The sequence below is a fragment of the Pandoraea sp. LA3 genome, from assembly GCF_022696215.1.
Taxonomy (GTDB): Bacteria; Pseudomonadota; Gammaproteobacteria; order Burkholderiales; family Burkholderiaceae; genus Pandoraea; species Pandoraea capi.
On sequence record NZ_PTPY01000028.1, the window covers coordinates 115,071 to 230,033 of the forward strand.

Consider the following 114,963-nt stretch of genomic DNA (forward strand, 5'->3'; position numbering starts at 1 on the left):
ACGTCGTCGTAATACGTTTCCAGCCAGCGGGCGGCAGCGTCGCGTCCACGATCGCGTAGCGTCGTGAGGAAATGCCAGTCCGTCACGAATTTCGTCGACGACGACAGATCGTAAAGCTCCTTGTCGGCGCGAATCGAGTGAATCAGCGGGTACTTCAGCCGCTCGCGAAACTCCGGCTTGAGCCATCCCTCGTCGAGCAGTTTGTGGACGAAGGAAATGGCACGGAATTCGCGTTGCAGCGAGGCATTGAACGTGATCTCGTTCACGCGATTCATGATCTGCCCCGGCAGCACCGGCTTCTCTTTGCGCTCGATCGGGTTGATGTGCACGATCAGAATGTCGCTCGTGACCGTCTCGTAATAGAACGGATATAGCGCGGGATTGCCGAGATAGCCGCCGTCCCAGTAAAAGTCTTCGTCGATCTTCACCGGTTTGAATAGCCACGGCAGGCAGGCTGACGCCATCGCCACGTCCAGCGTAATTTCGTGCGTGCGGAAGATGCGGATGTTGCCGGTACGGATGTTGGTCGCCGAGACGAAGAGATGCGTCGCCGTGCTCTCGCGCAGCCGCTCGAAGTCGACCTGCGCTTCGAGCACGGTGCGCAGCGGATTGATCTCGGCCGGAGGCTGCGAGAACGGCATCATCCATTGCTGCATGCTCTGCATCCAGTCGTGCCAGACCGGGTATTCCGTCGGACGCCCGTTGAGCCAGCTGAAGACGGTCTGCGCCCACGCTGTGGCGGATGAACCCGCCTGAGAGACACCCAGCCAGAAGCTGTGCAGCGCTTCACGCGCCTTCTCGCGCGGATCGACACCAGGTCGGTCGAGCAGCCCGTGCGCCAGCACCACGGCGTTCATGGTGCCCGCTGAGGCGCCGCTGATGCCCTCGAATGCCAGCCGTCCGTCTTCCAGCAGCTTGTCGAGCACGCCCCACGTGTACGCCCCGTGGGCGCCGCCGCCTTGCAGGCCCAGATCGATGCCCTTGCGCTTCGCGTCGCCGCCAGTGCCTGCACGCGCGCGTGACGATCTGGCTTTCGCACCATTGCGCTTGTCCTTCGGGGGAAGTAGCGGGACGTCCGTCGGCTCGAGGTCGGGATTCGTGTCCGAAGGCTCGGGAGTGTCGGGCGGGTCTGAGGGAATGCGTGCGGTGGGCGGGGAGGGCTCGGTTGACGCCGCAACGAGCGTCACGGCGGCATCGGGGGCGGCTTGTGGCGTGTCTGTCGCTGGACTGGCAGATACGCTGGCGGCGCTGTCGTTGGCGTTGTCGGAAGCGCTATCGATGGGAGCATCGATGCGGTGATCGAAGGAACCGGGAGGCAGTCGCGACATAGTGAGAAGCGGCGCCGGGCCGCGCTGAACCGGCCGAGAGGGCGATGACGCGGAACGTCCCGCGCCGTCGCGATGCTGGCCGTACGGTTAGCCGTAGTGGCAAACGTAATCGAGCGTCTCTACGACCTCGATATCGAACTTGCTGTTGCCCGGCACGGAGAACTCCTGACCGGCGGCGTATTCCTGCCATTCGGTCTGTCCTGCCAGACGGATGCGGCAACGGCCGCCTGTGACTTCCATGATTTCGGGAGCATCGGTGCCGAACTGGAGCGTGGCCGGGAAAATCACACCCAGCGTCTTGCGCGTACCGTCCGGGAACAGAACGGTGTGCGAAACGCACTTGCCGTCGAAGTAGGTGTTGGCGCGCTTGATTACGGAAACGTTGTCGAACTGCGTAGCGTTTTGCGTCATGACCGAATGCTGTGTCGAATGCGAAGAAAGTCGCGTTGGAGAGTCGATATGTCCGGCCTTTCCGGCCAGACGGTTGAATTCATGCTAGCACGTTTCGAGCGTCCACCCGTCTGCATTTTGTGCAATGCACAACGGAATTGCCCCATGCTGGTGCGAGGTGGTGCAAATTCCGAAATGTTCTGATGAGCGCGACGCACTGCGCGATGCCGCTATGAAACGCCAGCCGTCACGCAATGCGGGCGACGGTGGCGCGTCAGCGATGATAGCGGAACGCTAAACGCGTAGGTTGGATGAAAAACGCCCGGACCATGCTGACGCGGTCCGGGCGTTGATCGTGAGCGGTGCCGGCGTCTTACACGCGACCCAGCATCAGAAACTCCATGAGTGCCTTCTGCACGTGCAGACGGTTTTCGGCTTCGTCCCACACGACGCTCTGTGCGCCATCGATGACGTCTGCCGACACTTCCTCACCGCGGTGCGCGGGCAGGCAGTGCATGAACAGGGCGTCGGGCTTGGCGCGTTGCATGAGATCGGCATTCACGCACCATTGCGCGAACGCGGCCTTGCGTGCCTCGTTCTCCGCTTCGAAACCCATGCTCGTCCAGACGTCCGTCGACACGAGATCGGCGCCTTCGCAGGCCTCGCGCGGATCGTCGAACTCACGCACGAACGGGCGGCTCGATTCCGCGACCATCGCCTGATCGAGGCGGTAGCCCGGCGGCGTGGAGATGTTGAACTGAAAGCCGAAGATCTCGGCGGCCTGGATCCACGTGTACGACATGTTGTTGGCGTCGCCGATCCACGTCACGGTCTTGCCCTTGATCGGGCCGCGATGCTCGTAATACGTAAAGATGTCCGCCAGCACCTGACACGGGTGGTATTCGTTCGTGAGGCCGTTGATCACGGGCACGCGGGAGTGCTGCGCGAAACGCTCGAGAATCTCCTGACCGAACGTACGGATCATGATGATGTCGGTCATGCGCGAAATCACCTGTGCGGCGTCTTCGATCGGCTCGCCGCGGCCGAGCTGGGTGTCTCGCGTGTTCAGGAACACGGCGTGACCGCCTAACTGGTGAATACCGGCCTCGAACGACAGGCGCGTGCGGGTCGAGCTCTTCTCGAAGATCATCGCCAGCGTGCGGTCGTGCAGCGGGTGGTAGGTCTCGTAGTTCTTGAATTTCTTCTTGAGGATGCGGGTGCGCTCGAGCACGTAGTCATACTCGTCGAGCGTCAGATCCGAAAACTGAAGGTAATGCTTGATGGGTTTGGCGGTGGTCATTTGGATGTTCTGCTGGAGGCCGATATCGCGTGAATTCTCCGCAAGGAAGCTATGCATTCGCTGGGAACTCGGACGCGTTCGGCACGACGAACAAGCCTTGAGGCCTGTCCCCCGGTCAGGCTCGTGAAGGTGTTCTACCGGTTGCTGGCTACAGGGGAACGGCCCCTAGTCTACCAAATCGTTTTGTCGTCACACGAAAAGCGTATTATCGAGCCCGCTGCTGCACAGCCAAAATCGGCTGGCAAGACCGAAAAAAACATCCGCAGCTATGGTGGGGGACAGGTTCCAGTCTTATATAAGATATAATACTGGCTCTGTCAGCAACGCTACCCGCGTACGGCTGGCCAGGTGTTTTTTGAGGTGATTGAGCGATATGACCGACCAGGTTCCCGCGCGTGAGTATTTCATCCAGGGCCTGACGCTGGATGGCAAGAAGTTTCGTCCGAGTGACTGGGCGGAGCGTCTGTGCGGCGCCGTGTCGTTCTGCGGCCGAAGCAATTCTGGCCCGAACGCATACATGCAGTACTCCCCCTACGTGCGTCCGACGATGGTGGGCGACGTCAAGTGCGTCGTTGTCGACGAGCGACTGCGCGAGATCGAGCCGCGAATGTTCGATTTCGTGATGAGTTTTGCCCGTGACAACGGTTTGCAGATGACGGAAGCCTGCTTCGTTCCCGACGTCAAGTAATTCCCCTTCGGCCGTTTTCGGCCAGACGTGAGTGCCGGGCCTTTGGCCCTGACTCACCGTCGAGCTGTCACATCGCTGCCGCTCCGGCACGTCTGCATTGCCTTCTCCCTGTGTATTGCTACGAAGAACGTTCATTGGGACGCACGGTGTCCGCGCGCCGGACGGGTTTCATGCCGTGCAACGTTTGACGGAGCGGAATTGGCGGTGAAGAATGCGCACCAAAGAAAAAAGCCCGCATAAAGCGGGCTTTTTAGTGTCCCGACCGTAGTCGGAACCGGCAAGCAACTTGTTCTGCTTCGCAGCTAGCGCTGTCTTAGGCAGCAGCCGACATCGCCTTGATGGCGGCCGACAGGCGGCTCTTTTGGCGAGCAGCGGTGTTCTTGTGGACGATCTTCTTGTCAGCGATGATGTCGATCGTCTTTGCCGAAGCGCGCAGCACTTCCTTGGCAGCAGCCTGGTCGCCAGTGGCGATGGCCTTGCGAACAGCCTTCACAGCCGTGCGCAGACGCGAACGCAGCGCCGAGTTGTGGGCGTTGATCTTAACGGTTTGACGCGCGCGCTTGCGTGCTTGTGCGGTATTTGCCATGTTCTGTGAATTCCTTGAATTGCTCCGCCTGATGCGGCTTCTATGCAGTTTGGCTCGGCTCCCTGGGAGACACGGTGGCCAGGAAGCAATCCATTGACTTCGAAACCGTCGATTATAGCCGAAGCGAAACGGAAATTGCAACTTCTTTGCTGCACTGCTGTGCGTATAATACGCGCAACATGAATTTGCTAAAAGCTCTCGCTACGGTCAGCGGTTTTACGATGCTCTCGCGCATCACCGGCCTGATTCGTGAAATTCTAATCGCCCGCATGTTCGGCGCCGGTCCCATGACCGACGCCTACAACGTGGCGTTCCGTATCCCCAATCTGCTGCGCCGCCTGTCCGCTGAAGGGGCGTTTTCGCAGGCATTCGTCCCAATTCTGGCCGAATTCAAGACGCAACGTAGCGAAGCCGAGACCAAGACGCTGGTCGACTCGGTCACGACGGTGCTGTTCTGGGTGTTGCTCTCCATCACGATTGCGGGCGTGCTCGGCGCGTCCGGGGTCGTGTACGCCGTGGCGACGGGCCTGTCGCGCGAAAACGGCACGTTCGACGCCGCCGTCTTCATGACGCGCGTGATGTTCCCCTATATCACCCTGATTTCGATCACGACGCTGGCCGCCGGGGTGCTCAATACCTGGCGCCAGTTCTCGATGCCGGCGTTCGCCCCGGTGCTGCTCAACGTCAGCTCGATCGTGGCGTCGCTGTGGGTGGCCCCGCATCTTGAGACGCCGGTCTACGCGCTGGCTTATGCCGTGATCGTCGGCGGGGTGCTGCAACTCGTCATTCAGTTGCCGGCGCTCGCCCGCATCGGCATGTTGCCGCGCATCACGTTCAACGTCCTCGCGGCCCTGCGCAATGCCGGCGTGAAGCGTGTGCTCGCCAAGATGGTCCCCGCAACGCTCGCGGTGTCGGTTGCGCAGGTGAGCCTCATCATCAACACGAACATTGCCTCGCGACTGGCGCAGGGCAGCGTCTCGTGGCTGGCCTATGCCGACCGTCTGATGGAATTTCCGACGGCGTTGCTGGGTGTGGCGCTCGGCACCATCCTGCTGCCGAGCCTGTCGCGGGCAAACGCCGACGGCGATGCCGCCGAGTATTCGGCGCTGCTGGATTGGGGGCTGCGTCTGACATTCCTGCTGGCGATGCCCAGTGCCGTGGGCCTGTTCGTCTACGCGGAACCGTTGACCGCAACGCTCTATCAATATGGCCGCTTCGATGCGACCGACGTCGCGATGACCGCGCATGCGCTGACGGCGTATGGCGTGGGTCTCGTCGGCCTCATTCTCATCAAGATTCTCGCGCCGGGCTTCTACGCCAAGCAGGACATCAAGACGCCGGTGAAGATTGCCATCGTGGTATTGATCGCCACGCAACTGTCGAACCTGCTTTTCGTGCGCTGGTTCGCGCATGCCGGGCTGTCGTTGTCGATCGGCGTGGGCGCCTGCATGAACGCGGCGCTGCTTTTCGTCGGCCTCTACAAGCGCGGCATTTACCGCCCTGCGCCGGGGTGGCGCTTGTTTTTCGTGCAACTGCTCGCCGCGTGCCTGATTCTGGCCGGTCTGCTGCTGTGGTTCACCCAGAGTTTCGACTGGGTGGCGCTGGGGGCGCGTCCGCTGGCCCGCATTGCGTTGCTCGGCGCGAGTCTGGTGCTATGCGCCGTGGTGTATTTCGGGGCATTATTCCTCATGGGTTTCAACTTCTCGTTCTTCCGCCGCCGAACCCTCTCCTGATCCGCCGGGATTGCGGGACGGGCAAGTGACGCGGAAGAAATCACGGATACCGCATGGCGAATCGAATTCTCGAGTACTTTGCCGCGCTGGTGGCGTCCGACGACGGTCTGCCGTTGACCGAGGCCGCCATCGCCATCGCGCAGGACGTCTATCCCGATCTCGACGTGCAGGACACGCTGACGCAGATCGACGCGCTTGCCGCTCGTCTGGCCAAACGTCTGCCGCCTGACGCCGGACCGTTGCAGAAACTGCAACTGCTCGACCACTTCTTCTTCCGTGAACTGGGCTTCACGGTCAATCAGAACGACTATTACGACCCGGACAACAGCCATTTGCATGTGGTGCTGGACCGGCGTCGTGGCATTCCCATTTCTCTGGCCGTGTTGTGCATGGAAATCGGTCACCAGATTGGGTTGCCGTTGCGCGGCCTCTCGTTCCCCGGTCACTTTCTGCTTCGGCTTGCCGTGCCGGCCGGTGATGTCGTTATCGATCCGATCTCTGGTAACTCGCTTTCACCGCAGCGCCTGCTCGAAATGGTGGAGCCTTACCTGAAGCACTATCGCGACGAGAGCGCGGAGCCCATCCAGGAGCTTGCCTTGTGGGCGTTGTTGCATCCGTTCCTGGAGCCGGCGTCGCCGCGCGAGATCCTGGCGCGCATGCTCCGTAATCTGCGCGCGATCTATACGCAGAATGAACGATGGGAACGTTTGCTGGCGGTACAGGAGCGTATGGTGCTCGTGCTGCCCGATCAGCCGATCGAGAAGCGCGACAGGGGGCTGGCCTATGCGCGTCTGGGGCTCGTGCGACCGGCGCAGGACGATCTGGAGCTCTATCTGAGCAAGCGCCCCGATGCCGACGATGCCGACGCCATCCGCCAGGTGCTCGACGACCTGAGCCGTCGCCCGGGGAGTCACGGGTAGTCCTGGCTAGGCCTAATAGGGACTAACGGGGCCCGATGTCGCGCTCGCCAACGCTTTACCGATGAAAAACGCCAGCCTGAGTTACCGGCTGGCGTTTTGTCTTGCGTCGTCTGCTGTTCGCCGACCGCCGTCGGGCGTCGACCGACAGACTGCGGGCTATACCGACTGCATCGACAGTTCCTGCACTTCCCGTTGCAAACCGGGCTTGTAGCCGAAATGGAAAAACACTTCGGCCATCAGGAACATCGGGGCGATGAATATCTGAAAGAGATTGTCGAGCAGCGCCGGCTTGCGGCCTTCGAAGTGATGGCCGATGAGTTGCACGATCCAGCCACCGACGAAGAGCACGCCGAAAACGGTCAGCGCCCAGGGCCACGGTAGCCGGGCAAGATGTTGCGTGACGGCGAGCATGACCGCGAAGAACGCCGTCATGGCAAGCGTGAGCGGCACGTCGAGCAGGAAGTAGTACATCAGCAGGACCAGCACGATCACATGCGTCGCATTCAGGCCGCTGGGGCCGAGCGGCACCCATGAGAACGCCTGCATGACGGCGAGGATGATCATGGGAACGCCGAAGAAATGGGTCAGGCGATTCTTGGGACTGCGGTGATAGCGCTGATAGAACGACATCTGTTGCGCCAGTGATTTCATGCCAGCCTCCTGCCTCGGGGGACGACGGGAAGAATGCTCGGGCACCGGCCGGGGAGCATGAATGCCGGTGTCTGGCGCCGTCCGCAATGTGCGGTCGGCATTCCATTGTAGTCATAGTCGCTACGACATTTTGCTGCGGTGCGACAACGTGTCCGGGGAGGCGCTTTAGGCCCGCCGCCCGGCGGTACGCCTCTGATTTTGGCGTTACTTCGGCTGCATCCGGATAGCGCCGTCCAGGCGAATGACTTCGCCGTTGAGCATGGGATTGCGCACGATCTGTTCCACGAGCATTGCGTACTCTGCGGGCCTGCCCAGTCGTGGCGGGAAGGGGACCATCTGACCGAGCGATGCCTGCACTTCGGCCGGCATGCCGAGCATCATCGGCGTTTCGAAAATCCCGGGAGCGATGGTCATCACGCGAATCCCGCTGCGCGACAGGTCGCGGGCGACCGGGAGCGTGAGGCTCGCGACACCGCCTTTCGACGCCGCGTAGGCGGCTTGCCCCATTTGCCCGTCGAACGCGGCCACGGATGCGGTATTGACGATCACACCGCGCTCGCCCTCGCCATTGGGTTCGCCCTGGCTCATGGCGGTTGCGGCCAGGCGGATCATGTTGAACGTGCCGATCAGATTGATCTGAATGACGCGCACGAAGGCGTCGAGCGGATGCGGACCGTCGCGGCCCACGGTCTTGCTGCCGATGGCGATGCCCGCGCAATTGACGAGACCGCGAAGCGTGCCCAGCGATTGGGCCGCCGCCACGGCCGCCTTGCCGTCATCTTCACGCGTGACGTCGCATTTGACGAACTTGCCGCCGAGCTTCTCGGCAAGCGCTTCGCCTTCATCGACGTTGACGTCGGCGAGCGTGACTTTCGCGCCAAGTCCGGCCAGCCAGCGCGCGGCCGCTGCGCCGAGCCCCGAGGCGCCACCGGTGATCAGAAACACATTGCCCTGAATTTCCATGCGTCATCCTCCTTTGGCAAAAAAGGCGGCGCAGTGGAAACTGGCCGCCTTTTCTGTGGCGTTACTTATGCAGTACTCGCGTCACGCGTGTGGAATACACCTCGAACCGACATCGGCTTCGGCGTAACCGGTGAGTGGTCACTCCCGATCACACGGCGACGGCGACTGAATTACTTCAGTGCGTCGAATGCACGGGTGCGGATTTCTTCCACGCTGCCCTGACCCGAAATCTTGCGGTACTGCGGGGCTTCGACGATCGCGCCCGGGCTGCCGTGCTTGGCCCAATCCGAATAATAGGCCACCAGCGGCTTGGTTTGCGATTCGTACACGGCGAGGCGCTTCTTGACGGTCTCTTCCTTGTCGTCGTCGCGCTGCACGAGCGGTTCGCCGGTGACATCGTCAACGCCTTCGACCTTCGGCGGATTGAACTTGACGTGGTACGTGCGGCCCGATGCCGGGTGCGTACGACGGCCGCTCATGCGGGTGATGATTTCGTCGAACGGCACGTCGATTTCGAGCACGAAGTCGATGGCGACGCCCGCTTCCTTCATGGCTTCCGCCTGGGCGATGGTGCGCGGGAAACCGTCGAACAGATAGCCGTTCTTGCAGTCGTCGGCGGTGAGGCGTTCCTTCACCATGCCGATGATCACGGCGTCCGGCACCAGATCGCCGGCGTCCATGAAACGCTTGGCTTCGAGGCCGAGTTGGGTGCCTTCCTTGATCGCGGCGCGCAGCATGTCGCCGGTCGAGATTTGCGGGATGCCGAATTTTTCTTTGATGAAAGTTGCTTGGGTGCCCTTACCGGCCCCGGGTGCCCCCAACAAAATCAGACGCATCGATGACTCCTGAAAGTTTGTGATTTGTAAATGCTGTGCGTGCGGCAGGCGGGTGCGTCCCACGGGTGTCTTGCGGCGGTTGCGGGTCCGGTGACCGGCCAACCACGCGGCGCGCAGACGTCGCGCTCGGCATAGCGCGACGCGCGCGGGACCGAGGTCTGCTCGCGAGAATCAGAGCGATTATGCCACGTCATGCCCGCCCGGCGGCGTTTTGCAGACTTGCTAACGCCACGCCGATGCGATTTCCGGGACACACCCGTTACCGCAACAGGGGCGTGCCGAACCTCGGATTTGCACCGAGCCGCGAACGGGGTGGTGCGTCAGTTTTTCAGCAATGCGCGCACGCGTTCGAGATCTTCGGCGGTATCCACGCCCGGCAGCGGGGCATCGTCGGTAACCAGCACGGCGATACGTTCGCCATGCCAGAGCGCACGCAACTGCTCAAGCGACTCTGCCGTCTCGACCGGCGCCTGCGGCAAGCTGGGATAGCTGCGAAGGAACTTGGCGCGATAGGCGTACAGCCCGATATGACGGAAGATCGGTGTCGTCGCGGCCGGCAGCGTGGCCGTATGGGCCAGGCCCGCAGCCCACGCGTCGCGCGACCAGGGAATGGGGGCGCGGGAAAAATACAACGCACGGCTGTGCGCGTCGAGCACGACCTTGACGACGTTCGGCGAGAAGATCTCGGCGTTGTCGGTGATCGGATGCGCTGCCGTTGACAGCGCACATTCAGGATGTTCGGCCAGATGCCCGGCGACGGCATGCACCAGCCGCGGGTCGATCAGGGGTTCGTCGCCCTGCACGTTGACGACGATGGTGTCGTCGGACCAGCCTTGCTGGACGGCGACTTCGGCAAGACGGTCGGTACCGGTCGGGTGATCGGCACGCGTGAGCACGACATCGAAGCCATGGGCCGAGACGGCGTCAACCACACTTTGCGCGTCCGTGGCCACGACCACCTGACGCGCCCCCGACTCGCGCGCGCGCTCAGCGACACGCACGACCATCGGTTTGCCGCCGATGTCGGCCAGCGGCTTGTTGGGCAGGCGCGTCGACGCAAGGCGCGCGGGCACCACGGCGACAAAATCGAGGGTGGCTTTCGTATCGCTCACGATGCGGACTTGTCGTCGTTCAGCGGGACGGGCGTACCTTCGACGGACTGACGTGCTTCATCGGCCAGCATGACGGGAATCCCGTCGCGAATCGGGTACGCGAGCTTGTCTGCGTGGCAAATCAGCTCCTGGGCTTTCTTATCCAGCGCCAGCGGGCCCTTGCACAACGGGCAGACGAGAATCTCAAACAGTCGGTTGTCCACGCAATTTCTCCACTACCAGTGATACGAGACGCGCATCGAGCGCTGCCTCGGCAGGTACGGCCCACACACGCGGGTCGGACCAGGTGACGCATTTTACTGCATCCTTTTCGGTGATCAGGATGGCGTCGGCGGCAACGCCGTCGAACGGATTCACCGCAAAGTCGTAATGATCGGGCAGCGCCAGCGTCTCGATTTGCAAGCCTGCCGCGCGCAATGCCGCGAAGAATCGCTCCGGCGCCCCGATGCCGGCGGCGGCCAGCACGCGTTTGCCTGCGAAGTGCGACAGCGCCCGGGTGAGCGAGGGTTGGCTCACGCACCACGCGTCACCGAGCGTGAGCGTCAGACGCCAAGTGTTTGGCCACTCGGGCAGCGTCTTGCCGTAAGGATCGTTGATCAGATTGATGTCCCGACGACGCGACAACGGCTCACGCAACGGTCCGGCGGGCAAGAGAAAGCCGTTGCCGCCAAGGCGGTGATCGAAGACGGCAATCTCAACATCGCGCGCCAGCGCGTAATGCTGAAGCCCGTCGTCGCACACGATGACATCGCATTCCGGGTGTGCCGCGAGCAACGCCTGGCCGCCTTCGACGCGCGACGGCCAGACCCACACAGGCGCGCCCGTGCGTTTGGCGATCAGCAACGGTTCGTCGCCGGTCGCTTCGGGGCGCGCGGTGACACTTACCTCGGTCGGACGGGAAAGCTTCGCGCCGTATCCACGCGAGAGCACGCCGGGCGTATAGCCGCGGGCGCGCAATGCCTCGACAAGGGCGATGACGGTCGGTGTCTTGCCGGTACCTCCCACGGTGAGGTTGCCGACGATGACGACCGGCACCGGCAGGCGCGTCGACGGCTTCCCGCCACGACGAAAACGCATGCGCCGCCACGCCGCGATGGCGCCAAAGATCCACGACAGGGGCCACAACAGCCACGCCACGATCCCACGACGTTGCCACTGCGCGCTCACCCAATGCACCAGCGATCCGGACAGGCGAGGCACGAGCGCGCGTGCGCGCGCCCCGTTCGCGTTGTCCGGGCGAGTGGGGTGGGTCATCGGGCCGGCTGCGCCGTCGTCGATCGCGCGGCGAACGTCAGACGCGACAGGCCGGCTTCACGCGCGGCTTCCATCACGTTGATGACCGATTGATGAGCGCTCTTGGCGTCGGCATTGATGATGATGACGGGCGGCTCGGCACCCGTGTTCGCCGGGCCGGCTGCCTGACGCAGTGCCGCCGTCAGGCTCGCTACGTCGCGTTGTGCGAGCGAGTGCCGATCGATGGCGTAACTGCCGTCCGCGCCGACCGAGACGACGATCTGACGCGGCGGCACCACGGCCTTTTCGGCATCCGCCGTCGGCAGATTGACCTTGAGCGCCGTGTAGCGCGTGTAGGTCGTGGTGACCATCAGGAAGATCAGGATGACGAGCAGCACGTCGATGAGCGGAATCAGATTGATCTCCGGCTCGTCGCGCGTGGAGAGACCTCGACGGAAATTCATCGCGTGTCTCTCGAATCAATGCCGCGGCAGCGTGGCATCGAGAAAATGAACGGCCTGCGTCTCGAGCTCGACGAGGAAGGCGTCGACACGCGTGCGGTAATAGCGGTAGAAGATCATCGCGGGAATCGCGATCATCAGCCCGAAGCCGGTGTTGTAGAGCGCAACGGAAATGCCGTGCGCCAGTTGGGCGGGATCGGTGCCTGTTGCATCCTGCGAACCGAAAATCTCGATCATGCCGATCACCGTGCCGAACAGCCCCATCAGCGGGGCGACCGAGGCGATGGTGCCCAGAGCGGGCAGAAAGCGTTCCAGTTCGTGAGCGACGGCACGCCCCGTTTCCTCCAGCGCTTCCTTCGCACCTTCGCGCGGGCCCTGCGGATTATGGGCGACGTACCGGACGCCGGTCGCCAGCACCCGGCCGAGCATCGAGCCACGGGCCAGCGCTTCGGTGGCGTCCTGCTTGGCGGCGCCACGGCGGGCGAGCGTGATCGCGTTTTCGAGCACGCCCGTCGGCAGCACGCGAGTGCGGCGCAACGACAATGCGCGCTCCACGATCAGAGCGAGGGCGATGACGGATGCGATGAGAAGTGGCCAGATGGGCCAGCCGGCGGCCTGGATGACGGCGAACAAAGACGACCTCTTGCTTGTTGCGGGGATGGGCAAACGAGTCCGAACTGTAGCGTGCAGGGGGGGGATGGGCAAGCACCGTTTTCCACACCTGACGAGCACAAGGATGTGGACAACCTTGGGATACGTTCGACAACTCTTTGACGCGACGGCTCTTTTTAGTTCGTGATGAAAAAATAGGCAATGAGCGGTTTCAGAAATGAACACCACCGCAAGCTCACAAATCCCAAGACTTTTCCATCAGCCTGTGGATAACTATGTGCACATGTCGCCCAGCGAAGATATATCTGGGGGCCGTCGCCTGATTCGTGACGCGCGGGACAGCAGATGTCCCCTGCAAACCCTGATAAATCAAGGGTTTGTTGTCCCGGTGCAGGAAATATGGGGCGCCCGGACGAGAAAACCCTTAAATTAGCGGGCCTGTGGACAGTTTTTCGTCAGCGCATACGCATGAACCTATCTTTCGACGATGCACGGCCCAACGGTGGTGCAGATCGCGTGCTAAGTGTTTCGGATTTGAACAAGGCCGTTGCCGGCGTGCTGGAGCGGAGTTTCCCTCTGGCCTGGGTCAGCGGTGAGATATCCAACTTCACGCGCGCAGCCAGCGGCCATTGGTATTTCTCGATCAAGGACGCGCAGGCGCAGATGCGCTGCGTGATGTTCCGTGGGCGCGCGCAGCACGCGGACTTCTCGCCGAAAGAGGGCGACCGGGTCGAAGTCCGGGCCTTGCTCTCCATGTATGTGCCGCGCGGCGAGGTGCAGCTCAACGTCGAGGCGATTCGCCGGGCGGGGCAGGGCAACTTGTACGAAGCGTTCCTGCGGCTCAAGGAAAAGCTCGCCGCCGCCGGTCTGTTCGATGCCGAACGCAAACGCCCCTTGCCCCGTTATGCGCGCCGGGTGGGAGTCGTCACGTCGTTGCAGGCCGCAGCCTTGCGCGACGTGCTGACGACGCTCGCCCGCCGCGCCCCGCACATCTCCATCGTGGTCTACCCGGCGCCGGTGCAGGGTGTCGACGCAGCGTCGCGGCTGGCGGCCGCACTCGACACGGCCAACACCCGTAACGAGGTCGACACGATTCTCCTGTGCCGCGGGGGCGGTTCCATCGAAGACCTGTGGGCGTTCAACGAGGAAGTGCTCGCGCACGCCATTGCCCGCAGCAAGCTGCCCGTGGTCTCCGGCGTGGGACACGAAACCGATTTCACCATTGCCGACTTTGTGGCGGACGTGCGCGCCCCCACGCCCACGGCGGCTGCCGAGCTGATCACGGCTGCGCGCGATGAGTGTCTGCGCGACGTGGACCGCGAGCGCCAGCGCCTGAGCCGCGCGATGCGCCGCACGCTGGAGCAGCGTGCCCAGCAACTCGACAGTCTGTCGCGCGGGCTGGTATCGCCGCGTGAGCGTCTGGCGCGTCAACGCGGCGAACTGGCCCATCTGGCCGACCGCATGCGCCATGCGCTGGAGCGTCCGCTCGCTCAGCGCCGCAGCCGGTTCGAGATGTTGCGCCTGAGACTGGCCCGTGCGGTGCCCGATGTGGCGTCGCAGCATGAGCGGCTGGCATTGCTCTCGCAACGCTTGCGCACGGCGATGTCGCGTCGCGCGGAGCGTTCGACCCAGCGCCTGCTCGACGCGAACGCTCAGCTCGAGTTGCTCAACCCGCGCCGCACGCTGCAACGCGGTTATGCCGCAGTGCTCGATGCGAAGGGGCACCCGCTGCGCGACCCGAAGAAGTTGCAGCGAGGCCAGCAGGTGACGATGCATCTGGCAGACGGGGCGGCGGATGTGGGCATTGGTGACGTTCAGGTCAGGCTAGACGATACTTTTTAGTCGACCCTGTTGGGCAAAGCTGGCGAATCGCAGGCATCGTGCATCGATTAGTCGGGATCGGCAAACAATCGTCACATTCGTCGGGCAGATTGCGTAAACCAAGTACCCGTTGGGTTTGCGGGGTTATCGCATCTGCCCTAGAATCGATGGCTCCGGATAACGCAAAATCGGGTTCCCCTCAGAGCACAAAGGACAATTGCCATGGAACACAAGCTCCCTGAACTGCCGTACGCCATCGATGCACTGGCACCGACCATCTCCAAGGAAACGATGGAGTATCACTACGGCAAGCACCACCAAGCCTATGTGACGAACTTGAACAACCTGATCAAGGGCACCGAATTCGAAAACGCCAGCCTCGAAGACATCATCAAGAAGTCGTCGGGCGGCGTGTTCAACAACGCAGCACAGGTGTGGAACCACACCTTCTTCTGGAACACCCTGTCGCCGAACGGCGGCGGTGCGCCGAGCGGCGATCTGGCCAAGGCCATCGACGCCAAGTTCGGCTCGTACGACGCTTTCAAGGAAACGTTCTCGAAGTCGGCCGTGGGTAACTTCGGTTCGGGCTGGACGTGGCTCGTGAAGAAGGCCGACGGTTCGGTCGACATCGTGAACACCAGCAACGCTGCCACGCCGCTGACCGGCGCCGACAAGCCGCTGATCACGATCGACGTGTGGGAACACGCGTATTACATCGACTACCGCAATGCCCGTCCGAAGTTCGTCGAGGCATTCTGGAATCTGGTCAATTGGGAATTCGCTGCGAAGAACTTCGCGTAATCGAGACTCCCGGAATTTGCCGGTCGGCTTCGACGCCTCTTCGTCGAAGCACAACGTCAGTTACCCGACCCGAGTGTCTGACGGCACCGGCAAAACGAAAGCCCACTGCGTGCAGTGGGCTTTTTGTTTTTCAGCGCTCGCAGAGTCATCAGGATCTTTGGCTTGCTTGATCCGCGTCAACGTTTGCGCAAGTGGGCATGGTTAGAGTGGACGCTTCAAATCGTCTTAAGCCGTTTTCAGCCGTTTTCAGCCGTCTTAAGCCGCTTCACACTTTCCGGACAGCCCATGCCAGACCCTGCGCCAACGTGCACCGCGCCATCTCCGTCACCTGCCTTTGCCTTCCCGCCGGTCTTCCATGCCCCGGTCACGCGAGAGGTCCACGCCCCGCAAGACCCTCGCGCAACGCATCGAAACTGGCTTGCCGACGCGGGACTCATGCGAAGCCTGCCGCCCGCCGCCTGGACCCTGTTCCGACTCGCCGAATACAAACGCGGTGGCACGGCAACGCACATGTGGCGTGTCGGCGCGCTCGCCTGGCGATTCGCGCAAGCGTTGGGCATGTCCGCTATCGAGTCGCAGGCCCTGGGGCTCGCCGCAGCGCTGCACGACACGGGCAAACTATGTATTCCGAATTCGATACTGGAGAAGCCAGGAAAGCTCACGCCGGACGAAATGCAGATGATGCGAATGCATCCGCAACTGGGCGCCGATATGTTGAGCGCCATCGGTGGCGCGGCATGTGAACTGGCTGCGACGGTCGCACGCACGCATCACGAGCGTTATGACGGCGGCGGATATCCTTATGGGCTGTCCGGCAATCGCATTCCTCTGGCCGGACGCATCGTCGCACTGGTCGACGTCTTCGACGCGCTGGCGAGTCACCGCCCGTATCGTGCCGCGTTGAGTTCCGCGCAGATCGTCGGCGCCATGCTCGCCGAGCGCGGACGTCATTTCGACCCGTGGCTGCTGGATCGATTTCTCGAGCGTGCGCTGGGTGCCGCGCTGGAGATATCGAGTGGCGCTCGCTAGCGCCACTCGTAGCAGTGCGTCTGTGTGAGAGAGGTTGCGTGCGCTTAGCGCGGCAGACCGGAGATCTTCGAGCCGGGCTTGAGGTTCTTGCTCTTGAACCAGCCGAGATTCATCTCAAGTGCGTATCGCACTGCGGCACGGGGGCAGTGATTGTCTTCCGTTTGCGGCGCCATGTCTTCGATGTTCACGATCGTGCCGTCATCGGCGAGAAACGCGATGGACAACGGCAGATTGGTGTTTTTCATCCAGAAGCAGTGCCCGGCGCTTTGCTCGAACACGAAGAGCATGCCGGCGTTGGCGGGCATGCTCGTGCGGTACATCAGCCCTTGTTCGCGATCGTGCTCGTTGGCAGCGACTTCGGCCTTGATGAGGTACATGCCGGCGGAGAGCTGGACGGTCGGGAATTCTCCCGGCTGTTTGATCTGTGCCGTAGCGCTGACCGGGGTGATCGCCATGACGGCGGCAATGCTGGTGAACGTGACGCTGGCAGCAAGCGCGGCCAGTTGACGTGAAATCCGGATCACGAATGACTCCTGGAGAAGATCGGGGGAACGTCAGGAATGCGGTCGAAATGACGCCGAAATGTGCTCAACACCATGAGGAGGGCAGTCCCGCGAGTCGCGGGTCATTGTAGCCGCCGGACGAAAAAAAAGCAGGTTGCATGCGCAACCTGCCTGTTACCGTCCGTTGCGCAGCCATGCTGCGCGACGCGGTACTTACTTGCTTGCAGCAGCCGGAGCTTCAGCAGCAGCGGCCTTCTTGGCCTTCTTGTGCGACGACTTCTTGTGGGTCGACTTCTTCTTTGCAGCCGGCTTGCTTGCAGCGGCCGGAGCAGCGGCGTCAGCGGCCGGAGCCGAAGCTTGGGCGAACACGCCCGTTGCGAACAGGCCAGCGACCAGGGCAGCGATCAGTTTTTTCATGAGATTCCTCGTTGAAGCTCGATGTTTGGGTGGTGTACTCGTTGACCCGCGAAGTGAGTCATCTCCTTTAACGTCCGTTCAGGACATCGGTTGACAACCCACTCGCGGAATTTTGCGACCGTAAGTATTACGGCTTGTTACCGACCGGCGGCTGGCTCATGGTCTTCTTGCCGGTCTTCTTGTGGTGATGCTTCTTGTGCTTGGTGGCCGTCTTCTTCGCCGGTGCGGCATGGTCAGCCGCCGGTGCCGCCGTAGCAGGCGCTGCTGCTGCAGGCGCTGCCGGTGCGACAGGCGCCGTTGCCGGCGCCGATTGTTGGGCCATCGCGGCACCGGACACGATCAGGCCGGCGGTCAGTGCGAGCAGCAGTTTGTTCATGACTTGGTTTCCTCGTTTCAGTTAGCGGTGCATATATTGCGCACCTGTTCCCTCAACGAGATGAGCGACGACTGCGTTGACCGGAAAGTGTAAGTATTTGTTGCGGTAGTTCGCCCCACTGTCCGGGCGCGAGGTTCAACGAAAAGACGTCGACCGGACCGATGGCGACGCGCACAAGGCGAAGCGTCGGTTTGCCGACGGCGGCCGTCATGCGTCTGACCTGACGATTCTTGCCTTCGACGAGTTTGATTTCGAGCCAGTGCGTCGGGATGCTCGCGCGATAGCGGATTGGGGGATGGCGGGGCCAGAGATGTTCCGGTTCGGGGATGCATCGGGCTTCGCACGGCAGCGTGACGAAGTCGCCGAGATCCAGTCCGCCACGCAGACGCGTGAGTGCCGCTTCGTCGTATTCACCTTCGACCTGCGCCCAATAGGTCTTGGGCAATTTGCGCTCCGGTTCGGCGATGCGTGCCTGAAGGCGTCCGTCATCGGTGAGCAGCAACAGTCCTTCGCTGTCGGCGTCGAGTCGTCCGGCCGGATAGACGTCCGGCAGGTCGATGCATTCTGCGAGCGTCGGGCGTGTCGGATGCGGCGAGAACTGGCAGATCGTACCGAAGGGTTTGTTCAGGGCGAGGAGTGTCATACGGGGTGAGGGAAACTATTCAGCGTCGACATGTTAATGCATAATCGGAAACGTCAGTCTTGTGTCTTATATAAGACTTGCGTTGTGTCATATCCATAGCCGGATGCTGTGACTACAATAGGCGACACCGTGCGCAGCGCCATCTGATTCCCCCATTGGAGCCCCATCATGTCGTATCAGCACATCAAGGTCCCGGCAGGCGAGAAGATTACCGTCAACAAGGATTTCTCCCTGAACGTGCCGGACAATCCGATCATCCCGTACATCGAAGGCGACGGCACCGGCGTGGACATTACGCCGGTGATGCTCAAGGTCGTCGATGCGGCCGTGGAAAAGGCCTATGGCGGTCAGCGCAAGATCCACTGGATGGAGATTTACGCCGGCGAGAAGTCGACGCGTATCTACGGTCCGGATGTATGGCTGCCCGACGAAACGCTTCAGGTCGTGAAGGACTACGTGGTGTCGATCAAGGGGCCGTTGACGACGCCGGTCGGTGGCGGCATCCGTTCGCTCAACGTGGCGTTGCGTCAGCAGCTCGATCTGTATGTGTGTCTGCGACCGGTGCAGTACTTCAAGGGCGTGCCGTCGCCGGTGCGTCAGCCGGAGAAGATCGACATGGTGATCTTCCGCGAGAACTCCGAGGACATTTACGCCGGGATCGAGTGGGAAGCCGAATCGGCGGGGGCGAAGAAGTTGATCGCGTTCCTGCAAAACGAAATGGGCGTGAGCAAGATTCGTTTCCCCGACACGTCGGGCATCGGTGTGAAGCCGGTGTCGCGCGAAGGGACCGAGCGTCTGGTGCGCAAGGCGATCCAGTACGCGATCGACAACAACCGCGACTCGGTGACGCTCGTGCACAAGGGCAACATCATGAAGTTCACCGAGGGCGCATTCCGCGACTGGGGATACGAACTCGCGAAGAAGGAGTTTGCCGCCACCGAGATCGACGGGGGTCCGTGGTGCAAGGTGAAGCATCCGAAGACGGGCAAGGACATCATCATCAAGGATTCGATCGCCGATGCCTTCTTGCAGCAGATTCTGTTGCGCCCGGCCGAGTACGACGTGATTGCGACGCTGAACCTCAATGGCGACTATGTTTCGGACGCGCTGGCGGCGCAGGTCGGTGGCATTGGGATTGCGCCAGGCGCTAACTTGTCGGACTCCGTAGCAATGTTCGAGGCGACACACGGCACGGCGCCGAAGTATGCCGGCAAGGATTACGTGAACCCGGGGTCGGAGATTCTGTCGGCAGAGATGATGTTGCGTCATCTGGGATGGAAGGAGGCGGCGGATCTGATCATCGCGTCGATGGAGAAATCGATTCTGTCGAAGAAGGTGACGTACGACTTTGCGCGCCTGATGGAAGGCGCGACACAAGTGTCGTGCTCCGGCTTCGGCGACGTGATGATCGAAAACATGTAACGATGTGCGGGCCCGACGCACGAGACATTCGAGCGTTCTTCAAACCCCGGTATAGCGATGCTTGCCGGGGTTTTTCATGTGGACAACGCGCTTGGTTAGGACCGCTTGCGCCGGCCATGCACGCGACCGGAGCGTTGTGCTTCCCACATTGCGCCGAGTGCATAACTGCCAGCGACACAAAGACTGATGCGGCTCGCATTCGCTAGCCCGTCGACAATGGTCGACGACGTTACGCACAGCAGCAAGAGCCATTGAGGAAAAATGGCCGCCCCGAACGCAAACTCATGAGACGTCGCGAGTGGGCTGCGCGTCTTGTCTCTGCGTGCTTGCCACGTTCGCCAGGCTGCGTAACCAAAGCCGCTGATCACTGCGCCGCAATCCACCCAGTTGGCATCGAATTGAAGGTCTGGCCACATGCCGTGTCACCGTCGTCGAAAAATCCAAATCGCGGCAACGATTGCCGTAATGACACCGACGATGTCCCGCGGGTCGTATGGCAGCCCGGTGCGGCCAACTACGACGCCAGTCAGGGTGGCGCCAATGAGGGCAAAGTTTGCAACGTGTCGAATTTTTTCACGGGTATCAGGTGTCAGGCGGATCATTGGAAGTCGAAATATTCATTGGACGTAGCGGGGGGCGTGAGAGAAATTGTATTTCGCCCCAATACGTCGGACGCAAGCGATTTGCCGCGTGTCGACTCGCAAATCCGAAAAATCCCGGGAGTAGGGGGCGCTAGCGGATCTGGATTTTCGTCGTGACGCGGTGCTCGCCTGTGTTCGGTGGGCGGCTACCGAACTCGCGGGGGAATCCGACTTTCCATATCACCACGTCGGTGCCCGGCGTCGGCCCGGCCTGATACCAGACGATCATGCCGGAGAACTTCATCTCCTCGCAGCGCTGACCGACCGGCACGGTGTAGGTGATCCATTCCGGTATCACTTCCCCTAACGATGGCTTTGAATCGAGTTCGAACGTCGGAGTGCCGAGGTCGCGGCAAAGTACGCTGTGATTGGTCTGCTGCCAGATCGCAATTCTCTGGTTGACCGCCGCTTCGACCTCGATGGTCGGTGGCGGATAGGTGGGCGCTGCGCATACCGCGCCCACGCCAAGCACGCCGACGGCGAACGCCGCCGCACGCAACGCGTTTCCGGTGGTGTCCATGATGGATCTCCCACCCCCCTGTGCAACCGGCGCCGGGGCGTTCTCATCCCCACATGCGGCGTCGGCAAGACGCTTTCATTACAGTGCACGCAACGGAACAACGCAAGGAGCAGAGTACGCACGTCCACGTGCTACGCTTTCGGCGTCCCTCACCGAAGGTCTTTCGTGCGCCCGTCCAGTTGGTCGGGTGGACCACGAATCCGTAACTTAAGCCGTCACTCGCGTAAGGATGAAGATGAAGGTCAACCGCATCGTTGCCAATATTGCCGCGCCGTCGCCGCAAGCGATGCACTCGGCGCAGCGCTTTTACGGTGAGCTGCTCGGGCTCGACTTGCTGATGGATCACGGCTGGATCGCCACGTATGGCAATGCGTCGAAGATGGCAGTGCAGATGAGCGTCGCGACTGAGGGCGGCAACGGCACGCCGGTGCCGGATCTGTCCATCGAGGTCGATGACGTCGACGAGGCGCTCGCCCGCATGCGCGACGCCGGCATCGCCATCGAATACGGTCCCGCCGACGAACCGTGGGGCGTACGGCGCTTCTACGTGCGTGACCCGCTCGGACGTCTGCTCAACATCCTCGCGCATCGCTAACGCCCCATTGTGCGGTGGCTTCGATGTCCAGGATGTCCTTGGTGCCCGTGGTGTCTGTAGCGCCCATGCGCGCGCTCCATGATGACCGATATCGCGTCAATTCACTTGCCGCCGGCGCCGTCCCATCGCCAGTCGAAGCGTGCGGCGAGTCGCTGCTGTTCGAATGACTGCGCCACGTGATCGACGAACACGCGCGTACGCAGTGGCAGTTGCTTCTTGTTCGAGTAGTAGATGGACACGCCGCCGTACTCGTCGAACCAACCGGGCAGCAATCGCAGAATGCGGCCTGTCGCGAGCATCGGCGCGGCATGCGGCATCGGTAGCAGCGCAACGCCGTAGCCGAGCGCGACGGCATGCGCCATCGCCTCGGGATCGTCGAAGATCATGCGGGTGCGCGCCTCGACATTCACCCGCTCGCCTTCGACATTGCGCAGATCCCACGCGCGCAGGCGCCCGGACATGCCCGAGCGACGCATGATGGCGTCCAATGCCGTCAGCGCCGAGGGGTGCTCAGGCATCTTGCGTCCCGCCATATAGGCCGATGAGGCGCACATCACGGCGTAGGTTGGCGCGAGCCGTCGCGCGATCACCCCTTGCGTAAGTTCGATGCCACCACCGATGGCCGCGTCGAACCCTTCGCCCACGACGTCCACGCTGCGGTTGTCGAACCGCCAGTCGGGCACGATGTCCGGGTAACGCACGAGAAACTCGCCGAGCATCGGTATGAGGTACTCACGCCCGAACGAGTGCGCGACGCTCACCTTGAGTGTCCCCGACGGCGCACTTTCGCGCTCCGACGCTCGCGAAAATGCATCCGTCAACGCCGCGAACGGGCCATCCACGTCGAGAAGGAAGCGCTCACCGCCCGCCGTCAGCGTAAGGCTGCGCGTGCTTCGGTGAAATAACCGCAAGCCGAGCTGCGTTTCGAGACGCGCCACGTTCTTGCTCACCGCCGCAGGCGTCATGCCCAGCCGCCGGGCGGCCGCTGAGAAGCTGCCGGCGCGCGCGCTCAGGACGAACGATTCGATCAGATGCAGGGCGTCCATAACTCATCTGTTCCAATAGGTTGAAAGTGATGATCGACATTATGGTCTAGTTAAGACGTAATCGAGCGCCGATACTGCATTCACTTCCTAACCCAGTGGAGCAACATCATGGCAACGAACTTTCAAGGCAAGGTGGCATTCGTGACGGGCGGCTCGCGCGGTATCGGCGCGGCTGTCGTGCAGCGACTCGCTGACGGCGGCGCGGCAGTCGCTTTCACGTATCACGGCTCGAAGGCCGCAGCGCAGGAACTGGCCGCGCGTATTCAGTCGGCCGGGGGGCGCGCCATTGCGCTGCAAGCCGACGCCGCAGATGCCGCCGCACTGACCCGCGCGGTGAACGACGCCGCCCGTCAGCTCGGCAAGATCGACATTCTCGTGAACAACGCAGGGATGCTGGCGCTGGCGTCGGTGGCGGATCTCCCGCTGGAAGACTTCGACCGCCTGCTGAGCGTCAACGTCCGTTCGGTGTTCGTGGCCTCGCAGGCGGCGCTTGCCCATATGGGCGAAGGTGGCCGCATCATCAACATCGGTTCGTGCAACGCGGAACGCATGCCGTTTCCGGGCGGTTCGGCCTACGCCATGAGCAAGTCGGCGCTGGTCGGTCTCGTCAAGGGCATGGCCCGTGATCTGGGGCCGCGCGGCATCACCGTGAACAACGTGCAGCCGGGGCCGACGAATACGGACATGAACCCGGCGCAGAGCGACTTCGCCGCTTCGTTGCACGACTTGATGGCGCTCAAGCGTCATGCGCGTCCCGAAGAAATTGCGGCGATGGTGGCTTATGTCGCCAGCGAGGAAGCGGCTTTCGTGACGGGCGCGAGCCTGACCATCGATGGCGGTTTCAACGCCTGATCGCGACCCCACGGCGACCTCGCGACAGCGCGGGGCGGCGTGGGTCGGTGTGGGTCGGTGTGGGAGCGCGTTGGGAGGCGTCGGATTTTCGACGTGCTCGACGTGTCACCGTAAGCGTAAGAAATGCAACGTCGGGACGCCCCGCGACCGGGGTACGGCGAGGCGTCGCCATCCACGTCGACGCGCAGAAATCGCGCGATGCGCCGCGTCGTTGCTGGATGTGAACGGCGGGACGGCGGAACCATGCCAACGTGGCAGCGCCCGAATAACGTGTTACCGGCGTAACGGCGCGTAAGCATACGCACCGGCGACCGTAAACTCGCGCGGGCAGTGGCGGCATAGACTGCGCGCATGAAGGTCGTTCACCTCTCCCATACGCCGGTCGCGGGCAGTCCGGGCAACATCGTCGCCGCGCTGAACCGGCATACCGATATTGCGGCGCGCCACGTCGTCTTCAACGCGACGGCTTACGCGGCACGCACGTTTGCCGTCGATCTCGACTGGCAACGCCAGCGAGAAGAAGCGCTCGATGTTGTTGCCGCAGCAGACGTCATTCACATCCATCAGATTTTTCCGATGGAAACCACGTTCGGCGCCGACTTCCCCAAGCGTTTCGGCAACAAGAAGCTGATCCGTCAGTTCCATTCCGCCCCGGAGCTTTGGTCTCGCGACGATGCCGCGATGCGCGAACGCATCGTGACCGATCCGCTACCGCAACTCGTGATCGCCCAGGGGCCTGAGCGCTTTTATCCCTTCGCACGTGTGGTGCCGAACATCGTGCCGCTCGACGACGCACGCTATCGTCCCCATCCGGAATGCGTCGGTGAGACGGGCCTTCCGGTCGTGGTTTTCTCTCCGAGCGGACGATCGTCGGGATGGCGAAAACGTTGGGAGACGAAAGGCGCGCCGCAGACATTGCGTCTGTTGCGTAAGCTCGAACGCCGGGGACTCTGCGAAGTGCGGTTGATCACCGGCACGCCGCATGACGAGTGCCTGCGTCTGAAGCAGCGTGCGGCCATCGCGCTCGACGAATGCGTGACGGGCAACTATCACCTCTCCGGACTCGAAGCGCTGTCGCAAGGCAAGCCGACGCTCGGCCATCTCGACAACCGGGTGCAGTCGCAGTTGCGGCGTCTCACCGGAGCGTGTGAGCTGCCGTGGGTCGACGTACCGCTGGAAGCCGCCGAAGGGCCGCTCGTCGAGTTGCTGACGAACGCCTCGCTGCGTGCGGAAATCGGTGCGGCATCGCGTCGATGGATGGAGACGTACTATCACGACGCCGCCATGGTGCAGCACTACCGGCAGGCGTATCTCGATCTCTTCAACGCGCCCGAGCGCTTCGGCGAGCGGCGCATCGACGACGCGACGCAGTGGCTGGCCGTCGCACTGCCGAACCTGCGATGGCGCGCGCGTCGCAATGCCAACGCGTTCTGGCGTGGCCTTTGGGAAACCTGGCACGGTCGCTAGACAGCGTACATCGTCACTCCGAGAACAACTCGAACAGCAGCGTTCGCATCCACTGACTCGCGGGTTCGCGGTGGTAGCGCGCGTGCCAGAACAGATTGATCTGGACGTCCGGAATATCGATGGGATGATCGACGTAGCGCAAGCCGAAGTGCTGGGCGCTGCGCTGGGCGAACTTTTCCGTCACGGTCGCGATGAGGTCGGTCGTGTGGAGGATGTCGGCGAGCGCGACGAAATGCGGCACGCGCAGGCGGATGTTGCGCTGCACGTGCGCGCGTGCCATGAACTCGTCCACCTGCCCGTGACCGGTGCCCGCGGCCACCACCATCACCTGCTCCGACCGTTCGAAATCCTCGCGCGTCATTGATCCCGCGACTGCTTTCGATCGGCTGGATTTGGCGGCACGATCGAGCGGATGTCCGGGGCGGAACATACACACGTACTTCTGCCGGAACAGACGCCGCTGAAAAAATTCGGCTGTCAGGTCTGGCAGATGCCCCACGGCGAGATCCACCTGGCCCGCCGCCATTTCCTCGCGCAGATTCACGGCCGTATTGCGCACGGTGCTGATCGTGATGCCCGGCGCGCGCTCGCCCAGCGCATGCATCAACTTCGGCAGGAAGTGCACCTCGCCGATGTCCGTCATGGCGATCTGAAACGCCCGTCGGCTCGTGGCCGGATCGAATGCCAACTGACGATTGAAGACGCCGTGTAACGCGTCGAGCGCAGCCGCCACGGGTTCGGCCAGTTCGGTCGCCATCGGCGTCGGCAACATGCCCCGTGAGGTGCGGATAAACAGCTCGTCGTTGAACAGCTTGCGCAGGCGGGCCAGCGAGTTGCTGACGGCGGGTTGCGTAACGCCGAGCGCCTCAGCGACGCGAGAGACGCGTCTTGCGTTGTAGAGATGCTGGAAGACCACCAGCAGATTCAGATCGACAGCGTGCAGGTCCATGGAGCGTCCTTCGTCTTCCTTCGGTCACGGTGGCTTGCACGAGTGACATCACTGAAATTTATAGGGAATATAAACGAGATTCTATTGGTTTATATCGATCGTTGCGCGATGCTTCCTGCAAACGGCGTCAGAAGCCATATGCGGTGTCCGAACGGCACCGACACAAAGAAGACATCACGGAGACGATCCCCATGCAAGTTCACGTGCAGCCGCTCGGCGAGCGCCTTGACGTCGCCCCGGGCGACAATCTGCTCAAAGTGCTCACCGACCGCCAGGTACCGGTGTCCTACAGTTGCCTGTCCGGACGCTGCGGGACGTGCCGGTGCCGTATCGTCTCCGGGGATGTGCGCGAGGCGCCGGGCGTGGAATACCGTCATCACGACGATGCGAATGACGGCAGTGGCGGCATCGATGCCCAGGGCGTCGACGGTACGCGCTTCGTGCTCGCATGCCAGTCGACGATCCACGGCGATTGCGAAGTCGAGTTGCCGGAAGTGGACGAAGTCGTGGTGCATCCCGCAAAGATTCTCAAGGCGACGGTGCTGGCCATCGAACCGCTGACGCACGACATCAAGCGCCTGATACTCAAACCGGCCAAGCCGCTCAGCTATTCGCCGGGGCAATACGCCACGCTGCAATTCACCCCCGCCCATATCCGTCCGTATTCGATGGCCGGCCTCGATGCCGACGACACGCTCGAATTCCATATTCGTCGCGTGCCGGGTGGCGCGGTCACGGGGTACGTCGACGAGCAACTCAAAGTCGGCGATGCCGTACGCGTGTCGGGGCCGCTCGGCACCTCGTATCTGCGCACACGCCATGACGGGCCGATGCTTTGTGTGGCCGGTGGCACAGGGCTGGCGCCGGTACTGTCGATCGTGCGAGGCGCACTGGCGCGGGGGATGTCCAATCCCATGGAGATATACGTCGGCGCACGCTCCCCGGCGGACGTCTATGGCCTGACGTGGCTGCGTGAACTTGCGTCGCGTCACGACGGGATTCGTCTGCATGTCGTGACGACGCTCGACGCACCCCACGCCTTCGACGATCTCGGACAGGACCTGCGTACCGTGCGTACCGGTCATGTCACCGAGGCGCTTGCCGCCGACTACACCGCCCCTGATGCGTTGACCGGCTGGCGCGCCTACCTGTGCGGTGCACCGCCGATGGTCGATGCGGCCACGCGGCTATTGCGCGAGCGCGGTATTGACGGCGCGCACATCTACGCCGACGCGTTCTACGCCAAAGCCGCATAACGCCAGCGCGGCGGTCGGCGTGAAGGGGCATGCCCGGCACTCGCGCCTTCATCCGCGCCATCCCCTGCACCCCCGCATTCCCTGCCATTCCGATTCCCCATCAGGAGACGATCGTGACGACAACACCGCAGACCGGATTCGATCCGGCGCCGTCCGCAGGCTTCGAGCCGTCGGACCTCTGGCCTACCGAAGGGTCGAGCCGCATTCCGTTTCGTGTCTATACGGACGAGCAACTGCACCGGCGCGAGCTGGAGCAGTGCTTCTACCGCAACCACTGGAACTACGTCGGGCTGGAGGCTGAAGTCCCGAACCCGGGCGACTTCAAGCGCACGGTGATCGGCGAGCGCTCCGTCATCGTGACGCGCGATGCGGGCGGCGAGATCAACGTGGTCGAGAACGTGTGTGCGCATCGCGGCATGAAGTTCTGCCGCGAGAAGCGCGGCAATCGCACGGACTTCCATTGCCCGTATCACCAGTGGAACTACGACCTCAAAGGTAACTTGCAGGGCGTGCCGTTCCGGCGCGGCGTGAAGCAGGACGGTAAGGTCAACGGCGGCATGCCGAAGGATTTCAAGCCCGAAGACCACGGCCTGACCCAACTGAAGGTCGCCACGCGCGGCGGGGTGATCTTTGCGTCGTTCGACCATGATGTCGAGTCGCTCGAAGCCTTTCTCGGACCGGACATCTGCACCTATTTCGACCGGCTTTTCGACGGCCGCAAGCTCAAGCTGCTCGGCTACAACAAGCAGCGGATTCCGGGCAACTGGAAGCTGATGCAGGAAAACATCAAGGACCCGTATCACCCGGGGCTGCTGCACACGTGGTTCGTCACGTTCGGGCTCTGGCGGGCGGACAACAAGTCGCGGCTGGTGATGGACGCTCACGGGCGTCACGCGGCCATGGTGTCCACGCGTGGGCAGGGCGGCGGCGGGGAGGTGACGTCGGGCGTGTCGAGCTTCAAGGAATCGATGTCGCTCAACGACATGCGCTTTCTCGACATCGTGCAGGAAGACTGGTGGAAGGGGCCGACGGCGGTGCTCATGACGCTTTTCCCCAGCGTCATCCTCCAGCAGCAGGTCAACTCGGTGTCGACGCGTCACATCCAGCCACGCGGTCACAACGCCTTCGACTTCGTCTGGACGCACTTCGGCTTCGAGGACGACACCGAGGAAATGACCCAGCGCCGTCTGCGTCAGGCCAACCTGTTCGGGCCGGCGGGCTTCGTGTCGGCCGACGACGGCGAAGCCATCGAATGCTCGCAGGAGGGCTTTGCCCAAAAGCCGTGGCACCGGGTGCTGGCCGAACTGGGGGGCACGGGGGTGGAGAACACCGAGCACATGGTGACGGAAACGCTGATTCGCGGCATGTACGCCTACTGGCGCCGCGTGATGGGTGTCTGACGATGCCGAGTCACGTTCGAGGAGACGATTCGATGGTGGATTTCGCAACATTTCAGGCCGTGGTCGAACTCAATGCCGCCTACGCGGCGGCGCTCGACACGCAGGATTGGGACGCCTGGCCCGAGTTTTTCCTGGACGCTTGCGTCTATCGCATTCAACCGCGGGAGAACTTCGAGATGGGCCTGCCGCTGGCGACGCTGTCGTTCGAGAGCAAAGGCATGCTGCGCGACCGGATCTACGGAATTCGCGACACGCTGTTTCACGATCCGTACTACCAGCGTCACGTGATCGGGTTGCCGTCGATACGGGCGCTCGATGCCGACGATGCGAACACGCTGCATGTCGAGGCGAACTACGCGGTATTCCGGACGAAGCCGGACCAGTTGACCGACATCCTGTCCGTCGGCCGGTATCTGGACGTCGTCAAACGAACGGACGACGGCTGGAAGTTCGCGTCGCGCCAATGCATTTTCGATAGCGAGATGATTCCCAACTCGCTCATCTACCCGATCTGAGACGAGGACATCATGAGCGGTAACTGGATTGAGGCGGCGTCGCGCGATGCCATTCCCGAAGACGACGTCATCGGCGTGATCGTCGGTGGGCGCGATATCGCCCTCTATGGCGTGGACGGCGAGGTCTTCGCGACTGACAACGTCTGCACGCACGGCAACGCCCGCCTGTGCGACGGGTTCCTCGAAGGCCACGAAATCGAGTGCCCGCTGCATCAGGGCAAATTCGACGTGCGGACCGGCGCGGCCATGTGTGCGCCGCTGACCGAGGCGGTGAGGACCTATCCGATCCGTATCGAGGCGGAAAAGGTGTACGTCGACTTGGGCTGATCGGCTGGCGCGCCGCAGGAATCGCATTGCGATCGACGGCGTGCAGCACTTTAGGGGATTTTTTCCAAACGGGCCGCCAAATGATGCGTCATCTGGCGGCCCGTCGCGTCTTTGTGGCAGGGGCGGGCGGCCCCCGGTGGTGCGGCAGGCGAACCGTCGGGAAGGAAATGAACCGGTCGATTCGATAAATTCAACGATGAAACAGGGGATGCGCCGGATGAGCGGCACTTAAGCGACGTGCACGGCTTTCGAAATCGTTAAAGAACTATTCCTTTCGGTGGCTTATCGCGTTGTATTTATGGTATTGGCCGACCGGTTGGCTGCGTAGGATTACTTAGCCAATTCAGGTAATTGCGTAATTGATTTCCGCAACCAGAGACTGCTAAGAGGTATTTTAATAACTGAGTGGAATGTTGCGATGAATATAGTTTTATAAGGTATTAAGCGCAGTTTAATACTGAAAAGATTCGCAGCCTGAGTGGAAAGTTGCGCTGCTTTTTGCATGCAAAAACGGATCCAAAAACAATGCGTCTTTTCACGCGCATTGTTGCGATGCAACAAAAAACCCGGCCGAGGCCGGGTTCATAAAGCTACGAACTGCGCAGAATCAGCTCGGATTCTGGATGTTCGACGCCTGCTTGCCCTTCGGGCCCTGGACGACGTCGAACGTCACCTTCTGACCTTCCTTCAGGGTCTTGAAACCGTTCATCTGGATCGCCGAGAAGTGCGCGAACAGGTCTTCGCCACCCTCATCCGGCGTGATGAAACCAAAACCCTTGGCATCGTTAAACCATTTGACCGTACCGGTTGCCATACAAACTTCCCCTAAACAATTACGACTACTACATATCACCGCAACAACGAGCACATCTGAAAAACCCGCCGGCTGGCGGCGGCTTCCTAGGCTCACCCAGGCATCTTTTCTTTTAAATCACTTATAGAGGAAAAGCGCCACGTCGATTGTTTTCGCTAACTACCAATAGTGTCAAGCCCTTTTTGAACGATAGAACTTACGTTCGATCAGGTTTTACCCTTATATCTCGGAGGGTATAAGACGTGCGGAGACACGGCCTTGAAATTTGGGTTAAGCTGACTCATATGGGTGTGGCACCCCCGGTGGTCGGGGTTGCAGCGCCTTGCTGGACAACGCACGCGCTGATCGACGAGTGTTGGCACTCCGGTGGACAACCGGACGGCAGGCGGCAATAGGAGCTCCGATTGCTTCCTGCACCCGGGAGTTGTTTAGAATCCACGTATGGCAACCTTACCGACAACGCATGACGACACCGTACAGGAGCGGCAGGAGCAACAGCTCAAGCCGCCGTCCATGTACAAGGTGGTACTGTTGAACGACGATTTCACCCCGATGGAGTTCGTGGTGATGGTCATTCAGGAATATTTCAATAAGGACCGGGAATCTGCCACGCAGATCATGCTCAAGGTTCATCGCGAGGGCAGGGGAGTTTGTGGGGTCTTTACGCGCGACGTCGCGGCGACCAAAGTTGAGCAAGTTGTTAGCCATGCAAGGCAGTCCGGGCACCCGCTGCAGTGCGTGATGGAGGAAGCATGATTGCCCAGGAATTGGAAGTCAGCCTGCACATGGCGTTTATGGAAGCGCGCCAGGCACGACACGAATTCATCACGGTCGAGCACCTGTTGCTCGCCCTGTTGGATAACCCGACCGCAGCCGAAGTGTTGCGCGCCTGCGCGGCGAATCTGGACGATTTGCGCCAGAATCTGCGCAACTTCATCGCCGACAATACGCCGACGGTGCCGGGCAGCGACGAGGTCGACACTCAGCCCACGCTCGGTTTCCAGCGCGTGATTCAACGCGCCATCATGCACGTGCAGTCCACTTCCAACGGTAAGAAGGAAGTGACGGGCGCGAACGTGCTGGTCGCCATCTTCGGCGAGAAGGACTCCCACGCCGTCTACTACCTGCAACAGCAGGGCGTGACGCGTCTGGACGTCGTCAACTTCATCTCCCACGGCATCACCAAGACCGGCGCGTCCGGCGAGTCGGCCAAGGCCGGCGAAGGTGGCGCGGAAGGGGAAGAAGGGGCGAACGCCAAGGAAAGCCCGCTGGCCCAGTACACCCAGAACCTCAACCAGATGGCGCGCGACGGCAAGATCGATCCGCTCATCGGACGCGAATCGGAAGTCGAGCGCGTGGTGCAGGTGCTGTGCCGCCGTCGCAAGAACAATCCGCTGCTCGTCGGCGAAGCCGGTGTGGGCAAGACGGCGATTGCCGAAGGCCTCGCCTGGCGCGTCACGCGCGGCGAAGTCCCCGAGATTCTGCAGGACGCCACCGTCTACTCGCTGGACATGGGCGCGCTGCTCGCCGGGACCAAGTATCGCGGCGACTTCGAGCAACGCCTGAAGGCGGTGCTCAAGGAACTCAAGGAGCGCAACAACGCGATCCTGTTCATCGACGAGATTCACACGCTGATCGGCGCGGGCGCCGCGTCGGGCGGTACGCTCGATGCCTCGAACCTGCTCAAACCGGCATTGTCGTCAGGGCAGCTCAAGTGCATCGGCGCCACGACCTTTACCGAGTATCGCGGCATCTTCGAGAAGGACGCCGCCCTGTCGCGTCGTTTCCAGAAGATCGACGTGAACGAGCCGACCGTCGAGCAGACCGTACAGATCCTGCGCGGCCTCAAGTCCCGTTTCGAAGAGCACCACGGCGTGAAGTATTCGTCGAGCGCACTCTCGGCCGCCGCCGAACTGTCGGCGAAGTTCATTACCGATCGCCACCTGCCGGACAAGGCCATCGACGTGATCGATGAGGCCGGCGCCGCACAGCGCATCCTGCCGAAGTCGAAGCAGAAGAAGACCATCGGCAAGGGCGAAATCGAAGAGATCGTCTCGAAGATCGCCCGGATCCCGGCGCAAAGCGTGTCGGCAGACGACCGCGGTAAGTTGCAGACGCTCGACCGCGACCTCAAGAGCGTGGTGTTCGGACAGGATCCGGCCATCGACGCGCTGTCCGCCGCGATCAAGATGTCGCGTGCCGGGCTGGGCAAGACGGACAAGCCGATCGGCGCGTTCCTCTTCTCGGGCCCGACCGGTGTCGGCAAGACGGAAGTCGCCAAGCAGCTCGCGTTCACGCTGGGCATCGAGCTGATCCGGTTCGACATGTCGGAGTACATGGAGCGTCACGCAGTGAGCCGTCTGATCGGCGCGCCGCCGGGCTACGTGGGCTTCGATCAGGGTGGTTTGCTGACTGAAGCCATCACGAAGAAGCCGCATTGCGTGCTGTTGCTCGACGAAATCGAGAAGGCGCATCCGGATATCTTCAACGTGCTGCTTCAGGTGATGGACCATGGCACGCTGACGGACAACAACGGTCGCAAGGCGGATTTCCGCAACGTCATCATCATCATGACGACGAACGCGGGTGCCGAGACGATCAATCGGGCGAGCATCGGCTTCACGAACGAGCGTCAGGCCGGCGACGAAATGGCCGATATCAAGCGCATGTTCACGCCGGAGTTCCGTAACCGTCTGGACGCGATCATCAGCTTCAAGCCGCTCGACGAGCAGATCATCCTGCGCGTCGTCGACAAGTTCCTCATCCAGCTCGAAGATCAGTTGCATGAGAAGAAGGTCGAGGTGGTCTTCACCGACAAGCTGCGTGCGTATCTGTCGAAGAAGGGCTTCGATCCACTCATGGGCGCGCGTCCGATGCAGCGTCTGATTCAGGACACGATCCGTCGTGCGCTGGCCGACGAACTGCTGTTCGGGCGTCTGACCAGTGGCGGTCGGGTGACCGTGGATCTCGACGAGCACGATCAGGTGCAACTGTCCTTCCCCGAGGACGGCAACACCAAGGCTCAGCCGGAAGCCGCCGAAGTCGAGTGATCGACGGTTCGCTTGCCATCGGGCAGACAAAAAAAGCGCCGCAATTGCGGCGCTTTTTTCATGGCGTTGCGGTGAGCTACGCGCTTAGTGCTTGCCCGTGCTGCCGAAGCCGCCGGCCCCGCGATCGCTTTCGGGGAATTCGTCGACGAGGTTGAACTCGGCTTGCACGACCGGCACGATCACCAGTTGCGCGAGACGTTCGAACGGGTTCAGCACGAACGGCTCGTTGCCGCGATTCCACGTCGACACCATCAACTGGCCCTGATAGTCCGAGTCGATCAGGCCGACGAGATTGCCCAGCACGATGCCGTGCTTGTGACCGAGCCCCGAGCGCGGCAGGATCAGCGCGGCGTAGCCCGGATCGGCGAGATGGATGGCCAGACCCGTCGGCACGAGCGCGGTCTGGCCCGGGGCGATGGTCATCGGCGCATCGAGGCAGGCGCGCAGGTCGAGCCCGGCGCTACCCGGCGTGGCGTAGGCGGGGAGTTGCGAGCGCAGGCGTTCGTCGAGAATCTTGACGTCGAGTTTCATGGCGTGATGGCGTTGAATTGGGGCAAAGGATCCGGTTGGCGTATGGCTGAGCCGAGGACGATCAGTCTTCGGCGCGTAGCGAAAATGCTTGCGCGAGTAACTCGTGAGACCGCAGACGGGCGCGATAGCTGCCGGCGACCGTCAGCACGATGATTTCGTCGGCTTCGAACTGCGCTTGCAACTCCTGCACGCGTTCGGTCACGCGCTCCGGGGTGCCGATGATACTACGCGGCTTCTCCCGCGCGATCACGGACAGTTCCCGATCCCGATATTGCGGCCTGGCCTGCGCGCCTTGTTCGAGGCTGGGAATCGGTTCGTTCATGCCATACGCCATCTGTACGCGACGCAAGTCCACGCCGGCTTCCAGCGCTTCGGCCTCGGCGTCGGTATCGGCACAAATGACGAACAGCGCCACGGCGCAGTACGGCTTGTCCATCTGGCCCGGCGTGAAACGTTCGCGATAGGCCTGCGTGACCCGGTGCCCGTAGTGCGCATTGATGAAGTGCGCGAAGCAATACCGCAGACCGAGTTGTGCCGCGAGCAGTCCGCCGAATTCGCTGGATCCCAGCACCCACAACTCGGGGCGCGTCGGCACTGCGGGTTGCAGCAGCACGCCGCGATACGGATGGTCGTCGGCCAGTGTGTCGCCGAACAGGCCCGCCAGCTCGGCGACCTGCTGAGGGAAGTGCTCACCGGCATCGTACGGGCCCTTCGCGACGGCGCGCGCGGTGCGCATGTCGCCCCCGGGTGCGCGGCCGACGCCGAGGTCGATCCGATTCGGAAACAGCGCTTCGAGCATCAGAAATTGCTCGGCCAGCTTGAACGGACTGTAGTACGGCAGCATCACGCCGCCCGAGCCGACGCGCAGACGCTTCGTCACGCTCGCCAGCCGCGCGATCATGACCTCCGGCGCAGGGTTGGCGACGCCGCGCAGCCCGTGGTGCTCGGCGCACCAGTAGCGCGTGTAGCCGAGGTCGTCGGCTGCCTGTGCCAGTTCGACCGTGGCGGCGATGGCGTCTGCCACGCTATGGCCGTGAATGACGGGCGTCTGGTCGAGCACCGACAGCTTGATGCGCTGTCGGGCGTGATCGGTAGTGGGGTTCGTAGGTTGATCCATGGGTCTAAGCTCCATCGCCGATGACCGAACCAGGCGGTTCAGCGTCATCGACGTGCATCGTCGTACCGGTCAGTGACCGCTGTGGGCGGACGCATCCGCCGGCGGCGTGCCGGGGCCTGCATGCGGCAGGCGCGCAATCATCAGAATCGCCACGATGCCGCCGATGGCACCGCAAAGGAAAATCGAGGCATAGCCGAAGAAATTCGCGACCAGCCCGGCCATTGGCCCGATCAGGCCGAGCGCCAGATCGAAGAACGCCGAGTAGGCCGCGAGCGCCGCGCCGCGATTCTGTGGCGGCACCTGACGCAGCGCTTCCACGCCGAGCGCCGGGAACACCAGTGCGAAGCCGAGACCCGTGAGGCCCGCCCCCGCCAACGCCATGTGCGGATTGACGGCGCCCCACAGCAGAAACTGACCGATGGCGCTGAAGACGAGCGAACACATCGCGACGCGGCGTCCGCCGAAGCGGTCGACGGCATGCGACATCAGCACGCGCATCGCGATGAACGTGCCGCTATAGAGCGTGAGCGCGAACGCGGCGCCCGACCAGCCGTGGCTGGCATAGAACAGCGTGATGAAGGCGGCGATCACGGCGTAGCCGATGCTGCCCAGCGTCATCGCCAGACCGGGGCGCCAGACCAGACCGACCACCTTGAAGAACGACAGCCGCGTGCCGCCCACGGGGACCGCCGCCGGCAGTCGCAGGGCAATGGCGAACGCGATGGCGGGCAGGCCGATGTTGACAAGTGAAACGATGGTGAAGCCCGCCGCTTGCAGCAGGTAGGCGCCGAACGGCGCGCCGACCGCCAGCGCGGTGTACATCGAGACGCCTTGCCAGGAAATCGCCTTGCTGGCGTGCGCCGCACCGAGCAGGCCGATGCCCCACGACATGCCGCCCGTGAGCAGCAGGCTTTCGCCGAAGCCGAGGACGACACGTCCGGCGAGGAGCACGCCGAGCGCGAGCGAGGGGCTCGGCATGATCGACGCGACGAGATACAGGATGCCCGCGGCCGCGCAGCCGCACAGGCCGGTGAGCACCGCGTGACGCGGGCCACGGGTGTCGACGGTGCGTCCCGCGTAGGAGCGCAGCAGCAGGGTGACGACCGACTGAATGCCGATCGTGACGCCCACGACGAACGAGCCGAAGCCGAGCGTTTCATGAACGTACACCGGCAGCACGGGCAACGGCATGCCGATCGTCATGAAGCCGAAGAACATGATCGCAGCGAGCATGCTCAGTGTGCCGTAGACACTGACGTCTGGGCGCGCGGCGGAAGGAGGTTGTGTCATCTTGATTGTTGTCGTGTGCGTTGGCCCGAAGGCCGGAATACCGATGGCGGCAGGGGGCCGGCACCCGGTGTGCCTTGCCGCAGATCCCCGCCAGTCTGTCAGTGTCGCCGGACAACGACAATGACAGACGGACTGACGGTAGGGGTATTGCCGGTGGCGCGGGTCGCGCTGCCTCACATCCCGCTGTGCTTTGCTGCCAAGCCTGGCTAACTAGCGCGGCGCTAGCCAAGCGAGGCCAGGCGGCGCTAACGGTGCTAAGCGGTGCTAAGCGGCACTAAACCGCGCAGGTGCCGCGTCGCCCCCGGCGCGACCGGCAAGCCTGCCGTCGAACTACCGTGTCGGCTGACGAGCCGGTAGCCGTGCGGCGATTTCCACGATCAGGCTGCGGGCGAGCGACTGCTTGTCGGCGCGCGGCAGGCGCTTCTGCCCCGTCTCGTCGAACAGAATGACTTCGTTGTCGTCCTGTCCGAACGTGGCCGGGCCGAGATTGCCCACGAGCAGCGGCACCTGTTTGCGCTGACGTTTTTGCGCGCCGTGCTTTTCGAGATCGCCCGACTCGGCGGCGAAACCCACGCAGTACGGCGGTGTCGGCAACTGTGCCACCGCCGCGAGAATGTCGGGATTCTGGACGAATTCGAGCGCCGGCACGTCGGCATCGCCCGTCTTCTTGATCTTGTCGCGGGCCACGTCGCGCACGCGCCAGTCCGCAACGGCGGCGACCGCGATGAAGATGTCGTTTTGCGCGACGTTGGCCATCACGGCGTCGTACATCTGTTGCGCGGTCTGCACGTTGCTGCGGATCACGCCGTAAGGCGTGGCGAGCGACGTCGGCCCCGCCACGAGGTGCACGTCGGCACCCGCTTGCGCGGCGGCGCGCGCAAGCGCAAAGCCCATCTTCCCGCTCGACAGGTTGGTCAGGCCGCGCACCGGATCGATCGGCTCGAAGGTCGGGCCGGCCGTGATCAGCACGCGGCGTCCCGCCAGGCGCTTCGGCTGGAAGAACCCGGCAATGGCTTCATAGAGGTCTTCCGGTTCGAGCATGCGACCGTCGCCGATCTCGCCGCAGGCCTGATCGCCGCTGCCCGGACCGAGGATCGTGACGCCGTCGCCACGCAGGGTGGCGGCGTTGCGTTGCGTGGCCGGATTGGCCCACATCTGACGGTTCATCGCCGGGGCGACCAGCAGCGGACAGTCGCGCGCCACGCACAGCGTGGAGAGCAGGTCATCTGCCATGCCGTGGGCGAGCTTCGCGAGGAAGTCGGTGGAGGCGGGCGCGATGAGGATGGCGTCGGCCTCGCGAGAGAGGTCGATGTGCGCCATGTTGTTGTCGATGCGGTTGTCCCACTGACTGGTGAAGACGGGACGCCCCGAGAGCGCCTGCATCGTGAGCGGGGTGATGAATTGCGTGGCGGCTTCGGTCATCACGACCTGCACCGTCGCCCCGGCCTTGATGAACAGCCGCGTGAGTTCCGCAGACTTGTAGCAGGCGATACCGCCTGTCAGGCCAAGAACGATGGTCTTGCCAGCGAGTTCACCGCGTTCCATAACAAATGCCTCCTCCAAAGTGCCGCGCGGCGCCTCCAGGGCGCCGCGACGGTATTTGCTGCTTGCCGATCCGCTGCACGGACAACGCCGTGCGAGCGGTCGCGCCATGCCTGCCGGCGCTATTTGCCGCGCCGCACGCGTCGCAACTCGTCGATCACCAGCAGCACCGCGCCCACGCAAATGGCCGAGTCGGCCACGTTGAACGCCGGCCAGTGCCAGCCGCCGACGTGAAAGTCTAGAAAGTCGATCACGTGCCCGTAGATCACGCGATCGATCACGTTGCCCAGCGCGCCGCCGAGAATCAGCGACAGCGACAGGCAGAACATCTTCTGGCCGTTGTGACGCTTGAGCAGCAGGATGATGACCGTTGCCGCCACGACGCCGAGCAGCGTGAAGAACCAGCGCTGCCAGCCACCGGCCGAGGCGAGGAAGTTGAACGCCGCGCCCTTGTTGTACACCAGCACGAGATTGAAGAACGAAGTCAGCGGGCGGAATTCGCCGTACTGGAACGTTTTCAGAATCGTGAGCTTGGTCACCTGATCGAGCAGGATCGCAATGACCGCGATCCCCAGCCACGGCGCCAGCCCGAAGGTGGCGCCGCTGCGGGCGCTGCCGCCCGATCCCGATCCGCTACGCTTTGCACTCGTACGTGCACCTGCTTTGCTCGCCATTATGCCGCGCTCCGGTGTTCGCCGCTGCCGAAGAGGTTCGACACGCAACGTCCGCAAAGGGTCGGGTGAGCGGCGTCTGCGCCCACGTCCTCACGATAGTGCCAGCAGCGCTCGCACTTCTGATGCGTCGACGGCGTCACTACTACGCCTTCCTCCGCTTCCGAAGCGACTTGCGTGACCTTGGCGGCCGAGGTGATCAGCACGAAGCGCAAATCGTCGCCGAGGCTGGCCAGCACGTCGTACTTGCGGCCCGAGACGCGTACGTCCACTTCCGCCTGCAACGACGAGCCGATCTGCTCGGCGGCGCGGGCTTCTTCGAGCGCCTTCGTGACGTCGCCGCGCACCGTGCGCAGCAGGTGCCACTTCTCGAGCAGACGCGTGCCTTCCGCCACTTCCGGGTAGGCGTAGTACGTCTGCGTGAAAATCGTGTCGTTGCCCGGCTGGAACACCTGCCACGCTTCTTCCGCCGTGAACGACAGGAACGGGGCCATGACCTTCAGCAGACCGTGCGTGATGTGATACAGCGCGTTCTGGGCGGCACGGCGCGCCGGGGCATCCGGTGCGCTCGTGTACAGACGGTCCTTCAGGATGTCGAGGTAGAAGCCGCCGAGATCTTCCGAGCAGAACGTCTGGAGCTTGGACACGACCGGGTGGAACTCGTAACGGTCATAGTGGCCGAGCACTTCGGTTTGCAGCGATTGCGCCAGCGCCACCGCATAACGGTCGATTTCCAGCCACTGGTCCGCGGGCATCGCGTGCTTCGCGTGGTCGTAATCGGCCAGGTTCGCGAGCAGGAAGCGCAGCGTGTTGCGGATACGACGGTAGCTTTCGACCACGCGCTTGAGAATTTCGTCCGAGATCGACAGCTCGCCCGAGTAGTCGGTCGATGCCACCCACAGACGGATGATTTCGGCCCCCAGCTTGCCCGCGACTTCCTGCGGCACGATGGTGTTGCCGACCGACTTCGACATCTTGCGACCCTGACCGTCGACGGTGAAGCCGTGCGTGAGCAGCGCCTTGTAGGGTGCACGGCCGTCGAGCATCGACGCGGTCAGCAGCGACGAGTGGAACCAGCCGCGATGCTGGTCCGAGCCTTCCAGATACAGGTCGGCCGGGAAGCCCAGCTCATGGGCGTGCGAGCCGCGCAGCACGTGCCAGTGCGTGGTGCCCGAGTCGAACCACACGTCGAGCGTGTCGCGGTTCTTTACGTAATCCTTGGCCTCGTCGCCGAGCAGTTCGACCGGGTCGAGCGTCTGCCACGCTTCGATGCCTTCAAGCTCCACGCGCTTGGCCACGGCTTCGATCAACTCGGGCGTGCGCGGGTGCAGCGCACCGGTTTCCTTGTGGACGAAGAACGCCATCGGCACGCCCCATTGGCGCTGGCGCGAGAGCGTCCAGTCCGGGCGGTGCGCGATCATGTTGTGCAGGCGCTGCTTACCCCACGACGGGAAGAACTCCGTGGCTTCGATGCCGGCGAGCGCGATTTCGCGCAGCGTCTGACCGTTGCCCGGCGCGCCGTCGACCGGCTTCACGTCCATACCGGCGAACCACTGGTTGGTCGCGCGGTAGATGATCGGGGACTTGTGACGCCAGCAATGCATGTAGCTGTGCGTGTACTTGAACGAGTGGAACAGCGAGCCCGCGTCGCGCAGCGCTTCGACGATCTGCGGGTTGGCATCCCAGATCGACTGACCGCCGAACAGCGGCAGGCTGTCCTGATAGCGACCGTCGCCGAGCACCGGCATGCGGATTTCCGAGTCCGGCATGTCGTGCGCCTTGCACGACACGAAGTCTTCCACGCCGTAGGCCGGCGCCGAGTGCACGATACCGGTACCGGTATCGGTCGTCACATAGTCGCCGAGGTAGATGGGCGACGTGCGGTCATAACCGGCATCGGCGCTCGCGAGCGGGTGACGGAAGCGGATCAGCGAGAGCGCTTCGCCCTTCGTGCGGGCGACGATCTCGCCGTGCAGGCCGTACGTCTTCAGGCAGTCTTCGACGCGATCGGTCGCGAGGATCAGCAGGCCGCGTTCGGTCGAGACGAGGGCGTACTCGACTTCCGGATGGACGTTGAGCGCCTGGTTCGACGGGATCGTCCAGGGGGTCGTCGTCCAGATGACGATGTAACCGTCTTCACGCGGCAGCTTCGGCAGACCGAACGCCTTGGCGACCTTCTCCGGTTCCGTGAAGGCGAAGCCCACGTCGATGGCCAGATCGGTCTTGTCCTTGTACTCGACTTCCGCTTCGGCCAGCGCCGAGCCGCAGTCGAAGCACCAGTTCACCGGCTTCAGACCGCGATACACGTAACCGTTCTCCAGAATCTTCGCCAGCGCACGAAGCTCGTCCGCTTCGTTGGAGAAGTTCATGGTCTTGTAGGGATTGTCCCAGTCGCCCAGCACGCCCAGACGCTCGAAGTCCGCCTTCTGGCGCTCGATCTGCACGGCGGCGTAGGCGCGCGCCTTTTCCTGCACTTCACGCACGGGCAGGTGCTTGCCGAACTGTTTTTCGATCTGGATTTCGATGGGCATGCCGTGGCAGTCCCAGCCCGGCACGTAGGCGGCGTCGAAGCCCGCGAGGCTGCGCGCCTTGACGATCATGTCCTTGAGGATCTTGTTGACCGCGTGACCGATGTGGATGTCACCGTTCGCATACGGCGGGCCGTCGTGCAGGATGAACTTCGGACGGCCTTTGCTGGCCTGGCGGATCTTGTCGTAGATCTTCTTTTCCTGCCATTGCTTGACCCACAGCGGCTCGCGCTTGGGCAGGTCGCCACGCATCGGGAACGGCGTGTCCAGCAGGTTGACGGGGTATTTGCTCGGGGCTTTCTTTTCGCTCATGGGTGCAACGCTTCGAATTTGGAATGTCGGGTGTGGGGCGCTCGCGCCGGTGACGTTGCCGGGCCTGTTTCGTGGCCGACGGTGCAACGTCCGGGCGGGTGCCAGAGACGGCGGCGGGCCGCGCGCGTGGCGCTGGGCGCCGGCGCACGCGGGCGAAGATCAACTAATTCGGTCGGTGGCCGAGGTGGCGAAGTCGCGTCGTGCGCTCGGGCCGTTGGCGTCGAGCGCATGGGCGAAATAGGCGCGCGCCTCGCGCGTGTCCTGCGCGATGGCGGCTTCGAGTTCGGCCAGTCCGTCGAATTTCGCTTCGTCCCGCAGCTTCTGCAGGAATTCCACGCGCACCAGCTTGCCGTAGCAATCGCCCGAGAAATCCAGCAGATGGACTTCGAGCAGCACGCGACCGGAATCGTCCACGGTCGGGCGCAGGCCGAGACTCGCCACGGCCGGCAGCGGTTTGTCCGCCAGGCCGTGAACCTGCACGACGAAAATGCCGGTGAGGGCAGGATGCTTGTGGGCGATGCGCAGATTGAGCGTCGGGAAGCCGAGCTTGCGCCCCAGCTTCATGCCGTGCACGACATGGCCGGTGATCGCATATGGACGGCCGAGCAGCGCATGCGCGCGCTCGAAGTTGCCGTCGGCGAGCGCGGCGCGCACTTCCGAGCTGGAGATGCGCACGCCGTCGTGCGCGATGGTCGGCATCTGTTCGACGACGAAGTCGAAGCGACGGCCCGCGTCGCGCAGGTATTCGATATCGCCCGCGCGCTTGGCGCCGAAGCGGAAGTCGTCGCCGACGAGCAGCCAGCGGGTGTGCAGGCCGTCGACGATGATGTTGCGCACGAAGTCTTCGGGCGACTGACCGGCGAAATGCGCGTTGAAGTGCTCGACCACCAGGCGGTCGACGCCGTGTGCGCGCAGCGCTTCGAACTTGTCGCGCAGGTTCGAGATACGGGCGGGCGCACGGTCGGGGGTGAAGTATTCGCGAGGATGCGGCTCGAACGTCATCACGCACACCGGCAAGCCGCGCGCAGCCGCCGCCGCGCGCACGCGCGCGAGCAGTGCCTGGTGGCCCAGGTGCACGCCGTCGAAATTGCCGATCGTCAGCACGCAGGGCGCTTTGCTTTGCGCGTTGGGTAGACCCCGGAAGACTCGCACGATAAGGAAGCGTCAGTACAGGACGTTGATGTATGGGATGAACCGCGCGGCGTGGCTGGGAAGGCCCGGCGGCCTGTGACGGCGGGGCAGGGCCCGGACCGCGCAGGACGGCCGATCCGACATTGCGGCGCCGCAGAACGTTGAATTATAAACGCTTCGGGGCCATCGCGGCGCGCATCGCGCTGTCTGGTGCGCCGCGCCAATGATAAAATCCGGCGATGAAGAACATTGTCATCCTGATTTCCGGACGAGGCAGCAACATGCAGGCCATCGTCCGGGCCTGTACCGCAGAAGGCTGGCCGGCCCGCGTGGCCGCCATCATCGCCAATCGTCCCGAGGCCGACGGCCTGGAGTTCGCGCAGGAAAACGGCATCGCCACGGCTATCGTGCCGAGTCGCGGCAAGACCCGCGAGGCGTTCGACGCCGAACTCGCCGCCGAGATCGACCGTCATCAACCCGATCTGGTCGTGCTCGCCGGGTTCATGCGCATTCTCACGCCGGCGTTCACCGAGCGCTACGCCGGGCGGCTCATCAACATTCATCCGTCGCTGCTGCCCGCTTTCCCGGGCCTGCAAACGCACGCCCGCGCGCTGGAAGCCGGCTGCAAGATCGTCGGCGCCACCGTGCATTTCGTGACCGCTGAACTCGATCACGGCCCGTACGTGCTGCAAACGGCCGTACCCGTGCGCGACGGCGACACGCCGGAGACACTGGCAGAGCGCATTTTGCCGCTTGAACACATCATTTATCCGCGCGCCGTGCGCTGGTTCGTGGAAGATCGTCTGGTCATGGCCGATGGCCGTGTGACGCTCGTCCCGCGTGCCGACGGCACTTCCGATTCGCAAGATTCGCAATGGCTTTTTGGTGAGGACGCATGAGCACCCGCCCGACCCAGCGCCGCGATGGCGCCAATCAATCCAGTCACCGCTCCGGCGGCCGTTCGTCCGATGCTCGTCATCCTTCCAAAGGTGGCAATGATCGCGGCTATGTCCGCCCGGATCGCTACGACCGTTCGCGCAACGATCGCCGTCAGGACGCGCCGCCCGTCGTCGGCGGGACCGGTATGCGCGGCGAGCGTCTGCCGCCGGCACTCTTCGAACATACGCAACGACTGCTCGGCAGCGTTCTGACGTTCACCGGCCCGGCCGATACGCTCGTCAGCACTTACTTCCGTGCCAACGACAAGCTCGGACATCGGGAGCGCGGTGTGCTGGCGGAGACGGTGTTCGCCATCCTGCGTCGCAAGCTCGAATTCGGTCAGCACGCCGTGAGCGGCACGGGGTCGCAGGAACGCCGTCTGGCGCTGCTCGGTCTCGCCTTTACGCGGGGTATCGCGTCGGTGGAACTGGTGGCGACGCCGGACGAAGCGGCCTGGCTCGAACACGTCGGTCAGATCGACCCGGCCAGCCTTGCGCCGCGAGTGCGTACTAACTTGCCGGAGTGGTTGTACGACCGTCTGGCCAAGCGCTTCGACGGGGCCGAGCTCGAAGCGCTCGCTGCGTCGCTGAATCAGCCCGCGCCGCTCGACTGCCGTGTGAACCTCATCAAGGCGACCCGGGAAGATGTGCTCGCCAAGCTGCGCGAAGACGGCTTTTCGGCCGAGCCGACGCCGCTCGCGCCCAATGGCATCCGTCTGTCGGGCAAGCCGGCGCTGCAAAAGCATCCGCTGTTCATGTCCGGCGCGATCGAGGTGCAGGACGAGGGTAGCCAGTTGCTGTGCCAGCTGGTCGCGCCGCGTCGTGGCGAGATGATCGTCGACTTCTGCGCCGGTGCCGGCGGCAAGACGCTCGCGATCGGTGCGCAGATGCGCTCGACCGGGCGTCTGTATGCGTTCGACGTGTCGGAAAAGCGTCTGGCCAAGCTCAAGCCGCGTCTGGCGCGCAGTGGTCTGTCGAACGTCTATCCGGTCATGATCGACAGCGAGAACGATAGCAAGATCAAGCGTCTGGCCGGCAAGATCGACCGTGTGCTGGTCGACGCGCCGTGCAGTGGGCTCGGCACGCTGCGCCGGAATCCGGATCTGAAGTGGCGCCAGTCGCCGCAGTCCGTCGAGGAACTGACGCAGAAGCAAACGTCGATTCTCGCGAGCGCCGCGCGTCTGGTGAAGCCGGGCGGCCGTCTCGTGTATGCAACGTGCAGCCTGCTCACGGAAGAGAACAGCGCGATTGCCGAGGCCTTCGCCGCCGCCCATCCGGACTTCGTGCTGCTGCCCGCAAACGAGTTGCTCGCGGCGCAGAAAATCGGACTCGACACGGGCAAGTATCTCGAATTGCTGCCGAACCGCAACGCGACAGACGGCTTCTTTGCGGCCGTATTCGAGCGTCGCGCCGCCGCGAAAGCGTAAAGTGTATTTCGACGGGCGCCCGTGTGGCGCCCGGAAGCGCCGCGCCGGCTAGCCCCGGCGAACGACAAGAAAAGATAGAAGGGATATGGCGATGCAGGAAAGTCCGGCTTTCGCGAGGTTGGTGCGGGATGTCGTGCGTGACTTCGGCGATGCGCAGATCATCTGGCAGATCGTGGCGCTCGTCGGCGCGCTCGCCGTCGCGTTCGTGCTGCGTCGCTGGATGATCGGTCGTCTTGACCGTCACTTCGAACGTGTCGCGCCGGCCCGCCGCGCGGGATCGTCGAGCCTGCGCCGTTCCTTCTTCCCGATGTTTGGCTGGATGTGCGTGGCGCTCACGCGTGTCGTGCTCCAGGAGTACATGCACGTCTCGCTGCTGATGCTCGCGGAAGTCCCGCTGTTCGGCACGGCGCTCATCTATCTCGCGTTCTACTTCGCACGTCGGCTGTTCGCGTCGTCGCCCCACGCCTCTGGCTTGCTGAAGGTGTTCGAGCGGGTGTTCACGACGCTTGCGTGGCTGTCGATGCTCGCCTACGTGCTGGGCGTGCATGACGACATCCTCAAATGGCTCGCCAGCGTGAAGTTCGCCGTCGGCACGAGCCATCTGACGCTGCTCTCGATACTCTCGGGCGTGCTCTGGATCGGTGTGACGCTAGTGCTGGCGATGTGGGTCGGCTCGCTGATCGAAGACCGGATCATGCGCACGACCACGCTCGACGGCAACCTGAAAGTGGTGCTCTCGCGGCTGATCAAAGGCTTGCTGACGCTCGTCGCCGTGCTCGCGACGCTGTCGTTCGTGGGCATCGATATCACCGTGCTCGGTGTGTTCGGCGGGGCGCTTGGCGTGGGGTTGGGCTTCGGCTTGCAGAAGATCGCGTCGAACCTCGTGTCGGGATTCATCATCTTGCTGGATCGCTCGGTGCGGATCGGCGACCTGATTACGGTGTCGACGTATCACGGCACCGTGTCGCAAATCAACACGCGGTATTCGGTGGTACGCGGGCTGGACGGCGTTGAAGCACTGGTGCCAAACGAACAGCTCGTGACGAACGTCGTCCAGAATCACTCGTTCACCGAGACGCGCGGCCGGGCGAAAGTGAGTGTTCAGGTCGCTTACAGCGCCGATGTCGAACTGGCGATGTCGCTGATGCTCAAGGCCGCGGAGGGCATTCCCCGCGTGCTGTCCGATCCGGCGCCCTCGGCATTGCTGCTGAATTTCGCTGCCGATGGGATGGATCTGGAAATGGGCTTCTGGGTGCAGGATCCGGCGCAGGGCAGCGGCGCCATCCGTTCGGAGATTAATTTACGGATTTGGCGCGCATTTCGTGAACAGGGTATTGAAATTCCGTATGCGCAGCGCGAAATACGCATTCTGAACGACTGGGCGGACGGCATTCCTGCGGAAGTCCCCCATCCCCCGGTCGACCGCCCTGATTTGCCGGCAGACGCCTTACCCGCGTCTGCGTCATCGCCCGCCGTGCCGCCCCAACTGGCGTCACCACAGGCGGATGACGCCGGGAAGAAGGCCTGATAGACCGATTTCTCTACGTTTTTCCCGGACGCCGGGTTGACCTGCGACAAAATGCGTGGCTGACAGGCTACACACGGGCGTCGGCGCGTCGGGTAAAATGCGTCCCAAACCATAAAAACCAGACGTTCACTGGCACGTTTTCCGCCCATATCGCCACGGCATCCGCAACTTGCCGACCTCCAGCGAATCCAAGCGTCAAGCGAGCGCAAGAACGAGACCTGACGCGACGGCCTATGTCCACATCGGCCGCTTCGGCCCGACAAGACAAGACACGGCTTCGCTGGACCTTGCCGTGATGGCTACCGTATTGATTAGTTTGGAGTGATATTTTGCTGGACAGTCTCCTTGGATTTCTCTCGACCGGCCTGCTCGACTGGAGCGGCTGGGAGATCTTTTTCTTCACGCTGGCCGTCACCCATGTGACGATTGCCGCGGTCACCATCTATCTGCATCGTTGCCAGGCGCACCGCGCCCTCGATGTGCATCCTGTCGTCGCCCACTTCTTCCGCCTCTGGCTGTGGATGACCACGGGCATGATCACCAGCGAGTGGGCTGCCATCCACCGCAAGCACCACGCCAAGTGCGAAACGCCGGAAGATCCGCATAGCCCGCAAACGCGTGGCCTGTGGAAGGTGCTGGCCGAAGGTGCCGAACTCTATCGCGCCGAAGCGAAGAACGAAGAAACGCTGCGCAAGTTCAGCCACGGCACGCCGAACGACTGGATCGAGAACAACATCTACAAGCGTTTCCCGATTCTCGGCATCAGCATGATGATGATCATCGACATCGCGCTGTTCGGTGCCATCGGTCTGACCGTGTGGGCCGTGCAGATGGTGTGGATTCCGTTCTGGGCGGCCGGTGTCGTCAACGGTCTGGGCCACTACTGGGGCTACCGCAACTTCAACTGCGCCGACGCGTCGACGAACCTGCTGCCGTGGGGCATCATCATCGGCGGCGAAGAACTGCACAACAACCACCACACCTACGCGACGTCGGCCAAGCTGTCGAACAAGTGGTACGAGTTCGATATCGGCTGGCTGTACATCCGTACGCTGTCGTTCGTGGGGCTGGCCAAGGTGAAGAAGATCGCGCCGACGCCGAAGCTCGCGAAGGTCAAGGCGGCCTGCGACGACGACACGTTGCAAGCCGTGCTCTCGAACCGCTACGAAGTGATGGCGCGTTATGCCAAGACCTTCAAGCGTGCCTACGGCGAGGAACTGGCGCGCTTCAAGGACAAGCGTCAGCACGGCGAATACCAGTTGCTCCGCGGCGCGCGCAAGTGGCTGCATCACGACGAGGCTTCGCTGCAAGAGCCGCAAAAGCAGCAACTGGGCGAGATCTTCGCGCACAGCAATGCCGTGAAGACGTACTACGAACTGCGCAACGAACTGGCCGGTATCTGGGATCGTTCGAATGCCTCGCGTGAGCAGTTGCTGGGTCAGTTGCAGAACTGGTGCCATCGTGCAGAGCAGAGCGGCATTCACGCATTGCAGGAATTCGCGACGCGTTTGCGCCGCTACGCGTGAACAGGCGCAGCCAGAAATCTGTTTTTGACGCATAATCGAAACCCCGCCACGGCGGGGTTTTGTCATTCCCGGCCTATCCCACGGGCCACGCAAAAATGAATGCCTCACTCAAATCCGTAGAATTCGAGCGCCCCGCACCGAGCGGCGCCACGTGCGTTGCCCATGCCTGGGCACGCGTCCCGGATGCGCCGTCGCAGGAGGAACGCGCGGCGCTCAAGGCCAAAATCAAGCGCTTGCTCGTCGAGCAGGATGCCGTGCTTGTGGCCCACTACTATGTCGACGCCGACTTGCAGGACCTCGCCGAGGAGACCGGCGGCTGCGTGGCCGATTCGCTCGAAATGGCGCGTTTCGGCCGGAATCATTCGGCCAAAACGCTGGTGGTCGCCGGCGTGCGCTTCATGGGAGAGACGTCGAAGATTCTCAGTCCCGAAAAACGCATCTTGATGCCCGATCTCGACGCGACCTGCTCGCTCGATCTGGGTTGCCCCGCCGACGAATTCGCCGCATTCTGCGATGCGCATCCTGACCGTACCGTTGTCGTCTATGCCAATACCAGCGCAGCCGTGAAGGCGCGTGCGGACTGGATGGTGACGTCGTCCATCGGCCTGGAAATCGTGGCGCATCTGCATGCACAGGGCAAAAAGATCCTGTGGGCGCCGGACCGCCATCTGGGCAGCTACGTCCAGAAGCAGACGGGCGCCGACATGTTGCTGTGGCAGGGCGCATGCCTCGTGCACGACGAGTTCAAGGGCACTGAACTCGAGTTGCTGCGTCGCGAGCATCCGAACGCCAAGGTGCTGGTGCACCCGGAGTCGCCGGCCGCAGTCGTCGCGCTGGCGGATGTCGTCGGGTCCACGTCGCAGATGATTGCGGCGGCGCAGACCATGGACGCCACGGAATTCATCGTCGCCACCGACAACGGCATCTTGCACAAGATGCGCGCCGCAGCACCGGGCAAGCATTTCATCGAAGCGCCGACGGCGGGCAACAGCGCCACCTGCAAGAGCTGCGCGCATTGCCCGTGGATGGCGATGAACAGCCTGCGGAATCTGGCGGAAGTGCTGGAGTCGGGGGCCAATGAAATTCACGTCGATCCGGACATTGGCCGCCGCGCGCATACCTGTATCGATCGTATGTTGACGTTCGCCGAAGCGCGCAAGCAGAACGTGCGCGCCAGCGGTGATTTTGCGCGCGACGGCGCGCTGTTCTCGGGCGTGGGCCCCGCATAATGACGCAATCGAAAACGTTGAACACTGCCGAAGCGCTGTCTCCCGAATTCACGACGTTCGGCGAGCCGCTCGAAGCGGCGCTCTCGCGCAACGTGCAGGACGCACTGGCAGAAGACATCGGCAGCGGTGACCTCACGGGCTTGCTCGTGCCGTCGGACGAAATGGCGCATGCGCGAATCATCGTGCGTGAGTCGGCGGTGCTGTGTGGCGTGCGCTGGTTCGAGCGCTGCATGCTGGGCGTCGACGCCTCGGTGCGTGTGCAGTGGCACTACCGCGAAGGCGAGCGCATGACGCCCGATTCGCCGGTCTGTGACATTTACGGCCCGGCGCGCGCACTGCTGACCGGCGAGCGTACGTCGATGAACTTCCTTCAGTTGCTCTCGGGTGTCGCGACGGCCGTGCGTCGTTACGCGGACATCGTCGAAGGGACGAAGGCGCGCGTGCTGGATACGCGTAAGACGCTGCCGGGGCTGCGTCTCGCGCAGAAGTTCGCGGTTCGCGTGGGCGGCGGGGCGAATCAGCGTCTCGCGCTCTACGACGGCATTCTCATCAAGGAGAATCACATCGCGGCGGCAGGCGGCATTCGTCAGGTGCTGGCGAACGCCGATCGTCTGTCGGACGGCGCGCCGGTGCAGATCGAAGTGGAGTCGCTCGAAGAACTCGAGACCGCGCTGGCGTGTGGCGCGACGTCGATCCTGCTCGACAACTTCACGCTGGAAATGATGCGCGAAGCCGCGCGTGTGGCCGATGGGCGTGCCGTGCTGGAAGCGTCCGGCGGGATCAATCTGGAAACGCTGCGAGCGATTGCGGAGACGGGCGTCGACCGTATTTCTGTCGGCGGCCTCACCAAGGACGTTCGCGCAGCGGACTTCTCCATGCGCATTCTGGAGACGGTGGGATAAGCGTCACGATGTGATGGCTTGGCTTGCGAAGCCTCAGACGCTTCGAAACGACAAGGCCGCAGGGTAATGCCTGCGGCCTTGTTGTCTTTTGCGAAAGCGATCAGCGCGTGCGACGCGGTAGCGCTGGCGAAAGCACCGTCGGGAGGGCTTTCGGCAGCGTGTCCGGGAAGTCGCGCGAGAAATGCAGGCCACGGCTCTCACGACGCGCCAGAGCGCTATCGACGATCAGTGACGCGACGTCGACCAGATTGCGCAATTCCAGGAGATCGCGACTGACGCGGAAGTTGGCGTAGTACTCGGCAATCTCCTCGCGCAGCAGGGCGATACGATGCTGTGCCCGTTCCAGTCGCTTGGTCGTGCGCACGATGCCGACGTAGTTCCACATCATGCGGCGCAGTTCATCCCAGTTGTGCGCGACGACCACTTCTTCGTCGGCATCCGAGACACGGCTTTCGTCCCACGCGGGAACGTCCGTAGCGGCGATCCGGGGGGGGGCGCCGCGCTGAATGTCTTCGGCGGCGGCCTTGCCGAGCACGATACATTCGAGCAGCGAATTGCTGGCGAGACGGTTCGCGCCGTGCAGGCCGGTGTACGTCGCTTCACCCACGGCATACAGCCCGGGCAGATCCGTGCGCCCGTGCATATCGGTGACAATCCCGCCGCACGTGTAATGCGCCGCCGGCACGACGGGAATCGGTTGCTTCGTGATGTCGATCCCCAGTTCAGCGCAGCGAGCCAGAATCGTGGGGAAGTGTTCGCGCAGGAATTCCGGACTTTGATGGCTGATGTCGAGGTACACGCAATCTAGCCCGTGTTTCTTCATCTCGAAGTCGATGGCGCGCGCAACGATGTCGCGCGGCGCCAGTTCGGCTCGAGGATCGTGCGCGGGCATGAAGCGCGTACCGTCAGGGAGCACCAGACGTCCGCCTTCCCCCCGAACGGCTTCCGAGATCAGGAACGACTTCGCGTAAGGATGATAGAGACAGGTCGGATGGAACTGGATGAACTCCATGTTCGCGATCCGGCAGCCCGCGCGCCAGGCCATGGCGATGCCATCGCCCGTCGCGGTATCGGGGTTCGTCGTGTACAGATAAACCTTGCCGGCCCCGCCGGTAGCCAGCACCGTATGTCGGGCGGTCACCGCGTGGACTTCACCGGTGCCGAGATCCTGTATGTAAAGGCCCTGGCAATGACGTCCGGCTGTCGGCGCTGCGTCGGCGCGATCGGACGTAATCAGATCGACGGCGAAGTGATTCTCGAAAAGGGTGATGTTCGGGTGCTGGCGCACGCGCTCGGTGAGCGTCGTAATGACGGCATGCCCGGTAGCATCGGCTGCGTGAATGATGCGGCGATGGCTGTGACCGCCTTCGCGTGTCAGATGAAAGCCGAGTTCGGCTTGTGCGTCGCGCGTGAAGGGCACACCTTGCTCGATGAGCCACTCGATGGCTTCGCGGCTGTGTTCGACGATGAAGCGCGTTGCCGCCTCGTCACACAATCCGGCGCCGGCGACGAGTGTGTCGGCGACGTGTTCGTCGACGCTGTCGGTGGAGTCCAGCACCGCAGCGATGCCGCCCTGAGCCCAATCGCTCGCACCTTCGGGCATGGGACGCTTGGCGACCAGCGCCACGCGGCAGGTGTTGGCCAGATGCAAGGCGACGGACTGGCCGGCGAGCCCGCTGCCGACGATGACGACATCGAAATTCATGGTACGCGCGCTGTCTGGGATCGACGCATTTTCGGTGGCGCGATCCTCGTGATGAGAGATGAGCCAGTATAGCGAGTCAACACACCCGTGACACATGCCCCTATGCGCAGATCGGAGATATTGTGTGTCGTCGGACTACGCAAAGCGTAGCGCTGCAATTTTCGAGACGCTGAAATGAAAATACCCCGCCAGAGGCGGGGTATTGAACGCAGTAGCGAACCACTGCGATGAAACCTGTTGATCTTATTTGATCTTGGTTTCTTTGTACGGTACGTGCTTACGAGCCACCGGATCGAACTTGCTGATTTCCATCTTTTCCGGATGGGTACGCTTGTTCTTCGTGGTCGTGTAGAAATGACCCGTACCTGCGGTCGATTCCAGCTTGATCTTGTCGCGAGCGCCTTTTGCCATGATGAGCTCCTAAAACTTAGATGGCGTTACGCGAACGCAGGTCCGCGAGAACGGCATCGATACCGACCTTATCGATCAGGCGCAAGCCGGCGTTCGAAAGGCGCAGGCGCACAAAACGGTTTTCGCTCTCAACCCAGAACCGGCGATTTTGCAAGTTCGGGAGGAAACGGCGCTTGGTTTTGTTATTGGCGTGGGAAACGTTATTGCCGACCATCGGCGCTTTCCCGGTCACTTGACATACGCGTGCCATGAAGCACTCCTAACCCAGAATTCTGTGTAAAAAAAGGTGAGTCGAAAAGACAGACCGCGATAATACCACAAAAATCCCAGACAAATCAATCGCTTTAGTCGATGTAGGACGTGAGTCCCTGGCGGGAAACGTCTGTCGGAGATTCGGGGAAGGGACGGATCATAGCGTAAACGCCGCCCAAATGCGAACGGCGTGCCGAATTTATGTGCACGGTGTTGTTCCGCGTCACACTGCAGCACGAATTTCCTCGTGTCCCGACGCATCTGCGGCTCGCCTTCGACTTACATGTCGCCGCCTTCGGCCAGCGAATAGACGGTATCGCCGGCCACGATGAAATGATCGAGCAGGCGAATTTCCAGCAGCGCGAGCGCGTCGCCCAACTGACGTGTCAGCGCAAGATCGGCGGCGCTGGGCGTGGGGACGCCGGACGGATGATTGTGCGCGACGATGATGGCAGCCGCATGAAGGTCCAGTGCGGCGCGTACGATTTCTCTCGGGTAGACGCAGGTCTGCGTGAGCGTTCCTTCGAACATGATGCGCGTGCCGATCAGCCGGTGCGCGGCGTCCAGAAACAGGCAGACGAAGCGCTCGCGCGAGGTGTCCTGCAACGTGAGACGCAGATAATCGCGAACCCGGGCGGGAGAATCGAGCATGCAGCCGGATTGCAGGCCTTCGCGCAACATGCGGCGCGCCACTTCCAATGCGGCCTGAAACTGAAGGGATTTGGCCTGACCGAGGCCGGGGATCTGCCGCAATGTCTCGAACGGTGTGGCAAGCAGTCTGCCGAGCGATCCGCTGCGGGCCAGCAGCTCGCGCCCGAGATCGACGGCATTGCGGCCATGCGAGCCGGTGCGCAGCAAGATGGCGAGCAACTCCGCGTCGGACAGGGCATTAGGCCCATGGGCGAGCATTTTTTCGCGGGGGCGCTCGGCGGGTGGCCAGTGAGCGATGGACATGACGGCTCCGGAAGGCGGACACGGTCGCAGGCATGATCGCGGGTGTCACTAATAAGAAACACGGCCACCGAAGGGAAAAATTCGGGGCTGCTTTGATGGGGAGCCGGACGCGCAACGCGTCGTCGCTTACAATAATAGCTTGACCTTGCTGTGAGACCCCCATGAGTTCTGTTGCAACCCCCGTGGTTCAAGACGATTCCTATCTGACGCTCCACTACCGGATCGGCGCGCCCGACGGCGCGGACATTGTCAACACTTTCGAAGGCACCCCTGCCACGTTGCAACTCGGCGGCGGCCAGATGGCGCCGACGCTGGAGCAGGCGATGCTGGGGATGGCCGTGGGGGAGCGTCGCCGGATCGAACTGGCGCCGGAGCAGGCTTTCGGCCCGCGCAATCCGGAACTGCTGCAACGCGTCTCGATGAAGACGTTGCAGGAGAACAGCAACTTCGGCGAGGAATATAGCGTTGGCGATCTGGTCGAGTTCAACGCGCCGAGCGGTGGCCGCTATGCGGGCATCCTGCGCGAACTGGGCGACGGCTGGGCATTGTTCGACTTCAACCATCCGCTGGCGGGCCAGCCGATCGTGTTCGAAGTCCAGATTATCGGCATTCTGTAGGAATCGAAATGAGCGCCACCCAAGTCGTAGCACCGACGCTGTCGGATGCGGAAATCCTGCTGGCTCAGCCGCGCGGTTTTTGCGCGGGCGTCGACCGTGCAATCGAAATCGTCGAGCGCGCGCTGGCGATGTACGGTGCACCGATTTACGTGCGCCACGAAATCGTCCACAACGTGTACGTCGTCGAGAATCTGCGCAAGAAGGGCGCGATTTTCATCGAGGAACTGTCGGATGTTCCGCCTGGCAACACGCTGATTTTCAGCGCGCACGGCGTGTCGCAGGCCGTACGTACCGAAGCCGAATCGCGCGGTCTGCGCATTTTCGACGCGACCTGTCCGCTCGTGACGAAGGTCCACGTCGAAGTCGCGAAAATGCGCGGCCAGGGGCTCGAGATCATCATGATCGGCCACAAGGGGCACCCGGAGGTCGAGGGCACCATGGGCCAGTCGGGCGAGGGCATGTTCCTCGTCGAGACGATCGAAGACGTGCTCGCGCTGCAAGTGGCAGACGAGAGCAAGCTCGCCTTTGTGACGCAAACGACGTTGTCCGTCGACGACGCCGCCGAAGTCATCAACGCGCTCAAGAAGCGCTTCCCCGAAATCACCGAGCCGAAGAAGCAGGACATCTGCTACGCCACGCAGAACCGTCAGGACGCCGTGAAATTCATGGCGCCGCAGTGTGACGTGGTGGTGGTGGTCGGCAGCCCGAACAGCTCCAATTCGAACCGTCTGCGCGAAGTCGCCGAGAAGATGGGCGTACCCGCCTATATGGTGGATTCGCCGGATCAGCTCAAGCCGGAATGGTTCGACGGCAAGCGTCGTATCGGGGTGACGGCGGGCGCATCGGCACCCGAAGTGCTGGCGCAATCGATCGTCTCGCGTCTGCGCGAACTGGGCGTCAATCAGGTCAAGGTGCTCGACGGTGTGGAAGAGAACATCGCGTTCCCGTTGCCCAAGGGCCTCACGCAGACGGTCGCAGGCTGAGGTCTATCAAAGCCCCTCGGTCAATATCGATCCGAATCGATACGGATCGGCCCCTGGTGGGCCATATTGACCGCGCTGCCGCAGCGACTGTGCAACGCCGTCGCGCATAGCATCACAGAAAGTTCACGGTCGGTGGCAATGCCCGCACGGCCGTCAAACCGGGGGCCGTCGTAGACGGTCCCGGTTTTTTTCCCCGCCATGATTCGGGCCGGTGCGCTCAGATGCACGACACATCGCCCGCAGGCACGGCATCGACGCGCCCTTTTCGCCATCAGGCACCCTGACGTCCACGTCGATCATCCGCCGAACTCCCCCCGACTTTTCCAGGATCGCCCCCGCGGATCTTTCGCATCGACGAACGAGATTTCGCAGAATCCACGCGTATCCGATTTTGTAGCTTTTAACGTCTCGGCAGCCAAAACCGAATGGCGTTCTCGTTAATTCAACGGATATGGAATTAGCAATAAGGAATGTCGTCTGGTTTTCCGGAATTTAATTATTTATATGCCTGCTTAATTAGAAACATCATTCCAAATCTAATAGGCATGCTAATTGCTTATTAGATTGCCATGGCATCCGGGCCCATGAATGGTGCACCGGTTGCACCATGAAGCCACCCGGGAAGCTGCGCCCGGGTGCGTAAAACCTTTCACAATTCCGGGGTTGCGCTTTTGAAAAATTAGGGTTGCACAAGTCGGTATAAAACCTTAGTCCTCCATTATGGAAAACCCTGTGGCTGCGGGCGTCGCAGCCGCAAAGAATGGAGTTACAATGCGCGCGTTTCGCATACGAAACATCGATTTGGCGTTATTGGCGTTATTAAATCGCCGACAATCAGGAGATCATCACATGCAACTCAAGTTCGCGAAGGTACTGCCCGTAGTCGCCGCAGTGACGCTGTTGGCGGCATGCGGTCAGAAGGAAGAAAAGCAGGCCGATTCGGGTGCCGCTTCTGCACCTGCCGCGACGACTGCCGCCAGCGGGGGCGGCGATGCGGTTGTCATCAAGATTGGTCACGTTGCACCATTGACGGGCCAAATTGCTCACTTGGGCAAAGATAACGAAAACGGTGCACGCCTCGCCGTTGAAGAAGCCAACAAGGCTGGTCTGACCATCGACGGCAAGCCGGTCAAGCTGGAACTGGTGGCAGAAGACGACGCCGCCGATCCGAAGACCGCAACGCAGGTCGCCCAGAAGCTGGTCGACGAGAAGGTCGTTGCCGTGGTGGGTCACTTGAACTCGGGCACCTCGATTCCGGCCTCGAAGATTTACAGCGATGCGGGCATCGTGCAGATCTCGCCGTCGTCGACGAACCCGGCCTACACGCAGCAGGGCTTCAAGACGACGTACCGTGTGGTGGCGACCGATGCGCAGCAAGGTCCGGCACTGGCGAACTACGCAACCAAGTCGCTCAATGCCAAATCGGTGGCGATCGTCGACGACGCGACCGCTTACGGCAAGGGGCTGGCCGACGAGTTCGAGAAGACCGCAAAGGCCAACGGCCTGAAGGTGCTCTCGCACGATGCGACCAACGACAAGGCCACGGACTTCCGCGCCATTCTGACCAAGATCAAGGGTGAGAAACCGGACATCATCATGTACGGCGGTATGGATGCCACCGGCGGCCCGTTCGCCAAGCAATCGAAGGAACTGGGTATCGGTGCGAAGGTGCTGGCCGGCGACGGCGTGTGTACCGACAAGGTGGCCGAACTCGCTGGCGACGCCATCGACAACATCATCTGCTCGGAAGCGGGCATGGCGCTGTCGAAGATGGAAAACGGTGCCGACTTCTCCAAGCGTTACGAAGCCCGTTACAACCAGCCGATCCAGATCTACGCCCCGTTCACGTATGACGCCGTCAACGTGATCGTCGACGCCATGAAGCGTGCCAACTCGACCGATCCGGCCAAGATCCTGGCAGCCATGCCGGCAACGGATTACAAGGGTGTCATCGGTCACATCGCCTTCGACAGCAAGGGCGACATGAAGGAGCCGGTGATCACGCTCTACAACTACAAGGATAAGAAGAAGAGCGTGCTCGACGTGGTGAAGATGTAACTCCCAGGCTCTCGCGCCATGATGCGGCACCGTTGCCTACCCATTCGGTGCCGCATCGATATCTGCGGAAAGACGCTGTGCCTGCATGACGGGCACGGCCCCCCCTCCTGACACAGGATTACGCCTCATAACCCGCAGTTCTCTCGACCCCCTCGCATGCCCTATCCGGCTTGCGTGTCGGGAGCCCGTTCCCGGGACAAGGAGTTAGCTTCATGGATATTTTTATCCAACAAATCTTGAACGGCCTCGTGCTTGGTAGCGTGTACGCGATCATTGCACTGGGCTACACGATGGTCTACGGCATTCTGGGCATCATCAACTTTGCCCACGCCGACGTGATGATGATCGGTGCGATGGTCGCGCTGTCCACCATCAACCTGCTTTTGAAGATCGCGCCGGATATGAACCCGGTGCTCATGCTGGCCATTGCGACGCTCGTGTGTATGCCCGTGTGTGCACTGACCAACTTTGTGATCGAGCGCGTGGCCTACCGGCCGTTGCGCAATGCGCCGCGTCTGGCGCCGCTGATCACCGCTATCGGCGTCTCGCTGCTTCTGCAGACGATCGCGATGCTGATCTGGTCGCGTAACCCCCTCTCGTTCCCGCAACTGCTGCCGACCGACGCCATGAACGTGATCCCGCCGCGCGGCGATCATCCGGGCGCCGTGACCAACGGCACGGGCATCGTGATCGTGGTCGTGGCCTTCCTCGTGATGTTCGGCCTCACGCAGCTCGTGAACCGCACCAAGCTTGGGCGCGCCATGCGTGCGACGGCGGAAAACCGCAACGTCGCCGGCCTCATGGGCGTGAACCCGAACTTCGTGATCTCCGCGACGTTCGCCCTCGGCGGCGGTCTCGCCGCACTGGCGGGCGTGATGATGGCCTCGAACTACGGCAACGCGCACTTCTACATGGGCTTCATCCCCGGCATGAAGGCGTTCACCGCCGCCGTGCTCGGCGGGATCGGCAACCTGCAGGGCGCCATGGTCGGCGGCGTGCTGCTGGGCCTCATCGAAGCATTGGGCGCAGGCTACATCGGCGATCTGACCGGTGGTGTGTTCGGCAGTAACTATCAGGACGTGTTTGCTTTCGTCGTGCTGATTGTGGTGCTGGTGTTCCGTCCGAGCGGTCTGCTCGGTGAGCGCGTGGCAGATCGTGCATAAGCCGGGAGGATCGAGACTATGAATCAACCCGTGCAAACTTCGCCGGCGACGCAGATCTCTGCGGCCGCCGCCACCCGCAAGGCCTATCGCGGCCTCGCGTTCTTCCTGATCGCCGCGATCGTCGCGCCCGTGCTCGTCGGCTACGCCGGCGGCAACTACTGGGTGCGCGTGCTCGACTTCGCGCTGCTCTACATCATGCTCGCGCTGGGCCTGAACATCGTGGTGGGCTTCGCCGGCCTGCTCGATCTTGGCTACATCGCGTTCTATGCCGTGGGCGCGTACGTCACGGCGTTCCTGAGTTCTCCGCATCTGACGACCCAGTTCGAATGGATCGCGCACCTTTTCCCGGGCGGCTTGCATGTGCCCGTGTGGTTCACGATCCCGATCGGGGCGGCGGTCGCGGCCATCTTCGGTATCCTGCTCGGTGCGCCGACGTTGCGGCTTCGCGGCGACTATCTGGCCATCGTGACGCTGGGCTTCGGGGAAATCATCCGTATCTTCATGAACAACCTCGACCGTCCGGTGAACATCACCAACGGTCCGAAGGGGATCACCGGCATTCAACCCGCCTCGTTGTTCGGCTTCGATTTCTCGAAGGCGCACGAGTTCTTCGGGTTCAAGGTCAGCTCGGTGTACATGTACTACTACCTGTTCGTGTTCCTGGCGTTGCTCATCGCGTTCATCTGCGTGCGCTTGCAGCACTCGCGTATCGGACGCGCCTGGGTCGCCATTCGTGAAGACGAAGTCGCCGCCAAGGCGATGGGCATCAACACGCGCAACATCAAGCTGCTCGCGTTTGCCATGGGCGCGTCGTTCGGTGGCGTGGCAGGCGGCATGTTCTCCGCGTTCCAGGGCTTCGTCTCGCCCGAGTCGTTCACTTTCTGGGAGTCGATCGTCGTGCTCTCGATGGTGGTGCTCGGCGGCATGGGCCACATTCCGGGCGTGATTCTGGGCGGTGTGCTGCTCTCGGCGTTCCCCGAGATCCTGCGCTCGACCATGGGCCCGTTGCAGATGAAGTTGTTCGGTAACGTCATCGTCGATCCCGAAGTGATCCGGCAGTTGCTGTACGGTCTGGCCATGATCCTGATCATGCTGTACCGTCCGGCCGGCCTGTGGCCGTCGCCGCGTCCGGAAGAACGGACTCTGTAAGCCGAGGGAGATGACCTGAACATGAGCGAACAAATTCTTCTGTCCGTCAAGGGCGTGAACAAGCGCTTCGGCGGTCTGCAGGCCCTCACCGACGTGGGCCTGGAGATCAAGCCGGGGCAGATCTACGGGCTGATCGGCCCGAACGGCGCCGGCAAGACCACGTTCTTCAACGTGATCACCGGTCTTTACACACCGGACTCCGGCGAGTTCCGGCTCGACGGCACGTCCTACAAACCGACCGCCGTGCACGAAGTGGCCAAGGCCGGCATTGCGCGCACCTTCCAGAACATCCGTCTGTTCGGCGGCATGACCGTCGTCGAGAACGTGATGGTGGGCCGTCACGTGCGCACGAAGATGGGCGTGATCGGCGCGATCGTCCGCTATCCCGGTGCGAAGGCCGAAGAGCGCGCGATCCGCGATCGTGCGATGGAATTGCTGGAGTACGTGGGCGTGGCGAAGTACGCCAACTACACGGCGGCGAACCTCTCGTACGGGCACCAGCGGCGTCTGGAGATTGCACGCGCACTCGCCACCGATCCGAAGCTGCTGGCGCTGGACGAACCGGCGGCGGGCATGAACGCCACCGAGAAGGTGGAGCTGCGCGGTCTGCTCGACAAGATCCGTAGTGACGGCAAGACGATTCTGCTCATCGAGCACGACGTGAAGCTGGTGATGGGTTTGTGCAACCGCATGACGGTGCTCGATTACGGCAAGGTGATTGCCGAAGGTTTGCCGCAGGACGTGCAGAAGAATCCAGCGGTGATTGAAGCGTATCTGGGTTCGGGAGGCCATTGATGAGCGCAATGTTGACGATCAAGGGCCTGAAAGTCGCGTACGGCGGGATCAAGGCGGTCAAGGGGATCGACCTGAGCATTCAGCCGGGCGAGCTGGTCACGCTCATCGGCGCGAACGGTGCGGGCAAGACGACGACCATGAAGGCGATCACGGGCTTGCTGCCGTGGGCCGATGGCGACATCGAGTATCTGGGCAAGTCGATTCGCGGCGTGAAGGCGTTCGATCTGCTCAAGCAGGGGCTGGCGATGGTGCCGGAAGGTCGCGGCATCTTCACGCGCATGACCATCCTCGAGAACATGCAGATGGGAGCGTATCTGCGCAACGACAACGCGGGCATCAAGCAGGACGTCGACAAGATGTTCGGCATCTTCCCGCGTCTGAAGGAGCGTAAAGATCAGCTCGCGGGTACGCTCTCGGGTGGCGAACAGCAGATGCTCGCCATGGCGCGTGCACTGATGAGCCAGCCCAAGCTGTTGCTGCTCGACGAGCCGTCGATGGGGCTCTCGCCGATCATGGTGGAGAAGATCTTCGAGGTGGTGCGTACGGTATCCGGCGAAGGCGTGACGGTGCTGCTCGTGGAGCAGAACGCGCGTCTGGCGCTGCAAGCCGCGCACCGTGGCTACGTGATGGACAGCGGCCTGGTCACCATGACCGGCGACGCGAAGGACATGCTCGACGATCCGAAGGTGCGCGCAGCGTATCTCGGGGAGTAATTCGAGACGTCAATCAAGGCGCGGGCAGGGATCGGTCGACGCCAGTCCATCGATCCCCACCCGGTCGGGCGGTGTGTCATGCAAAGGGCGCCGGAGGCAACTCCCGGCGCCCTTTGTGTCTTGTGGCGCAGCGTGTTGTCGTCATCACGACCGGCGGCGCTTGCCGATGGCGATCACGCCGACGCACATGCATCAGCGCATCAGCGCTTCAGGCCGTCACATGCGGGCCGGCGCTGGATGCGGGCGGCAGTCGCTTGCCGAGAGACACGACATCGTCCGCGGCGTACCCATGCGCGTTGTAGAACGCCAGCGCCTCCCGCGACTGCGTAAGCACTTGCAGGTTGAGCTTGAGGCAACCCCGTTCGGCCAGCGCAATCTCCGAATGCCGCAGCAGCGCACTCGCCACGCCGCGACGACGCAGCGCTGACGTCACCGCCAGCGAATAGACCCAGCCACGATGGCCGTCGTACCCGGCCATGACCGTGCCGACGATCTTGCGCTCGCGCACCGCGACGAAGAACAGACCGTCGCGCATGGCCACCTTGTTGGCGATCGAGCGACGCGGCTCACGGTGCGGCTTGTCGGCCCGGTTGTATTCCGGAAACGCTTCACGCCAGAGCGTGATGACGGCGTCGGTATCCGCTTCGTCGAACGTGCGGATGTGAATGTCGGCGGATAGGCGGGTCATGGCGCTTCCTGCTGGCCCGTGTAGATGTCGGGCCGATGGATCTGCATCATCTTGTTCACGGGGCCGAGCGGCTCGAAGCCGTAACGGGCATAGAGGCTGGCGGCATCGGTGGTCGCGAGCAGGAAGCGGCGCAGCCCCTGCAATGCCGGATGGGCGAGCACGTTCTCGCACAGACGCTTGCCGATACCGAGCCCGCGCATCGAGGGGTCGACGAACACATCCGCCAGATACGCGAAGGTGGCGTGATCCGTGATCACACGCGCGAAACCGACTTGTCGCGAGACGCCGCCTTCGACCTGCGTGGCGTAAGCGCCGAAACACAGCGAGTGACTGATGGCGCGCATGAGCGTGGTGCGCGGAATGTCCTGCGCCCAGTGCGTCTGCGTCGACAGGGCGTGATGGATGAAGCCGATGTCGAGCCGTGCCGGATCGGCGGAAATTTCGACGATGGCGTCGGCGGGCGGTGTCGGGTGCCCCTGACTCAGGTCGTTCATCGATGGGTTCTCCTGAGATTGTCATAGGCGCTCGCCGGAGCGAGGTCCGGGCGAGCGTCGTCGATCAAAACGTTGCCAGCGAACGTTGCCAGCGGGGCTGGCGCACGGTCGGTGAGCCGCGCTCAGACGTGTTTGGCGAGCAGCGTGTCGAGCATCGAGAGCATCTGGTCGATCTCTTCGCGGCTCACGTTCAGCGCGGGCATGAAACGCAGCAGGTTGGGGCGCGCCGAATTGAGCAGCAGGCCGTCCGGTGTCATGTCGCGGGCGGCTTCGACCAGTTGCGGGCCGATGTCGCGCCCGAGCAGCAGCGCGCGCAGCAGACCGGCGCCGCGCTCGCCCTGACCGCCGTAGCGCGACGACAGATGCTGCAATCCCGCGCTCAGATAGTCCGCCTGCGCCCGCACGAATTCGAGGAAGCCCGGCGAGCTGACCGTGCGCATCACCGCGAGGCCGACGGCGCACATCAGCGGATTGCCGTTGTAGGTGCCGCCCTGATCGCCCGGCTGGAACACCGCGAACTCGTCACCGCAGAGCATGGCCGCGAGCGGCACGCCGCCGCCGATGCCCTTGCCGAGCGTCATGATGTCGGGAACGATGCCGTTCTGCTGGTGCGAGAAGAGCGTGCCGGTACGGCCGCAGCCCGTCTGCACTTCATCCACGATCAGCAGCAGGCCACGCGCCTTCGTGAGCTCGCGCAAGGCCTTCATGAACGCGTCGGTGGCGGGCACGACACCCGCTTCGCCCTGAATCGGTTCGAGCATCACGGCGACCGTATCCGGGCCGATGAGCGCCTCGACCGACGCGATATCGTTCAGTTCGGCCTTCGGGAAGCCCGGCACCTGCGGCGCGAAGATCTTGTCCCAGCCGGGTTTGCCGCTCGCGGACATGGTGGCGAGCGTGCGGCCATGGAAAGCGTTGTTGAACGTAATGATCTCGTAACGCGCACCGCCTGCCGGGTTCGGATGCAACTGTCCCCACTTGCGCGCGAGCTTGATCGCGCTTTCGTTGGCTTCCGCACCGCTGTTGGCGAAGAAGACCTTGCCGAGGCCGGAGAGCTTCGTGAGCAGATCGGCCAGCTCGATCATCGGCACGTTGTAGTACGCGGGGCTCGGGTTGAGGAGCAACGAACCTTGCGTGGCCAGCGCGTCGCGCATCACCGGGTGGCAATGGCCGAGGCTGTTCACGGCCCAGCCCTGAATGAAATCGAGATATCGCTTGCCTTGGTGGTCGTACAGCCAGCCGCCCTTGCCATGCGTGAACACGAGTTCCGGGCGCGTAGTAATGGGTAGCAGCGCCTGCGTCGGGTACTCGGCGAACCTGGCGTTACGGACATTACGAACATTAGGGGCGGTAGCCGCTTCGTTGGAAGGGTTGGCGGCGGCGGACGATTGAGCAAGCGACATGACGGTCTCCGGAGGCAAAGGGAAAAGAGACGAGGGAATAAAAAAAGCCACGGGGGTTGCCCGTGGCTTCGCTGTGCTTGAGAACTTGCGTTGTTATCGCAGTCGATAGCGTGCCGCGCGGCATCCCGGTTGGGGCAGCGTACGGCGACGTCGGATCGAGGCGATGGCAATCAGGTTCATGTCGGCAAGCATAAGACGGTGACGCGGCGCTTGTCAAAGGGAATGCACGGACTGTGGTTTGCGTGCATCTTTTGCGCATTCCCCTGACGGGCACGTCGATCAGCGAGGGCCGGATGCCATGACGGCGTCACGGCGTCCTGTCAGGTCACTCACCGCCGCCAGGGTTATCGGCTTCGGTCGTGAAGGCGTCGGCGTAGAAGGCGTCTTCCGGCAGTCCGTGATGCGCGATGAAGTCGCGCCGGGCCGATTCGACCATCACCGGCGCCCCGCAGGCATAGACCTCGTAACCCGACATGTCGGCAAGGTCTTCGGCCACGGCGCGATGCACGAAGCCCGTGCGTCCCTGCCACTGGTCTTCCGGCGCGGCGTCGGAGAGCACCGGTACGAACCGGAAGCCGGGGATCTCGCGTGCCCACTGCTCGGCCAGTTCGCGCAGGTAGATGTCCTTCAACCGACGCGCGCCCCAGTAGAGCGTCATCGGCCGGTCGAGCCCCTTGTGCGCGGCATGTTCGACGATGGCCTTGATCGGTGCGAAGCCGGTGCCCGAAGCGAGTAACACGATAGGTTTGTCGGAATCTTCACGCAGGAAGAACGTGCCCAGCGGTCCCTCGAAGCGCAGGATTTCGCGCTCCTTCATGTTGTTGAACACGTGATCGGTGAACACGCCGCCGGGCATGTGGCGCAGGTGCAGTTCGAGGAAGCCTTCCTCATGCGGCGCGGTCGCCATCGAATAGCTGCGACGCTTGCCGTCCTTGAGGATGAATTCGATGTACTGCCCGGCGAGGTACTGGAAGCGTTCGTTGGCGGGCAGTTGCAGACGCATGACGATGACGTCGTCGGCGCGGCGTTCCAGCGCGTTCACGCGGCACGGCAGGCGTTTGACCGGGATATCGCCGATGCCCTTGACCTCGCGCGACTCGATCACGAGATCGCCCTTGGTGTGGGCGCAGCACAGCAGGGCGAAACCGCGCGTTTCTTCGTCCTTGGTGAGGGCCGAACTGGAGTGGGCGCCGTGTTCGACGGTGCCCTCGACGAGCTTGGCCTTGCACGACCCGCAGCCGCCGTTCTTGCATCCGTACGGCAGACCGATGCCCTGACGCAGCGCCGCGGAGAGCACGGCCTCGCCGTCTTCGACCTGGAACTCGCGCCCGCTCGGCACGAGGGTAACGTTGTAAGCCATACTACAATCCGAAAAATGAAAAAACCGTCCAAATCCTTCGGTCGCCCGCGCCTCTTGATCGTGGGCTGCGGCGACGTCGGCATGCGTGCCCTGCCGGCGCTCGTCAAACGCTTTCGTGTCTTTGCCGTGACGTCCAGCGATGCGCGTCATGCGGCCTTGCGGGCGGCGGGTGCGGTGCCTGTCGTCGCCAATCTGGACGACGCACAGCGGCTGCAACGCATCGGCCATCTGGCCCCACGGGTCCTGCATCTGGCGCCGCCTGCGGCCGTTGCCGGCAACGGTACACAGGATCTTCGTACCCGTCGATTGCGCGCCGCGCTGACCCGACCATACAAACGCAATATTGTACCCGAGGGGGGGTATCGCGCCCGGGCAGGCGCGCCCGCGTCACGCCCTTCGCCTTCCCGGATTCTCGTCTACGCGAGCACCAGCGGCGTCTATGGCGATTGCGGCGGGGCATATGTCGATGAGACCCGCACGCCCATGCCGCGTTCGCCGCGCGGCCAGCGCCGGGTCGACGCCGAGCGCACCGTGCGCAGCCTCGGCCGTCCCGCCTTCCACGCACGCAATCCGCGACGCTCGGCGGCGGCGGGGGCCCCGCGAGCGCGGGGGCCGCAGGTGGCCGGGACGTCAGGCACACGCGCGTCATGGCGTCATACCGCCCGAGGCCGGGGGATGTGGCGTGCGTCGGTGGTGCGAATTCCGGGGATCTACGCGGCGCAACGTCTGCCGCTCGCACGGTTGCAGAAGGGCACGCCCGCCTTGCAGGCGTCGGACGACGTCTACACCAACCATATCCATGCCGACGATCTCGCCGCGATCCTGATTCGCACGATGTGGCGCGGCAAGGCGCAGCGTGTCGTGCACGCGAGCGACGACACCGACTGGCGCATGGGCGAGTACTTCGACCACGTGGCGGATGCCTTCGGCTTGCCGCGCGCGCCGCGCATCTCCCGCGACGAGGCGAAGCAGGTGCTCGAACCGACATTGTTGTCCTTCATGTCGGAGTCGCGACGTCTGGTCAACACGCGGCTCAAGCGCGAACTCGGCTACCGTCTGAAGTATCCGGACGTGGCGGCGCTGCTCATGACGCTGTCCCCAGCGTACCGCCGAGCGCCTTGACGAGCGTGAGCGTCGCGTCGATCTGATCGAGCCGCGACTGCGCGGCGTTACGACGCGCCTGACGCGCGAGTCGCTGCGCGTCGAGCCACGTTTGCAGGTCGATGTCCCCGGCGCGATAGCGCGCGCCCGAGAGGTCTGCCGCGCGTTGCGCCAATGTGGCGGCGCTGGCGAGCGAGGCGTATTGCGACGCCGTGCGCTCACGCGCCGCGAGGGCGTCTTCCACTTCGGTCAGTGCGGTCAGCAACGTACTGCGGAACGTGGTGACGGATTGCGCGTAATCGTTGCGTGCGAGCGCCGTGGTGAAGCGCGCCGTTTGCACCTGAAGGAAGGGCGTCGCAATCGTCGCGGCGAGTGTGCCGACGGGATTGGCGAGCAGACGGGAGAGCGCGTCGCTGCTGGTCGCGGCCGTGCCGGTCAGCGTGAGCGACGGATAGAACGACAGACGGGCGGCGTCGACGTCCGCCAGACGGGCGCGAACGCGCGTCTCGGCCGCTGCGAGATCGGGGCGCTGTGCGAGCAGCGATGCGGGCAGTCCCGGCGCGACGTCGGGCAACTGCACGGGGGCGAGCGAATCACGCTCGGCGAAGCGGGTTTGCGCCGGACGCCCCAACGCATTCGCCAACGCATGCCGCGCGACGTCGCGCAGACGTTCCCATTCAGCCAGCGCCCCGGCCACCGCGTCGCGATCCTGCTGCGCCTGCACCGGATCGAGCGCCGACACGGCCCCCGCACGACGACGCGCTTCGACGACCGTCACTACCCGATTGGCGGCGTCGAGGTCTGCCGTCGCACTGCGCACGTTCTCATTCAGATAGGCCACACGCCAGTACAGCGACGCCACCTGACTCGACAGCGACAGTGCTGCGGCGCGCCGCTCCCATGCACTCGCGGCAGCTTGCCAGTTGGCGGCGTCGCGTTGTGCACCGAGCTTGTTCCAGAGATCGATTTCATAGCTGATGCCGAGATTCGCGCCGGACGTCGTGCGCGTTTGCCCGTCATACGCGAGCGCGGCGCGGCCGCCGTCGAGCGCGCGCGACTTGGCGCCGCTGAGGCTGGCGGTGAACTGCGGCCAGCGGTTGGCGTCCGTCAGTCCGGCCTGGAGCGCGTCGCGATCCGCCTGCAACGCCTTGAGCGCGAGCCCCGGGTTGCCGGCGAGCGCCTGCGCGACGAGGGTATCGAGTTGAGGCTCGCGAAACGCCTGCCACCACGGCGCGATGTCCGCAGCGGACGTGTTCTGCGCGTTGACGGACCCCACGTCGTCAGGCGCTGCACCCTGCTGTGTGCCGTCGATGGGGGTACCGAAGTGGGCCGGCACCGGCAACGCCGGGCGCTCATAATCCGTGCGCGTGAGCGCGCATCCCGAGGTGATCAGGGCGACGGCGACAGATACGGCGAGGGGGACGAAGCGTACGCGCGGCGACAACGGAAGCCATGGTGGGATCGGACGGAAAGGTCGGGGGTGACGAATCATCGGAGGTATTGCATCGGCGCACGCGAGGCTACCGGTGCGCATGCGCGTGAATTGGACAAAAAGACCCCCGCGCGCGACACCGAATCGCGCGCGGGGTGTAAAAGCCATCCCGAGCCTGAGGGGGGGCGCCGCGGGACGGCGGGGGGCAATCATTCACGGGCGAGGGCATCGACCGGATCGAGGCGGGCCGCACTGCGCGCGGGCAGCCAGCCACTGAGCATGCCGATGGCACACGCACAGGAGAGCGCCGCGGCGAACGTTTTCGCGGAGAACACCACGGCGACCTGCGGCACGAACGTCGACACGAGCCAGCCGATCGCATACGACAGCGCGACGCCGACCGCGCCGCCCATCAGGCAGACCAGCACCGCCTCGATGAGGAACTGCCGGAGAATGTCCTGACGCCGTGCGCCGATGGCGCGCCGGATGCCGATCTCGCGCGTGCGCTCCGTCACCGAGACCAGCATGATGTTCATCACGCCGATGCCGCCGACAACGAGCGAAATCAGCGCGACGAACGAAAGCAGCAGCGTGAGCATCTGGCTCGTGCGCGAGATCGACTTCACGATCGTGTCCATGTTGAACGTGAAGAAGTCCTTCTGGCCGTGCGCTCGCGTGAGCACGCGAACGATGCCGGCTTCGGCCGCCGCAGGCGGATGTCCGTCGAGAATGCGCACCGTGATCGACTCCAGATGCTGCTGTCCGGCCAGTCGGCTCGCGACCGTCGTCCAGGGCACATAGACGTTGAGCGCGCGGCTCACGAACATCGACGAGCGATCTTTCACCACACCGATGACGCGCAGCGGCAGCGACCCGGCGAGCACGATTTGACCGACGGGGTCGCCGCCGTTCGGCATCAGCTTCCTGAGCGTGTTTTCGCCGAGCAGCGCGACTTGCGCCTGACGCTCGACTTCGGTGGCGTCGAAGCTGCGTCCACGGGCCAGCTTCAATCCGTTGGCCCGCAGGAAGTCGGCGCCTTCGCCGTGAACCTGTGCGTCGGTGTCGAGACGTCCGAAGCGCATGCGGGCCGTGCGCGGACCGACCTGCGGCGACACGCTGTCGGTGTAGGGCTGCGCGGCGAGCAACGAGGCGTCGCGCGGCAGCAGCGTGCGAATCTCGGCGGCCTTGTCGTCGTTGAAGTCCTTGCCGCGCAGCACGGTGATCGTGTTGGGGGCGATGTTGCCGATGTCGTCGAGCACGCGCCGTTTGGTGCCCTCGCCGATGGCCGAGAGCGAGACGACCGACGTGATGCCGATGATGATGCCGAGCATCGTCAGCCCCGTGCGAAGCCGGTGCGACGCGAGCGCGTGCCACGCCATCGACAGGCTCTCCGCGAATGTGGGCCAGCCTTGCAGCCAGCGCGTGAGCGTGTGACGACGGCTGGCACGCAGCGACGCTATCGCGGGCGATGTGACCGACAGTGCCGACGAGGCTTCTCGTGACGTGGCGCGTTCCGGATCGTCAGACAAGTGGCCCGCCGTCGATGCCATTGATGCCGGTGATGCCGGTGACGGGGGCGATGCTTGCGGCGTGACGTTGATGCGATCGCGCTGAATGCGTCCGTCGGCGATCTCGATGACGCGTTGCGCCCACGCCGCGACACCGGGATCGTGCGTCACGAGAATGATCGTGTGCCCGCGCGCGTGAAGCTCGCGCAGGATGTGCATGACTTCCAGTCCGCTGTGGCTATCGAGTGCGCCGGTCGGTTCGTCCGCAAGGATGATGTCGCCGCCGTTCATCAGCGCGCGGGCGATGCTCACGCGTTGCTGTTGTCCGCCTGACATCTGCGCCGGGCGATGCGCGTGGTGCCTGTCGAGTCCGAGACGGTCGAGCAGAGCTACGGAGCGCGACGCACGCTGCGCGCGGGAAGTCCCGGCGTACACGGCAGGCACTTCCACATTGCCCTGTGCCGTGAGATGCCCCATCAGGTGATAGCGCTGGAAGATGAAACCGAAATACTCGCGTCGCAGTTGCGCAAGTTCGTCATCGGACAGCGAGGCGACGTCCCGTCCATCGATCTCGTAGCGTCCGGCGCTGGCGCGGTCGAGGCAGCCGAGTACATTCATCAGCGTCGACTTGCCGGAACCGGACGGCCCCATGATCGCGACCATCTCGCCGCGCCGGATGACGAGGTCGACGTCGCGCAACACGCTCACGGCCCCCACGCCCCCGCCGAACGTGCGTGAGATGCCGCTAAGGCACAGGAGGGGGACGTCGGCGTGCGTCACAGCAATGTCCCCGAGTCGTTGCTACCGGGCGCTGGCGCGTCGGTCGGATCGGCGGTCACGACGCGATCGCCCGCCGACAGACCGTCGAGCGCTTGCGCGGTGAGACGGTTGTCGAGCCCGACTCTGACCCAGCGCGCGTGAGCGTTGCCCTGCGCGTCGAGCACGCGAACACGATAACGGCCATCGGCACGTTTCTCGCCGAGCGCGACCGACGGAAACGTCAGCGCGTTCGCGATCCGTGCGCTGACGATCGACACCTGCGCCGTCATGTCGGGACGCAGCACGCCGCTCGGATTCGGCACGTCGAAAAGCGCATTGAAGAAGATCGCGTTGTTGATCTTTTCCGGCGACGGCTGAATCACGCGCAGCTTGCCTTCGTAGCGCTTGTCGGGAGCGCCGAGGATCGTGAAGTACACCGGCTGCCCGGCGCGAATGCGCACCACGTCGGCTTCCGAGACCTGCGCGCGCACGGTCATCATCGACAGGTCGGCAACTTTCAGGATCGTCGGAATCTGATAGATCGCCGTCACCGTCTGGCCTTCCTGCGTGCTGATGGCGGTCACGGTGCCATTGATGGGGGCGGTGATGCGCGTGTAGGAGAGATTCGTGCGCGCCTTGTCGACCTTGACCTTTTGCTGGCTGATCTGCGAATCGAGCGAGGCGAGTTCGGCGGTGAGCGCTTCGGCTTCGGTGCGCGCCTTTTCGAGATCGCGTGGCGAGGTCGCCTCGTCGCCCGCCAACTGACGTTGGCGTGCGAGTTCGCGACCGGCCTGCGCGTGACGAATGGCCTTCGCGCGCCGGTCGGCCGCGAGCGTCGTCAGTCCGGCGCTGGCTTCGCGCAGGTCGTTATCGCTGGAGGTCGGATCGATTTCCGCGAGCAGTTGTCCCCTGGTGACGGTATCGCCGAGCACGACCTTGAGCGAGCGAAGCTGCCCGTTGGCCTGCGAGCCGACTTCGACCTGCTTGATGGGCTGGAGCACGCCGGTGGCGAGCACCGCATCTTCGAGATCGCTGTGCCGGACGGTAGCGAAGAGATAGGCCGGCGGCTTCGGATGCGGCCAGAGCCAGAGCGCCAGACCACAGGCGACGACGATCGCGACCGCGACGCCCATACGGCGACGCGACTTCCGCAGACGGGATAACAAGGCAATTAGCAAGGCAACGAGCCGCGGGAAACGCTTCATCGATCGGGAAATAGGCCAGTGACTGCCGCAAACCAACCGGGATGCGGACCTGTGGCGATCCTAATCAAAGGGCGCCTGACAAACTGTTTTCAGTTGTTGGGACTTTGTGAACAGAGATGACCGGCGCGAGACATTGGGAATCGACCCAGCGCGAACGAGCGAATCGACGCCCACGGCGAAATGTGGAGAGCGCGACCCGGGTCAAAATCACGCCGTGCGGCGGTCGCTTTAGTCCCCGTGGACGGTTCGATAACGGCTTCGACCCGCACTGGATAAGGCGCTCGGCGATGCGGGCGCTGCGATGGCCCGTGTGCGGCGCCGTCGGCCATGCCGGGGTGCGCCGGCTGCACAGTGTGAAGATTGCGAGGGTGATCCTTCGCGCTGAGCACCGTCCGGTATGACGCGAGCGGCGCGGTAAGGCGAGGGGTATGTGACAAATTGGCTATAATTTCGCCTTATGTCGTCCAACGTCGACGAAATTTGTATTTTTCGGCATATTTCTCAATGATGACGCCAGCGAGACGTCTCAGTGCGCCTTACGAATCCTTTCTGAAATAAGGATTGGGCGCCATTCTGTTGGATGCTTCGGTCAACGGTGCACTGGACGGGCGCGCAAACTGCGGTGTATCTCGTCACAGAGGGAGCACAAAGCATGGCCATCACCATTGGTTCACCCGACACGGCGGTGCATCGGGCCTGGCGTTTGCCGGGGCAGGGTTCGGCGTCGACGATCGGCACGCATCGCGCGCAATCGGGCGCGGACCGCTATTCGAACGCGCTGCGGGCGCTCTCCAGCACCCCGGAGACGCCGTCTGTGACGCAGGACGATGCTGTGAAGTTGTCGCAAAGCGCGACCACGCCGCGCGGAATTTAAATTACCGAGAGATTTTCATGAGTCTGCATGTTCTTCTGGTCGACGACGATCCTGTCGTGCGCGACCTATTGCGCGAATTGCTGCACGCCAATGGCATGCAGGTCTCGGTGCTTCACAACGGCGCGTCGCTGCTGCGTCGGCTCGAACTGGAACGGCCGTCGGTCATCCTGCTCGACATCATGATGCCGGAGCGCGACGGGCTGCGCGCCTTGCAGGACTTGCGTGCCGCCGGCGAAGACATTCCCGTCATCATGCTGTCCGCACGTGGCGGCCCGCTCGACCGAGCGCTCGGCCTCGAACTGGGCGCCGACGATTACCTCGCCAAGCCGTTCGACCCGCGCGAGTTGCTCGCCCGCATTCACGCCGTGCTGCGCCGTCGCGGCCCGGTGGCGGCCAGCGCTCCCGATGCACGCGCGCCGTACCGCTTCGGGCCGTTCGAACTCGATTACTCGCTGCGCACGCTTCAGCGCGCGGGCGAACGTCTGCCGCTGCGCGACACCGAGTTCGCGATGCTCAAGGCGTTCACGCAACACCCGATGCAAGTGCTGCCGCGTGTGAAGCTGCACGCCATGCTTTACGGCGACGGCATCGCGTTTCGCGACCGCAGCCTCGACGTGCCGGTGTGGCGTCTGCGCCGCCTCATCGAGGTCGATCCGTCCGAGCCTCGCTACATCCAGACCATTCGTGGCAAGGGTTACGTCTTCGTGCCGGGCGGCGAGCTGTCCGAAGGCGCGACGTCCGATGCGAGGGAACGCGGCATGGGCGACGTGGGTGACGTGGGTAACCTGAGCGGCGAAGGCGACGACGGCCTGTCGCTCGCCACGACGGCATCGGCGTCGGCAGGCAAGCGTGCGGTGCGCGGCTGGCGGGAGTCGGTTGCGTGACGTTACGTTGGTTGCTGCGAGACTCTCTGTTTCGCCGCATGGCCTGTCTGGGCATCGCTGTTTTGGTGGTGATGCATCTCGTGTGGAGCGCGCTGGTGTTCTACCAGCGCCCGCGACAGCAGGTCGACGGCTTCGCCCGCGGCCTGCTTGTTGCCATTCAGAGCGTGGATCAGCGCGCTGTCGATCCCGGCAGCCTCGCGCCGCCCCATGCGCTGCGTCGCGTACCGGTGGCGCAGACCCCGACGTTTAGCGGCGAGTCGGACGACGAACGCAGTATCCGCTTGCGACAGGAACTGCTCTCGCGCCTGCCGACGGGCACCCAACTGCATATCGTCAACGATCGCAAGCGCGGCAACATCTGGGTGTTGCTGCCGCAGCATACCGAGTGGATCGTCATCGGCCTCGATCTGCCGCCGATGCCGCCGTTCATTCGCGAGACGCTTGGCATTCTGATCGGTGCAGTCCTGCTCGCGTTGCTCGTTGCGTGGCAGATGCAGCGGCCCATCGCCCGGCTGGCGCACGCGGCGCGTGTGATCGCGCGTGGACGCCGCCCTGCGTTGTTGCCCGAGCAGGGACCGCACGAATTGCGTGATCTGACGCACGCGTTCAACGACATGGCCAAGCGTCTGGCCGAAGCCGAAGACAACCAGGCCATCATGCTCGCGGGCATTGCCCACGACCTGAAGTCGCCGCTCACGCGGTTGCGTCTGCGCGCCGATCTGATCGACAGCGAAGGCTCGCGCGACGGCTTCGTGCGCGATATCGCTTCCATCGATCACATCGTTCAGCAATTCCTCGCCTACGCGCGCGACGAGGCCGACACCAGTCCGCTGGTGAGCGTCGACGAATTCCTGCGCGAGCAGTTTCCGGCGGACGAGGAAACACCCGACAGCCCCCCAGCCGCACGTGGGCCAACGGATGACGCCTCGCTGTTCGTCAGCAGTCTGCGTGCGGGGCCGGACTTTCTGCTGCCGCGCACGCTGCTCGATCGTGTGATGTCCAATCTCGTCGACAATGCGCTCGAACACGGCGAGCCGACGGTGCGTCTGGCCACGTGGCGCGAGGGCGCGACCGGATACATCGAAGTGAGCGACTGCGGGAAGGGGATTCCGGACGATCAGGTGGCGCTGGCGATGCGGCCGTTCGTGCGGCTCGACGCGTCGCGCGGCGGCGAAGGGCACTGCGGCCTCGGCCTGTCGCTGGTCGTGCGTCTGGTGGAAGGTCTGGGTGGCGCGGTGCGTCTGGGCCGGCCAGGGGGTGGCGGGTTGCGCGTGACGCTGACCTTGCCGATCGGCGCCACGCAAGACAGCGTCGCTCAGTAAATCTCCGGCACGATGATCTCGGACGGCACCGGGTGACGGATGTAGCTTTCGCTGCGTGCGCGCTCGGGCAGCACGACCTGCGAGCGCTCCACGTCGTGATAAGGCACTTGCTGGAGCAGGTGATGGATGCAGTTCAGACGCGCGCGCTTCTTGTCGTCGGCCTGCACCACCCACCACGGCGCTTCCGGAATGTGCGTACGTTCGAGCATCACTTCCTTGGCGACCGTGTACTTCTCCCAGCGCGTCCGGCTCTCCAGATCCATCGGGCTGAGCTTCCACTGCTTGAGCGGGTCCTGAATGCGCGCAAGAAAGCGCGCTTCCTGCTCCTCATCCGAAATCGAGAACCAGTACTTCACGATCTGGATGCCGCTGCGCACCAGCATCTTCTCGAAGTCCGGCACTGAACGGAAAAACTCCTCGTACTCGTTTTCCGTACAGAAGCCCATCACGTGCTCGACCCCTGCGCGGTTGTACCAGCTACGGTCGAACAGCACGATCTCACCGGCGGCGGGCAGGTGCTGCACGTAACGCTGGAAATACCACTGCGTGCGCTCGCGATCGTTCGGCGCGGGCAGGGCGGCTACCCGGCAGACACGAGGATTGAGTCGCTGCGTGATGCGCTTGATCGCACCGCCCTTGCCGGCGGCATCGCGGCCTTCGAAGATCACCACGAGACGGTGACGGCTGCGGATCACCCAGTCCTGCAACTTCACCAGCTCGCCTTGCAGACGGAACAGCTCGCGGAAGTAGTGCAGACGGTCGTCGCGCGCTTCGGCGCTCAGATCGTTCAGACCCGGCAGACGAAGATCGTCGATTTCCATCTCGATCTCTTCGTCATAGCTGTCGATCAGGTCATCCTGGAGACGACGCGTGAGCATGGCGTCGTGGTTGGCGTCGGAATCGAATTTGGTCATGGCGACGATCTCTTGCGGCCAAAAAACACGAAAGGCACCCGTACTGCGGGGGTGACGACGGACGCGCTGACACGGCGTCCGGTAGTGAATCCGAGTATGCGACGATTTTATGACACCCGCATGGCGTTGACGAATCACTGCCCGGCAGAGTTCCCGTCGGCGCCCGGCAGGCAGGCGTCCCGGCCGTGCGGTTAGTGGATGGCGGGGGGCACGCCGTGTCACAAAAATGAAATATGACATTGTCATGATGGCAGGTCCCGCCGTCATACCGCGCGAATCGCGTGATCGCCACGCCATCGCCCGGTTGTCCCCGCCCACGTTCGCCCAGACAGCGCGCATGTTCGCCGACTTAGTTCACAACACCTACGGCTGCGATCAGGCTGGCCTGATCTACGGCTATCGCTTTACCGACGGCGCGCCTCCCCAGCCGGTCGATTCCGGCGAGGCGCTGGCGTGGCTGATGCAGGGCGAACGGGCCGAAGGCTTTCTCTGGCTGCACTTCAACTTTGCTCACGCGGCTTGCGAGAAGTGGCTGCGCCTGCAAATGAACCTGCCCGACGAGTTCTACGAGAACCTGGCGGAAGGGTCGCGCTCCACGCGCATCGAACATTTCGACGATTGGCTGCTTGCCGTCATCAACGACGTGATCTTTGCCTTCGATATTGCGCAATCGGAGATATCGACGCTGCGGGTTGCGGCCAATGCGCGTCTGCTGGTGACGGGGCGCGTGAAACCGCTGCGCTCCATCGACAAGCTGCGGGCGTCCGTGAAACGGGGCGACGCCTTTCGCACGCCGCTCGCGCTGCTCGTGCATCTGCTGCGCGATCAGGCGGACGTGCTGGAGCGCATCGTGCGCGAGACGAGCCGCCGCGTGGATATCGTCGAAGACCGGTTGTTGCAGCAGCGCATCGAGAGCAATCGGGCCGATCTCGGCTCGCTACGACGGGTGCTGGTGCGCTTGCAGCGTCTGCTGGCGCCGGAGCCGGCGGCGCTCTTTCGTCTGTTGAGTCGCCCGCCGGCGTGGGGGCATGCTGACGACGTGCAGGAATTCCGTCAGGCGACGGAAGAGTTTGCCGTCGTGCTCAACGACCTGTCGGCGTTGCTCGAACGGATCAAGTTGCTTCAGGAAGAAATTGCGGCGATGGTCAGCGAGCGCACGGAACGCACGATTTATACGCTGACCGTCGTGACCGTGCTCGCGCTGCCGATCAATATCGTGGCGGGCTTTTTCGGGATGAACGTCGGCGGCATTCCGCTCGCCGATCATCCGCATGGCTTCTGGGTGCTGGTCGCCATCGTGGCGACGGGTACGGCGGCGGCTGGCTGGTGGGCGTTCCGGCGGCGACCCGACTGACGTTATCGCGCTACCCATCTACCGCCGCCACAGCCATCACCACCGAAGCGGGTGCCGCCCCCCGGCCAGCACCCGCTTCGACAGCCGTACGTCAACGCCAGAATTTCATGAGCAGCGTGGCGATGACGACCATACCGGCGCCGCCGATACGCGTCGAGATCTGCGCGAACGGCATCAGCCCCATGCGATTCGACGACGACAGGATCGCCACGTCGCCCGTGCCGCCGAGCCCGCTGTGGCAGGCCGTCACAATGGCCGACTCGACCGGGAACATCTTCAGCCACATGCCGACGAAGAAGCCCGAGACGACCATGGCGATCACCGTCGACGCGCAGATCACGAAGTAGGCGGTGGAGAACGCGCCGACGAGCTTGTCCCATGAGACGAAAAGCGTGCCGAGACCCACGAGGATCGCGAACGTCAGGTTCGTCGACATGAACTTGTACATCTGATACGCGCCGGTCTCCATGCTTGCCGGAATCACGCGCGCCACCTTCATGAGCGCCGCGGCCACGATCATCAGCACCGGCCCGGGAATGCCGGTGATCGGCGCGAGCAATGCGCCGAGGATGAACAGCGTGCAGGCGAGCAGCAGGCCGTGTCCCATCAGGCGCAGGTCGAGCGCCGGTTCGACGTGCTGTCCTTCGAGCAGCGCGCGGTCCTCTCCGCTGCGCACGAGCATGCCGTTGCCGTTGTAGTGGGGGCGCTTCTCGCCGAAGCGCTTGAGCAGCCCCGCCGCCAGAATCGCCACGACGTTACCGATGAGCGCGGCGGGCACCATCGTCGCGATCAGATGACCTTGCGCTTCGCCCGTGATCTCCGAGTAACCGATCGACAGCGGCAGAATGCCTTCGCCGATACCGCCGCCGAGAATCGGCATCACGATGAAGAAGAACGTATGACGCGGGCTGAAGCCGAAGAGCAGCCCGGCCAGACACCCGGCGGCAATCGCCGCGAGCGTGCCGATCAGCAAGGGCACGAACATCTTCAGAAAGCCCTGGATCAGGATCTTCCGGTTCATGCCGAGCATGCTGCCCGCCACCAGACAGGCGATGTAGAGGTATTGCAGGTTCGCCGTCTTCATCGTGACGGTGATGGCCTTGAGGATCGCGTCGTCCATCAGGCCGTTGCCGAGTAGCGCGGCGGGCACGAACAGGCACAGGATGGCCGGGCCGCCGATGTGCTTGAACACGGGAATCGCGCCGCCGATTTCACCGAGCAGCATGCCGGCGATCATCAGCACCGCGAAGCCGCCGATCATGTCGGCGGGCAGGCGGCCTGTGACGGCGGCAAGCCCCGTGATGACGACAATCGCGGCGAACATCGGCAGCGGGGCGCCGCCGACGGTGAATTTCGTCCAGAACGATGTGGGCGATGACTGGGACGCGTTGGCGAGCGACGTCGCGCTCGCCTGAGCGGTTTGGCTTTCCATGGGGTGTCTCCTGAAAGTCCTGAGGGTTTGCTTTTCAGCTCGACCGGGGCGCTGGATGCGCCTCTTCTCGGTCGTCTGGGTGGTGCTGGTGATTGGGGTGTCGGTTTTCCCGGTTCGGCGGTGGGCGTCAGGCCTGACGTTGTTGTCGCGGCAAATCGATCTGCATCCAGGGCGCGGCTTCGCGATGACGCGCTTCGAACGCCGAGATGGCGTCGCTGTCGCGCAACGTCATGCCGATCATGTCGAGGCCTTCCATGAACATGTGCTTTTGACGCGGCGGCAACTCGAAGCTAAACGTCATGCCGTTAGCCGTCGTCACGCATTGACGTTCGACGTCGATCGTCAATTGACTGCGTGCCGGATCGCCGACCATCTCGGAAATCTGCGCGACCACGAGCGGGTCGAGCACGATCAGCAACAGACGGTTGTTGAGGGCATTGAAGTAGAAAATCTCGCCGAAGCTCGGCGCGATCACGGCCTGGATGCCGGCCTGCTGCAATCCCCAGACAGCGTGCTCGCGGCTCGAACCGCAACCGAAGTTCGCGCCGCCGACGAGAATGCGTGCGTCGCGATAGGCGGGGCGATTGAGCACGAATGCTTCATTGGGCGAGCCGTCGGCGTTGGTGCGCAGGTCGTAGAGCACGCCGCGCGCGAGGCCCGACTTGTCGATGCCGAGCAGGAACTGCTTGGGCATGATCTGATCGGTGTCGAGATTGTTGAGCGGCAGCGGCGCGGCGATACCGGCAACGGTCGTGTGCTTAGTCATGAGCGATCTCCTTGCGAATGTCCACGATGCGACCTGCCAGCGCCGCAGCGGCGGCCATCGCCGGGCTCATCAGATGCGTGCGTGCGCCGCGTCCCTGACGGCCTTCGAAATTGCGGTTGGTGGTCGACGCACAACGCTCGCCGGGCTTGAGAATGTCGTCGTTCATCGCGAGGCACATCGAGCACCCCGGCTGACGCCATTCGAAGCCCGCGTCGATGAGCGCGGCCGCAATGCCCTCGCGCTCGGCCTGATCGCGCACGCGGCCCGAGCCGGGCACGACCATGGCGCGCACACTCGGTGCGACCTTGTGACCACGGACGATGTCGGCGATGGCACGCAGGTCTTCGATCCGCGCGTTGGTGCACGAGCCGATGAAGACATGGTCGATGGGCAGACCGTCGAGCGACTGACCGGCGTCGAGGCCCATGTAGTTCAGCGCCTTCGACGCGTTGTGCCGCTCGGTCTCATCCGCCGACAGCGCCGGAATCCGGTGGTTGATCGCAATCGCCTGATCGGGGCTGGTGCCCCACGTCACGAAGGGGCCGACGTCGCTCGCGTCGAAGCGATGCGTGACGTCGAACTCGGCGTCGTCATCGGAGCGCAGCGCGAGCCAGCGGGCTTTCGCGTCGTCAAGCGCTTCGCCCGACAGATCCTTGATGTGGGCGCCGACGTATTGCAGCGTGGTGGCATCGGGGGCGATGAGCGCGCCGCGCGCACCGGCTTCGACGGTCATGTTGCACAACGTCATGCGCGCTTCGGCCGACAGCGCTTCGATGGCCGGGCCGGTGTACTCGACGACGAAGCCGCGTGCGCCTTGCGCGCCGATGCGGGCAATGATGTAGAGCACGAGGTCTTTCGACGTGGTGCCGCGGGCGAGCGTGCCGTCGACATGAATGCGCATATCGCGCGCGACACGGTAGATGAGCGTCTGTGTGGCCAGCACGTGTTCGACTTCGGATGTGCCGATCCCGAATCCCAGCGCGCCGAGTGCGCCGTACGTCGTGGTATGGCTGTCGCCGCACAGCACGACCATGCCCGGGCGGATCAGACCCAGCTCGGGGGCGACCACGTGTTCGATACCCTGCTCGGGGTCCGTGACGTCGAACAGATGAATGCCGTGCTTCTGGCAGTTACGCGTGAAGTTGGCGGCCTGATGCGCAGCGGCGTCGATCACGATGGTGCGCTGACCGACCGGTACCGGATGCGTGGGAATCACGTGATCTACCACGCCCATCTGCTTCTCGGGGCAACGCACCGGCAGGCCCTTTTCCGCGAGCCCGGCGAACGCCTGCGGGCTCGTGTACTCGTTCATGATGTGCAGATCGGCATACAGCGCGACGTGTTGCGCATCGACCTCGAAGACCGTGTGGCCTCGTACGATTTTCTGGTAAAGCGTTTGTCCCATGGGGTGACTCCACGAAGGGGGGCGGTCGTCGATTTCGTCATGTGTCGCAACCTTGCGTGCAGTCTAATTCGTTCATAGAATCGCAAAATGCATATTCACTTAACCTATTTTTAAGTTGAATTTAACAATGGATGCCATCGCCGATCTGGAGTTCTTCGCAAGGCTGGTCACGCTGGGGAGCCTGTCGGCGCTGGCGCGCGATCTTGGTGTGACGCCGCCGGCGATCAGTGCGCGACTGAGCCAACTGGAGCGGCGTCTCGGGGTGAAGCTCCTCAACCGCACCACCCGCCGCCTCGCAATGACCCACGAGGGCGAGCTGTATCTGGGCACCGGATCGAAGATCATCGAGCAGGTGCAGGAGCTGGAGCGCATGGTGTCGAGCAGCCGGGATCTGCCGCGCGGGCTGCTCAAGGTGAACGCCACGTTCGGCTTCGGGCGTCGCCACGTCGTACCGGCGCTATCCGAGTTTCGTGAGCAGTATCCGGAAGTCGAAGTGCAACTGGACCTGACGGATCGCCCGATGAATCTGGCCGAATTCGCGTTCGACGTCGGGATTCGGTTCGGCGAGTTGCCGGATCAGCGGGTGGTGGGGCGGCGCATCGCTGCCAACCGGCGTCTGGTGTGCGCGTCGCCGAAATATCTGGAACGTCACGGCGTGCCGAAGGTCCCCGACGACTTGCGCAATCACCTGTGCATCGTGCTGCGGGAGAACGACACCGCTTACGGCACGTGGCATTTCACCAAGGGCCGCCGTCACGAACTGGTGAAGGTGCACGGCGCCATGAGCAGCAACGACGGCGAGGCGACCCTGCGTTGGGCACTCGATGGGCATGGCGTGCTGGTGAGATCGGAGTGGGACGTGCAATCCTCGCTGGCATCGAAGGCGCTGACGCAGTTGCTTGCCGACTGGGCGCTGCCTGCGGCGGATGTTTATGCGATCTATCCCGAGCGTCTCAATCTGTCGGCGAAGGTGCGGCTTTTCGTCGATTTCATGGAGCAATATCTGATGCGGGAATTAAATCGCGATGGCACGGCGATTCCCCGCTGACATGAATCGGCTTGAATGGATCGTGAGTTGATGATGAGCTGGTGATTAAAGCGATTGCATGCAATCGCATCAGTCAACGTGTAATTCCAAACAATCGTATCAATCGATGGTGGCGCGCACCGTGCGTGCTGGATGAGCCTGTCGTACGGGCTTGTCGTCATTGGCGAGTCATCCGCAAGAATTAAAAACCGCACTCGAATCCCGGGCTTTCGGCATGCCTGGTATAACGAACAAACCGGAGGCATCTTTTACGGTGTTGCCTTTATAATCCGTTAAATCGGACGTCGAATATCCGGAGTCTGGTAAGCAGTCACGCGCTACGGGGCGAAGTATGGCGCGTGCGGCTCGCACGAGGGCCCGGTTCAAACGGTGCGGATAGCCAGGCTTTGCGCGCATCGCACATCAGGCATCCGACGTTGTCCACCAAGCTGTTTTTCATGGGCGAGGAGACCGACGATGAAGTGTCCCGCTGTATTGCCGACGGAAAAGGAAAGGCTGGCTGCACTGGCGGATTACGGCCTGGGCAGCGAACGTCCGCTGCCGAGTCTCGACGCGGTCGTGCATATTGCTGCTCACATGTTCGGTGTGCCGGTCGCCGCCGTGAACATGGTCGGCAACGATCACGTCTTCTTTGCGGCCGCCACCGGCTTTTCAGGCACGGACAAGGACGTCGACATGAGTCGCGACGCCTCGTTCTGCGCGCATGCGATCAATGGCGAAGGCGTCATGGTCGTGCCCGATGCCACGCTCGACGAGCGCTTTCACGATAACCCGCTGGTCACTGGCAACGCGCAGGTGCGCTTCTACGCGGGCGTGCCGCTCAAATCGGTAGACGGCCATGCGCTCGGCGCGCTGTGCGTCATCGATAGCAAACCGAATCACACATTCACCGAGGTCGATCGCGAGCGCTTGCGCGAGTTGGGGCGCATGGCGTCCGACCGGCTCGAATTGCGGCGAGTGGAACTGTTCATCGAGCGAGAGCGCCACATGTTTGCGGAGCCGGAGCGGCACTCGCCGACGGCGATGATCCGATTCGATGCCTACGGCGAAATTCTCGACTGGAATCATGCCGCGGCGACATTGTTCGGTTACGACGTCGGCGACGGCCCGGGACGCTCCGTCGAGACGCTGCTGGCCGGACGCAGCCGCGCCGCGCTGCGCGATCAGATCACGCAGGCCGTCAGTGCCGGATCGGTCGACGGCATGACAATGCCGGCCGAAGTGCACGGTCAGCGTCGCGATGGCCGCGAGTTTCCGATGAGCCTGTCGCTGTTCTGCTGGAAGGAGAACGACTCGCAGACATTCAATGCCCACGTGCACGACCTGAGCACCTTGCGCGACGGTGGTGAGATGCTGAGGCGTCTGGCGAGCACCGATGTGCTGACCGGCATCGCGAATCGCGCGAGTTTCTATCGCGATGCCGAGGTGGCGTCGGTGTGTCTCAAAGGCGCGGCCGTCGCCATCTTCGATCTCGACGGCTTCAAGGACATCAACGATACGCTCGGGCACGCCGTGGGCGACGGCATGCTGTGCGAGGTGTCGCGGCGCTTGACCCGCCTCGTACCCACGGTCGACACGGTGGCGCGCATCGGCGCCGACGAGTTCGCGTTGTTGCTGTGGGGTGTCACGGATGCCGTGGAGGCGCGCCGAAGGGCGGACGCCGCGCTTGCCGCCATCGCGGAGCCGATGGTGGTCGGGGGATTCGACGTGCGGGTGAGCGCGTGCTGCGGCATTGCCGTGGCGCATCATCAGACGGAGGAAGCGCTGAGTCTGATCAGCAACGCCGATCTTGCGCTTTCCCGGGCGAAACAGCACGGCGCCGGGCAGACGTTCGTCTTCATCGATGCTTTACGTGTGGAAGCGACCGCACGACGTGTGTACAACATCGAGTTGCATCGCGCGGTCAACGACGGCGAGTTCGTGCTGTTCTATCAGCCGCAGGTGGATTTTGCCGACGGCTCGCTCACGGGGGCGGAGGCGCTGATCCGATGGCGGCATCCGCAACGCGGCCTGCTCTCGCCGGCGGCGTTCCTCCCCGCGTTGGAGCGTGGGCCGCTGGCGGCGTCCGTCGGGGCATGGGTGCTCGACGAAGCGTGCGCGCAGGCGGCGTACTGGCGTCGCAACGGCGCGCCCGACTTCCGTATCGGCGTGAATCTGTTCGGTCTGCAATTTCGCATCGGGAGCATCGTCGACGAGGTGAAATCGGTGCTGGCGCGGCACGGTTTGCCGCCACAGGCACTGGAGCTGGAAGTCACCGAGAGCATCGTGCTCGATGACGATGTGGTGCTCGATGCGCTGCAACGTCTGCACGAACATGGCGTGAGCATCGCCTTCGACGACTTCGGCACGGGCTATGCGTCGATCAGCATGCTGCGCCGCTACCCGCTCAGCCGCATCAAGATCGACCGTTCGTTCGTGCAGGGCATGATGGAGTCGGAGCGTGACGCATCGGTGGTGCGCGCGCTCGTGGACATGACGCGGAGCTTCGATCTGCGCACCATCGCGGAAGGTGTGGAAACGCCTCAGCAGCGCGACAATCTGCGCCAGCTCGGCTGCGACGAAGGGCAGGGGTATCTGTTCGGTGTGCCGATGCCCGCCGTCGAGTTCGGGGCGATGTTCGATGTGGGGCGCCAGTTGAACCGGGCGTAAGCCGTTGTGCCGATGGGCGCGAGAGGCTGCGCCGCCCATACCGATATCACGGGAGGGCGGCGCTTTGCTAACCGAGTTCGCCTACTGCGCCGCTTTCGGCGGCTGAATCATCTTCCAGCCATTGCCCGCGGGATCGCGAAAACCGGCGTCGACACTGCCGTAGCGGTCCACGGGTTCCTGCGTGAATTCGACGCCACGGGCCTTGAGCTTGTCGTAGGTGGCGCGGCAATCGTCGACATACAGCACGAGCGGCGGCATGGCGCCTTTGGCGACCATCGCCCGCAGCGTTTGCGCGGTCGCCTCGTCATGGATCGGCGGGCCGGGCGCGAACAGGCCCAACTGAAAGTGCGGCTGGTCCGGATGCTGGACCGTCAGCCACCGATACGTGCCGTTGCGCGCGTCCGTGTGCACGCGAAACCCGAGTTTGTCGACGTAGAACGTCAGTGCTTCGTCCTGATCGTCCACGTACAGCCCGACTACGCCAACTCCCTGATTCATCCCGCTCATAACGCTCATACGGCCTCCTTGGTTGATGGATGGACTGTATCGTCTGCCAGACGGCGGCGCTTCTCCAAAACTGCGATGTTGAGATCGGGCCGCTGCACGGCCTTCAGCACGCAGGCGGGCACAAGATCGAGCGGCGCCGGGTTCTCCCGTGCCTGCTTTCGGTACGCGCCGGGATTCTGCCCGGTGATGTCGCGAAAGATACGCCCGAACGTGCCCACGCTCTCCCAGCCCGTGGCGAAGGCGATATCGGTGATGTTGAAGTCGGTGTCGCGCAGCAGTGTGCTGGCCTGCTCGATGCGGCGCGTGAGCAGATAGCGATGCGGGGGAAGCCCGAAGGCCTGCTTGAACGAGCGCGCGAAGTGCGCTTCCGAGGTCCCGCTGACAGCCGCCAGCCGCTTGATGGGCCAGGCTTCGTGCGAGGCGGCGTCCATCCGATCCCGGGCGCGCAAGAGCCGACGCAGCAGCGCTGGCGATAGCGTGAGTCCGCTGTCGGACGGTGTGGCGGCGCGACGACGTGCGGGAGGCGGCATAGCGGAATCGGGGATCGAAGATCGAGGAACGAGGATCGGATAGGGCCGACGGGCGCAATGAATGCCCGCCTAGTGTAAAGCCCAAACCCCCGTCCTCCCCGAATCCAGGGAGAACGCGCGCAAGCGACGCGCGACTCTCCGGTCGTGTCAGATCGTGTCAGACCATGCGCCACCACGCGGACCCGCCATGTGGGGCTCGCATATCCACGTGCTCGCCCATCTCCGGCGTGATCAGCGACACGCCCTGTGCGGCGGCCAGCGCGGCGATGCGCTCGAACGGCTCCTGCCAGACATGCATCGACAGATCGAACGTGCCGTTATGGATCGGCAGAAGGTGGCGTCCCTTGAGGTCGAGGTGCGCCTGAAGCGTTTCCTCGGGCTGCATGTGCACGTAAGCCCAGCGCTCGTTGTAGGCGCCGGTTTCCATGAGCGTGATGTCGAACGGACCGAACTTCTCGCCAATCGCCTTGAAGCCGTCGAAGTAGCCGGTATCGCCGCTGAAGAACACGCGCAGGTCGTCGTCACGAATGACCCACGACGCCCAGAGGCTGCGGTCGCTGTCGGTCAGCCCCCGGCCGGAGAAGTGCTGCGCCGGCGTGGCCGTCAGATGCAGGCCCTCGACCGTCGTCGACTGCCACCAGTCCAGTTGCTCCACTTTGCTCGCGTCGATGCCCCATGCAATCAGTTGGTCGCCCACACCCAGCGGCGTGATGAAGCGACGCGCCTTGTCCGCCAAGGCCATGACGGCGTGACGGTCCAGATGGTCGTAGTGGTTGTGCGAGAGGATGATGCCGGCGATGGGCGGCAGATCGTCGATGCCGATGGGCGGCGCATGAAAGCGGGCCGGGCCGAGCCACTGGAACGGCGAGGCGCGCTTCGAGAAGACCGGATCGGTAATCCAGAACTCGCCGCGCAGCTTCATGAGCACGGTCGAGTGGCCGAGCCGGAACAGGCTGCGGTCCGGGGCGGCGTCCAGTTGGCTGAAGGTCATGGCGCGCACCGGAATCGGCTGGCTCGGCACCGTGCCGCGCGGCTTGTCGAACAGTACCGTCCAGAAGAGCTTCAGGCCCGCCAGGAAACCCATGGAGGGCCGTGGCGATGGGTTGCGAAAGCGCCCGTCGCGATGTTGGGGAGATTCGGCGTAAGCCGGCAGACGGCGTTGGGGGCAACTGGAGGCGGCGGTCACGGTAATTCCTGGATCAAGGGCGGGGGCAGGACGCTACTCTGAAAAACTACACCGATGAGTGTAGATTCAAATTTCGGAAAAGTATACTCATCAGTGTAAAATTGCCCGTTCGCAGGTTTTTGCCGGTCCCCTCTACCCATTCCTCCCGCTCATGACGCAAGCCCCGAAACGCCTCACCGACCGAAAGCGCGACGCCATCATGGGCGCGGCGGTGGAGGAGTTTCGCACCGCTGGCTTCGAGGCCACGAGCATGGATCGGATTGCGGCGGCGGCGGGCGTCTCGAAGCGCACCGTCTACAACCACTTCCCGAGCAAGGAAGAGTTGTTCGCGGTGATGCTCGAACATCTCTGGGACAGCAGTGCGGCGGGCGTGGACGTCGTCTATCGTGCGGATCAGCCGCTGGACGTGCAGTTGCGTCACCTGCTGATGCAAAAGCTACAGTTGCTGGCAGATCAGAGCTTCATTGACTTGGCGCGCACGGCGATGGCCGAGATAATTCATTCCCCCGACCGCGCGGAGCGTATCGTTCGCCGGATGGGAGAGAAGGAAAGCTGTGAAACGGCGTGGATCCGCGCCGCGATGGCGGACGGACGTCTGGCGCAGGGCGATGCAGACTTTGTCGCCCATCAGTTGCAGGGACTCGTGAAGAGCTTTGCCTTCTGGCCGCAGGTCACGCTCGGAAAGGCGCCGCTGAACGAAGCCGAACGGGGGCGTGTGGCCGAAGCCGCGCTCGCCATGTTCCTCAGCTATTACGCGCGTTAGTCCTGACGCCAGTTCCGTATCGGACGGTTGAAACACTGCAACACCGCATTACCCCCACATACACGAATCGCAAGTTGGAGCCCCGTCTTGAGCCAAATCGACGATCCCAAGCAGGCACAGGCCACCGGCGTGGCCGATGCCACCCATGACACCACGCGCATCGACGACGTTCGTATCGGCGCCGTGCGTCCGCTCATCTCTCCCGCCTTGCTGCTCGACGAACTGCCCGTACCGGCGCAGACCGAGACGCTGGTCGAGACGAGCCGCCGCGAAATCGCCGACGTGCTCGCGTTTCGCGATGACCGCCTCGTGGTCGTCGTCGGCCCATGCTCGATTCACGATCATGATCAGGCGATGGAGTACGCCCGCCTGCTCAAGGCCAAAAGCGAAGCGCTGCGCGACGACCTGCTGATCGTCATGCGCGTGTATTTCGAGAAGCCGCGCACGACGGTCGGCTGGAAGGGATACATCAACGATCCGCGTCTGGACGGCAGTTTCCGTATCAACGAGGGACTGCGCGCGGCGCGTCAGTTGCTGCTCGACATCAACGCGCTCGGCCTGCCGACCGGCACGGAATTCCTCGATCTGCTCAGCCCGCAGTACATCGCGGACCTCGTGGCATGGGGCGCCATCGGCGCACGCACGACCGAGAGCCAGAGCCACCGTCAACTCGCCTCGGGGCTGTCGTGCCCCGTGGGCTTCAAGAACGGGACCGACGGCGGTGTGCAGGTCGCGGCGGACGCCATCGTGGCCGCGCGCTCGCCGCACGCGTTCATGGGCATGACGAAGATGGGCATGGCGGCCATCTTCGAGACGCGCGGCAACCGGGAGTGCCACGTGATTCTGCGTGGCGGCAAGCATGGACCGAACTTCGACGCGGCGTCGGTCGCAGCGTGCTGCGCGGCGCTCGCGAAGGCCGGGTTGCCCGAGGAAGTCATGATCGATTGCTCGCATGCGAACTCGAACAAGAATCACGAGAACCAGATTCCGGTGGCGCGCGATATCGGCAAGCAACTGGCCGGTGGCGAAAAGCGCATCGTCGGCGTGATGATCGAGAGCCATCTCAATGGCGGCCGTCAGGACCTCAAGCCCGGCGTGCCGCTCCAGCGCGGCGTGTCCATTACGGACGCCTGCATCGGCTGGGATCAGACCGCTGCGACACTCGACGAACTCGCACAGGCCGTGCGGGATCGTCGCAAGGTGGCGTAACCGTATCGGTATCGGGCCAACGCCAACGCCAACGCCAACGCAAACGCCGCCGTGTCGATGCGACACCGGCGGCGTTTCGCATTCCGGATGGCGAGTTGCCTATGACCGTCAGGCGTCGGCGGCGTGCCGTTGTCCCAGACCGGGAATCCGGTCGACGGCTGACAGCACCGCCTCAGGGGCAATCGTCCGTGTGCATTCGAACGCGCGCCCGGTGCCCTTGTGGCGCGGGCAGAAGTGAAAGTCGTCGTGGTTGTAGCGAATGGCAGGGTCGTGCCAGCAGCCGGTGCAGACGTCCGGATTGATGACGCGGTAGGGAGTCGCGAACTCGTTGTGCGGCAGCGTGAAGCCGGAGATGAGGACCGTTGGTGTCTGCATCGTCCAGGCGAGCCACGACAGGCCGCTCGACAACCCGACGAACGCGTCGGCATGCTGGAGCCAGCGGGCACGCTCGGTCAGCGGCAGATCGCCCGTGGCGTCGATGGCGCCGTCGGGAATCGTCTGCCAGAAGTCGTTCTTGCCGTGGCGTGCCTTCTGATCGATGCACACCACCTGAAAGCCGCGCTCGCGCAAACCCGCGACCACCGCATCCCATCCTCCGGGCCGATTCCAGTATTTGCACTGTGCCGTGCTCTGCACCGCGATGCACACGTACGGTTGTGCCATCGGACGCGACGTGTCCGGTAACGCCGTCCTCGCCGGGGCCTCACTGTCGTCCACGCCGAGAATGTGCGCCGCCGTCCGATGCAGTCCCGTCTCGCGAAAATCGCGCGGCTGCTGGATCAGCGTCGTGTCGTCGAAGAACAGGCCGACGTTGTACGTCGCGTAGTACTTGCGACGCTCCACCTTCTCCTGCTCGACGAAATCGATCTGCGGATGCGCGTCGCGAAACAGCGCTGCGACCGCCGGCGTGACCACGCATGCCAGCCGGCATCCATGCCCCTCGGCGAAGCGCAACGCATATGGCAGCCAACCCAGCACGTCGCCCAATGCTGCGAGCGGGAACTGGACAAGCACGTCCTGATCCCGAAGCTCGAAACGATGCTCGAAGACCACCACATCGTTGAGCCAGATCGTGATGCCGTAGGGCACGTAGTACTTGGCCGGGCTGCGCACCACGCCGGAGGACAGCGAGACGTCGTTCAGCGTGCTGTCGTCGCGCAGGTCGCTGATGCGCACACGCCACGGCAACGGCTGACCGAAGTCGGGGATCACCACGCGGGCGCCGTCGTTGAAGTCGAAGCGCAGGCCAGCCGGGCCGACCTGCGTTGGCAGCAGGGCGGGCGCGAGAAAGATCTGGCGCGGGGATTGGGCGAACGGCGTCACGGCCGGTGCGTTGCCGGCGGACGTCACGTTGTCGGGAGATGTGGGGGAGACGGCGTCGTTCATGGACGACACATTACGATGCCCGGCACGCGGGCAATCGCGCAGGAAACGAGCGGAAAAGGCCGTATTTCATGGAATTCGGCGATTTTGGCGGCGAAAGACCTTTCCGTCCCTTTCTTGCGCCACTGGCTTGCGCCTCGTTGTCCGTCACGTTTTGGCGTCGGAAGGGGCCCCCGCCACCATCTGATACTGCGTTCGCAACGCTTGCGTGAAGAGGCGGTGCGTTTCCCGCGGGTTTTCGCGGCGGGTGAACATCGCCACGGGCGGCAGCGTCCACGTGAGCGACCACGGCACGATCGCCACGCCGGCAATGCGCACCAGTTCCTCGGCGATGTCGGCGGGCAGCAGGGATACGGCGCGCTCGCTGCTGGCGAGCAACTCCCCGGTCAGCCGCGACGAGAAACTTTCCACCACGGGCACGGGCGGCACTACGCCGGCATGCAGGAACAGGTCGGAAAGCTGATCGCGCAGGGGCGTGTTCGGTGCGCCCATGACCCAGTCGAGTTCGGCCAGTTGCGCCCATACCGGCGCGCTGCGGCCCAGCCGGGCGGCCAGACGGCGGCTCGCGACCACCCGTGGCATCTGGTGGTGCAGCACTTCGAACTGCACTTGCGTGGGGTCGACCGATGCCGCGGCGCGGGCAATCACGACGTCCAGCGTGTGATCGCGCAACTGCGCCATCAGGGCTTCGCTCGTGCCTTCGTGCAGCGTGACGGTCAGGCGTTGGGGAATCTGGGCCAGGGTCTGCTGGATGGCCGCCGCGAGCATCGTGCCGGAAATGTAAGGAATCACGCCGACCTGCAAGCGCGCGGCATGTCCGGCCATCACGGCTTCGATATCGCGCGTGAGATGGTCCAGATCGTGCACCATCGCCTGCGCGCGGGCCAGCACCACGTCGCCCAGCGGCGTGGGGGTCATGCCGCGCGGCGTACGGTCGAACAACGGGCCGCCGAGCATGTTTTCCAGCTCGGCAAGGGCGCTGGTCACCGCCGGTTGGCTCGTCGCCATATGCTCGGCCACCCGCGTGAGCGAGCCGTGCTGCTGAATTTGCAACAGCAACACGAGATGACGCATCTTGAGCCGGGTCGTCAGCCGCCGGACCACTTCCCCCGTATCGAAAGGCACCGCCACCATCTGTTCTCGATCCTCTGAAACCCCCGGTGCTCCGGGCTTATAACGAAAATATGATGCCCCCATAGTAATTCAGAATCGTCCCCCGCTGGCGGCTCCCTAGAATGGCCTCACCTCTGATGCGCCGGGGCGGTAGCCGTCTCCAGAACGGTTCGCTGCGCAAGACAGAGTCAGATAGCCGAGACATCCAACGAGGACGACATTGCCATGAGCAACAGCAACGATCACCAGGCCGCCCTGGAGTATCACCAGTTCCCGACCCCGGGCAAGATCTCCGTGACGGCCAGCAAGCCGCTCGTCACGCAGCGCGACCTGGCGCTCGCCTACACCCCGGGTGTCGCCATTCCGTGTCAGGAAATCGCGGCCGACCCGTCGGCCTCGTTCAAGTACACCGGCCGTGGCAACCTCGTCGGCGTGATCACCAACGGCTCCGCCGTGCTGGGTCTGGGCAACATCGGTGCGCTCGCCTCCAAGCCGGTCATGGAAGGCAAGGCTGTCCTCTTCAAGAAGTTCGCCGGGATCGATGTGTTCGACATCGAAATCACCGAGAGCGACCCGGACAAGCTGGTCGACATCATCGCCAGCCTCGAAGCCACGTTCGGCGGCATCAACCTCGAAGACATCAAGGCGCCGGAGTGCTTCACCGTCGAGCGCAAGCTGCGCGAACGCATGAAGATTCCCGTCTTCCACGACGACCAGCACGGCACGGCCATCACGGTGAGCGCTGCGTTCATCAACGGCCTGAAGGTGGTCGGCAAGGACATTCGTGAAGTGAAGGTCGTGACCTCGGGCGCCGGCGCCGCAGCGCTGGCATGCCTCGACCTGATGATCGACCTCGGTCTGCCCATCGAAAACATCTGGGCTACGGACATCGACGGTGTCGTGTACGAAGGCCGCACCGTGGGCATGGACCCGGACAAGGCCCGTTTCGTCCAGAAGACCGACAAGCGCACCCTCGCCGAAGTGATCGAAGGCGCCGACGTGTTCATCGGCCTGTCTGCCGGCGGCGTGCTCAAGCCTGAAATGCTCAAGACGATGGCCTCGCGCCCGCTGATTCTGGCCCTCGCCAACCCGACGCCGGAAATCTTCCCGGAAGACGCCCGTGCCGCCCGCGACGACGTGGTGCTCGCCACCGGCCGCTCGGACTTCCCGAACCAGGTCAACAACGTTCTGTGCTTCCCGTACATCTTCCGTGGCGCACTCGACGTGGGCGCGACCACCATCACGCGCAACATGGAAATCGCCGCCGTGCACGCGATTGCCGGACTCGCGCAGGAAGAACTCAACGACTCCGTCGCCAACGCTTACGGCGCGTATGACTTGTCGTTCGGGCCGGAATACCTGATTCCGAAGCCGTTCGATTCGCGTCTGATCGTGCGTATCGCACCGGCCGTGGCGCGTGCTGCCATGGAAGACGGCGTCGCGACGCGTCCGATCGAGGACTTCGACGCCTACGCTGACCAGTTGCAGCAGTTCGTGTACCACTCGGGCGCGTTCATGAAGCCGATCTTCTCGGCGGCCAAGCAACTCGTGCGTGACGGCGGCAAGTCGCGCATCGTGTTCGCCGAAGGCGAGGAAGAGCGCGTGCTGCGCGCCGTGCAGGTGATCGTCGACGAGAAGCTGGCGCGTCCGATTCTCGTGGGCCGTCCGGAAGTGCTGCTCGCGCGCATCGAGAAGTTCGGTCTGCGTCTGCGTCTTGGCGAAGACGTCGAAGTCACCAACCCGTACTACGACGAGCGCTTCCACCAGTACTGGACCAGCTACTGGGAACTGCGTTGCCGCGATGGCATCACCAAGGAGATGGCGCGTGTCGAAATGCGTCGTCGCCTCACGCTGATCGGCGCGATGATGGTGCGTCTGGGCGATGCCGATGGCATGATCTGCGGCACCGTGGGGGCGTATCACGATCACCTGCGCTTCGTCGACGAAGTCATCGGCAAGCAAGCGGGCGCGAACACCTATGCAGCGATGAACATTCTGCTGCTCGACAAGCGCACCGTGGCGCTCGTGGACACGCACGTCAACGATGATCCGACGGCCGAGCAGATCACCGAATTCACGTTGGCTGCGGCCAAGCAGATGACGCGTCTGAACCTCAACCCGAAGGTCGCGCTGCTCTCGCGTTCGAACTTCGGCTCGGGCAGCGCCGCGTCGGGCACGAAGATGCGCCGTGTGCTGGAGATGGTGACAGCTCAGGCGCCGGATCTGGAAATCGACGGCGAAATGCACGGCGATTGCGCGCTGGACGAAGGTCTGCGCAGCCGCATCCTGCCGCACTCGCGTCTGAAGGGCGCCGCCAACCTGCTGGTGTGCCCGAACGTCGACTCCGGCAACATCGCCTACAACCTGCTCAAGACGGGCGCAGGCAGCAACGTGGCCGTCGGTCCGTTCCTGCTGGGCGTAGGCGCGCCGGTCAACGTGCTGACGTCGAGCTCGACCGTGCGACGCATCATCAACATGACGGCACTGACGGTCATCCAGGCCAATCGTGACTGAAGTCCACCCGGCGTTCGTGCTCCGGGAGATGTTCCGGCGCACGACGCCGGTCGCGATGCGCCAGATGGCGTAAGCGATCAAAGGTACGTGTGAGCCCCGGCGGGGTCGGCAGCAGCATCGACACGATGCGCTGCCGAAACCGCCGGGGCTTTTTCGTTGCGTATGGGGCTGCGTCCTGCGCATCGTCTTCATCGAGCGGCACACGACGTGGCTTGCTCAACAGTCGTGTGCACAGCCATTCCAGCGCGCTGCACATCACAAAGTAGATCAGTGCGACGAACGCGAACACTTCGGCGGGATACACCATCAGCCGGTTGTTGACCTGCGTGGCGACGAACGACAGCTCGGCCACGCCGACGATGTACGCCAGCGAGGTGTCCTTCACGAGCGATACCCACTGATTGATGAACGATGGCGTCATGATGCGTAGCGCCTGCGGCAACACGATGTGCCGCAGCGTCTGCACGCGCGTGAGGCCAAGCGACATGCCGGCTTGCCACTGCGCGATGCCCACACCCCGAATCCCGGCGTAGACCGTGTGCGAGAGATACGCGCCGCCGATCAGCGCGAGCGCGCACGCCACGGTGGCCAGGCCGGGGACATTCACGCCGAACAGGATCGGCAGCAGGAAATACGTCCAGAAAATCAACATCAGCACCGGGATCGCGCGAAAAAAGCCGATCACGAACGTGAGTGCCCATCGCGACGGGCCGCTGAGCATCGCCAGTGCGATGCCGCCCGCCAGACCGAGCACGCCCGAGGCGAGCGCGCTCACGCTCGCGAGCACGAGCGTGAGTGCTGCACCCGAGAGCGGGCCGTCGGGAAAGTCGCCCCAGAGCAGGTAGGGCAGGTTGTCGGCTACGGCGGAGAAATTCATGGCGGGTTCATGACGGATGGGTGGCGCCAGCGCGGGCGTGGTTCATCGGCAGGCGCAGACGAGTCAAGGGGCGTAGCACGCGGTGATCAACGCGATGGCGCGGCGGCATGGCGATGCGTTGTAGCCATACTGACGGCTTCGATCAGTGCGATGACACCGATATAGAGCAGCGTGGCGATGCCGAACGCCTGAAACGTCTTGAAGGTTTCCGTCTCGACCTGACGCGATGCGTACGAGAGTTCCGCCAGCCCGATCGCCATCGTCAGCGAGGAATTCTTCACGACGTTCATGTATTGCCCGAAGAGCGGCGGCAGGGCGATGCGCACCGCTTGCGGCAAGACCACGTGACGGAAGATCGCGAAGCGGGTGAGGCCGAGCGCCGCGGCGGCATGCGTTTGCCCGGCGGGCACGCCGCGCAGTCCTGCGCGAATCTCTTCACCGATGAAGGCCGTGGTGTAGATCGTCAGGCCGACGAAGCCTGCGAGGGTTTCCAGCGTCGGCCAGCGGATATCGAACAGCACGACGTGCCAGACGTGCGCCTGCGACAGCCATTGCACGGCATCCGGTGGCAGCAAGGCCGCCACGCCGAAATACCAGAAGAAGAGTTGTACCAGCAACGGCGTGTTGCGCATGAGCGCAACGAACGCGGCGGCAGGACGGGAGAACAGCGGGTTATCCGAGTTGCGCGCGACGGCCAGCACGAAGCCGAGCAACGTCGCGGCGGCGCTCGCAGCGGCCGCCAGCGCGAGCGTGACACCGAAGCCGGTCAGCAGCCAGCCGAGATACTTCGGGGCGAGCCAGTCGATCATGGCAGGAGTTCCGATGGGGGCATGCAAGACGCGATTCAAGACGTGATGCGAGACGCCGTGCATGAAGCAATGCAACAGGCCGGGCACGCACGGGGCTCTCATCCCATGCGCCCCGGCCGGGGCCGACGGGCAAGCGTCAGACGGTGACGGCTTACGACTTGCGCCTTACGCCTTGTCGCCGATCTTGAACAGACGCGGCAGCGGCTGGGCCGACTTCGGGCCGAACCAGCGGTCGTAGATGTTGGCGGCGGTGCCGTCCTTCTCCAGGTCGCGAAGCGTGTCGTTGACGAAGGTGGTCAGACGCGGCTCACCCTTGGGCACACCAACGCCCATGTAGTCGTTGGAGATCGTGAAGGCGGGGATCTCATAGTTCTGCTTGTCCGGCACGTTGGCGAGCAGACCGACGAGCTTCGGCCCGTCCTGCGTGATCGCCTGCACGGTGCCCGTGCGCAATGCGGCGAAGGCGAACGGCGTGTCGTCGAACGCGACGATGGTCGCCTTCGGGAATTTCTCGCGCAGCGTGATCTCGTTCGTCGTGCCCTTGTCGGCGCCGATGCGCAACGCGCTCAGTTGGTCCGGCGACGACAACGTGCCTTTCTTGGCGAGGAACTGCTGACCCGAGGAGAAGTAGGGAATGCTGAAGTCGACCTGCTTGGCACGCTCGTCGGTGATCGTGAAGTTGGCCAGCACGAGGTCGACCTTCTTCGAGGTGAGGAACGGAATGCGGTTGGCCGGGTTGGTCGGTTGCAGTTCCAGCTTCACGCCAAGCTTGTCGGCGAGGGCTTTCGCGTAATCGACATCGAGGCCGACGATCTTGTGCGACTGCGCGTCCACGTAGCCGAACGGCGGGTTGCTGTCGAACGTGGCAACGCGCAGCACACCGGCCTTCTTGATGTCGTCGAGCTTGTCGGCATGCGCGGCGAGCGGGGCGAGGGCGACGACGCCGAGCAGTGCTGCGGCGAGGGGCTTCGCAAGGGAAAGCCGTGCGGTGAAGCGTGCTGCGAGCGGTGCTGAGAAAGATGCGCGTGGTTGGCGATTCTGTTTTTGCATGGCCTGTTGGGCTCCGTTTTTCGTTGATCCGTGATGAGTCCCAAAAGCGTCGACGCATAAAGGCACGGCGTGGACAGACATCGACGGGGACCTGGCTGCGGGTAGCAGCGAGCGGGTATCAACGATAACGGGGCGGGCACGCGCGCCCAACCAACCGATTTTTCTTAGCAAAACGCCGACGCTGATAAGCGCCGGCGCTTTGTCACAACATCACTGCTTTACAGCATCAACTACGGCTTTACAGCTTCGCGGTCAAACGTACAACGAGAGCTACAACGAGAAGCGGCGATCAACCGTGGTAGCGGTCGTGGTCACGACCGCGATTGTCGTGACGATCCGGACCCGGGCCCGGGCCGTGATCCCATCCGCCACGGTTCAACTCCCAACCGTGCGGTCCCTGATGCCAGGCCGGTGCGCGATAGGCATAACCCGGGCGGGCACGTTCCCAATGACCGGCACGCCACGCATGGCGGTGACCGTCCCAGTCCCAGAAGCCCGGTGCCCAGACATAGCCTGCACGCGGCGGCGGCACCGGCTCATAGCGAGGTGCCGGCGGGGCGCCGATGCTGATCGAAACGCCCACCTGAGCGTGAGCCGGTGCAACAGCAACGCCGCCGAGCGTGGCAGCGACAAGCGCGATGGTCAAAGTCAGTTTTTTCATTTTCGCCCCCTTGAAAGCGAAGTTCTTGGTACGCCTTCATCGTACGGGGCGAAGGGGGTAATGACTAAGCAAATAGTCGTAAGAAAATGTTGAAAATGTTTCGTTTCATTCCACGAAAGTTCGCATCTGCAAAGGATTCGACGCCATCGGCAATCGGTCGGGATTGCCGATGGCGCACGGGTTTTACGGGGCAGCGATGACGCTTCGATCAAAGCGAATACGCGCGCTGATGCCGGTACTCCTGCGTGCGTCCGCCATAACCGTAAGCCGCGGCGCGCGCATCGATCACATGGATGTACGAGCACTGGTGAACGTTACCGAGTAGCCCCGATAGCGCTTCGAAAACCTGCGAGATGAATAGCGCCTTTTCCGCTTTCGTATTCGTCTCGTCCGTCACGCTGATATCGAGATGGAATGCGTTCTTGCCTTGCTCCGAGAGCGGCGCGCCGCCGATGAACCAGCGCTCGTGAGGAATGTAATCGACGGTCACGGCAATGACTTCCGGCGCCTTGTGCAGCGTGTCGACGGTCAATTGCGAAACGGCGCGTACGGCGTCGCGGCTGAGGGTGTCGTTGGGCGTGCCCGAGAGTTGCAGGACGATGTGCGGCATGGTGGGGCTCCTGAAGAATGAGAGTCGATGAAGACGACGAGTTCAGTCTAGGGAGTTGTTTGACATCGGAAAAGCGGGAATATACGATTCCATCCATCGGTTTCATCAATGGATGATGTCATGGTCCCCGGATTCGATTTCGATCAGTTGCGCACGTTCGTCGCGGTGGCCGAGGCGGGCAGTCTTTCCGCTGCGGCGCCGCGCGTATTTCTGTCGCAGTCTTCCGTCAGCGAGCAGATTCGCAAGCTCGAAGAGCGCATCGGCGTGACGCTGTTCACGCGAGGCAAGCAGGGCGTGTCGCCCACGCCGGCGGGCGAGCGTCTGCTTGGCCATGCCCGGCAGTTGATCGCGCAGTCTGAGCAGGCGTGGCACGACGTACGCGGCTTCTCGCTCGCGGGGGAATTGCGGCTGGCGATCACCGATTACTTCCGTCCTGCCGAGGTAGCGCGCATGCTGCGGCATCTCGGCGTGGCCTATCCATCGCTACGCATTCACGTGACGATTCTGAAAAGCGGCGTGATCGAGAGTGGTTACGACGCGGGCGATTTCGACATCGGGCTGTCGATGCGTGTGCTCGGCAAGTCGCTAGGTCGAGATGCCGTAGCAGGCACGCGAACGCTCGGGCGCGAGTCGCTCGATTGGGTGGCATCTCCCGATTTCGTGCTGGACGACGGCGCGCCGCTACCACTGCTGGTGCTGCCCGACACCTGCGCGCTGCATCGCTTCACCACGCAATGGCTCGACGAGCAGCAGGTGCCGTACGCCATCGCGCACGTGGCGTCGGGCGTGGCGGGGCTGCAATTGGCCTTGAATGCGGGATTGGGGGTGGCGTGTCTGAACGCGTCGGCGGCCGGCGCATCGCTCGTGCGCATCGAGACATTGATGCCGGGGCGGCGTCTGCCCGCGCTGCCTGACGCCGAATTTCACCTGCTGCCCGCGCGTCGCGGCGAACCCGAGTGGGTCACGCAGGCGCGCGATGCGCTGGCGGAGCAGTTGACGGCGTCTGCCGGAATTACAGCGCGTTGAGCGGAATCTTCAGATAGCGCGTGCCGTTCGCTTCCGGCGCGGGCATGTCGCCTGCGCGAATGTTCACCTGCACGGCGGGCAGGATCAGCGTGGGCATGTCGAGGGTGCGATCGCGGGCTTCGCGCATGGCGACAAAGGCGTCTTCGTCGATGCCGTCGTGTACGTGAATGTTCGCGCGTCGCTGTTCGCCCACGGTCGTTTGCCAGTTGGCGGCGCGCCCGGCCGGCGGGTAGTCGTGGCACATGAACAGGCGGGTTGACGCTGGCAGCGACAGCAGACGTCGAATCGACCGGAACAGCGTGTGGGCGTTGCCGCCGGGGAAATCGCAGCGCGCGGTGCCGACGTCCGGCATGAAGAGCGTGTCGCCCACGAAGACCGCATCGCCCACCAGATAGGCCATGTCGGCCGGTGTGTGGCCCGGCACGAACATCGCCTTCGCCTGCAAGGTGCCGATGGCGAACGTCTCGCCGTCTTGAAACAGATGGTCGAATTGCGAGCCATCCGGCGGTACGTCCGCACCCAAATGGAACAGCTTCTTGAAGACGTGCTGCACGTCGCGGATGTGCGCGCCGATGGCGATGCATCCGCCCACACGCTCCTTGAGCCAGCGCGCCGACGACAGATGGTCCGCGTGCGCGTGCGTCTCCAGAATCCAGTCGACGGTGAGTTGCTGCGCAGCGACGAAGGCGAGCACGCGTTCAGCCGAGCCGGTGTGCGTGCGACCGGCCTTCGGGTCGTAGTCGAGTACCGGGTCGATGATCGCCGCATGGCCGCCGGGCGCATCGAACACGACATACGTGACCGTGGCGGTGACGGTGTCGAAAAAGGCTTCGATGTGTGCTGGCGTGGCTGACATGACCGGCTCCTGCAAGAATTTATCGATTCATATATTATAAATCAGTAAAGTGTCCGCACTACACGTAACACTCCATGACATCGCGCAAAGCGGTGCGGCATGTTGTCGCTCCCGCTTTGTTCGGGTGTCCTGATTCGCCATCGATCCTGCCATGCCACGAGCCACTGCGCTATCCCCCGTCGAGCCGTTTGTGTCGGCGCCGTCTGCCGAGTCCGCCGCATCTGCTGCTGCGCTCGACGTGGCCCATCTGCGCACGGCCGCTCAGGGGGCCACGGCCTTGTTGCGCGCGCTCGCCAACGAAGACCGTCTGCTGATTCTGTGTCAGCTCACGCAGGGCGAGCGATCGGTGGGGGAACTGGAAGCCCAGCTCGACATCCGGCAACCCACGCTCTCCCAACAGCTCGCCGTGTTGCGTAGTGAGGCGCTGGTGACCACGCGACGCGACGGCAAACGTATCTATTACGCCGTGGCCGATGGGGCGGTGCTTGCCGTGCTTGCCTGTCTTTACGATCAGTTTTGTCCGAAACCTTGACGCTGTCCGTTGTACCCGTTGTGCCCGGTCCATCCGATTGAATCGATTTCCTCCGATCTCGCTGCGGGAGCTGGATTTCATGACACTCGACACACTTCATTTCACTCCCTGGGCATCGCTTGCCGGCGGTGTGCTAGTCGGGCTGGCGGCCGTCTGGTTAATGCTGTCCTCGGGACGCATTGCCGGCATCTCCGGCATCGTGGGTGGCTTGTTACGGCCGCGGGCGGGAGACGTCGGATGGCGCGTGGCGTTCATCGTCGGGTTGATGGCGGCGCCATGGGGGTATCGCGCGGTGGCCGTCGTCCCCGAGGTGCAGATCGAGGCGAGCACGGCGATGTTGCTCGGCGCGGGGTTACTGGTCGGCTTCGGCACGCGCCTGGGGTCGGGGTGCACGAGCGGCCACGGCGTTTGCGGGCTATCGCGTTTGTCGTGGCGCTCGCTCGTCGCCACGTTGTGTTTCATGGCGACCGGTTTCTTGACCGTGTACGTCGTGCGTCACGTGCTGGGTATGGGGGGGGCGGTATGAAGAAGCTGATTTTCGCGTTGATCGGCGGTTTCGTCTTCGGCGTGGGGTTGATTCTCGCGGGCATGGCGAATCCGGCGAAGGTGCTCGGCTTTCTCGACCTCGCGGGGAAGTGGGACCCGTCGCTCGCCTTCGTGATGGGCGGTGCGGTGGCCGTGGGCCTCGTAGGGTTCCGGCTCGCCCGGTCGCAGCCGCTGGCATGGACGGGGGAACCACGTGTCTGGCCGTCGTTGCGTGGCCTGGGGGACGTGGACAAGCGTCTGGTGATCGGTGCGTTGCTGTTCGGCGTGGGCTGGGGGATCGCTGGCATTTGTCCCGGCCCGGCACTGGTGTTGCTCGGCGCCGGCTCGGGCAAGGCGGTACTGTTCGTCGCCGCGATGGCCGTGGGCATGGCGATCCACGCCGTGGTCATCCGGCCCGAAGCGAAATCGACGTGACCGTCGCAGTCACAGTCACGTTCGGGCGTGTAAGCCCATGGGTGTCAGTGCTTTCGCGCTAACTCCGTGCCCGCGTCGGCGGGTAGCTGACGCGTGACCGGGATCGACAGCAGCGAGAACAGGCCGATGACCAGAAACGCGGGCAGGAAATCGCTCGCCATCAACTGGTCATGGCCGGCCAGTCGGCTGCTCGCCTGCAAGACCATCCCGGAGATCGTCACGCCCAGACCCAGCGACAGCTGTTGCACGACGCTCGCGAGGCTGGTGGCGCGGCTGGCATCCTCGCTGCCGATGTCGGCGTAGACGATCGAGTTCAGGCAAGTAAATTGCAACGACGGGAAGAAGCCGCCGAACGCGACGACACCCAGCATCACGATGACCGGCGTGTTGTGCGTGAAAAGGCCGTAGGAGGCGAGCGCCAGTCCCGCCAGTCCGGCATTCACGATCAGCACCTGACGGAACCCGAATCGGGCGAGCACTCGCTGCGCAATCGCTTTCATGAAAATCGCACCGAAGGCCGAGGCGCACGTGATCATGCCGGACTCGAACGGGTCCATGTGCAAGCCTTCCTGCAACGCCAGCGGCAGCAAAAACGGCACGGCGCCCAGACCGATCCGGAAGAGTGAGCCGCCCACGACGCTCGCATGGAACGTCGGAATGCGCAGCAGCCGGAAGTCGAGCAACGGGGTTTCCACGCGATTGGCGTGCAGCCAGTAAGCGTAGATGAACAACGCGCCGAGCACGCACATCACGATCACCACGGTGTCGCTCACCTGATGCTCGCCGATTAGCGCGAGCCCGAGCATGAGCAGACCGCTGCCGAGGGCGGAGAGCACGAAGCCGCGCGTGTCGAGCGGCCCGGCGTCGCCGCCGCGTTCGTTATCGATGTACTTGCCCGCGAGATAGATGCCGAGCAGGCTCACGGGAATATTGATGAAGAAGATCCAGCGCCAGTGAAGGTAGGCGGTAATCGCACCACCCAGCGGCGGACCGATGACCGGGCCGAGCAGGGCGGGCATCGTCAGATAGCCGATGGCCTTGACCAGCTCGTGCTTGGGCACGGCGCGGAAGATGACGAGGCGTCCGACCGGGACCATCATCGCGCCGCCTACGCCTTGCAGGAAGCGCGCGAACACGAACGTCGGCAGCGTGAACGACACCGCGCACAGGATCGATCCCGCCATGAAGATACCGATCGCCGTGCGGAATACGTTGCGCGCGCCAAAGCGGTCGGAGACCCAGCCGCAGATCGGGATGAAGATGCCCAGCCCCACCACGTAGGCGGTGAGCGCCATCTTCAGCGAAATCGGATCCTGATGGAGGTCGCGTGCCATGGCGGGCAGCGAGGTGGTGATCACCGTGGCGTCGATGTTCTCCATGAACAAAGCGCAGGCGATGATGAGCGGAATGATGACGGCGCGCGACACGATGGGGGGAAGACGGCTTGCGCAAAGGCTCGGATTTTCCCACGATTTAAGCGCTTGCTTCAATCGCCAAGGCGACGTTGATCGATGTTTTGCCGCCAATCGGGGTTCGGTGGGGCTCCACGGGCGTCCCGACATCCGATCGGTCAGACTGCCGGCGATCCGGCGATCCGGCGATCCGGCGATCCGGCGATCCGGCGATCCGGCGATCCGGCGATCCGGCGATCCGGCGATCCGGCGATCAGGCGATCAGGCGAACCGACGACCCGGCGATCAAACGATCAGGTCGCCGGCATCCATGCGGTAAAGCACGTGACGGCGCAGGCGATGGCCCGGCGGAATCAGCGGGTGCAGGAAGTCTTCGTCGGGACAATGATGCATGCCGATGCGTTGCATCACAGCGCGCGAGCGGACGTTGGCCGGCACGGTGAAGGACACGAGGTCGTCCATGCCGAGCGTGTCGAAGGCGAAGTGTGCCGCCGCCGTGGCAGCTTCCGTCGCATACCCTTTCGACCAGAATGCCTTCGCGAGACGCCACCCGATTTCGACGGCCGGCGCGAAGGGCGCTTCGAAACCCACTCGCATCAACCCGACGAAGCCGGCGAACGGTGTTACGCCCGGAATCTCAAGTGCCCATGGGCCGTAACCATGCGTCTGAAGATGCTGCGCAAGACGTAGCGCAACGGCGTCACTCTGCATCCGGTCCAGCGTTGTGGGGAAATGACGCATGACTTCGCGGTCGGCATTGAGCGCCGCGAAGCGCGGCAGATCGTCGGTATGCCACTGCCGCAGAATCGTTCGCGGAGTGACGATCGTGGGCGCCTCGGTGTCGAAAGGCGAATGAGGATCGGTAGCCGTCATCGATGGGGGCATGCGTTCAAATCCGTAGAGAATCGGCGCTAATTCCGACCGCAAATGAGAAATGTCATTTATCAGCAAAAGCTTAATTACGCCATCGACACGAGACCGAATCCACCGGAACGCCTCGATTTTCGGCGATCGGTCCGGGACTGACCCATCGACCGATTTGCTTATCTTACGAAAACTTATTCGATTCGTGAAATCGGATTGGCGTATGAGTTTGACGTATACGTCAACAAAATCGGGTCTGCGGCTCCCGCGTCCCGATTTATCGCTATTCCGACTGGTAGACGCGCTTCGATAGATATTGTGATGGCGTTCATTGGGGCGAACAGTGATCAGTTTGACAGATGCGCCCGACGAAAATGACGAAATACGACGAATCCTCAAGCTAAATCCTCAACTGAACTTATCCGTAAATTGCGGAGCCTCATTGAGAATTGTCCGATTGATTGATCTGTCTCCGGAGTGTTTCGGATAACAGAATGATCGGAATGCGCTTAAATATTTGTGATCGTATATTTTGATGCGTCGAATTATGTGTGAAGTTGTCCCGCGTTGGATTTCCTCCCGTTAGCCCGAAAAATCTTTCCCATCCTTGCAGTATGGTGCGTGAACCGATAGTGCCGCGTGGAGTCCTGAGCAGTTGGCAGCGAATTCCTCTCATATGGCAAGGGAATTGACTGGGTGTTCGGGACGATATGGACAGGCTTATCGGGGGATCGCCGGTTGCGATAATCCGGCATTGCTGCCCCGCTGTTGTGCATTTTCTGAAGTGTCTCTCGGACAATTCAATGAGATTTGTGCTTCCTCAGACTCATTTGATGGAAATGCGGTTTTCAAATTATTAAAACTCGTGTTATTTTAAGTGGCGATCCATTTTTAACAATGTAAGGACACGCCAGATGGCAAGCTATAAGGAACTCGTCGCGCAACGCGACAAAATCGAAAAGCAGATCGAAGAGGCCCGCGCCCGTGAAGTGGCGGAGGTCATTGCTCAAGTCAAACAGAAGATCCAGGAATACGAACTGACCGCGAAGGATCTGGGTCTTGCCACGACGGACGGTCGTCGCCGCGCCGTTCGCGCGCAAATCGCTCCCAAGTACATGAATCCGGCCACCGGTGAAACGTGGTCGGGCCGCGGCCGCGCGCCGAAGTGGGTCGGGAAGAACAAAGAGAAGTTCCTGATCAAGTAATTCGCCGGCGTCAGCCGGACTGGCATTGCCGGTCACATGCCAGGGTGGTTGGGGAGCAGACGTTGCTGTGTCTCACTCGCACAGCGTTGCCATCTGCCCAACGTGTCCCTGTGAGCAGTAGAGCACAGCCCAGTAGTCGTATTGCCCCCCAACCCGGATCGCCTGGCTGTGGCTTGATGTGATGCAGTGCCGAAAAAGACAAAAACCCGCCGTTCGTTCATCGACGGCGGGTTTTTTCATTGGGCGAGAATCGAATGGGCGCTTTGCGATGCCAACGAGGCGCTAACGATGTGCTGACGGGGTGCTTTCGGGACGTTTCCGAGGCAATGGCATCGTGTTATTCGGCGCCAGGATCGTCCGGCGGGAACATCAGCGTCACCTGCAAGCCGCCGGCCGGGCGGTTGGCGAACGACACGCGTCCGCCCAGTTGCTGGGTGAGCTTGTCGACGATGGCGAGTCCCAGTCCGCAGTGTGCGTTGCCGCCTCGGGCCGGGTCGAGTCGTACGAAAGGCCGCACGATGCGATTGATGTCTTCGTTGGAGATTCCCGGGCCGCTGTCCTCGATCACGAGACGCCAGCCGCTTGCATCCTGCGAGGTACGGATGGCCAGCGGTGCGCGCCCGTACGTTACGGCATTGTCGAGCAGGTTGTTGACGATGCGCTCCAGATACGTCTGGCGCAGCTTGAACCCCGGCCCGGCCTGCAAATCCAGTTCGACCGCGTAGCCCTGATCGAGGAATGGCGCGGCCAGCGCAGGAAGTCGCGCCTCGACCGGCGACGCCGCACTGTCGACCTCCACGCCGCGCGCGAACAGCAGGAACTGATCGACGATGCGTGTCATGGACTCGGCGTCACGCGTGATGCCTTCACTCATCTGGATATCGTCGAGCATCTCGGCGCGCAGTCGCAAACGCGCCAGCGGCGTCTTCAGGTCATGGGCAATGCCGGCGAGCATCGTATTGCGCTCGCGATCGGTTTGCACGATGTCCTGACTCATCCGATTGAAACGCTCGGTGAGCTGACGTAGCTCCAGCGGGCCGCGTTCCTTGACCTGCGTTCGAACGCGATGGGTCGCCAGCTGCTCGGCAGCGGCGGCCATATCCCGCACCGGGCGCTGCAACTGCCATGCGGCGAACAGCGCGAAGATGACCGTAATGCCGAGCACGGCGGCCAGCCCCGGCAGAATCGTCGCGGTCCCGGGCGGGTTGCGCACGGACAGTACCGGCGTGGCGATCCAGTAGTCACGGCCCGGCAGACGGGCCCAGATGCGCGGCGGCGGCGTACGTTCCACACGCAATTGCGTGCCGGCGGGCAAACGGCGGGCGAGCTCAGTCGTCAGTCGCGCGTTCTTGCCCGGCGGCTCGAAGACATCGCCATGCGCGAACGAGACGGGCACCACCTGCACGAGATCAGGCAACGTCAGATTCGAATTGCCCTCATGTACCTCGGACGCCGCCTTGATGATGAAGGCCATCTGCTCGGCGGCGTTCTGGACGCGCGTCTCGTCGTGATCGCTGCGAAGGATCGTGAGATACGAGAAATGGCTGATGACCAGCGCCGCAATGATGAGTACGGCAAGCCGGCCGAAAAGCGTATCGAAACGGCCTTTCATGCAGGGCTCCGCGTGTCGGCCGTCAGGGGAAACGAAAACAGAATCGGCTGCATGCCGGAGTCCTTGTCAGACCGGTGCATCAACCGGTCGCCATGTCGGCTCGCTGGCCGTCGGGAACGAAGATATAACCGCGTCCGCGTACTGTCTGGATGAAGCGCGGGCTCTGTGCGTCCTCGTCGAGCAGACGGCGCAGGCGCCAGATCTGTACGTCGATGCCGCGGTCGTTGACGTCGCTGTCGGCGCCGTAGAGCAATTCGATGATGCGTTCGCGAGACAGCACCTGCATCGCGTGATTCACCAGCAGACGCAGCAACCCGTATTCGCCGTCCGAGAGCGTGAGCAACTGCGAGTCGCGCGTGAGCGTGCGGCTGCGGAAGTCGAGCATGAACGGGCCGAACGCATAGTTTTCGCGTTGTTCGGGCACGGCGGCATCGGGCGTCTTGCGACGGCGCAACACCGCATTGATGCGCGCGAGCAGTTCGCGCGGGCTGAATGGCTTGCCCAGATAGTCGTCGGCGCCGATTTCCAGCCCGACGATACGGTCGATCTCATCGCTGCGCGCCGTGAGCAGGATCACCGGCACGTCGTCGTTGCGGGCGCGCAGGTCGCGCAAGGCCGTGAGGCCGTCGACCTTCGGCATCATGAGGTCGAGCACGATCAGGGCAGGGCGCTCGCGCTCAAGGCGGGCGGCCAGCCCTTCGCCATCGTGCATGACAGCGACGGAGAAGCCATGGCGGCTCAAATACTCGCGCAGCAGGTCACGCAGATCGGGATCGTCGTCGACTACAAGAATCTTCATATTCGCTCGGACAGGTTGTGTCGTCATGATAGTGGTCTCCCTGCTCTGCTTTACACGTGTTTTGTTTCCGGAAATTACAGTCTTGGTTGCCTGTAACGATGCGTAATAATAGAGCGAGCTGCGATAACGCACGAATTTCGTTCGCGTCACGTAAGCTTCGGTCTCTTAATCAGACGCCCTGATGCCGGTTTGATGTCTCGCTGATTCGTCATTATCAGGACGTCTGACGCACACCCAGCCGCACGCCCGACGCGCGTATGTCTCACGTCGCGGGAACGCTGTGGCAAGGCAATGCACGGCAAGGCGCCGCACTACCTTAGCGAAAGTGATTCGACGCGATCCGCGCATGCTCGCCCGGACCGTCGTCCGAACCTTGGCGATGCAGTCGTGTCTTTCAGCAACGTCGGATGTTTCCGAGCGCCAACACAGAGAAAGCTGATGTAACGAGCCATCTCGTTGAGCTGTTACAACCGTCTGCTATGCTGATCGGCCATTGAGGTGTGTGCCGTCGTTCGGGGCTTCCGGGCGATTTGCCGCGTTGCAGCAATCCGATAAAAAAGAACGTCGTCCGTATCGGACGAATCCGCCAACTACTCCGCTGTTAAGAGGAAGTCATGACCGAGCACGGTCCCCACGGTTCCGACAAGCCGAACGGTTCAGAGCGTTCACCTGCCCCGCAGGTGCCGCCGACACCACCGGTTTCGTCATCTCCCGCGCCGTCGCGCAAGCGTCGCTGGCTCGTGCCGGGCGTCATCGGGCTGATCGTCGTGCTCATCGCCGGGGGTGTTTACTACCGCCTGCATTCGCAGAACGCGCAGGGCCCGGCGCAAGCTGGCGGACGCCGTGGCGGGCCGCCGGGCGGCGTGCCTGGCGCGGGCGGACCGGCCACGCCGGTCACTGCCGTCGAGGCGAAAACCGGGGATCTGCCGGTATTCCTCAACGGACTGGGTACTGTGACCCCGACGCGTAGCGTCACCGTGCATTCGCGGGTAGACGGCCAGCTCATGAAGGTGCATTTCAAGGAAGGCGATATCGTCAAAGCCGGGCAGTTGCTCGCCGAGATCGACCCGCGTCCGTTCCAGGTGCAGGTCACGCAGATGGAGGGCCAACTGGCGCGCGATCAGGCGCTGCTCAAGAACGCCCAGCTTGACCTCGCCCGATACGAGACCCTGCTCAAGCAGGACTCGATCGCCACGCAGACGGTCGATACGCAGCGTGCCCTCGTCAAGCAGTACGAAGGGACGGTCAAGTCCGATCAGGGCCAGCTCGACAACGCCCGCCTGCAACTGACCTATGCGAGCGTCACGGCGCCGGTGTCCGGTCTTGCGGGCCTGCGGCAGGTGGATCCGGGCAACATCATCCACGCGTCGGATACCAACGGTATCGTCATCATCAACGAAGTCACGCCGATCACGGTCGTGTACACGATTCCGGAAGACAACCTGCCCAAGGTCGTCAAACGCACGCGCGGCGGGGAAACGCTGCCTGTCGAGGCTTTCGACCGGGCGGGCAAGATCAAGCTGGCCGCGGGCAAGCTCGCGTCCATCGACAACCAGATCGATACGACGACGGGCACGGTGAAGCTCAAGGCCGAGTTCGCCAATGCCGACGGCATGCTGTTCCCGAACCAGTTCGTCAACGTGAAGATGCTCGTGGACACGCTCAAGGGCGCCACTTTGATTCCGACGGCCGCCGTGCAGCGCGGCACGCAAGGCAGCTTCGTCTATACCGTGCAGCCGGATCAGACCGTCAAACTCAAGACGGTGAAAGTCGGTCCGACCGACGGCACCAACATGGCGGTCGAGTCGGGCATTGCGCCGGGCGAGAAGCTGGTGATCGACGGCATGGACAAGCTGCGTGACGGCGCCAAGGTCGAAGTGATCACGGCGGAGAGCCGTGCGGCGGCCGTCGCGCCGCATGCGCCGGGTGAGAAGCGCAACGGCAACGGTGGCGGACACCGTCGTCAGGCGCAATAAAGGGGGCCCAGGGCGCTCGCCGAAGTCGCAACACCGATGCTGACGCGCCCTTTGACCCTGCTGTCCCGCTTACGTATCGCCACGCCCCAAAGAGACGCCCTTCGACGTAGCCAATGAATCCGTCCCGCCAGTTTATTCTTCGACCGGTCGCCACATCGTTGCTGATGCTGGCGATCCTGCTTGCCGGCTTCGTCGCCTACCGGCTGTTGCCGCTCTCGGCATTGCCGGAAGTCGACTATCCGACCATTCAGGTGGTCACGCTGTATCCGGGCGCGAGCCCGGATGTGATGACCTCGTCGGTGACCGCGCCGCTGGAGCGTCAGTTCGGGCAGATGCCGGGGCTCAATCAGATGTCGTCGACGAGTTCGGGCGGCGCATCGGTGATCACGTTGCAGTTCTCGCTCGATCTCGGGCTCGACGTTGCCGAACAGGAGGTGCAGGCCGCGATCAACAGCGCCAGCAACCTGTTGCCGAGCGATTTGCCGATGCCGCCGATCTACAACAAGGTCAACCCGGCGGACACCCCGATTCTGACGCTGGCGATCATGTCGAAGACCATGCCGCTGCCGAAGCTTCAGGATCTGGTCGACACGCGCGTCGCGCAGAAGATATCGCAGTTGCCGGGCATCGGTCTGGTCAGTATTTCGGGCGGACAGCGTCCGGCCGTGCGCATTCAGGTCAATCCCCGTGCCATCACATCGTACGGATTGAATATCGAAGACGTGCGCACGTCCATTGCGGCGGCCAACGTCAATCAGGCGAAGGGTAGTTTCGACGGCCCGCTGCGCGCGTCGACCATCGATGCCAACGATCAACTGGCGTCCGCCGACGAGTATCGGAACCTTGTGATTGCGTACAAGAACGGTGGTCCGATCCGTCTGTCCGATATTGGCGACGTGATCGACGGTGCGGAAAACACCAAGCTCGCCGCATGGGCCGACACCACGCCGGCGATCGTGCTCAACGTGCAGCGTCAGCCGGGCGCGAACGTGATCGAGACCGTCAACAAGGTCAAGGCGTTGCTGCCGCAGTTGCAGGCGGCGCTGCCGGGCAGTATCGACGTGCAGTTGCTGACCGATCGCACGACGACGATTCGCGCGTCCGTCTCCGACGTGCAATTCGAACTGATTCTCGCCGTCGCCCTGGTGGTGATGGTGATCTTCCTGTTCCTGCGTAACGTTTCGGCGACCATCATTCCCAGCGTAGCGGTGCCGCTCTCGCTGGTCGGCACTTTCGGTGTCATGTATCTCGCCGGGTTTTCGATCAACAACCTGACGCTCATGGCGCTGACCATCGCGACAGGCTTCGTGGTCGACGATGCCATCGTGATGATCGAGAACATCGCCCGTTACATGGAACAGGGCGAGAAACCGTTGCAGGCCGCGCTCAAGGGCGCCGAGCAGATCGGCTTTACGATCATTTCGCTGACGTTCTCGCTGATTGCCGTGCTGATTCCGTTGCTGTTCATGGGCGATGTGGTCGGGCGGCTGTTCCGGGAATTTGCCATCACGCTGGCGGTGTCGATTCTGATTTCGGCGGTGGTGTCGCTGACGCTGACGCCGATGATGTGCGCCAAACTGCTGCGTCATGTGCCGGAAGAGAAGCAGGGCAAGTTCTACCGGAAGACCGGCGAGATGTTCGATCGCATCATCGCGAAGTACGGCGAGTGGCTGACGTGGGTGCTCGATCGTCAACGCGCGACGTTGCTCGTCGCACTTGGCACGCTGGTGCTGACCGTGCTGCTGTATCTGTGGGTGCCCAAAGGTTTCTTCCCGGTGCAGGACACAGGGGTGATTCAGGGCATTTCCGAAGCGCCGCAGTCGATTTCGTTCGCCGCGATGGGCGAGCGTCAGCAAGCGCTGGTGGCTGCCGTGCTCAAGGATCCGGCAGTGCAGTCGGTGTCGTCGTTCATCGGCGTGGACGGTGTGAACGCCACGCTTAACAGCGGACGTCTGCTCATCAATCTGAAGGACAAGGAAACGCGCGGGCTCGACGCGTCGGAGGTGATCCGCCGTATCCAGCCCGAGGTCGCCAAGGTGCCGGGCATCGCCCTCTACATGCAGCCGGTGCAGGATCTGACGATCGAAGACCGCATCAGTCGCACGCAGTATCAGTTCACGTTGCAGGACCCGAGTCTGGACACGCTGGGCGTGTGGGTGCCGAAGCTGGTCGACAAGCTGCAACATGTGCCGCAACTGGCCGATGTGACGAGCGATTTGCAGGTCAACGGACTGCAAGCCTATGTGGACATCGATCGCGATACGGCGAGCCGATTGGGCGTGACGCCGGCGGCTGTCGATCAGACGCTTTACAGCGCTTTCGGACAACGTCTGATTTCCACCATCTACACGCAGGCCTCGCAGTACCGCGTGGTGCTGGAGGTGGCTGACGACTTCCAGCGAGGACCGGACGCCCTCAAGGGCATCTACGTCGCTTCGACGTCCGGCGTGCAGGTGCCGCTCACGTCGTTCGCGAAGATCGTCGAGAAGCCGACCCCGCTGGCCATCAACCATCAGGCGCAATTCCCGGCCGCGACGATCTCGTTCAATCTGGCGAAAGGCGCGTCGCTCGGCGATGCGGTGAAGGCGATTACGGAGGCCGAGCAGTCCATCGGTCTGCCGGTGAGCACGCAGACGACGTTTCAGGGGGCGGCGCAGGCCTTCCAGGCCTCGCTCTCGAACACGCTGTGGCTGATTCTCGCGGCGGTCGTGACGATGTATATCGTGCTCGGCGTGCTTTACGAGAGCTACATTCACCCGATCACGATTCTCTCGACGTTGCCGTCCGCCGGGGTGGGGGCATTGCTTGCGCTCATGGTCTCGGGGAACGACATCAGCATCATCGCGATCATCGGCATCATCCTGCTGATCGGTATCGTGAAGAAGAACGCGATCATGATGATCGACTTCGCGCTCGAAGCGGAGCGCGAGCATGGCATGGCGCCGCGCGAAGCCATCTATCAGGCGTGTCTGCTGCGTTTTCGCCCGATTTTGATGACGACGATGGCCGCCGTGCTGGGCGCGTTGCCGCTGATGCTCGGCTCGGGCGTCGGTTCGGAGTTGCGTCAGCCGCTCGGTATCACGATGGTCGGCGGTCTGATGGTCAGTCAGGTGCTGACGCTGTTCACCACGCCGGTGATCTACCTGTGGTTCGATCGCTGGGCGCTGCGTGCGCGTGCCTGGCGTGAGCGACGCTTCGGCCCGTCGGATGACGCGTCGCACGGCGACCACGGTGACCACGACGATCGGGGCGGCCCGGGCGGCGGTAGCGCCGGTCCTGCGGTCACGACGGACGGCCCGGTACGATGAACCTGTCAGCCGTCTTCATCAAGCGCTCCGTCGCGACCGTCCTGCTCACCATCGGGGTGACGCTGGCGGGTATCGTCGCCTTCGGGTTGCTGCCGGTCTCGCCGCTGCCGCAGGTCGATTTTCCGACCATCTCCGTGTCGGCGTCGCTGCCCGGCGCAAGCCCGGAAACGATGGCGGCGAGTGTGGCGACGCCGTTGGAGCGTTCGCTCGGGCGTATCGCCGGCGTGACGGAAATGACGTCGAACAGCTCGCTCGGCTCGACCCGCATCACGCTGCAATTCGATCTCTCGCGTGACATCAACGGTGCGGCACGCGACGTGCAGGCCGCGATCAATGCGGCGCGCAGTCTGCTGCCGACGGGGCTGCCGAGCAATCCGACCTATCGTAAGGTGAACCCGGCCAGTGCACCGGTAATGATCATTGCGCTCACGTCGGAGAGCATGACGCGCGGGCAGATGTATGACGCGGCGTCCACGATTCTCGCGCAGAAGATTTCGCAACTCGAAGGCGTGGGTGACGTGACCGTGGGCGGCAGCTCGTTGCCGGCGGTGCGCGTCGAACTCAATCCGACGGCGCTCAACAAGTACCAGATCCCGCTGGAGACGGTACGTACGGCGATTCAGGCCGTCAACGCGAATCGTCCGAAGGGCGCGCTCGAAGAGGGGGAGCGTCGCTGGCAGATTCTGGCGAACGATCAGGCGAAGACGGCCAAGGAATACCTGCCCGTCATCATCAGTTATCAGGACGGCCGGCCGGTACGCCTGTCCGACATCGCGGACGTGGTCGATTCGGTTCAGGATCTGCGCAACGCCGGTTCGGCCAACGGCAAGCCGTCGGTGCTGCTGATCATTACGACGCAGCCCGGCGCGAACATCATCCAGACGGTCGACGGCATCAACAAGATTCTGCCGAACCTGCGTGCGTCGATTCCGGCGGCCATCAACCTCGATGTTGTGATGGACCGCACGCCGACCATTCGCGCGTCGCTGCGGGAGGTCGAGCGCACGCTGCTGATTTCGATCGGGCTCGTGATCATGGTCGTGTTCCTGTTCCTGCGGAACTGGCGCGCCACCCTGATTCCGAGCGTGGCGGTGCCGGTCTCTCTGATCGGCACGTTCGGGGTGATGTATCTGTGCGGCTTCAGTCTGGATAACCTGTCGCTCATGGCGCTCACCATTGCGACCGGTTTCGTGGTCGACGACGCGATCGTCGTGCTGGAGAACATCTCACGGCATATCGAAGAAGGGCTGAGTCCCTTCGCGGCGGCGCTCAAAGGGACACGCGAAGTCGGCTTTACCGTGCTGTCGATGAGTATTTCACTGGTGGCCGTGTTCATTCCGCTGCTGTTGATGGGCGGCATTGTCGGACGGTTGTTCCGCGAGTTTGCCGTCACGCTGTCGGCGGCCATCATGGTCTCGCTGGTCGTCTCGCTGACCACGACACCGATGATGTGTGCGCGTTTGCTTAAGGGAAAGCCGGCGCCGGGTGTGCCGGTGGGCACGGCACCACTCGCGCCGGAGCCGCCAAAGCGGCCCTCCATCTGGACACGCCTGGGCGAGCGGACCGAGCGCATGTTCGAGGCGATGCTGCGCGAGTACGAACGCTCGCTCGCGTGGGCGTTGCGTCACGGGCCGCTCATGCTGCTGATTCTGCTGGCGACGATTTGCCTGAACGTCTGGCTCTACATGGTCGTGCCGAAGGGGTTCTTCCCGCAGCAGGACACGGGGCGGATGATCGGTTTCATTCAGGCCGATCAGGCGATCTCGTTCCAGGCGATGGAGAAGAAGCTCGCAGACTTCATCAAGATCGTGCAGGCGGACCCCGATGTCGCGACGGTGACCGGCTTTACCGGCGGCTCCAACCGTAACGGCGGGTCGATGTTCGTCACGCTCAAACCGCTGGGCGAGCGCAAGCTCACGGCCGATCAGGTGATTGCACGCCTGCGGGGAAAACTGGCGAGAGAGCCGGGCGCCATGCTCTATCTGCAATCGGTGCAGGACATTCGCGTCGGCGGGCGATCGAGCAATGCGCAGTACCAGTACACCTTGCAGGCGGACGACCTTCAGCAACTGCGCGAGTGGGAACCGAAGGTGCGCAATGCGATTTCCCGTCTGCCGAATCTGGCCGATGTGAATACGGACCAGCAGGACAAGGGCTTGCAGACGACGCTGGACATCGATCGCGATCAGGCGTCGCGCCTCGGGCTGACGATGAGCCAGATTGACAACGTGCTCAACGACGCGTTCGGGCAGCGGCAGGTCTCGACCATCTACAACCCGCTCAACCAGTACAAGGTCGTCATGGAAGTGGCGCCCCAGTGGTGGCAGAGCCCGGAGTCGCTCAAGGATATCTATGTAGTGACGTCTGCGGGTGCGCAAGTGCCGCTCTCGGCATTCGCGCGGTATCGTCCCACGAACACGGCGCTGGGCGTATCGCATCAGGGGCAGTTCGCGGCGAGCACGATTTCGTTCAACTTGCCGGCAGGCGTGTCGCTGTCGCAGGCGCAGGCGTCGATCAACGACGCCGTCGGCCGGTTGGGCATGCCGACGTCGGTGCAGGGCAGCTTCCAGGGTACGGCGCAGGCGTTCCAGTCGGCGTTGTCGTCACAGCCGATTCTGATTCTGACGGCGTTGCTTACGGTGTACATCGTGCTCGGCGTGCTCTATGAGAGCTATATCCATCCGCTCACGATTTTGTCGACGTTGCCGTCCGCAGGGGTGGGGGCACTGCTCGCGCTGCTGCTCTTCAACACCGAATTCAGCATCATCGCCTTGATCGGCGTGATTCTGCTGATCGGTATCGTGAAGAAGAACGCGATCATGATGATCGACTTCGCCCTGGAAGCGGAGCGGCGTCAGAATCTGCCGCCGCGCGAGGCGATCTTCAAGGCGTGCGTGCTGCGCTTCCGTCCGATCATGATGACGACGATGGCGGCCATGCTCGGGGCGATTCCTCTGGCGCTGGGCACTGGAGACGGCGCCGAGTTGCGCCAGCCGCTGGGGATTTCCATCGTGGGCGGCCTGCTCGTGAGCCAGGTGCTCACGCTCTATACGACGCCGGTGGTGTATCTGTATCTCGACCGTCTGCGTCTGCGTTGGGCGCGTTGGCGCGCGCGTGGCCAGAGCGGTCACAGCGATGTCGGGGAGGTGGGCCATGGTTGATGCGATACGCGATGTGCGCTCATCGCCGCTGTTCCTCTCATCCACGAGCGCCTGTTCGTCTTCCGAAACCTTTGTTGCGGCCGAAGGGCCGATGTGTGCCATGTCCCGTACCCTGAATCGTCAAGTCTCCAGCGTTCGTTCCCAGGCAGCAGTCGCGGCGGGGCAAGAGAAAGGGCATGGGCGTGAAGCCGGCATGACGCCTCGTATGCGTCGCTCGGCGACCTTTCTCGCGGCGAGCGCGGTGTTGTGGCTCGGGGGCTGCGCGCTGGGGCCGGACTATGTTCGTCCGGAGATCGATACGCCCGCCGCATTCAAGGAAACCGGCGACTGGAAGCTGGCCGAGCCGAGCGACGCGGTGGCCAAGGGCGATTGGTGGGCCATCTATCAGGACCCGGTATTGACCGACCTGATGGCGCAAGTCGACATCAACAACCAGAACGTCAAGGTTGCCGAGGCCAACTATCGTCAGGCACTCGCGGTGGCGGGGCAGGCCCGGGCGGCTTTTTTCCCGACGATCGGCGCCGACGCGGGCCTCACACGCAGCAGCTCGCGGGTCAGTAACACGGCGGTGAGCGGATCCGGCGTCGGCGGCATCTCGAACAGCTACAGCCTGTCAGGCACGGCAAGCTGGGAACTGGACCTGTGGGGGAGCGTACGCCGCTCGGTCGAAGCGGGGAATGCCAGTGCCGAGGCGAGTGCCGCAGATCTGGCGA

General features: G+C 63.3%; 105 protein-coding genes and 1 pseudogene (2 of these 106 running past the window's edge). 49 read left to right on the forward strand and 57 right to left on the reverse strand.

Annotated elements, in window-relative coordinates; translation table 11 throughout:
- The 3 genes from C5N93_RS08850 to argF all read right to left on the reverse strand — a co-directional run.
- Positions 1-1,328: the 5' portion of a patatin-like phospholipase family protein gene (locus C5N93_RS08850; RefSeq protein ID WP_347403300.1), read on the reverse strand. 76 nt of this gene lie to the left of the window's left edge; the window shows 1,328 of its 1,404 coding nt (coding positions 1-1,328); its start codon is at positions 1,326-1,328; the stop codon falls past the left edge of the window.
- An 87-nt stretch (positions 1,329-1,415) separates the two neighbouring features.
- Positions 1,416-1,739: a pyrimidine/purine nucleoside phosphorylase gene (locus C5N93_RS08855; RefSeq protein WP_069341969.1), complete on the reverse strand. Its 324-nt coding sequence runs from the start codon at positions 1,737-1,739 to the stop codon at positions 1,416-1,418.
- A 352-nt stretch (positions 1,740-2,091) separates the two neighbouring features.
- Entirely contained in the window at positions 2,092-3,018 is a 927-nt protein-coding gene (gene argF / locus C5N93_RS08860; protein ID WP_150719631.1) for an ornithine carbamoyltransferase, read from the reverse strand.
- Between the two features lie 373 nt (positions 3,019-3,391).
- Between argF and C5N93_RS08865 the strand changes: the two genes are divergently transcribed.
- Positions 3,392-3,706, forward strand: a complete 315-nt coding sequence (locus C5N93_RS08865; protein WP_069341968.1) for a DUF3579 domain-containing protein — start codon at positions 3,392-3,394, stop codon at positions 3,704-3,706.
- A 313-nt stretch (positions 3,707-4,019) separates the two neighbouring features.
- Here C5N93_RS08865 and rpsT read toward each other — a convergent pair whose 3' ends face one another.
- The gene (gene rpsT / locus C5N93_RS08870) at positions 4,020-4,292 is read right to left on the reverse strand and encodes a 30S ribosomal protein S20 (protein ID WP_069341967.1); all 273 of its coding nucleotides are present in this window, start codon (positions 4,290-4,292) and stop codon (positions 4,020-4,022) included.
- Between the two features lie 179 nt (positions 4,293-4,471).
- Between rpsT and murJ the strand changes: the two genes are divergently transcribed.
- The gene (murJ, locus tag C5N93_RS08875; RefSeq protein WP_150719630.1) at positions 4,472-6,025 is read left to right on the forward strand and encodes a murein biosynthesis integral membrane protein MurJ; all 1,554 of its coding nucleotides are present in this window, start codon (positions 4,472-4,474) and stop codon (positions 6,023-6,025) included.
- A gap of 53 nt (positions 6,026-6,078) precedes the next feature.
- On the forward strand, positions 6,079-6,945 hold the full coding sequence (locus C5N93_RS08880) for a tetratricopeptide repeat protein (RefSeq protein WP_069341965.1): 867 nt from the start codon (positions 6,079-6,081) through the stop codon (positions 6,943-6,945).
- Positions 6,946-7,101: 156 nt separating this feature from the next.
- On the opposite strand, the gene C5N93_RS08885 is transcribed toward C5N93_RS08880, so the two are convergent.
- From C5N93_RS08885 to C5N93_RS08920, 8 genes are all read right to left on the reverse strand, one after another.
- Positions 7,102-7,596 carry an Mpo1-like protein gene (locus C5N93_RS08885; RefSeq protein ID WP_150719629.1) on the reverse strand — a complete coding sequence of 165 codons (495 nt, stop codon included), beginning with the start codon at positions 7,594-7,596 and terminating at the stop codon, positions 7,102-7,104.
- A 204-nt stretch (positions 7,597-7,800) separates the two neighbouring features.
- Positions 7,801-8,559, reverse strand: coding sequence for an SDR family NAD(P)-dependent oxidoreductase (locus tag C5N93_RS08890; RefSeq protein WP_242558979.1), 759 nt, complete (start codon positions 8,557-8,559; stop codon positions 7,801-7,803).
- 170 nt (positions 8,560-8,729) lie between these two features.
- Positions 8,730-9,395, reverse strand: a complete 666-nt coding sequence (adk, locus tag C5N93_RS08895) for an adenylate kinase (RefSeq protein WP_150719628.1) — start codon at positions 9,393-9,395, stop codon at positions 8,730-8,732.
- 320 nt (positions 9,396-9,715) lie between these two features.
- Complete coding sequence (gene kdsB / locus C5N93_RS08900) at positions 9,716-10,507, reverse strand: 3-deoxy-manno-octulosonate cytidylyltransferase (RefSeq protein ID WP_069341961.1); 792 nt, start codon at positions 10,505-10,507, stop codon at positions 9,716-9,718.
- Entirely contained in the window at positions 10,504-10,710 is a 207-nt protein-coding gene (locus C5N93_RS08905) for a Trm112 family protein (protein WP_047905750.1), read from the reverse strand. Before C5N93_RS08905 ends, kdsB begins: the two co-directional genes overlap by 4 nt.
- Complete coding sequence (gene lpxK / locus C5N93_RS08910) at positions 10,691-11,761, reverse strand: tetraacyldisaccharide 4'-kinase (protein WP_242558980.1); 1,071 nt, start codon at positions 11,759-11,761, stop codon at positions 10,691-10,693. Before lpxK ends, C5N93_RS08905 begins: the two co-directional genes overlap by 20 nt.
- A complete protein-coding gene (locus tag C5N93_RS08915) occupies positions 11,758-12,204 on the reverse strand; it encodes a biopolymer transporter ExbD (RefSeq protein ID WP_069341959.1) in 447 nt (148 codons plus the stop codon). Before C5N93_RS08915 ends, lpxK begins: the two co-directional genes overlap by 4 nt.
- 15 nt (positions 12,205-12,219) lie before the next feature.
- Entirely contained in the window at positions 12,220-12,834 is a 615-nt protein-coding gene (locus tag C5N93_RS08920) for a MotA/TolQ/ExbB proton channel family protein (protein ID WP_069341958.1), read from the reverse strand.
- A gap of 447 nt (positions 12,835-13,281) precedes the next feature.
- Between C5N93_RS08920 and xseA the strand changes: the two genes are divergently transcribed.
- From xseA to C5N93_RS08935, 3 genes are all read left to right on the forward strand, one after another.
- Positions 13,282-14,655: an exodeoxyribonuclease VII large subunit gene (gene xseA, locus C5N93_RS08925; protein WP_150719624.1), complete on the forward strand. Its 1,374-nt coding sequence runs from the start codon at positions 13,282-13,284 to the stop codon at positions 14,653-14,655.
- A gap of 201 nt (positions 14,656-14,856) precedes the next feature.
- The gene (gene sodB / locus C5N93_RS08930; RefSeq protein ID WP_150719623.1) at positions 14,857-15,435 is read left to right on the forward strand and encodes a superoxide dismutase [Fe]; all 579 of its coding nucleotides are present in this window, start codon (positions 14,857-14,859) and stop codon (positions 15,433-15,435) included.
- Positions 15,436-15,870: 435 nt separating this feature from the next.
- Positions 15,871-16,464, forward strand: a complete 594-nt coding sequence (locus C5N93_RS08935) for an HD domain-containing phosphohydrolase (RefSeq protein WP_242558981.1) — start codon at positions 15,871-15,873, stop codon at positions 16,462-16,464.
- 44 nt (positions 16,465-16,508) lie between these two features.
- Here C5N93_RS08935 and C5N93_RS08940 read toward each other — a convergent pair whose 3' ends face one another.
- From C5N93_RS08940 to C5N93_RS08955, 4 genes are all read right to left on the reverse strand, one after another.
- Positions 16,509-16,919, reverse strand: coding sequence for a DUF192 domain-containing protein (locus C5N93_RS08940; protein WP_242559060.1), 411 nt, complete (start codon positions 16,917-16,919; stop codon positions 16,509-16,511).
- Positions 16,920-17,180: 261 nt separating this feature from the next.
- Positions 17,181-17,384, reverse strand: coding sequence for a hypothetical protein (locus tag C5N93_RS08945; protein ID WP_069341954.1), 204 nt, complete (start codon positions 17,382-17,384; stop codon positions 17,181-17,183).
- 127 nt (positions 17,385-17,511) lie between these two features.
- Entirely contained in the window at positions 17,512-17,760 is a 249-nt protein-coding gene (locus tag C5N93_RS08950) for a hypothetical protein (RefSeq protein WP_242558982.1), read from the reverse strand.
- A gap of 52 nt (positions 17,761-17,812) precedes the next feature.
- Positions 17,813-18,403 (reverse strand): pseudouridine synthase, encoded by a 591-nt coding sequence (locus C5N93_RS08955; RefSeq protein ID WP_242558983.1) that lies wholly within the window; start codon positions 18,401-18,403, stop codon positions 17,813-17,815.
- A gap of 168 nt (positions 18,404-18,571) precedes the next feature.
- Between C5N93_RS08955 and icd the strand changes: the two genes are divergently transcribed.
- The gene (gene icd, locus C5N93_RS08960) at positions 18,572-19,825 is read left to right on the forward strand and encodes an NADP-dependent isocitrate dehydrogenase (RefSeq protein WP_242558984.1); all 1,254 of its coding nucleotides are present in this window, start codon (positions 18,572-18,574) and stop codon (positions 19,823-19,825) included.
- Positions 19,826-20,557: 732 nt separating this feature from the next.
- Here the strand turns inward: icd and C5N93_RS08965 are convergent.
- A complete protein-coding gene (locus C5N93_RS08965) occupies positions 20,558-20,986 on the reverse strand; it encodes a hypothetical protein (protein WP_242558985.1) in 429 nt (142 codons plus the stop codon).
- A gap of 235 nt (positions 20,987-21,221) precedes the next feature.
- On the opposite strand from C5N93_RS08965, the gene C5N93_RS08970 reads away from it, so the two are divergent.
- On the forward strand, positions 21,222-21,581 hold the full coding sequence (locus tag C5N93_RS08970) for a VOC family protein (RefSeq protein WP_242558986.1): 360 nt from the start codon (positions 21,222-21,224) through the stop codon (positions 21,579-21,581).
- A 101-nt stretch (positions 21,582-21,682) separates the two neighbouring features.
- Here the strand turns inward: C5N93_RS08970 and C5N93_RS08975 are convergent, their stop codons facing one another.
- The gene (locus tag C5N93_RS08975; protein ID WP_242558987.1) at positions 21,683-22,627 is read right to left on the reverse strand and encodes a LysR family transcriptional regulator; all 945 of its coding nucleotides are present in this window, start codon (positions 22,625-22,627) and stop codon (positions 21,683-21,685) included.
- A 108-nt stretch (positions 22,628-22,735) separates the two neighbouring features.
- On the opposite strand from C5N93_RS08975, the gene C5N93_RS08980 reads away from it, so the two are divergent.
- Positions 22,736-23,479, forward strand: a complete 744-nt coding sequence (locus C5N93_RS08980; RefSeq protein ID WP_242558988.1) for an SDR family oxidoreductase — start codon at positions 22,736-22,738, stop codon at positions 23,477-23,479.
- A gap of 351 nt (positions 23,480-23,830) precedes the next feature.
- Positions 23,831-24,946 carry a hypothetical protein gene (locus C5N93_RS08985; RefSeq protein ID WP_242558989.1) on the forward strand — a complete coding sequence of 372 codons (1,116 nt, stop codon included), beginning with the start codon at positions 23,831-23,833 and terminating at the stop codon, positions 24,944-24,946.
- A gap of 13 nt (positions 24,947-24,959) precedes the next feature.
- Here C5N93_RS08985 and C5N93_RS08990 read toward each other — a convergent pair whose 3' ends face one another.
- On the reverse strand, positions 24,960-25,895 hold the full coding sequence (locus C5N93_RS08990; RefSeq protein ID WP_242558990.1) for a LysR family transcriptional regulator: 936 nt from the start codon (positions 25,893-25,895) through the stop codon (positions 24,960-24,962).
- A 191-nt stretch (positions 25,896-26,086) separates the two neighbouring features.
- On the opposite strand from C5N93_RS08990, the gene C5N93_RS08995 reads away from it, so the two are divergent.
- The 4 genes from C5N93_RS08995 to C5N93_RS09010 all read left to right on the forward strand — a co-directional run bounded on the left by C5N93_RS08995 (position 26,087) and on the right by C5N93_RS09010 (position 29,393).
- Positions 26,087-27,151, forward strand: coding sequence for an FAD-binding oxidoreductase (locus tag C5N93_RS08995; RefSeq protein ID WP_242558991.1), 1,065 nt, complete (start codon positions 26,087-26,089; stop codon positions 27,149-27,151).
- 203 nt (positions 27,152-27,354) lie between these two features.
- Entirely contained in the window at positions 27,355-28,551 is a 1,197-nt protein-coding gene (locus tag C5N93_RS09000; RefSeq protein WP_139133163.1) for an aromatic ring-hydroxylating dioxygenase subunit alpha, read from the forward strand.
- Positions 28,552-28,583: 32 nt separating this feature from the next.
- Positions 28,584-29,066 carry an aromatic-ring-hydroxylating dioxygenase subunit beta gene (locus C5N93_RS09005; protein ID WP_242558992.1) on the forward strand — a complete coding sequence of 161 codons (483 nt, stop codon included), beginning with the start codon at positions 28,584-28,586 and terminating at the stop codon, positions 29,064-29,066.
- A gap of 12 nt (positions 29,067-29,078) precedes the next feature.
- A complete protein-coding gene (locus tag C5N93_RS09010) occupies positions 29,079-29,393 on the forward strand; it encodes a non-heme iron oxygenase ferredoxin subunit (RefSeq protein ID WP_069341941.1) in 315 nt (104 codons plus the stop codon).
- 607 nt (positions 29,394-30,000) lie between these two features.
- On the opposite strand, the gene C5N93_RS09015 is transcribed toward C5N93_RS09010, so the two are convergent.
- Positions 30,001-30,207, reverse strand: coding sequence for a cold-shock protein (locus tag C5N93_RS09015; RefSeq protein WP_069341940.1), 207 nt, complete (start codon positions 30,205-30,207; stop codon positions 30,001-30,003).
- Positions 30,208-30,648: 441 nt separating this feature from the next.
- On the opposite strand from C5N93_RS09015, the gene clpS reads away from it, so the two are divergent.
- Positions 30,649-30,963, forward strand: a complete 315-nt coding sequence (clpS, locus tag C5N93_RS09020) for an ATP-dependent Clp protease adapter ClpS (protein ID WP_010807118.1) — start codon at positions 30,649-30,651, stop codon at positions 30,961-30,963.
- A complete protein-coding gene (clpA, locus tag C5N93_RS09025) occupies positions 30,960-33,257 on the forward strand; it encodes an ATP-dependent Clp protease ATP-binding subunit ClpA (protein ID WP_069341939.1) in 2,298 nt (765 codons plus the stop codon). Before clpS ends, clpA begins: the two co-directional genes overlap by 4 nt.
- A gap of 84 nt (positions 33,258-33,341) precedes the next feature.
- Here clpA and dut read toward each other — a convergent pair whose 3' ends face one another.
- The 7 genes from dut to C5N93_RS09060 form a co-directional block, all read right to left on the reverse strand.
- Complete coding sequence (dut, locus tag C5N93_RS09030) at positions 33,342-33,788, reverse strand: dUTP diphosphatase (RefSeq protein WP_242558993.1); 447 nt, start codon at positions 33,786-33,788, stop codon at positions 33,342-33,344.
- Positions 33,789-33,849: 61 nt separating this feature from the next.
- A complete protein-coding gene (locus tag C5N93_RS09035; RefSeq protein ID WP_242558994.1) occupies positions 33,850-34,905 on the reverse strand; it encodes an LLM class flavin-dependent oxidoreductase in 1,056 nt (351 codons plus the stop codon).
- A gap of 69 nt (positions 34,906-34,974) precedes the next feature.
- Positions 34,975-36,195, reverse strand: a complete 1,221-nt coding sequence (locus C5N93_RS09040; protein ID WP_242558995.1) for an MFS transporter — start codon at positions 36,193-36,195, stop codon at positions 34,975-34,977.
- 330 nt (positions 36,196-36,525) lie between these two features.
- Positions 36,526-37,740, reverse strand: a complete 1,215-nt coding sequence (coaBC, locus tag C5N93_RS09045; protein ID WP_242558996.1) for a bifunctional phosphopantothenoylcysteine decarboxylase/phosphopantothenate--cysteine ligase CoaBC — start codon at positions 37,738-37,740, stop codon at positions 36,526-36,528.
- Between the two features lie 119 nt (positions 37,741-37,859).
- Positions 37,860-38,411: a signal peptidase II gene (lspA, locus tag C5N93_RS09050; RefSeq protein WP_069341934.1), complete on the reverse strand. Its 552-nt coding sequence runs from the start codon at positions 38,409-38,411 to the stop codon at positions 37,860-37,862.
- Positions 38,411-41,248: an isoleucine--tRNA ligase gene (gene ileS, locus C5N93_RS09055; protein WP_242558997.1), complete on the reverse strand. Its 2,838-nt coding sequence runs from the start codon at positions 41,246-41,248 to the stop codon at positions 38,411-38,413. Before ileS ends, lspA begins: the two co-directional genes overlap by 1 nt.
- A 159-nt stretch (positions 41,249-41,407) precedes the next feature.
- Positions 41,408-42,400, reverse strand: coding sequence for a bifunctional riboflavin kinase/FAD synthetase (locus C5N93_RS09060; protein ID WP_150719605.1), 993 nt, complete (start codon positions 42,398-42,400; stop codon positions 41,408-41,410).
- Between the two features lie 218 nt (positions 42,401-42,618).
- Between C5N93_RS09060 and purN the strand changes: the two genes are divergently transcribed.
- The 6 genes from purN (at position 42,619) to nadC (ending at position 49,929) form a co-directional block, all read left to right on the forward strand.
- Positions 42,619-43,278, forward strand: coding sequence for a phosphoribosylglycinamide formyltransferase (gene purN, locus C5N93_RS09065; RefSeq protein WP_242558998.1), 660 nt, complete (start codon positions 42,619-42,621; stop codon positions 43,276-43,278).
- A gap of 185 nt (positions 43,279-43,463) precedes the next feature.
- Positions 43,464-44,744 (forward strand): RsmB/NOP family class I SAM-dependent RNA methyltransferase, encoded by a 1,281-nt coding sequence (locus tag C5N93_RS09070; RefSeq protein WP_242559061.1) that lies wholly within the window; start codon positions 43,464-43,466, stop codon positions 44,742-44,744.
- Between the two features lie 91 nt (positions 44,745-44,835).
- The gene (locus tag C5N93_RS09075) at positions 44,836-46,272 is read left to right on the forward strand and encodes a mechanosensitive ion channel domain-containing protein (protein WP_242558999.1); all 1,437 of its coding nucleotides are present in this window, start codon (positions 44,836-44,838) and stop codon (positions 46,270-46,272) included.
- Between the two features lie 329 nt (positions 46,273-46,601).
- Positions 46,602-47,798, forward strand: a complete 1,197-nt coding sequence (locus C5N93_RS09080; protein ID WP_242559000.1) for an acyl-CoA desaturase — start codon at positions 46,602-46,604, stop codon at positions 47,796-47,798.
- Positions 47,799-47,893: 95 nt separating this feature from the next.
- The gene (gene nadA, locus C5N93_RS09085) at positions 47,894-49,027 is read left to right on the forward strand and encodes a quinolinate synthase NadA (RefSeq protein WP_242559001.1); all 1,134 of its coding nucleotides are present in this window, start codon (positions 47,894-47,896) and stop codon (positions 49,025-49,027) included.
- Entirely contained in the window at positions 49,027-49,929 is a 903-nt protein-coding gene (gene nadC, locus C5N93_RS09090) for a carboxylating nicotinate-nucleotide diphosphorylase (RefSeq protein WP_242559002.1), read from the forward strand. Before nadA ends, nadC begins: the two co-directional genes overlap by 1 nt.
- Positions 49,930-50,029: 100 nt before the next feature.
- Here nadC and nadB read toward each other — a convergent pair whose 3' ends face one another.
- The 4 genes from nadB to radC form a co-directional block, all read right to left on the reverse strand.
- Positions 50,030-51,634: an L-aspartate oxidase gene (gene nadB, locus C5N93_RS09095; protein WP_242559003.1), complete on the reverse strand. Its 1,605-nt coding sequence runs from the start codon at positions 51,632-51,634 to the stop codon at positions 50,030-50,032.
- A 243-nt stretch (positions 51,635-51,877) separates the two neighbouring features.
- A complete protein-coding gene (gene rpmG, locus C5N93_RS09100) occupies positions 51,878-52,045 on the reverse strand; it encodes a 50S ribosomal protein L33 (RefSeq protein WP_010807102.1) in 168 nt (55 codons plus the stop codon).
- A 16-nt stretch (positions 52,046-52,061) separates the two neighbouring features.
- On the reverse strand, positions 52,062-52,295 hold the full coding sequence (gene rpmB / locus C5N93_RS09105) for a 50S ribosomal protein L28 (protein WP_039400832.1): 234 nt from the start codon (positions 52,293-52,295) through the stop codon (positions 52,062-52,064).
- Between the two features lie 281 nt (positions 52,296-52,576).
- Positions 52,577-53,251, reverse strand: a complete 675-nt coding sequence (gene radC, locus C5N93_RS09110) for a DNA repair protein RadC (protein ID WP_069341925.1) — start codon at positions 53,249-53,251, stop codon at positions 52,577-52,579.
- A 161-nt stretch (positions 53,252-53,412) separates the two neighbouring features.
- Here radC and C5N93_RS09115 point away from each other — a divergent pair, with 161 nt between their 5' ends.
- The 7 genes from C5N93_RS09115 (at position 53,413) to C5N93_RS09145 (ending at position 60,729) form a co-directional block, all read left to right on the forward strand.
- Complete coding sequence (locus C5N93_RS09115) at positions 53,413-53,868, forward strand: peptidylprolyl isomerase (protein ID WP_069341924.1); 456 nt, start codon at positions 53,413-53,415, stop codon at positions 53,866-53,868.
- 8 nt (positions 53,869-53,876) lie between these two features.
- Positions 53,877-54,851 carry a 4-hydroxy-3-methylbut-2-enyl diphosphate reductase gene (gene ispH, locus C5N93_RS09120; RefSeq protein ID WP_242559004.1) on the forward strand — a complete coding sequence of 325 codons (975 nt, stop codon included), beginning with the start codon at positions 53,877-53,879 and terminating at the stop codon, positions 54,849-54,851.
- Between the two features lie 849 nt (positions 54,852-55,700).
- Positions 55,701-56,909 (forward strand): branched-chain amino acid ABC transporter substrate-binding protein, encoded by a 1,209-nt coding sequence (locus C5N93_RS09125; RefSeq protein WP_242559005.1) that lies wholly within the window; start codon positions 55,701-55,703, stop codon positions 56,907-56,909.
- 212 nt (positions 56,910-57,121) lie between these two features.
- Positions 57,122-58,072 (forward strand): branched-chain amino acid ABC transporter permease, encoded by a 951-nt coding sequence (locus tag C5N93_RS09130; RefSeq protein ID WP_242559006.1) that lies wholly within the window; start codon positions 57,122-57,124, stop codon positions 58,070-58,072.
- A gap of 18 nt (positions 58,073-58,090) precedes the next feature.
- Complete coding sequence (locus C5N93_RS09135) at positions 58,091-59,221, forward strand: ABC transporter ATP-binding protein (protein WP_242559007.1); 1,131 nt, start codon at positions 58,091-58,093, stop codon at positions 59,219-59,221.
- A 21-nt stretch (positions 59,222-59,242) separates the two neighbouring features.
- Positions 59,243-60,016, forward strand: a complete 774-nt coding sequence (locus C5N93_RS09140) for an ABC transporter ATP-binding protein (RefSeq protein ID WP_242559008.1) — start codon at positions 59,243-59,245, stop codon at positions 60,014-60,016.
- A complete protein-coding gene (locus tag C5N93_RS09145; protein ID WP_150719594.1) occupies positions 60,016-60,729 on the forward strand; it encodes an ABC transporter ATP-binding protein in 714 nt (237 codons plus the stop codon). The genes C5N93_RS09140 and C5N93_RS09145 overlap by 1 nt, the downstream gene beginning before the upstream one ends.
- 208 nt (positions 60,730-60,937) lie before the next feature.
- Here the strand turns inward: C5N93_RS09145 and C5N93_RS09150 are convergent, their stop codons facing one another.
- The 4 genes from C5N93_RS09150 to C5N93_RS09165 form a co-directional block, all read right to left on the reverse strand.
- Positions 60,938-61,417, reverse strand: coding sequence for a GNAT family acetyltransferase (locus C5N93_RS09150; protein WP_242559009.1), 480 nt, complete (start codon positions 61,415-61,417; stop codon positions 60,938-60,940).
- The gene (locus C5N93_RS09155; protein WP_242559010.1) at positions 61,414-61,911 is read right to left on the reverse strand and encodes a GNAT family N-acetyltransferase; all 498 of its coding nucleotides are present in this window, start codon (positions 61,909-61,911) and stop codon (positions 61,414-61,416) included. Before C5N93_RS09155 ends, C5N93_RS09150 begins: the two co-directional genes overlap by 4 nt.
- A gap of 122 nt (positions 61,912-62,033) precedes the next feature.
- A complete protein-coding gene (locus C5N93_RS09160; protein WP_242559011.1) occupies positions 62,034-63,314 on the reverse strand; it encodes an acetylornithine transaminase in 1,281 nt (426 codons plus the stop codon).
- Between the two features lie 325 nt (positions 63,315-63,639).
- Positions 63,640-64,674 (reverse strand): CDP-6-deoxy-delta-3,4-glucoseen reductase, encoded by a 1,035-nt coding sequence (locus C5N93_RS09165; RefSeq protein ID WP_242559012.1) that lies wholly within the window; start codon positions 64,672-64,674, stop codon positions 63,640-63,642.
- 15 nt (positions 64,675-64,689) lie between these two features.
- On the opposite strand from C5N93_RS09165, the gene C5N93_RS09170 reads away from it, so the two are divergent.
- Complete coding sequence (locus C5N93_RS09170) at positions 64,690-65,796, forward strand: SDR family NAD(P)-dependent oxidoreductase (protein WP_242559013.1); 1,107 nt, start codon at positions 64,690-64,692, stop codon at positions 65,794-65,796.
- Here C5N93_RS09170 and C5N93_RS09175 read toward each other — a convergent pair.
- The 3 genes from C5N93_RS09175 to macA all read right to left on the reverse strand — a co-directional run bounded on the left by C5N93_RS09175 (position 65,759) and on the right by macA (position 70,679).
- Positions 65,759-67,219 (reverse strand): efflux transporter outer membrane subunit, encoded by a 1,461-nt coding sequence (locus tag C5N93_RS09175; protein WP_242559014.1) that lies wholly within the window; start codon positions 67,217-67,219, stop codon positions 65,759-65,761. The two genes, C5N93_RS09170 and C5N93_RS09175, sit on opposite strands and share 38 nt — an antisense overlap.
- Positions 67,220-67,416: 197 nt before the next feature.
- On the reverse strand, positions 67,417-69,495 hold the full coding sequence (locus C5N93_RS09180; RefSeq protein ID WP_242559015.1) for a MacB family efflux pump subunit: 2,079 nt from the start codon (positions 69,493-69,495) through the stop codon (positions 67,417-67,419).
- Positions 69,492-70,679 (reverse strand): macrolide transporter subunit MacA, encoded by a 1,188-nt coding sequence (macA, locus tag C5N93_RS09185; RefSeq protein WP_277990257.1) that lies wholly within the window; start codon positions 70,677-70,679, stop codon positions 69,492-69,494. Before macA ends, C5N93_RS09180 begins: the two co-directional genes overlap by 4 nt.
- A gap of 652 nt (positions 70,680-71,331) precedes the next feature.
- Between macA and C5N93_RS09190 the strand changes: the two genes are divergently transcribed.
- Genes C5N93_RS09190 through C5N93_RS09200 form a run of 3 tightly spaced genes read left to right on the forward strand, consistent with a single transcriptional unit; the run spans position 71,332 to position 73,759 of the window.
- Positions 71,332-71,553, forward strand: a complete 222-nt coding sequence (locus C5N93_RS09190) for a hypothetical protein (RefSeq protein WP_069341568.1) — start codon at positions 71,332-71,334, stop codon at positions 71,551-71,553.
- Between the two features lie 17 nt (positions 71,554-71,570).
- Complete coding sequence (locus C5N93_RS09195; RefSeq protein WP_242559017.1) at positions 71,571-72,437, forward strand: response regulator; 867 nt, start codon at positions 71,571-71,573, stop codon at positions 72,435-72,437.
- Entirely contained in the window at positions 72,434-73,759 is a 1,326-nt protein-coding gene (locus tag C5N93_RS09200; protein ID WP_242559018.1) for an ATP-binding protein, read from the forward strand. Before C5N93_RS09195 ends, C5N93_RS09200 begins: the two co-directional genes overlap by 4 nt.
- Here C5N93_RS09200 and ppk2 read toward each other — a convergent pair.
- The gene (gene ppk2, locus C5N93_RS09205) at positions 73,753-74,673 is read right to left on the reverse strand and encodes a polyphosphate kinase 2 (RefSeq protein WP_069341569.1); all 921 of its coding nucleotides are present in this window, start codon (positions 74,671-74,673) and stop codon (positions 73,753-73,755) included. The two genes, C5N93_RS09200 and ppk2, sit on opposite strands and share 7 nt — an antisense overlap.
- 337 nt (positions 74,674-75,010) lie before the next feature.
- On the opposite strand from ppk2, the gene C5N93_RS09210 reads away from it, so the two are divergent.
- Entirely contained in the window at positions 75,011-76,027 is a 1,017-nt protein-coding gene (locus tag C5N93_RS09210) for a transporter (RefSeq protein WP_242559062.1), read from the forward strand.
- A 91-nt stretch (positions 76,028-76,118) separates the two neighbouring features.
- Here C5N93_RS09210 and C5N93_RS09215 read toward each other — a convergent pair whose 3' ends face one another.
- From C5N93_RS09215 to leuC, 3 genes are all read right to left on the reverse strand, one after another.
- Complete coding sequence (locus tag C5N93_RS09215) at positions 76,119-77,459, reverse strand: 2-hydroxycarboxylate transporter family protein (protein WP_242559019.1); 1,341 nt, start codon at positions 77,457-77,459, stop codon at positions 76,119-76,121.
- 127 nt (positions 77,460-77,586) lie between these two features.
- Entirely contained in the window at positions 77,587-78,225 is a 639-nt protein-coding gene (leuD, locus tag C5N93_RS09220; RefSeq protein ID WP_242559020.1) for a 3-isopropylmalate dehydratase small subunit, read from the reverse strand.
- Positions 78,218-79,630: a 3-isopropylmalate dehydratase large subunit gene (gene leuC / locus C5N93_RS09225; protein WP_242559021.1), complete on the reverse strand. Its 1,413-nt coding sequence runs from the start codon at positions 79,628-79,630 to the stop codon at positions 78,218-78,220. Before leuC ends, leuD begins: the two co-directional genes overlap by 8 nt.
- Positions 79,631-79,757: 127 nt before the next feature.
- Here leuC and C5N93_RS09230 point away from each other — a divergent pair, with 127 nt between their 5' ends.
- Entirely contained in the window at positions 79,758-80,678 is a 921-nt protein-coding gene (locus C5N93_RS09230; RefSeq protein ID WP_242559022.1) for a LysR family transcriptional regulator, read from the forward strand.
- A gap of 456 nt (positions 80,679-81,134) precedes the next feature.
- Positions 81,135-83,327, forward strand: coding sequence for an EAL domain-containing protein (locus C5N93_RS09235; protein ID WP_242559023.1), 2,193 nt, complete (start codon positions 81,135-81,137; stop codon positions 83,325-83,327).
- Between the two features lie 81 nt (positions 83,328-83,408).
- On the opposite strand, the gene C5N93_RS09240 is transcribed toward C5N93_RS09235, so the two are convergent.
- The 3 genes from C5N93_RS09240 to C5N93_RS09250 form a co-directional block, all read right to left on the reverse strand.
- A complete protein-coding gene (locus C5N93_RS09240) occupies positions 83,409-83,825 on the reverse strand; it encodes a VOC family protein (RefSeq protein WP_242559063.1) in 417 nt (138 codons plus the stop codon).
- 14 nt (positions 83,826-83,839) lie between these two features.
- A complete protein-coding gene (locus C5N93_RS09245; protein WP_242559024.1) occupies positions 83,840-84,364 on the reverse strand; it encodes a helix-turn-helix transcriptional regulator in 525 nt (174 codons plus the stop codon).
- Positions 84,365-84,521: 157 nt separating this feature from the next.
- Positions 84,522-85,550: an MBL fold metallo-hydrolase gene (locus C5N93_RS09250; protein ID WP_242559025.1), complete on the reverse strand. Its 1,029-nt coding sequence runs from the start codon at positions 85,548-85,550 to the stop codon at positions 84,522-84,524.
- Positions 85,551-85,701: 151 nt separating this feature from the next.
- Between C5N93_RS09250 and C5N93_RS09255 the strand changes: the two genes are divergently transcribed.
- Complete coding sequence (locus C5N93_RS09255; RefSeq protein WP_242559026.1) at positions 85,702-86,313, forward strand: TetR/AcrR family transcriptional regulator; 612 nt, start codon at positions 85,702-85,704, stop codon at positions 86,311-86,313.
- An 87-nt stretch (positions 86,314-86,400) separates the two neighbouring features.
- Entirely contained in the window at positions 86,401-87,522 is a 1,122-nt protein-coding gene (locus C5N93_RS09260) for a 3-deoxy-7-phosphoheptulonate synthase (RefSeq protein ID WP_277990258.1), read from the forward strand.
- Between the two features lie 108 nt (positions 87,523-87,630).
- Here the strand turns inward: C5N93_RS09260 and C5N93_RS09265 are convergent, their stop codons facing one another.
- Both C5N93_RS09265 and C5N93_RS09270 read right to left on the reverse strand, forming a co-directional pair.
- Positions 87,631-88,908 carry an autotransporter strand-loop-strand O-heptosyltransferase gene (locus tag C5N93_RS09265; RefSeq protein ID WP_242559027.1) on the reverse strand — a complete coding sequence of 426 codons (1,278 nt, stop codon included), beginning with the start codon at positions 88,906-88,908 and terminating at the stop codon, positions 87,631-87,633.
- A gap of 144 nt (positions 88,909-89,052) precedes the next feature.
- Positions 89,053-90,030, reverse strand: a complete 978-nt coding sequence (locus C5N93_RS09270; protein WP_242559064.1) for a LysR family transcriptional regulator — start codon at positions 90,028-90,030, stop codon at positions 89,053-89,055.
- A 213-nt stretch (positions 90,031-90,243) separates the two neighbouring features.
- On the opposite strand from C5N93_RS09270, the gene C5N93_RS09275 reads away from it, so the two are divergent.
- Complete coding sequence (locus tag C5N93_RS09275; protein WP_069341581.1) at positions 90,244-92,532, forward strand: NADP-dependent malic enzyme; 2,289 nt, start codon at positions 90,244-90,246, stop codon at positions 92,530-92,532.
- Between the two features lie 202 nt (positions 92,533-92,734).
- Here C5N93_RS09275 and C5N93_RS09280 read toward each other — a convergent pair.
- The 5 genes and pseudogenes from C5N93_RS09280 to C5N93_RS09300 all read right to left on the reverse strand — a co-directional run.
- Positions 92,735-93,409 (reverse strand): annotated as a pseudogene (locus C5N93_RS09280) (amino acid ABC transporter permease); the annotation flags it as partial.
- A gap of 86 nt (positions 93,410-93,495) precedes the next feature.
- Positions 93,496-94,218: an amino acid ABC transporter permease gene (locus C5N93_RS09285; protein ID WP_242559028.1), complete on the reverse strand. Its 723-nt coding sequence runs from the start codon at positions 94,216-94,218 to the stop codon at positions 93,496-93,498.
- A 165-nt stretch (positions 94,219-94,383) separates the two neighbouring features.
- Positions 94,384-95,268, reverse strand: coding sequence for an ABC transporter substrate-binding protein (locus C5N93_RS09290; protein WP_242559029.1), 885 nt, complete (start codon positions 95,266-95,268; stop codon positions 94,384-94,386).
- A gap of 289 nt (positions 95,269-95,557) precedes the next feature.
- Positions 95,558-95,929: a YXWGXW repeat-containing protein gene (locus C5N93_RS09295; protein ID WP_242559030.1), complete on the reverse strand. Its 372-nt coding sequence runs from the start codon at positions 95,927-95,929 to the stop codon at positions 95,558-95,560.
- Positions 95,930-96,137: 208 nt separating this feature from the next.
- Positions 96,138-96,539 carry a 4-oxalocrotonate tautomerase family protein gene (locus tag C5N93_RS09300; protein WP_242559031.1) on the reverse strand — a complete coding sequence of 134 codons (402 nt, stop codon included), beginning with the start codon at positions 96,537-96,539 and terminating at the stop codon, positions 96,138-96,140.
- A gap of 120 nt (positions 96,540-96,659) precedes the next feature.
- Between C5N93_RS09300 and C5N93_RS09305 the strand changes: the two genes are divergently transcribed.
- The gene (locus tag C5N93_RS09305; RefSeq protein WP_242559032.1) at positions 96,660-97,565 is read left to right on the forward strand and encodes a LysR family transcriptional regulator; all 906 of its coding nucleotides are present in this window, start codon (positions 96,660-96,662) and stop codon (positions 97,563-97,565) included.
- Here C5N93_RS09305 and C5N93_RS09310 read toward each other — a convergent pair.
- On the reverse strand, positions 97,552-98,421 hold the full coding sequence (locus C5N93_RS09310; RefSeq protein ID WP_242559033.1) for an MBL fold metallo-hydrolase: 870 nt from the start codon (positions 98,419-98,421) through the stop codon (positions 97,552-97,554). The genes C5N93_RS09305 and C5N93_RS09310 overlap by 14 nt on opposite strands.
- A gap of 151 nt (positions 98,422-98,572) precedes the next feature.
- Between C5N93_RS09310 and C5N93_RS09315 the strand changes: the two genes are divergently transcribed.
- The 3 genes from C5N93_RS09315 to C5N93_RS09325 all read left to right on the forward strand — a co-directional run bounded on the left by C5N93_RS09315 (position 98,573) and on the right by C5N93_RS09325 (position 99,913).
- Positions 98,573-98,953 carry a metalloregulator ArsR/SmtB family transcription factor gene (locus tag C5N93_RS09315; RefSeq protein WP_150719566.1) on the forward strand — a complete coding sequence of 127 codons (381 nt, stop codon included), beginning with the start codon at positions 98,573-98,575 and terminating at the stop codon, positions 98,951-98,953.
- Positions 98,954-99,032: 79 nt separating this feature from the next.
- Complete coding sequence (locus tag C5N93_RS09320) at positions 99,033-99,479, forward strand: YeeE/YedE family protein (protein WP_242559034.1); 447 nt, start codon at positions 99,033-99,035, stop codon at positions 99,477-99,479.
- Positions 99,476-99,913 carry a DUF6691 family protein gene (locus tag C5N93_RS09325; RefSeq protein ID WP_242559035.1) on the forward strand — a complete coding sequence of 146 codons (438 nt, stop codon included), beginning with the start codon at positions 99,476-99,478 and terminating at the stop codon, positions 99,911-99,913. Before C5N93_RS09320 ends, C5N93_RS09325 begins: the two co-directional genes overlap by 4 nt.
- 44 nt (positions 99,914-99,957) lie before the next feature.
- Here the strand turns inward: C5N93_RS09325 and C5N93_RS09330 are convergent, their stop codons facing one another.
- Positions 99,958-101,292: an MFS transporter gene (locus tag C5N93_RS09330; RefSeq protein WP_242559036.1), complete on the reverse strand. Its 1,335-nt coding sequence runs from the start codon at positions 101,290-101,292 to the stop codon at positions 99,958-99,960.
- Here C5N93_RS09330 and C5N93_RS09335 point away from each other — a divergent pair.
- The gene (locus C5N93_RS09335) at positions 101,291-101,644 is read left to right on the forward strand and encodes a hypothetical protein (RefSeq protein ID WP_242559037.1); all 354 of its coding nucleotides are present in this window, start codon (positions 101,291-101,293) and stop codon (positions 101,642-101,644) included. The genes C5N93_RS09330 and C5N93_RS09335 overlap by 2 nt on opposite strands.
- On the opposite strand, the gene C5N93_RS09340 is transcribed toward C5N93_RS09335, so the two are convergent.
- Positions 101,611-102,210 (reverse strand): GNAT family N-acetyltransferase, encoded by a 600-nt coding sequence (locus C5N93_RS09340; protein ID WP_242559038.1) that lies wholly within the window; start codon positions 102,208-102,210, stop codon positions 101,611-101,613. The genes C5N93_RS09335 and C5N93_RS09340 overlap by 34 nt on opposite strands.
- Before the next feature lie 893 nt (positions 102,211-103,103).
- Between C5N93_RS09340 and C5N93_RS09345 the strand changes: the two genes are divergently transcribed.
- Positions 103,104-103,394 (forward strand): H-NS histone family protein, encoded by a 291-nt coding sequence (locus C5N93_RS09345; RefSeq protein ID WP_069341589.1) that lies wholly within the window; start codon positions 103,104-103,106, stop codon positions 103,392-103,394.
- Between the two features lie 337 nt (positions 103,395-103,731).
- On the opposite strand, the gene C5N93_RS09350 is transcribed toward C5N93_RS09345, so the two are convergent.
- Entirely contained in the window at positions 103,732-105,006 is a 1,275-nt protein-coding gene (locus C5N93_RS09350) for an ATP-binding protein (protein ID WP_242559039.1), read from the reverse strand.
- A 79-nt stretch (positions 105,007-105,085) separates the two neighbouring features.
- Positions 105,086-105,805 (reverse strand): response regulator, encoded by a 720-nt coding sequence (locus C5N93_RS09355; RefSeq protein WP_069341591.1) that lies wholly within the window; start codon positions 105,803-105,805, stop codon positions 105,086-105,088.
- 614 nt (positions 105,806-106,419) lie between these two features.
- Here C5N93_RS09355 and C5N93_RS09360 point away from each other — a divergent pair.
- From C5N93_RS09360 to C5N93_RS09375, 4 genes are all read left to right on the forward strand, one after another.
- Entirely contained in the window at positions 106,420-107,781 is a 1,362-nt protein-coding gene (locus tag C5N93_RS09360) for an MdtA/MuxA family multidrug efflux RND transporter periplasmic adaptor subunit (protein ID WP_242559040.1), read from the forward strand.
- A gap of 113 nt (positions 107,782-107,894) precedes the next feature.
- Positions 107,895-111,089 carry an MdtB/MuxB family multidrug efflux RND transporter permease subunit gene (locus C5N93_RS09365; RefSeq protein WP_242559041.1) on the forward strand — a complete coding sequence of 1,065 codons (3,195 nt, stop codon included), beginning with the start codon at positions 107,895-107,897 and terminating at the stop codon, positions 111,087-111,089.
- Positions 111,086-114,250 carry a multidrug efflux RND transporter permease subunit gene (locus C5N93_RS09370; RefSeq protein WP_242559042.1) on the forward strand — a complete coding sequence of 1,055 codons (3,165 nt, stop codon included), beginning with the start codon at positions 111,086-111,088 and terminating at the stop codon, positions 114,248-114,250. The genes C5N93_RS09365 and C5N93_RS09370 overlap by 4 nt, the downstream gene beginning before the upstream one ends.
- 205 nt (positions 114,251-114,455) lie before the next feature.
- A protein-coding gene (locus tag C5N93_RS09375) for an efflux transporter outer membrane subunit (protein WP_242559065.1) crosses the window boundary here: on the forward strand, positions 114,456-114,963 show its start. The gene runs 995 nt beyond the window's last position; only the first 508 of its 1,503 coding nucleotides appear in the window; its start codon is at positions 114,456-114,458; its stop codon lies beyond the right edge, outside the window.

Coding starts and splice junctions, on each gene's coding strand:
- C5N93_RS08855 (WP_069341969.1), bottom strand. CDS start 1,739: ATGACGCAAAACGCTACGCAGTTCGACAACGTTTCCGTAATCAAGCGC.
- argF (WP_150719631.1), bottom strand. CDS start 3,018: ATGACCACCGCCAAACCCATCAAGCATTACCTTCAGTTTTCGGATCTG.
- C5N93_RS08865 (WP_069341968.1), top strand. CDS start 3,392: ATGACCGACCAGGTTCCCGCGCGTGAGTATTTCATCCAGGGCCTGACG.
- rpsT (WP_069341967.1), bottom strand. CDS start 4,292: ATGGCAAATACCGCACAAGCACGCAAGCGCGCGCGTCAAACCGTTAAG.
- murJ (WP_150719630.1), top strand. CDS start 4,472: ATGAATTTGCTAAAAGCTCTCGCTACGGTCAGCGGTTTTACGATGCTC.
- C5N93_RS08880 (WP_069341965.1), top strand. CDS start 6,079: ATGGCGAATCGAATTCTCGAGTACTTTGCCGCGCTGGTGGCGTCCGAC.
- C5N93_RS08885 (WP_150719629.1), bottom strand. CDS start 7,596: ATGAAATCACTGGCGCAACAGATGTCGTTCTATCAGCGCTATCACCGC.
- C5N93_RS08890 (WP_242558979.1), bottom strand. CDS start 8,559: ATGGAAATTCAGGGCAATGTGTTTCTGATCACCGGTGGCGCCTCGGGG.
- adk (WP_150719628.1), bottom strand. CDS start 9,395: ATGCGTCTGATTTTGTTGGGGGCACCCGGGGCCGGTAAGGGCACCCAA.
- lpxK (WP_242558980.1), bottom strand. CDS start 11,761: ATGACCCACCCCACTCGCCCGGACAACGCGAACGGGGCGCGCGCACGC.
- C5N93_RS08915 (WP_069341959.1), bottom strand. CDS start 12,204: ATGAATTTCCGTCGAGGTCTCTCCACGCGCGACGAGCCGGAGATCAAT.
- xseA (WP_150719624.1), top strand. CDS start 13,282: ATGAACCTATCTTTCGACGATGCACGGCCCAACGGTGGTGCAGATCGC.
- sodB (WP_150719623.1), top strand. CDS start 14,857: ATGGAACACAAGCTCCCTGAACTGCCGTACGCCATCGATGCACTGGCA.
- C5N93_RS08935 (WP_242558981.1), top strand. CDS start 15,871: ATGCGAAGCCTGCCGCCCGCCGCCTGGACCCTGTTCCGACTCGCCGAA.
- C5N93_RS08940 (WP_242559060.1), bottom strand. CDS start 16,919: ATGGCGATCACCCCGGTCAGCGCTACGGCACAGATCAAACAGCCGGGA.
- C5N93_RS08945 (WP_069341954.1), bottom strand. CDS start 17,384: ATGAAAAAACTGATCGCTGCCCTGGTCGCTGGCCTGTTCGCAACGGGC.
- C5N93_RS08950 (WP_242558982.1), bottom strand. CDS start 17,760: ATGAACAAACTGCTGCTCGCACTGACCGCCGGCCTGATCGTGTCCGGT.
- C5N93_RS08955 (WP_242558983.1), bottom strand. CDS start 18,403: ATGACACTCCTCGCCCTGAACAAACCCTTCGGTACGATCTGCCAGTTC.
- icd (WP_242558984.1), top strand. CDS start 18,572: ATGTCGTATCAGCACATCAAGGTCCCGGCAGGCGAGAAGATTACCGTC.
- C5N93_RS08965 (WP_242558985.1), bottom strand. CDS start 20,986: ATGGACACCACCGGAAACGCGTTGCGTGCGGCGGCGTTCGCCGTCGGC.
- C5N93_RS08970 (WP_242558986.1), top strand. CDS start 21,222: ATGAAGGTCAACCGCATCGTTGCCAATATTGCCGCGCCGTCGCCGCAA.
- C5N93_RS08975 (WP_242558987.1), bottom strand. CDS start 22,627: ATGGACGCCCTGCATCTGATCGAATCGTTCGTCCTGAGCGCGCGCGCC.
- C5N93_RS08980 (WP_242558988.1), top strand. CDS start 22,736: ATGGCAACGAACTTTCAAGGCAAGGTGGCATTCGTGACGGGCGGCTCG.
- C5N93_RS08985 (WP_242558989.1), top strand. CDS start 23,831: ATGAAGGTCGTTCACCTCTCCCATACGCCGGTCGCGGGCAGTCCGGGC.
- C5N93_RS08990 (WP_242558990.1), bottom strand. CDS start 25,895: ATGGACCTGCACGCTGTCGATCTGAATCTGCTGGTGGTCTTCCAGCAT.
- C5N93_RS08995 (WP_242558991.1), top strand. CDS start 26,087: ATGCAAGTTCACGTGCAGCCGCTCGGCGAGCGCCTTGACGTCGCCCCG.
- C5N93_RS09005 (WP_242558992.1), top strand. CDS start 28,584: ATGGTGGATTTCGCAACATTTCAGGCCGTGGTCGAACTCAATGCCGCC.
- C5N93_RS09010 (WP_069341941.1), top strand. CDS start 29,079: ATGAGCGGTAACTGGATTGAGGCGGCGTCGCGCGATGCCATTCCCGAA.
- C5N93_RS09015 (WP_069341940.1), bottom strand. CDS start 30,207: ATGGCAACCGGTACGGTCAAATGGTTTAACGATGCCAAGGGTTTTGGT.
- clpS (WP_010807118.1), top strand. CDS start 30,649: ATGGCAACCTTACCGACAACGCATGACGACACCGTACAGGAGCGGCAG.
- clpA (WP_069341939.1), top strand. CDS start 30,960: ATGATTGCCCAGGAATTGGAAGTCAGCCTGCACATGGCGTTTATGGAA.
- dut (WP_242558993.1), bottom strand. CDS start 33,788: ATGAAACTCGACGTCAAGATTCTCGACGAACGCCTGCGCTCGCAACTC.
- C5N93_RS09035 (WP_242558994.1), bottom strand. CDS start 34,905: ATGGATCAACCTACGAACCCCACTACCGATCACGCCCGACAGCGCATC.
- C5N93_RS09040 (WP_242558995.1), bottom strand. CDS start 36,195: ATGACACAACCTCCTTCCGCCGCGCGCCCAGACGTCAGTGTCTACGGC.
- coaBC (WP_242558996.1), bottom strand. CDS start 37,740: ATGGAACGCGGTGAACTCGCTGGCAAGACCATCGTTCTTGGCCTGACA.
- lspA (WP_069341934.1), bottom strand. CDS start 38,411: ATGGCGAGCAAAGCAGGTGCACGTACGAGTGCAAAGCGTAGCGGATCG.
- ileS (WP_242558997.1), bottom strand. CDS start 41,248: ATGAGCGAAAAGAAAGCCCCGAGCAAATACCCCGTCAACCTGCTGGAC.
- purN (WP_242558998.1), top strand. CDS start 42,619: ATGAAGAACATTGTCATCCTGATTTCCGGACGAGGCAGCAACATGCAG.
- C5N93_RS09070 (WP_242559061.1), top strand. CDS start 43,464: ATGCGCGGCGAGCGTCTGCCGCCGGCACTCTTCGAACATACGCAACGA.
- C5N93_RS09075 (WP_242558999.1), top strand. CDS start 44,836: ATGCAGGAAAGTCCGGCTTTCGCGAGGTTGGTGCGGGATGTCGTGCGT.
- nadA (WP_242559001.1), top strand. CDS start 47,894: ATGAATGCCTCACTCAAATCCGTAGAATTCGAGCGCCCCGCACCGAGC.
- nadC (WP_242559002.1), top strand. CDS start 49,027: ATGACGCAATCGAAAACGTTGAACACTGCCGAAGCGCTGTCTCCCGAA.
- nadB (WP_242559003.1), bottom strand. CDS start 51,634: ATGAATTTCGATGTCGTCATCGTCGGCAGCGGGCTCGCCGGCCAGTCC.
- rpmG (WP_010807102.1), bottom strand. CDS start 52,045: ATGGCAAAAGGCGCTCGCGACAAGATCAAGCTGGAATCGACCGCAGGT.
- rpmB (WP_039400832.1), bottom strand. CDS start 52,295: ATGGCACGCGTATGTCAAGTGACCGGGAAAGCGCCGATGGTCGGCAAT.
- radC (WP_069341925.1), bottom strand. CDS start 53,251: ATGTCCATCGCTCACTGGCCACCCGCCGAGCGCCCCCGCGAAAAAATG.
- C5N93_RS09115 (WP_069341924.1), top strand. CDS start 53,413: ATGAGTTCTGTTGCAACCCCCGTGGTTCAAGACGATTCCTATCTGACG.
- ispH (WP_242559004.1), top strand. CDS start 53,877: ATGAGCGCCACCCAAGTCGTAGCACCGACGCTGTCGGATGCGGAAATC.
- C5N93_RS09125 (WP_242559005.1), top strand. CDS start 55,701: ATGCAACTCAAGTTCGCGAAGGTACTGCCCGTAGTCGCCGCAGTGACG.
- C5N93_RS09130 (WP_242559006.1), top strand. CDS start 57,122: ATGGATATTTTTATCCAACAAATCTTGAACGGCCTCGTGCTTGGTAGC.
- C5N93_RS09135 (WP_242559007.1), top strand. CDS start 58,091: ATGAATCAACCCGTGCAAACTTCGCCGGCGACGCAGATCTCTGCGGCC.
- C5N93_RS09140 (WP_242559008.1), top strand. CDS start 59,243: ATGAGCGAACAAATTCTTCTGTCCGTCAAGGGCGTGAACAAGCGCTTC.
- C5N93_RS09145 (WP_150719594.1), top strand. CDS start 60,016: ATGAGCGCAATGTTGACGATCAAGGGCCTGAAAGTCGCGTACGGCGGG.
- C5N93_RS09150 (WP_242559009.1), bottom strand. CDS start 61,417: ATGACCCGCCTATCCGCCGACATTCACATCCGCACGTTCGACGAAGCG.
- C5N93_RS09155 (WP_242559010.1), bottom strand. CDS start 61,911: ATGAACGACCTGAGTCAGGGGCACCCGACACCGCCCGCCGACGCCATC.
- C5N93_RS09160 (WP_242559011.1), bottom strand. CDS start 63,314: ATGTCGCTTGCTCAATCGTCCGCCGCCGCCAACCCTTCCAACGAAGCG.
- C5N93_RS09165 (WP_242559012.1), bottom strand. CDS start 64,674: ATGGCTTACAACGTTACCCTCGTGCCGAGCGGGCGCGAGTTCCAGGTC.
- C5N93_RS09170 (WP_242559013.1), top strand. CDS start 64,690: ATGAAAAAACCGTCCAAATCCTTCGGTCGCCCGCGCCTCTTGATCGTG.
- macA (WP_277990257.1), bottom strand. CDS start 70,679: ATGAAGCGTTTCCCGCGGCTCGTTGCCTTGCTAATTGCCTTGTTATCC.
- C5N93_RS09190 (WP_069341568.1), top strand. CDS start 71,332: ATGGCCATCACCATTGGTTCACCCGACACGGCGGTGCATCGGGCCTGG.
- C5N93_RS09195 (WP_242559017.1), top strand. CDS start 71,571: ATGAGTCTGCATGTTCTTCTGGTCGACGACGATCCTGTCGTGCGCGAC.
- ppk2 (WP_069341569.1), bottom strand. CDS start 74,673: ATGACCAAATTCGATTCCGACGCCAACCACGACGCCATGCTCACGCGT.
- C5N93_RS09210 (WP_242559062.1), top strand. CDS start 75,011: ATGTTCGCCGACTTAGTTCACAACACCTACGGCTGCGATCAGGCTGGC.
- C5N93_RS09215 (WP_242559019.1), bottom strand. CDS start 77,459: ATGGAAAGCCAAACCGCTCAGGCGAGCGCGACGTCGCTCGCCAACGCG.
- leuD (WP_242559020.1), bottom strand. CDS start 78,225: ATGACTAAGCACACGACCGTTGCCGGTATCGCCGCGCCGCTGCCGCTC.
- leuC (WP_242559021.1), bottom strand. CDS start 79,630: ATGGGACAAACGCTTTACCAGAAAATCGTACGAGGCCACACGGTCTTC.
- C5N93_RS09230 (WP_242559022.1), top strand. CDS start 79,758: ATGGATGCCATCGCCGATCTGGAGTTCTTCGCAAGGCTGGTCACGCTG.
- C5N93_RS09235 (WP_242559023.1), top strand. CDS start 81,135: ATGAAGTGTCCCGCTGTATTGCCGACGGAAAAGGAAAGGCTGGCTGCA.
- C5N93_RS09240 (WP_242559063.1), bottom strand. CDS start 83,825: ATGAATCAGGGAGTTGGCGTAGTCGGGCTGTACGTGGACGATCAGGAC.
- C5N93_RS09245 (WP_242559024.1), bottom strand. CDS start 84,364: ATGCCGCCTCCCGCACGTCGTCGCGCCGCCACACCGTCCGACAGCGGA.
- C5N93_RS09255 (WP_242559026.1), top strand. CDS start 85,702: ATGACGCAAGCCCCGAAACGCCTCACCGACCGAAAGCGCGACGCCATC.
- C5N93_RS09265 (WP_242559027.1), bottom strand. CDS start 88,908: ATGAACGACGCCGTCTCCCCCACATCTCCCGACAACGTGACGTCCGCC.
- C5N93_RS09275 (WP_069341581.1), top strand. CDS start 90,244: ATGAGCAACAGCAACGATCACCAGGCCGCCCTGGAGTATCACCAGTTC.
- C5N93_RS09285 (WP_242559028.1), bottom strand. CDS start 94,218: ATGATCGACTGGCTCGCCCCGAAGTATCTCGGCTGGCTGCTGACCGGC.
- C5N93_RS09290 (WP_242559029.1), bottom strand. CDS start 95,268: ATGCAAAAACAGAATCGCCAACCACGCGCATCTTTCTCAGCACCGCTC.
- C5N93_RS09295 (WP_242559030.1), bottom strand. CDS start 95,929: ATGAAAAAACTGACTTTGACCATCGCGCTTGTCGCTGCCACGCTCGGC.
- C5N93_RS09300 (WP_242559031.1), bottom strand. CDS start 96,539: ATGCCGCACATCGTCCTGCAACTCTCGGGCACGCCCAACGACACCCTC.
- C5N93_RS09305 (WP_242559032.1), top strand. CDS start 96,660: ATGGTCCCCGGATTCGATTTCGATCAGTTGCGCACGTTCGTCGCGGTG.
- C5N93_RS09310 (WP_242559033.1), bottom strand. CDS start 98,421: ATGTCAGCCACGCCAGCACACATCGAAGCCTTTTTCGACACCGTCACC.
- C5N93_RS09315 (WP_150719566.1), top strand. CDS start 98,573: ATGCCACGAGCCACTGCGCTATCCCCCGTCGAGCCGTTTGTGTCGGCG.
- C5N93_RS09320 (WP_242559034.1), top strand. CDS start 99,033: ATGACACTCGACACACTTCATTTCACTCCCTGGGCATCGCTTGCCGGC.
- C5N93_RS09325 (WP_242559035.1), top strand. CDS start 99,476: ATGAAGAAGCTGATTTTCGCGTTGATCGGCGGTTTCGTCTTCGGCGTG.
- C5N93_RS09335 (WP_242559037.1), top strand. CDS start 101,291: ATGAACAAAGCGCAGGCGATGATGAGCGGAATGATGACGGCGCGCGAC.
- C5N93_RS09330 (WP_242559036.1), bottom strand. CDS start 101,292: ATGGAGAACATCGACGCCACGGTGATCACCACCTCGCTGCCCGCCATG.
- C5N93_RS09340 (WP_242559038.1), bottom strand. CDS start 102,210: ATGCCCCCATCGATGACGGCTACCGATCCTCATTCGCCTTTCGACACC.
- C5N93_RS09345 (WP_069341589.1), top strand. CDS start 103,104: ATGGCAAGCTATAAGGAACTCGTCGCGCAACGCGACAAAATCGAAAAG.
- C5N93_RS09350 (WP_242559039.1), bottom strand. CDS start 105,006: ATGAAAGGCCGTTTCGATACGCTTTTCGGCCGGCTTGCCGTACTCATC.
- C5N93_RS09355 (WP_069341591.1), bottom strand. CDS start 105,805: ATGAAGATTCTTGTAGTCGACGACGATCCCGATCTGCGTGACCTGCTG.
- C5N93_RS09360 (WP_242559040.1), top strand. CDS start 106,420: ATGACCGAGCACGGTCCCCACGGTTCCGACAAGCCGAACGGTTCAGAG.
- C5N93_RS09365 (WP_242559041.1), top strand. CDS start 107,895: ATGAATCCGTCCCGCCAGTTTATTCTTCGACCGGTCGCCACATCGTTG.
- C5N93_RS09370 (WP_242559042.1), top strand. CDS start 111,086: ATGAACCTGTCAGCCGTCTTCATCAAGCGCTCCGTCGCGACCGTCCTG.